The organism is Pseudomonas sp. NFPP07 (assembly GCF_900115645.1).
Classification (GTDB): Bacteria; Pseudomonadota; Gammaproteobacteria; order Pseudomonadales; family Pseudomonadaceae; genus Aquipseudomonas; species Aquipseudomonas chlororaphis.
Window position 1 is genome coordinate 356,117 of the sequence record NZ_FOXG01000005.1, and the last position, 115,343, is coordinate 471,459.

98 protein-coding genes (1 of these 98 cut by a window edge) are annotated in these 115,343 nt (G+C 63.6%); 54 read left to right on the forward strand and 44 right to left on the reverse strand.

Features of this window, described 5'->3' with window-relative positions:
- Positions 1-182: 182 nt before the first annotated feature.
- The 9 genes from BM019_RS15150 to BM019_RS15190 all read right to left on the reverse strand — a co-directional run bounded on the left by BM019_RS15150 (position 183) and on the right by BM019_RS15190 (position 12,465).
- Positions 183-800 carry a transglycosylase SLT domain-containing protein gene (locus tag BM019_RS15150; RefSeq protein WP_092418757.1) on the reverse strand — a complete coding sequence of 206 codons (618 nt, stop codon included), beginning with the start codon at positions 798-800 and terminating at the stop codon, positions 183-185.
- Between the two features lie 62 nt (positions 801-862).
- The gene (locus BM019_RS15155) at positions 863-1,801 is read right to left on the reverse strand and encodes a carbohydrate kinase family protein (RefSeq protein ID WP_092418758.1); all 939 of its coding nucleotides are present in this window, start codon (positions 1,799-1,801) and stop codon (positions 863-865) included.
- A 2-nt stretch (positions 1,802-1,803) separates the two neighbouring features.
- A complete protein-coding gene (gene xylB / locus BM019_RS15160; RefSeq protein WP_092418759.1) occupies positions 1,804-3,312 on the reverse strand; it encodes a xylulokinase in 1,509 nt (502 codons plus the stop codon).
- 593 nt (positions 3,313-3,905) lie between these two features.
- Positions 3,906-5,387, reverse strand: a complete 1,482-nt coding sequence (locus BM019_RS15165) for a mannitol dehydrogenase family protein (RefSeq protein ID WP_092418760.1) — start codon at positions 5,385-5,387, stop codon at positions 3,906-3,908.
- 14 nt (positions 5,388-5,401) lie between these two features.
- Positions 5,402-6,505, reverse strand: a complete 1,104-nt coding sequence (ugpC, locus tag BM019_RS15170; protein ID WP_092418761.1) for an ABC transporter ATP-binding protein — start codon at positions 6,503-6,505, stop codon at positions 5,402-5,404.
- A gap of 180 nt (positions 6,506-6,685) precedes the next feature.
- Positions 6,686-7,516: a carbohydrate ABC transporter permease gene (locus tag BM019_RS15175; RefSeq protein WP_009043804.1), complete on the reverse strand. Its 831-nt coding sequence runs from the start codon at positions 7,514-7,516 to the stop codon at positions 6,686-6,688.
- Positions 7,517-7,526: 10 nt separating this feature from the next.
- The gene (locus tag BM019_RS15180) at positions 7,527-8,420 is read right to left on the reverse strand and encodes a carbohydrate ABC transporter permease (protein WP_225970785.1); all 894 of its coding nucleotides are present in this window, start codon (positions 8,418-8,420) and stop codon (positions 7,527-7,529) included.
- 189 nt (positions 8,421-8,609) lie between these two features.
- Positions 8,610-9,920 (reverse strand): ABC transporter substrate-binding protein, encoded by a 1,311-nt coding sequence (locus BM019_RS15185; protein ID WP_092418762.1) that lies wholly within the window; start codon positions 9,918-9,920, stop codon positions 8,610-8,612.
- 337 nt (positions 9,921-10,257) lie between these two features.
- Positions 10,258-12,465, reverse strand: coding sequence for a TonB-dependent receptor (locus BM019_RS15190; protein WP_092418763.1), 2,208 nt, complete (start codon positions 12,463-12,465; stop codon positions 10,258-10,260).
- 238 nt (positions 12,466-12,703) lie between these two features.
- On the opposite strand from BM019_RS15190, the gene BM019_RS15195 reads away from it, so the two are divergent.
- The 6 genes from BM019_RS15195 to BM019_RS15220 all read left to right on the forward strand — a co-directional run bounded on the left by BM019_RS15195 (position 12,704) and on the right by BM019_RS15220 (position 20,042).
- A complete protein-coding gene (locus BM019_RS15195; RefSeq protein ID WP_092418764.1) occupies positions 12,704-13,720 on the forward strand; it encodes an AraC family transcriptional regulator in 1,017 nt (338 codons plus the stop codon).
- Between the two features lie 745 nt (positions 13,721-14,465).
- Complete coding sequence (locus tag BM019_RS15200) at positions 14,466-16,130, forward strand: AMP-binding protein (protein WP_085530892.1); 1,665 nt, start codon at positions 14,466-14,468, stop codon at positions 16,128-16,130.
- Positions 16,131-16,148: 18 nt separating this feature from the next.
- A complete protein-coding gene (locus BM019_RS15205; RefSeq protein ID WP_007925739.1) occupies positions 16,149-16,910 on the forward strand; it encodes an SDR family NAD(P)-dependent oxidoreductase in 762 nt (253 codons plus the stop codon).
- Positions 16,911-16,919: 9 nt separating this feature from the next.
- Positions 16,920-18,110 (forward strand): acetyl-CoA C-acyltransferase, encoded by a 1,191-nt coding sequence (locus BM019_RS15210; protein ID WP_162270033.1) that lies wholly within the window; start codon positions 16,920-16,922, stop codon positions 18,108-18,110.
- Positions 18,111-18,119: 9 nt separating this feature from the next.
- On the forward strand, positions 18,120-19,247 hold the full coding sequence (locus tag BM019_RS15215; protein ID WP_007925734.1) for an acyl-CoA dehydrogenase: 1,128 nt from the start codon (positions 18,120-18,122) through the stop codon (positions 19,245-19,247).
- A 21-nt stretch (positions 19,248-19,268) separates the two neighbouring features.
- Positions 19,269-20,042: an enoyl-CoA hydratase gene (locus tag BM019_RS15220; protein WP_092418765.1), complete on the forward strand. Its 774-nt coding sequence runs from the start codon at positions 19,269-19,271 to the stop codon at positions 20,040-20,042.
- A 255-nt stretch (positions 20,043-20,297) separates the two neighbouring features.
- Here BM019_RS15220 and BM019_RS15225 read toward each other — a convergent pair whose 3' ends face one another.
- Together BM019_RS15225 and BM019_RS15230 are read right to left on the reverse strand one after the other, a co-directional pair.
- A complete protein-coding gene (locus tag BM019_RS15225) occupies positions 20,298-21,449 on the reverse strand; it encodes an acyl-CoA dehydrogenase family protein (protein WP_009043814.1) in 1,152 nt (383 codons plus the stop codon).
- A 3-nt stretch (positions 21,450-21,452) separates the two neighbouring features.
- Positions 21,453-22,574, reverse strand: coding sequence for an enoyl-CoA hydratase/isomerase family protein (locus BM019_RS15230; protein WP_092418766.1), 1,122 nt, complete (start codon positions 22,572-22,574; stop codon positions 21,453-21,455).
- Between the two features lie 261 nt (positions 22,575-22,835).
- Between BM019_RS15230 and BM019_RS15235 the strand changes: the two genes are divergently transcribed.
- Positions 22,836-23,699 carry a LysR family transcriptional regulator gene (locus tag BM019_RS15235; RefSeq protein WP_092418767.1) on the forward strand — a complete coding sequence of 288 codons (864 nt, stop codon included), beginning with the start codon at positions 22,836-22,838 and terminating at the stop codon, positions 23,697-23,699.
- A 170-nt stretch (positions 23,700-23,869) separates the two neighbouring features.
- Here BM019_RS15235 and BM019_RS15240 read toward each other — a convergent pair whose 3' ends face one another.
- The 12 genes from BM019_RS15240 to arnB form a co-directional block, all read right to left on the reverse strand.
- Positions 23,870-24,577: an HPP family protein gene (locus BM019_RS15240; RefSeq protein WP_092418768.1), complete on the reverse strand. Its 708-nt coding sequence runs from the start codon at positions 24,575-24,577 to the stop codon at positions 23,870-23,872.
- A gap of 156 nt (positions 24,578-24,733) precedes the next feature.
- Positions 24,734-25,918, reverse strand: a complete 1,185-nt coding sequence (locus BM019_RS15245) for an MFS transporter (protein WP_092418769.1) — start codon at positions 25,916-25,918, stop codon at positions 24,734-24,736.
- A 206-nt stretch (positions 25,919-26,124) separates the two neighbouring features.
- Complete coding sequence (locus BM019_RS15250) at positions 26,125-26,676, reverse strand: GNAT family N-acetyltransferase (protein ID WP_092418770.1); 552 nt, start codon at positions 26,674-26,676, stop codon at positions 26,125-26,127.
- A gap of 42 nt (positions 26,677-26,718) precedes the next feature.
- Entirely contained in the window at positions 26,719-28,338 is a 1,620-nt protein-coding gene (locus tag BM019_RS15255; protein ID WP_092418771.1) for an ArnT family glycosyltransferase, read from the reverse strand.
- Positions 28,339-29,712, reverse strand: a complete 1,374-nt coding sequence (locus tag BM019_RS15260; RefSeq protein ID WP_092418772.1) for a UDP-glucose dehydrogenase family protein — start codon at positions 29,710-29,712, stop codon at positions 28,339-28,341. It lies immediately after the preceding gene.
- Positions 29,709-30,122, reverse strand: a complete 414-nt coding sequence (gene arnF, locus BM019_RS15265; protein ID WP_085530883.1) for a 4-amino-4-deoxy-L-arabinose-phosphoundecaprenol flippase subunit ArnF — start codon at positions 30,120-30,122, stop codon at positions 29,709-29,711. The genes BM019_RS15260 and arnF overlap by 4 nt, the downstream gene beginning before the upstream one ends.
- Positions 30,119-30,463, reverse strand: a complete 345-nt coding sequence (gene arnE, locus BM019_RS15270; RefSeq protein ID WP_092418773.1) for a 4-amino-4-deoxy-L-arabinose-phosphoundecaprenol flippase subunit ArnE — start codon at positions 30,461-30,463, stop codon at positions 30,119-30,121. The genes arnF and arnE overlap by 4 nt, the downstream gene beginning before the upstream one ends.
- Positions 30,460-32,106: a lipid IV(A) 4-amino-4-deoxy-L-arabinosyltransferase gene (gene arnT, locus BM019_RS15275; protein WP_009043832.1), complete on the reverse strand. Its 1,647-nt coding sequence runs from the start codon at positions 32,104-32,106 to the stop codon at positions 30,460-30,462. The genes arnE and arnT overlap by 4 nt, the downstream gene beginning before the upstream one ends.
- Positions 32,103-32,987, reverse strand: a complete 885-nt coding sequence (arnD, locus tag BM019_RS15280) for a 4-deoxy-4-formamido-L-arabinose-phosphoundecaprenol deformylase (protein ID WP_092418876.1) — start codon at positions 32,985-32,987, stop codon at positions 32,103-32,105. The genes arnT and arnD overlap by 4 nt, the downstream gene beginning before the upstream one ends.
- Positions 32,987-34,993 (reverse strand): bifunctional UDP-4-amino-4-deoxy-L-arabinose formyltransferase/UDP-glucuronic acid oxidase ArnA, encoded by a 2,007-nt coding sequence (gene arnA / locus BM019_RS15285; protein WP_092418774.1) that lies wholly within the window; start codon positions 34,991-34,993, stop codon positions 32,987-32,989. Before arnA ends, arnD begins: the two co-directional genes overlap by 1 nt.
- On the reverse strand, positions 34,990-36,009 hold the full coding sequence (gene arnC, locus BM019_RS15290; RefSeq protein ID WP_009043835.1) for an undecaprenyl-phosphate 4-deoxy-4-formamido-L-arabinose transferase: 1,020 nt from the start codon (positions 36,007-36,009) through the stop codon (positions 34,990-34,992). The genes arnA and arnC overlap by 4 nt, the downstream gene beginning before the upstream one ends.
- A 4-nt stretch (positions 36,010-36,013) precedes the next feature.
- Positions 36,014-37,153, reverse strand: a complete 1,140-nt coding sequence (gene arnB / locus BM019_RS15295; RefSeq protein ID WP_092418775.1) for a UDP-4-amino-4-deoxy-L-arabinose aminotransferase — start codon at positions 37,151-37,153, stop codon at positions 36,014-36,016.
- Positions 37,154-37,931: 778 nt separating this feature from the next.
- Between arnB and BM019_RS15305 the strand changes: the two genes are divergently transcribed.
- Complete coding sequence (locus BM019_RS15305; protein WP_092418777.1) at positions 37,932-38,714, forward strand: substrate-binding periplasmic protein; 783 nt, start codon at positions 37,932-37,934, stop codon at positions 38,712-38,714.
- A 63-nt stretch (positions 38,715-38,777) separates the two neighbouring features.
- Here BM019_RS15305 and BM019_RS15310 read toward each other — a convergent pair whose 3' ends face one another.
- Positions 38,778-39,863 (reverse strand): hypothetical protein, encoded by a 1,086-nt coding sequence (locus BM019_RS15310; protein ID WP_092418778.1) that lies wholly within the window; start codon positions 39,861-39,863, stop codon positions 38,778-38,780.
- 295 nt (positions 39,864-40,158) lie between these two features.
- Between BM019_RS15310 and BM019_RS15315 the strand changes: the two genes are divergently transcribed.
- From BM019_RS15315 to BM019_RS15370, 12 genes are all read left to right on the forward strand, one after another.
- The gene (locus BM019_RS15315; protein ID WP_007925682.1) at positions 40,159-41,082 is read left to right on the forward strand and encodes an ABC transporter ATP-binding protein; all 924 of its coding nucleotides are present in this window, start codon (positions 40,159-40,161) and stop codon (positions 41,080-41,082) included.
- Positions 41,079-41,813, forward strand: coding sequence for an ABC transporter permease subunit (locus tag BM019_RS15320; protein ID WP_009043839.1), 735 nt, complete (start codon positions 41,079-41,081; stop codon positions 41,811-41,813). The genes BM019_RS15315 and BM019_RS15320 overlap by 4 nt, the downstream gene beginning before the upstream one ends.
- 10 nt (positions 41,814-41,823) lie before the next feature.
- Positions 41,824-43,710, forward strand: a complete 1,887-nt coding sequence (locus BM019_RS15325) for a GldG family protein (RefSeq protein WP_092418779.1) — start codon at positions 41,824-41,826, stop codon at positions 43,708-43,710.
- A 99-nt stretch (positions 43,711-43,809) separates the two neighbouring features.
- Positions 43,810-44,334 (forward strand): cupin domain-containing protein, encoded by a 525-nt coding sequence (locus BM019_RS15330; RefSeq protein WP_092418780.1) that lies wholly within the window; start codon positions 43,810-43,812, stop codon positions 44,332-44,334.
- 151 nt (positions 44,335-44,485) lie between these two features.
- Positions 44,486-44,920: a nuclear transport factor 2 family protein gene (locus tag BM019_RS15335; RefSeq protein ID WP_009043842.1), complete on the forward strand. Its 435-nt coding sequence runs from the start codon at positions 44,486-44,488 to the stop codon at positions 44,918-44,920.
- Positions 44,921-45,225: 305 nt separating this feature from the next.
- Positions 45,226-45,894, forward strand: a complete 669-nt coding sequence (locus tag BM019_RS15340; RefSeq protein WP_092418781.1) for a GntR family transcriptional regulator — start codon at positions 45,226-45,228, stop codon at positions 45,892-45,894.
- Positions 45,895-45,974: 80 nt separating this feature from the next.
- Positions 45,975-46,784 (forward strand): ABC transporter substrate-binding protein, encoded by an 810-nt coding sequence (locus BM019_RS15345; RefSeq protein WP_092418782.1) that lies wholly within the window; start codon positions 45,975-45,977, stop codon positions 46,782-46,784.
- An 11-nt stretch (positions 46,785-46,795) separates the two neighbouring features.
- Positions 46,796-47,563, forward strand: coding sequence for an amino acid ABC transporter permease (locus BM019_RS15350; RefSeq protein WP_085530872.1), 768 nt, complete (start codon positions 46,796-46,798; stop codon positions 47,561-47,563).
- Between the two features lie 2 nt (positions 47,564-47,565).
- A complete protein-coding gene (locus tag BM019_RS15355) occupies positions 47,566-48,345 on the forward strand; it encodes an amino acid ABC transporter ATP-binding protein (RefSeq protein WP_062825873.1) in 780 nt (259 codons plus the stop codon).
- A 33-nt stretch (positions 48,346-48,378) separates the two neighbouring features.
- Positions 48,379-49,989: a gamma-glutamyltransferase family protein gene (locus BM019_RS15360; RefSeq protein WP_092418783.1), complete on the forward strand. Its 1,611-nt coding sequence runs from the start codon at positions 48,379-48,381 to the stop codon at positions 49,987-49,989.
- Between the two features lie 124 nt (positions 49,990-50,113).
- A complete protein-coding gene (gene ppk2 / locus BM019_RS15365) occupies positions 50,114-50,935 on the forward strand; it encodes a polyphosphate kinase 2 (protein WP_092418784.1) in 822 nt (273 codons plus the stop codon).
- 43 nt (positions 50,936-50,978) lie between these two features.
- Positions 50,979-52,763 carry a SulP family inorganic anion transporter gene (locus tag BM019_RS15370; protein ID WP_092418785.1) on the forward strand — a complete coding sequence of 595 codons (1,785 nt, stop codon included), beginning with the start codon at positions 50,979-50,981 and terminating at the stop codon, positions 52,761-52,763.
- Between the two features lie 81 nt (positions 52,764-52,844).
- On the opposite strand, the gene BM019_RS15375 is transcribed toward BM019_RS15370, so the two are convergent.
- The gene (locus BM019_RS15375; RefSeq protein ID WP_092418786.1) at positions 52,845-53,504 is read right to left on the reverse strand and encodes an O-methyltransferase; all 660 of its coding nucleotides are present in this window, start codon (positions 53,502-53,504) and stop codon (positions 52,845-52,847) included.
- Positions 53,505-53,633: 129 nt separating this feature from the next.
- Between BM019_RS15375 and BM019_RS15380 the strand changes: the two genes are divergently transcribed.
- Entirely contained in the window at positions 53,634-54,272 is a 639-nt protein-coding gene (locus BM019_RS15380) for a TetR/AcrR family transcriptional regulator (protein ID WP_092418787.1), read from the forward strand.
- A 58-nt stretch (positions 54,273-54,330) separates the two neighbouring features.
- Here the strand turns inward: BM019_RS15380 and BM019_RS15385 are convergent, their stop codons facing one another.
- Positions 54,331-55,263: a universal stress protein gene (locus tag BM019_RS15385; protein ID WP_085530866.1), complete on the reverse strand. Its 933-nt coding sequence runs from the start codon at positions 55,261-55,263 to the stop codon at positions 54,331-54,333.
- Between the two features lie 259 nt (positions 55,264-55,522).
- On the opposite strand from BM019_RS15385, the gene BM019_RS15390 reads away from it, so the two are divergent.
- From BM019_RS15390 to BM019_RS15405, 3 genes are all read left to right on the forward strand, one after another.
- Complete coding sequence (locus BM019_RS15390) at positions 55,523-56,596, forward strand: NAD(P)-dependent alcohol dehydrogenase (RefSeq protein WP_092418788.1); 1,074 nt, start codon at positions 55,523-55,525, stop codon at positions 56,594-56,596.
- A gap of 327 nt (positions 56,597-56,923) precedes the next feature.
- Positions 56,924-57,136: a hypothetical protein gene (locus BM019_RS15400; RefSeq protein WP_092418789.1), complete on the forward strand. Its 213-nt coding sequence runs from the start codon at positions 56,924-56,926 to the stop codon at positions 57,134-57,136.
- 106 nt (positions 57,137-57,242) lie between these two features.
- Complete coding sequence (locus BM019_RS15405; RefSeq protein WP_092418790.1) at positions 57,243-58,160, forward strand: universal stress protein; 918 nt, start codon at positions 57,243-57,245, stop codon at positions 58,158-58,160.
- A 60-nt stretch (positions 58,161-58,220) separates the two neighbouring features.
- On the opposite strand, the gene BM019_RS15410 is transcribed toward BM019_RS15405, so the two are convergent.
- Positions 58,221-58,784, reverse strand: coding sequence for a GNAT family N-acetyltransferase (locus BM019_RS15410; protein ID WP_009043857.1), 564 nt, complete (start codon positions 58,782-58,784; stop codon positions 58,221-58,223).
- A 222-nt stretch (positions 58,785-59,006) separates the two neighbouring features.
- On the opposite strand from BM019_RS15410, the gene BM019_RS15415 reads away from it, so the two are divergent.
- Positions 59,007-59,903, forward strand: a complete 897-nt coding sequence (locus BM019_RS15415; RefSeq protein ID WP_085530863.1) for a universal stress protein — start codon at positions 59,007-59,009, stop codon at positions 59,901-59,903.
- A 12-nt stretch (positions 59,904-59,915) separates the two neighbouring features.
- On the opposite strand, the gene BM019_RS15420 is transcribed toward BM019_RS15415, so the two are convergent.
- A complete protein-coding gene (locus BM019_RS15420) occupies positions 59,916-60,899 on the reverse strand; it encodes a zinc-dependent alcohol dehydrogenase family protein (protein WP_085530862.1) in 984 nt (327 codons plus the stop codon).
- Between the two features lie 23 nt (positions 60,900-60,922).
- The gene (gene fnr, locus BM019_RS15425) at positions 60,923-61,669 is read right to left on the reverse strand and encodes a fumarate/nitrate reduction transcriptional regulator Fnr (protein WP_085530861.1); all 747 of its coding nucleotides are present in this window, start codon (positions 61,667-61,669) and stop codon (positions 60,923-60,925) included.
- Between the two features lie 329 nt (positions 61,670-61,998).
- Here fnr and BM019_RS15430 point away from each other — a divergent pair, with 329 nt between their 5' ends.
- Complete coding sequence (locus tag BM019_RS15430; protein WP_092418791.1) at positions 61,999-62,889, forward strand: universal stress protein; 891 nt, start codon at positions 61,999-62,001, stop codon at positions 62,887-62,889.
- A gap of 169 nt (positions 62,890-63,058) precedes the next feature.
- Positions 63,059-63,982, forward strand: a complete 924-nt coding sequence (locus BM019_RS15435) for a universal stress protein (protein ID WP_092418792.1) — start codon at positions 63,059-63,061, stop codon at positions 63,980-63,982.
- Positions 63,983-64,069: 87 nt separating this feature from the next.
- On the opposite strand, the gene BM019_RS15440 is transcribed toward BM019_RS15435, so the two are convergent.
- From BM019_RS15440 to BM019_RS15465, 7 genes are all read right to left on the reverse strand, one after another.
- Positions 64,070-65,092 carry an XdhC family protein gene (locus tag BM019_RS15440; protein WP_092418793.1) on the reverse strand — a complete coding sequence of 341 codons (1,023 nt, stop codon included), beginning with the start codon at positions 65,090-65,092 and terminating at the stop codon, positions 64,070-64,072.
- Between the two features lie 81 nt (positions 65,093-65,173).
- A complete protein-coding gene (locus BM019_RS15445; protein ID WP_092418794.1) occupies positions 65,174-66,526 on the reverse strand; it encodes a c-type cytochrome in 1,353 nt (450 codons plus the stop codon).
- 16 nt (positions 66,527-66,542) lie between these two features.
- Positions 66,543-68,792, reverse strand: a complete 2,250-nt coding sequence (locus tag BM019_RS15450) for a xanthine dehydrogenase family protein molybdopterin-binding subunit (protein WP_092418795.1) — start codon at positions 68,790-68,792, stop codon at positions 66,543-66,545.
- Positions 68,792-69,259: a (2Fe-2S)-binding protein gene (locus BM019_RS15455; protein WP_092418796.1), complete on the reverse strand. Its 468-nt coding sequence runs from the start codon at positions 69,257-69,259 to the stop codon at positions 68,792-68,794. Before BM019_RS15455 ends, BM019_RS15450 begins: the two co-directional genes overlap by 1 nt.
- 72 nt (positions 69,260-69,331) lie before the next feature.
- Complete coding sequence (locus BM019_RS30805) at positions 69,332-69,496, reverse strand: hypothetical protein (protein ID WP_007925629.1); 165 nt, start codon at positions 69,494-69,496, stop codon at positions 69,332-69,334.
- Positions 69,497-69,683: 187 nt separating this feature from the next.
- Complete coding sequence (locus tag BM019_RS15460; protein ID WP_092418797.1) at positions 69,684-70,406, reverse strand: SDR family oxidoreductase; 723 nt, start codon at positions 70,404-70,406, stop codon at positions 69,684-69,686.
- Between the two features lie 238 nt (positions 70,407-70,644).
- Positions 70,645-71,571: a LysR family transcriptional regulator gene (locus tag BM019_RS15465; RefSeq protein WP_092418798.1), complete on the reverse strand. Its 927-nt coding sequence runs from the start codon at positions 71,569-71,571 to the stop codon at positions 70,645-70,647.
- Positions 71,572-71,681: 110 nt separating this feature from the next.
- On the opposite strand from BM019_RS15465, the gene BM019_RS15470 reads away from it, so the two are divergent.
- The 4 genes from BM019_RS15470 (at position 71,682) to BM019_RS15485 (ending at position 75,301) form a co-directional block, all read left to right on the forward strand.
- The gene (locus tag BM019_RS15470) at positions 71,682-72,434 is read left to right on the forward strand and encodes a 3-oxoacyl-ACP reductase family protein (protein ID WP_092418799.1); all 753 of its coding nucleotides are present in this window, start codon (positions 71,682-71,684) and stop codon (positions 72,432-72,434) included.
- A gap of 16 nt (positions 72,435-72,450) precedes the next feature.
- On the forward strand, positions 72,451-73,044 hold the full coding sequence (locus BM019_RS15475) for an NADPH-dependent F420 reductase (RefSeq protein ID WP_239691086.1): 594 nt from the start codon (positions 72,451-72,453) through the stop codon (positions 73,042-73,044).
- A 169-nt stretch (positions 73,045-73,213) separates the two neighbouring features.
- Positions 73,214-73,834, forward strand: coding sequence for a TetR/AcrR family transcriptional regulator (locus BM019_RS15480; protein WP_092418801.1), 621 nt, complete (start codon positions 73,214-73,216; stop codon positions 73,832-73,834).
- Positions 73,835-74,029: 195 nt separating this feature from the next.
- The gene (locus BM019_RS15485; protein WP_009043872.1) at positions 74,030-75,301 is read left to right on the forward strand and encodes an OmpP1/FadL family transporter; all 1,272 of its coding nucleotides are present in this window, start codon (positions 74,030-74,032) and stop codon (positions 75,299-75,301) included.
- A gap of 99 nt (positions 75,302-75,400) precedes the next feature.
- Here BM019_RS15485 and BM019_RS15490 read toward each other — a convergent pair whose 3' ends face one another.
- Positions 75,401-76,186, reverse strand: a complete 786-nt coding sequence (locus BM019_RS15490) for an SDR family NAD(P)-dependent oxidoreductase (RefSeq protein WP_092418802.1) — start codon at positions 76,184-76,186, stop codon at positions 75,401-75,403.
- A gap of 155 nt (positions 76,187-76,341) precedes the next feature.
- Complete coding sequence (locus BM019_RS15495; protein ID WP_092418803.1) at positions 76,342-77,802, reverse strand: efflux transporter outer membrane subunit; 1,461 nt, start codon at positions 77,800-77,802, stop codon at positions 76,342-76,344.
- A gap of 219 nt (positions 77,803-78,021) precedes the next feature.
- Here BM019_RS15495 and BM019_RS15500 point away from each other — a divergent pair, with 219 nt between their 5' ends.
- From BM019_RS15500 to BM019_RS15510, 3 genes are all read left to right on the forward strand, one after another.
- The gene (locus tag BM019_RS15500; protein ID WP_092418804.1) at positions 78,022-79,131 is read left to right on the forward strand and encodes an efflux RND transporter periplasmic adaptor subunit; all 1,110 of its coding nucleotides are present in this window, start codon (positions 78,022-78,024) and stop codon (positions 79,129-79,131) included.
- A complete protein-coding gene (locus BM019_RS15505; protein WP_092418805.1) occupies positions 79,128-82,217 on the forward strand; it encodes an efflux RND transporter permease subunit in 3,090 nt (1,029 codons plus the stop codon). The genes BM019_RS15500 and BM019_RS15505 overlap by 4 nt, the downstream gene beginning before the upstream one ends.
- Before the next feature lie 268 nt (positions 82,218-82,485).
- Positions 82,486-83,076, forward strand: coding sequence for a hypothetical protein (locus BM019_RS15510; RefSeq protein ID WP_037004713.1), 591 nt, complete (start codon positions 82,486-82,488; stop codon positions 83,074-83,076).
- A 658-nt stretch (positions 83,077-83,734) separates the two neighbouring features.
- Here BM019_RS15510 and BM019_RS15515 read toward each other — a convergent pair.
- A complete protein-coding gene (locus tag BM019_RS15515; protein ID WP_092418806.1) occupies positions 83,735-84,796 on the reverse strand; it encodes an AraC family transcriptional regulator in 1,062 nt (353 codons plus the stop codon).
- A gap of 12 nt (positions 84,797-84,808) precedes the next feature.
- Entirely contained in the window at positions 84,809-85,813 is a 1,005-nt protein-coding gene (locus BM019_RS15520; RefSeq protein ID WP_092418807.1) for an AraC-like transcriptional regulator QhpR, read from the reverse strand.
- A 205-nt stretch (positions 85,814-86,018) separates the two neighbouring features.
- Here BM019_RS15520 and BM019_RS30810 point away from each other — a divergent pair, with 205 nt between their 5' ends.
- Positions 86,019-86,165: a hypothetical protein gene (locus BM019_RS30810; protein ID WP_175510657.1), complete on the forward strand. Its 147-nt coding sequence runs from the start codon at positions 86,019-86,021 to the stop codon at positions 86,163-86,165.
- On the opposite strand, the gene BM019_RS15525 is transcribed toward BM019_RS30810, so the two are convergent.
- Entirely contained in the window at positions 86,156-86,779 is a 624-nt protein-coding gene (locus BM019_RS15525; protein WP_239691077.1) for a TetR/AcrR family transcriptional regulator, read from the reverse strand. The two genes, BM019_RS30810 and BM019_RS15525, sit on opposite strands and share 10 nt — an antisense overlap.
- 156 nt (positions 86,780-86,935) lie before the next feature.
- Between BM019_RS15525 and BM019_RS15530 the strand changes: the two genes are divergently transcribed.
- The 3 genes from BM019_RS15530 to BM019_RS15540 are packed head-to-tail and all read left to right on the forward strand — an operon-like array spanning position 86,936 to position 92,669.
- Entirely contained in the window at positions 86,936-88,093 is a 1,158-nt protein-coding gene (locus tag BM019_RS15530; RefSeq protein WP_092418808.1) for a MexC family multidrug efflux RND transporter periplasmic adaptor subunit, read from the forward strand.
- A gap of 27 nt (positions 88,094-88,120) precedes the next feature.
- Positions 88,121-91,252, forward strand: coding sequence for an efflux RND transporter permease subunit (locus BM019_RS15535; RefSeq protein ID WP_092418809.1), 3,132 nt, complete (start codon positions 88,121-88,123; stop codon positions 91,250-91,252).
- Between the two features lie 4 nt (positions 91,253-91,256).
- Positions 91,257-92,669, forward strand: a complete 1,413-nt coding sequence (locus BM019_RS15540; RefSeq protein ID WP_092418810.1) for an efflux transporter outer membrane subunit — start codon at positions 91,257-91,259, stop codon at positions 92,667-92,669.
- 149 nt (positions 92,670-92,818) lie between these two features.
- Here the strand turns inward: BM019_RS15540 and BM019_RS15545 are convergent, their stop codons facing one another.
- Positions 92,819-93,391, reverse strand: a complete 573-nt coding sequence (locus BM019_RS15545) for a TetR/AcrR family transcriptional regulator (RefSeq protein WP_092418811.1) — start codon at positions 93,389-93,391, stop codon at positions 92,819-92,821.
- A gap of 338 nt (positions 93,392-93,729) precedes the next feature.
- Here BM019_RS15545 and BM019_RS30815 point away from each other — a divergent pair, with 338 nt between their 5' ends.
- The 3 genes from BM019_RS30815 (at position 93,730) to BM019_RS15555 (ending at position 97,060) form a co-directional block, all read left to right on the forward strand.
- Positions 93,730-93,903 (forward strand): hypothetical protein, encoded by a 174-nt coding sequence (locus BM019_RS30815; RefSeq protein ID WP_175510659.1) that lies wholly within the window; start codon positions 93,730-93,732, stop codon positions 93,901-93,903.
- Between the two features lie 104 nt (positions 93,904-94,007).
- Complete coding sequence (locus BM019_RS15550; RefSeq protein WP_092418812.1) at positions 94,008-96,119, forward strand: 3-hydroxyacyl-CoA dehydrogenase NAD-binding domain-containing protein; 2,112 nt, start codon at positions 94,008-94,010, stop codon at positions 96,117-96,119.
- 158 nt (positions 96,120-96,277) lie between these two features.
- On the forward strand, positions 96,278-97,060 hold the full coding sequence (locus tag BM019_RS15555; RefSeq protein WP_092418813.1) for an SDR family NAD(P)-dependent oxidoreductase: 783 nt from the start codon (positions 96,278-96,280) through the stop codon (positions 97,058-97,060).
- Between the two features lie 26 nt (positions 97,061-97,086).
- Here the strand turns inward: BM019_RS15555 and BM019_RS15560 are convergent, their stop codons facing one another.
- Positions 97,087-97,668 (reverse strand): TetR/AcrR family transcriptional regulator, encoded by a 582-nt coding sequence (locus tag BM019_RS15560; RefSeq protein WP_175510661.1) that lies wholly within the window; start codon positions 97,666-97,668, stop codon positions 97,087-97,089.
- 420 nt (positions 97,669-98,088) lie between these two features.
- On the opposite strand from BM019_RS15560, the gene BM019_RS15565 reads away from it, so the two are divergent.
- The 13 genes from BM019_RS15565 (at position 98,089) to BM019_RS15620 (ending at position 114,832) form a co-directional block, all read left to right on the forward strand.
- Entirely contained in the window at positions 98,089-99,513 is a 1,425-nt protein-coding gene (locus tag BM019_RS15565; RefSeq protein ID WP_092418815.1) for a DUF1329 domain-containing protein, read from the forward strand.
- Between the two features lie 22 nt (positions 99,514-99,535).
- On the forward strand, positions 99,536-101,182 hold the full coding sequence (locus BM019_RS15570; RefSeq protein WP_345788664.1) for a DUF1302 domain-containing protein: 1,647 nt from the start codon (positions 99,536-99,538) through the stop codon (positions 101,180-101,182).
- An 8-nt stretch (positions 101,183-101,190) separates the two neighbouring features.
- Positions 101,191-103,605, forward strand: a complete 2,415-nt coding sequence (locus BM019_RS15575; RefSeq protein ID WP_092418817.1) for an efflux RND transporter permease subunit — start codon at positions 101,191-101,193, stop codon at positions 103,603-103,605.
- A 10-nt stretch (positions 103,606-103,615) separates the two neighbouring features.
- Positions 103,616-104,611, forward strand: a complete 996-nt coding sequence (locus BM019_RS15580; RefSeq protein WP_092418818.1) for a WD40/YVTN/BNR-like repeat-containing protein — start codon at positions 103,616-103,618, stop codon at positions 104,609-104,611.
- 312 nt (positions 104,612-104,923) lie between these two features.
- Positions 104,924-105,061 carry a hypothetical protein gene (locus tag BM019_RS30820; RefSeq protein WP_175510663.1) on the forward strand — a complete coding sequence of 46 codons (138 nt, stop codon included), beginning with the start codon at positions 104,924-104,926 and terminating at the stop codon, positions 105,059-105,061.
- Entirely contained in the window at positions 105,061-106,344 is a 1,284-nt protein-coding gene (locus BM019_RS15585; protein WP_092418819.1) for an acyl-CoA dehydrogenase family protein, read from the forward strand. Before BM019_RS30820 ends, BM019_RS15585 begins: the two co-directional genes overlap by 1 nt.
- A gap of 55 nt (positions 106,345-106,399) precedes the next feature.
- The gene (locus BM019_RS15590) at positions 106,400-107,533 is read left to right on the forward strand and encodes a saccharopine dehydrogenase family protein (RefSeq protein ID WP_092418820.1); all 1,134 of its coding nucleotides are present in this window, start codon (positions 106,400-106,402) and stop codon (positions 107,531-107,533) included.
- A 10-nt stretch (positions 107,534-107,543) separates the two neighbouring features.
- Positions 107,544-109,103: an AMP-binding protein gene (locus BM019_RS15595; protein ID WP_092418821.1), complete on the forward strand. Its 1,560-nt coding sequence runs from the start codon at positions 107,544-107,546 to the stop codon at positions 109,101-109,103.
- A gap of 17 nt (positions 109,104-109,120) precedes the next feature.
- Complete coding sequence (locus tag BM019_RS15600; RefSeq protein ID WP_092418822.1) at positions 109,121-110,359, forward strand: thiolase family protein; 1,239 nt, start codon at positions 109,121-109,123, stop codon at positions 110,357-110,359.
- 11 nt (positions 110,360-110,370) lie between these two features.
- Positions 110,371-111,741, forward strand: a complete 1,371-nt coding sequence (locus BM019_RS15605; protein ID WP_092418823.1) for an NAD(P)/FAD-dependent oxidoreductase — start codon at positions 110,371-110,373, stop codon at positions 111,739-111,741.
- 225 nt (positions 111,742-111,966) lie between these two features.
- Positions 111,967-113,463: a flavin monoamine oxidase family protein gene (locus tag BM019_RS15610; RefSeq protein WP_092418824.1), complete on the forward strand. Its 1,497-nt coding sequence runs from the start codon at positions 111,967-111,969 to the stop codon at positions 113,461-113,463.
- A 9-nt stretch (positions 113,464-113,472) separates the two neighbouring features.
- Positions 113,473-114,123 carry a c-type cytochrome gene (locus BM019_RS15615; RefSeq protein WP_092418825.1) on the forward strand — a complete coding sequence of 217 codons (651 nt, stop codon included), beginning with the start codon at positions 113,473-113,475 and terminating at the stop codon, positions 114,121-114,123.
- A gap of 43 nt (positions 114,124-114,166) precedes the next feature.
- Positions 114,167-114,832, forward strand: coding sequence for a hypothetical protein (locus BM019_RS15620; RefSeq protein ID WP_092418826.1), 666 nt, complete (start codon positions 114,167-114,169; stop codon positions 114,830-114,832).
- 267 nt (positions 114,833-115,099) lie between these two features.
- Here the strand turns inward: BM019_RS15620 and BM019_RS15625 are convergent, their stop codons facing one another.
- Positions 115,100-115,343, reverse strand: the final stretch of a protein-coding gene (locus BM019_RS15625) for a c-type cytochrome (RefSeq protein ID WP_092418827.1). It continues 431 nt past the right edge of the window; the window shows 244 of its 675 coding nt (coding positions 432-675); its start codon lies beyond the right edge, outside the window — the gene reads right to left on this strand; the stop codon is at positions 115,100-115,102.

Sequence of the window (115,343 nt, forward strand, 5' to 3'; positions counted from 1 at the left end):
TGTGTAGCCGCTGCCGAGCCTGCGAGGCTGCGATCGACTACGCAGTAGTCGCGATCTGCACGCGGCCACTTCAGATAGATCGCGTTGCTGGGTTTTGCGGCTGCCTTGTAGCCGGTCGCAGCCTCGCGGGGCTCGGCAGCGGCTACAGAGAATGCGGACGCGGGGAGACCCGTGTCAGGCGGTTACAGCCAGTGCCAGAAGCGGCTCCAGAAGCCGCGGTCCAGCTCTTCCCGGCAACTGGCGTATTGCTGGCCGTACAGGCTGGAGCGGCTTTGCACTTTCATCGCCACGGTCTGCAGCCAGGGCTTGGCCGTATAGGTCTGCCGACGGTAGCCGCCCCAGCCTTCGTGATAGTTCAGGTACTGGCGGTAGGCGTCCTGCTTGGTCACACCGTTGACCCGCGTGGTCTGGTCCATGTACCAGCCGATAAAGTCGGTAGCGTCGGCGAAGTTGGTGCGGCTGGCCCAGTAGTTGTCGCCCTTGCGCTGGTAGTCGCCCCAGACTTCGTCCTTGGCCTGCGGGTAGCCGGCCGCCGTGCTCACCCGACCCCAGGGAATCACCCACAGCAGGTATTTGCGTGGCGGCAAGGCGTCCTGCTTGAAGCTCGATTCCTGGTAGATGATCGACAGCGGCACCTGGATCGGCACCCCCCATTTCTCTTCGGTGGCCTTGGCGGCTTTGTACCAGTCGCTTTTCTCGCGAAAGATCTCGCAGATGTCGTTGGGGTTGGCCGGCGGCGAGGTCGCGCAGCCGGTCAGGATGAGGGGGAGTGCTACGGCGGCACAGGCAAAGCGGGTCAAAGGCAAGGCTCTATTCGGGTCGATGGGGGCGCCAATGTGGTACGAATGCGGCGCCCCTGCGATCAGTTCAGTTGGTGGCGATAGGGCAGGTCCGGTCCGGTCTTGCCACAGGTCAGCGCCGCGGCGCGGATGGCGAACCTGAGCATCTGGTCGATCTGGTCCCGGCTCAAGCCCGCCACACCCTCCAACGAATCCAGCTGCCGTTCGGTCAGCCAGGCAATCAAGGCGGCCTGGAAGGTATCTCCGGCGCCCACGGTGTCGGCCATCTTAATCGGCATGGCCGGCGCCGACCAGCGGCCATGCACCCGGCTGAACACCGTCGCGCCCTCTGCGCCGCGGGTCAGGAACACCAGCTGGCAGTGATGCTGCAGCCAGCCTTCGATCACGTGCTGTGGATCCTGGTCGGGGTAGAGCAGGTGCAAGTCCTCGTCGCTGACCTTGATCAGGTCGGCCAGCCGGACCAGGGTGTCGATGCGCTGGCGCCACAGCTGGATGTCCGGAGCCGGGTTGAGGCGCACGTTGGGGTCGAGGCTGATCAGGCGCTGCCCGCGCTCGCGACGCACCAGCGCCAGCAGGGTGTCGCCGATCGGCTGCACCACCAGGGAAAACGAACCGATGTGCAGACCGCGCACCTGGCTGTCGAGCGGCGGCAGGTCGCTGAGCTGCAACTGGCGGTCGGCGCAGCCTTCGCCACGGAAGCTGTATCGCGGCGAGCCGTCGGCGCCCACCGCGACCATCGCCAGGGTGGTCGGCGCCTCGAGGTGCAGCAGGTAGTCCTCGCCCACGCCTTCGTCGCACAGCACCTGCAACAGGCGCCGGCCGAGGTAATCGGTGGACAGCCCGGCGAACAGCGCCGCGTCCACGCTCAGGCGGCGCAAACCGACCGCGACATTGAAAGGCGAACCGCCGGCGATGGCCTGGAAGTTGACCCGCGACGCCCGACCGCTGGCATCGTCTTCGCTGAAAAAATCGAACAGTGCTTCACCACAGACCAGATACATAGTCATTCGCTCTTCAAAAGGGTTGTCACATGCTGTTGGTAACGTTCATAGGCCTGCTGATAGGCCGCGACATTGGCCGCTATCGGCAAGGTCTCGCTGCTTGTATCGAACCTCACGCAGCGCTGGCACAACTGCGCCAGGCTCTGCGGCCGGTCGCTGCTGCGGGAATAGCACCAGGCCGCCTGGATCGCCGCGCCCAGGGCTGCCGCTTCGCTTTGCTCGGTGCAGACCACCGGGGTGTGCATGATATCGGCGACCATCTGCCGCCACAGCGGGCTTTTCGAACCGCCGCCGATCAGGCGGATGCCCTGGCTTTGCAGGCCGTTGTGGCGCAGCAGGTCCAGGCCGTAGCGCAGGCCGAAGGTGGTGCCCTCGACCACCGCGCGGCACAGGTTGGCCCGGGTCAGGTTGTCGGCGGTCAGCCCCAGCAGGCTGCCGCTGGCATGGGGCAGGGCGGGGACCCGCTCGCCGTTGAGGAACGGCAGCATGCACACGCCCTCGGCACCGATCGGCGCCTGCGCCACCAGTCGGTTGAAGGCATCGATATCCAGCTCGAACAGTTCGCGCACCGCGCCGGTGGCATTGGTCAGGTTCATGGTGCAGATCAGCGGCAGCCAGCCGCCGCTGGAGGAGCAGAAGGTCGCCACCGCGGCGTCCGCGCTGACCCGCGGTTGCTCGGCATAGGCGTACAGGGTGCCGGAGGAACCCAGGCTCATGGTGATCGCCCCGGGCTGGATATTGCCGGTGCCGATGGCCCCGAGCATGTTGTCGCCGCCACCGCTGGACACCAGCGCCCGCGGGTTGAGGCCCAGGTGCCGGGCGAGCTCCGGCAGCAGCGTGCCCACCGGCTGGTCGGCTTCGAGCAGTTCCGGCAAGGCGGCTTCCAGGCGGCCGTCGGGATCGATGTGCCTGAGCAGTTCCAGGTCCCAGTGGCGGCTGCGCACGTTGAAATAGCCGGTGCCCGAGGCATCGCCGTATTCGCTGCAGCAGCGGCCGGTCAGCCAGTAATTCAGGTAGTCGTGGGGCAGCAGGACATGGGCGATGCGCTGGAAGATCTGCGGATGCTGTTCCCGGGTCCACAGCAGTTTCGACACCGTGTAGCCGGGGGCAATCGCCACGCCGAGGCGCTCCAGGGAGCCCTGTTCGCCGCCCAGGTAATCCAGCAGGCGCTGGTTTTGCGGGGTGGATTCGGTGTCGCACCAGAGCTTGGCCGGGCGCAGCACCTGGCCCTGCTGGTCGAGCAGGACCAGGCCGTGCTGCTGGCCGGAGACGCCGAGGCCGAGGATGTCCAGGCCGCTGACCCCCGCCGTCAATAACGCACGGCGGGTGGCCAGGGTGAACGCCTCGCGCCATTGCTCGACGTCCTGTTCACGGCGGCCGTTGGCGCCGCTGATCAGGCTGTGGGGCGCCGCGCCCAGGCCCAGTACTTCACCGCTGGCGGCGTCGAGGACGATGGCCTTGGTGCCCTGGGTGCCGCAGTCGATGCCGAGGAAAAGCTGTTGCGTCGTCATGGATGAACCTGCACAAAATTAATCAAACCCACTGTAGCCGCTGCCGAGCCTGCGAGGCTGCGACCGGTTGCAGCGCAACCGCAAAACCTGCGTCCGCGATTTGCCTGGAGAAACGCGTTGGCAGGATTTGCGTCGGCTACGCCGCCGATCGCAGCCTTCGGCGGCGGCTACAGGTGCGACGACGGTGTAGCCGCTGCCGAGCTCGCGAGGCTGCGATCGATTGCGTAGCAATCGCAAAACCTGAATCCGCGGTCTGCCTGGAGAAACGCGTTGGCAGGATTTACGTCTGCTACGCCGCCGATCGCAGCCTTCGGCAGCGGCTACAGGTGCGACGGCGGTGTAGCCGCTGCCGAGCCTGCGAGGCTGCGATCGATTGCGTAGCAATCGCAAAACCTGGATGCGCGGTCTGCCTGGAGAAACGCGTTGGCAGGATTTGCGTCGGCTACGCCGCCGATCGCAGCCTTCGGCAGCGGCTACAGGTGCGACAGCGGTGTAGCCGCTGCCGAGCTCGCGAGGCTGCGACCGATTGTGTAGCAATCGCAAAACCTGAGTCTGCGGTCTGTCTGGAGAAGCGCGTCGGCTACAGGCAAGCATCAGCGGTCCCGGGCCAACACCCGCTCCAGGGTGCGGGTCACGCCGTCGTCGCGCAGGCTGCTGTAGCAGCGTTCGAAGGCTTCGACAAAGGCGGGCGAGTTGGGGATGGCGCTGCCGAAGATCTCCTCGACCGCCAGCAGCCGTTGACTGATCAGCGCGTCGTCCGCCACCAGCGCCTGGCAGAACGCGGCGCGCGGGTCGGGAATGCGGTAGGTGTCGCCGTTTTCGTCCACGCCCTTGAGGTACCGGGCCCAGGCGGCGACCACCAGCGCGGCGCGCTCGGTGTCGCGGCCATCGGCGATCAGGCGATTGAGGGTCGGCACGCTGAACTTGGGCAGCTTCGACGAGCCGTCGGAGCAGACCCGCTCCAGCTGGTCGGCAATCGCCCGGTTGGAGAAACGCGCCACCAGGGTGTCCTTGTAGTCGTCCAGGTCGATGCCCGGCACCGGCGCCAGTTGTGGGGTCACGTCCAGGTCCATGTAGGCGCGCATGTACGCCACGAACAGCGGGTCGGCCATGGTCTCGTGGACAAAGCGATAACCCTTGAGGAACCCCAGGTAGGTCAGGGCCAGGTGGCTGCCGTTGAGCAGCTTGATCTTCATCTCCTCATAGGGCGTGACGTCGTCGGTGAATTGCACGCCGACCTTTTCCCAGGCCGGCCGGCCGCTGACGAACTTGTCTTCCAGCACCCATTGCGCAAAGGGCTCGCAGACCACCGGCCAGGCGTCGTCGATGCCGTGCTGGTCGTGCAGTTGCAGGCGGTGGGCGGTGCTGGTCATCGGTGTGATGCGGTCGACCATGGCATTGGGGAAGCTGACGTGGGTGGCGATCCAGTCGCGCAGCTCGGCGTCGCGCTGCCCGGCGAAGGCCAGCAGCGCCTTGCGGGTCACCGCGCCGTTGTGCGGCAGGTTATCGCAGGACATCAGGGTAAAGGCCGGGACCCCGGCCGCCCGGCGCTGGGCCAGGGCCGCGCAGAGAAAGCCGAACACGGTCTGCGGCTGCTGCGGGTGGGCCAGGTCGTGCTGGATCTGCGGCAGGTGGGCCATGAACTCACCGCTGCTGTCGTCGATGCAGTAGCCACCCTCGGTGATGGTCAGCGAGACGATGCGGATCTGCGGGTCGGCCAGTTTGTCGATCAGCGCCCGGGCGCCGTCCTCGGCCAGCAGCATCTCGCTAATGGCGCCGATCACCCGGACTTCGGCGGCGTCGCTGTCGCCCAGCTCGAACAGGGTGAACAGGTAGTCCTGGCCGGCCAGGTCGTCGCGGGCGCGGCGGTCCTCGGCGCGCAGGCCGACCCCGCAGATGCTCCAGTCCAGGCCTTCGCCGGTGTTCATCAGGGCATCGGTGTAGTAGGCCTGGTGCGCCCGGTGGAAACCACCGACGCCGATATGCACCATGCCTTGCCGGGTCTCGGCCAGGTCGTAGGCGGGCAGGCGAACTTCAGGGGCCAGGCGGTGGAGGTTGTGTCGGTTCAGTTTCATCGTTCGGTTCTCGTTCAGGCGGCGGCGCGCAGCGGCCTGGCCACGGCCACGCCGTCGGCATCGAAGAGGTGGCAGTGTTCGGCGTCCAGGTTCAGGCTCAGCTGCTGGCCATAGGCGCTGGCCAGGTCGCCGCGGATGCGCAGGGTCAGGGCTTCGCCGGAGGCGGTGACGACGTGGCAGAAGGTGTCGCTGCCCAGGCGTTCGCTGACGTCGGCGGTGACCTGCAGGGTGCAGTCGCCGGGCCGGGCCAGCTCCAGGTGCTCGGGACGAATGCCCAGGGTCACCGGGCTGTCGACGCTCAAGTGGGCACCGCTCTGCGGCAGCTGGATGCGGGTGCCGGCCTCCAGCAGCACCTCGCAGCCCTGGCCATCGACCCGGCTCAGCCGGCCCTTGAGAAAGCCCATCTTCGGCGTGCCGAGGAAGCCGGCGACAAACAGGTTGGCCGGGCTGTGGTACAGCTCCAGCGGCGAGCCCACCTGTTCCACGCGCCCGCCATTGAGCACCACCACCTTGTCGGCCAGGGTCATGGCTTCGACCTGGTCGTGGGTCACGTAGATCATGGTCGCCTGCAGCTCTTTATGCAGGCGCGCCAGCTCCAGGCGCATCTGCACCCGCAGCGCCGCGTCGAGGTTGGACAGCGGCTCGTCGAACAGGAAGATCTTCGGGTTGCGCACAATCGCCCGGCCGATGGCCACGCGCTGGCGCTGGCCGCCGGACAGCTGCTTGGGCTTGCGCTCGAGCATCGGCCCCAGTTCGAGGATGCGCGCCGCTTCGGCGACCTTCTGTTGCACCTCGGCTTTCGGCACGCCGGCCAGGTCCAGGGCAAAGGACATGTTCTTGCGCACGCTCATGTGCGGGTACAGGGCGTAGGTCTGGAACACCATGGCCAGGTCGCGCTTGGCCGGGCTGACCTCGGTGATGTCGCGGCCATCGAGTTCGATGGTGCCGCCGCTGACTTCCTCCAGCCCGGCGATCAGCCGCAGCAGGGTGGATTTGCCGCAGCCCGAGGGGCCGACGAAGACCACGAACTCCTTGTCGCGCACCTCCAGGTCGATGCCCTTGATGATGGAAAAACCTTCGAAGCCTTTTTGCAGGTTGTTGATTTTCAGGTTGGCCATGACGGGCCTCCATGTTTCTGAATGTCGGTGTAGCCGCTGCCGCAGGCTGCGATAGGCACCGCAGGGGCCTCGGCGTCTGTGCGATCGCTGGCGAGCCTGCGGCTCGATCGCAGCCTTCGGCAGCGGCTACAGGGTTTTGATCAAGGTTTGGAGCAGCGTTGATCAAGGGTGGAGTTCGGTTTATTTCACGGCGCCAAAGGACAGGCCGCGCACCAGTTGTTTCTGGCTGATCCAGCCGAAGATCAGGATCGGCGCGCAGGCCAGGGTCGAGACCGCCGAGAGCTTGGCCCAGAACAGCCCTTCGGGGCTGGAGTAGGAGGCGATCAGCGCGGTCAGCGGCGCGGCGTTGGACGAGGTCAGGTTCAGCGACCAGAACGCCTCGTTCCAGCACAGGATCAGCGACAGCAGCACGGTGGAAGCCAGCCCGCCCTTGGCGATCGGCAGCAGCACCCGGAGCATTTCCTGGCCCAGGGTCGCGCCGTCCAGCCGCGCGGCCTCGAGGATGTCCCGGGGGATGTCCTTGAAGTAGGTGTAAATCATCCAGACCACGATCGGCAGGTTGATCAGGGTGTAGATCGCGATCAGCGCGATGCGCGTGTCCAGCAGACCAAAGCTCTTGGCCAGCAGGTAGATCGGCATCAGCACGCCCACCGGCGGCAGCATCTTGGTCGACAGCATCCACAGCAGGGTGCGCTTGGTATTGCGGGTCTCGTAAAAGGCCATGGAGTAGGCCGCCGGCACCGCGATCAGCAGGCACAGGGCGGTGGCGCTGAAGGAGATCACCACCGAGTTCCAGGCGAAGGCGAAGTAGTTGCTGCGCTCGTTGATGTGCAGGTAATTCTCCAGCGTCGGCGTGAAGATGAACTGCGGCGGCGTGGCAAAGGCGTCGATTTCGCTCTTGAAGCTGGTCAGCAGCATCCAGAAGATCGGGAAGAAGATCAGGATGGCGATGGCCCAGGCCAGGGTGCCGAGCAGCAGGCTTTGCAGGCGGCGGGATTGTTGCAGGGTCATGGCGCGCACCTCAGGGCTTGTCAGTCAGGTTTTTGCCGAGCATCCGTACCAGGACGATCGCGGCGATATTGGCGATGACCACGGCGATCAGGCCGCCGGCCGAGGCCATGCCGACGTCGAACTGCACCAGCGCCTGGTTGTAGATCAGGTAGGCGAGGTTGGTCGAGGCGTAGCCCGGGCCACCGTTGGTGGTGGTGAAGATTTCGGCGAACACCGAGAGCAGGAAGATGGTCTCGATCATCACCACCACTGCGATGGGCCGCGCCAGGTGCGGCAGGGTCAGGTGCCAGAAGATCGCGATGGCCCCGGCGCCATCCAGGCGCGCGGCTTCCTTCTGTTCCTGGTCCAGCGACTGCATGGCGGTCATCAGGATCAGGATCGCGAACGGCAGCCACTGCCACGAGACAATGATGATGATCGACAGCAGCGGGTAGTGGGCCAGCCAGTCCACCGGCTGGGCGCCGAACAGCTTCCACACCGCGGCGAGAATCCCCGACACCGGGTGGAAGATCAGGTTCTTCCAGATCAGCGCGCCCACCGTGGGCATGATGAAGAACGGCGAGATCAGCAGCACCCGGACAATGCCGCGGCCGAGGAACTCGCTGGCTTCCAGCAGGGCACTGATCAGCACCCCGAACACCACGCTGATCAGCAGCACGCTGCCCACCAGCAACAGGGTGTTGGCGGCCCCGGGCAGGAAGCCCGAATCGGTGAGGAAGTAGCTGAAGTTCTCCAGGCCGACGAACTGGTTCTCGCCGGGGTACAGCAGGTTGTAGCGGATCAGCGAGAAGTACAGGGTCATGCCCAGGGGCACGATCATCCACAGCAGCAACAGCGCCACCGAGGGGCTGACCAGGAACCAGCCGGGGTTGGGCAGGCGGCGCTTGCGCGCGGCCTGGGGCATTTGCAGATGAGCATTGGCAGTCGAGGTATTCATGGCGATCACAACCGTTCAGGTGCGCGTAACGCGATTCCCTGTAGGAGCGAGCTTGCTCGCGATGGTCGTCAACGATAACGCGCCCAACCTGGGTGAATGCGGTGTCTTGACGTTCTTCGCGAGCAAGCTCGCTCCTACAGGTACAGGGATGGGGGATTACTTGGGGTAGCCGGCGCGTTTCATTTCGCGTTCGGTGGTCTGCTGCGCGGCGGCCAGGGCCTGGTCGACCGTGGTCTGGCCGATCAGCGCGGCGGAGAACAGCTTGCCGACCTGGGTGCCGATGGCCTGGAACTCGGGAATGGTCACCAGCTGGATACCGATGTAGGGCACCGGCTTGAGGGTCGGCCTGGTCGGGTCGGCGACTTTCAGCGATTCCAGGGTCACCCTGGCGAACGGCGCGGCCTGCATATAGGCCTCGCTGTAGGTGGAGGCGCGGGTGCCTGGCGGCACGTTGGCGATGCCGTCTTTCGCGGCGACCAGGGCCCCGTATTCCTTGGAGGTGGCCCAGGTGGCGAAGGTTCGCGCGGCGTCCTTGGCCTTGGAGCTGGTGGGAATCGCCAGCGCCCAGGAGTACATCCAGGCGCTGCCCTTGTCGGTCACCTGCTGCGGCGCGTAGGTAAAGCCGACGTGTTCGCTGACCTTGCTCTGCGACTTGTCGGTGACGAAGGAGCCGGCGACGCTGGCGTCGATCCAGATCGCGCACTTGCCGCTGTTGAACAGCGCCAGGTTCTCGTTGAAACCGTTGCTGGAGGCGCCGGGCGGGCCGGCCTTTTTCATGGTGTCGACGTAGAAGGCCAGGGCGTTTTTCCATTCCGGCCCGGTGAATTCCGGCTGCCACTGCTCATTGAACCAGCGCGCGCCGAAACCGTTGGCCAGGGTGGTGATCAGGGCCATGTTCTCGCCCCAGCCGGCCTTGCCGCGCAGGCAGATGCCGTACTGTTCCTGCTCGGGTTTGTTGAGCTTGCCGGCGAACTCGCCGATCTGCTCCCAGGTCGGGTGTTCGGGCATGACCAGGCCGGCGTCCTTGAACAGGTCGGTGCGGTAGTAGGTCATCGAGCTTTCGGCGTAGAACGGCAGGGCGTACAGCGTGCCCTTGGCCGACAGGCCTTCGCGGACCGAGGGGAAGATGTCCTGCAGGTCATAGGCGGCGGGCAGGTCCTGCATCGGTTGCAGCCAGCCCTTGGCGCCCCACAGCGCGGCTTCGTACATGCCGATGGTCAGCACGTCGAACTGCCCGCCCTGGGTGGCGATGTCGGTGGTCAGGCGCTGGCGCAGCACGTTCTCTTCGAGCACCACCCAGTTCAGCTTGATGTCCGGATGCTCGCTCTCGAAGGCTTTCGAGAGTTTCTGCATGCGAATCATGTCGCTGTTGTTGACGGTGGCGATGGTCACGGTCTGGGCGCCGAGGCTGACGCCGCTTAAGGTCATGCAGGTGGTGACGAGCAGGGCTTTGATGCAGGGTTTCATCGTGCACTCCTCTTCCGGGCCCGGTGGGCGGCAGAAGGACGGTTATTGTTGTTGTGTCTTCCGGATGCTGGGAAGAATGTGGGGCTGATTACAGCCCTCAACGACCGCGCTGACAAATCATCCCTGACACTCGAATCGATACTTTTTTGCACTGCGATGAAAGCCTTCGCCCGGCGCAAGCCGCCATGGACCAAGGATTCGTCCGTTCGGGCCGGGTAAAATCGGGGAGATTGCGTATTGGTTTTTTGCCTGACGGCCTGGGCCGGAGAACGGCGAGAAGGTGCCGATGACAGCGGCGAAGCCCTGGTCGACCGGGGCTTCGCACTGAGGGGAGGGGTCAGAAGGTGTAGGTGGCCGACATAATCGCCGCGCGGGCGTCGCCGTACTCGATGGCCGAGGAGCGTGTCGTCGAGCCGCTCTGCTGGCGCACCCGTTCCACGTAGTCCTTGTCGAACAGGTTGTTGACGTTCAACTGCAGGTCGAGGTTGTGGTTGACCTTGTAGCCGAGCATGGCGTTGTGCACCCAGTAGGCGTCCAGCTTGGCGCGGGTGCTGGAGCTGACGTTGCGCTCGCTGACATAGCGAGTGCCGTAACCCAGGGTCCAGCCGGCCGGCAACTCGTAGGTGGTCCACAGGTTGAGCGAGCGCGGCGGCGTGTTGCCCAGGGCCTGGCCCTTGCGCGCGATGCCCGAGGCGGTGTTCGCCGCGTTGAGGATTTCGCTGTCGAGGAAGGTGTAGTTGGCGAACACATCCCACTGCTCGCTGACATGCCCGGTGACGCCGACTTCCACACCTTGCACCCGCTGCTTGCCGGCCAGTTGGGTCGAACCGTCGGCCATGGTTTCCCGGGCGTTGCTCTTCTCTACGCGAAACAGCGCAGCGTCCAGCTCCAGGCGCTTGTCCAGCAGCTCCCACTTGGTGCCCAGTTCCCAGGTCTCGTTCTTCTCCGGCGCCAGGTCCTGGTTGCCCTTGCTCAAGCCGCCGCCGGTGGAGGCCAGGTTCTCGGCGGAAGGGTTGAAGGAATTGCCCCAGGCGGCATAGATGCGCCCGTTTTCGGTCGGCTTGAACACCAGCCCGGTGCGCGCGCTGGCCTTGTTCGTGTCCGAGGCCAGGCTGTCGTTTTTCACATGGCTGGCCGAGTACTTGTCGACGTCGCCCTTGATCTTGTCGTAGCGCAGGCCGAGGTTGAGGTCCCAGCGCTCGCTCAGGGCGATGGTGTCGAACAGGTAGTACGCCTGGCCCTTGAGGGTGGTCTCGGTGTAGCCGCTGGTGGCCTTGTTGACCGGGCCGTTCCAGCGCCCGGGCGGGCTGCCCAGGGCGTAGCCGTTGCGCGGATACAGGGCTGTGCTCAGGCCGTGGTTGTAGGTCTTCAGGTCGAGGGTTTCCCGGGACAGTTCCAGGCCCGCCACCAGGTCGTGGCGCATGCCGGCGAACTCGAAGTCGCCGATCAGGTTGGTCTGGTTGATCCACATCTCGGTGGTGGCGTCGCGTCCGTAGGCCTGGGGCCCGGCCGGGCGGTAGCGACCCGCCGGCACGCCGCTGGTGTTGACATGGGACGCCGAGACCACGGTGTCGCGCGCGGTGCGGCTGTAGCGCGTGAGGTTCTGCAGGCGCAACTGGTCGTTGACGTCATGCTCGAAGTCGGCGGTGAAGGCGTTCTGGTCGATCTCTTCCTTGTCGAGGTTCTTCCAGCCGAAATAGGCATCGCGCTTGACCCCGGCCAGCTTCTTGCCGTCCAGCGCCGGCACGCCATAGTCCGGCAGGTTGTCGTCGCTCTGGTGGAAGGCGCTGAGGGTCAGCCGGGTGGCGTCGCTGAAGCCCAGGCGCAACGAGGGCGCGATACCCCAGCGCTCGCGGTCGATTTTCTCGCGGCCGGGCACATCGTTCTGATGGCCCATCAGATTGATCCGCACCGCGCTGTCCTGGCCGACGCCTTCCAGCGGCTGATTGCTGTCCAGTGTCAGGCGGTAGTAATTGTCGGTGCCGAGGCTGCCGCCGAGGCGGGTGAAGGCCTGGTTCTTCGGTTGCTTGCTGACCACGTTGATGCTGCCGCCGGTGGTGCCGGCGCCGCCGAACACCGAGTTGGGGCCCTTGATGACCTCCACCTGCTCGACGTTGAAGGTGTCGGAACGGTTGGTCTGCGCGCTGTCGCGCAGGCCGTCGATCTGCATGTTGCTGTTGGCCGAGAAGCCGCGGATGTTGATGCTGTCCCCCGAGCCGCCACCGCCTTCGCCGGCATTGAAGGTGATGCCGGACACGTTCGACAGCACCTGGCGCAGGCTCAGCGCCTGCTGTTCCTGGATCAGCTTGGGTGGCACCACGGTGATGGTCTGCGGGGTGTCCAGCAGCGGCGCCACGTACTTGGCGGAGGCCGAGCGTTCGGTGCGGGAACCGGGTTGCTCGGCTTCGACCTTGATGTTGTCCAGTTGCAGGGATTTCTGCCGTTCGCCGGCTTCGGCCGCGCCGGTGCAGGAGGCCAGGGCAAGGCCCAGGGTAGAGGCCAGCAGGCGATGGGGTGGCAAGGCAGATGGGGCTTTTGTTTGCATAAGAAACGCTCTCTTTTTGGTGAGAGTGAATCCTATTTGAGATTGATTGCTAAGAACGGTTGCGAGGGGGCTATTGCGGCTATCCCGCGAAATTTAGGACGTTTCGCGATGGAACCCAGTAAAAGTCACCACTTGGCATCGGACGTATGCTGCACTTTAGCCAAAAGCGCTCTGGCTTTTTACCGGTCACTGCCTAAGATGACCGGCCATCTCTTCATGCAGGAAACCGTTTAGCGCGATGTCGGAAAAAGACACCATCTCCATGCAACTGGTGCGCGAAGCGCTGCTGCAAAGCTGCGCCCCGGGTGCCGCCAGCGAAGAAGTGCTGCTCAAGGCCGGTATCGACCCGGCCCAGCTGGACGTCAGCGCCGCCCGCGTGCCCGCGCTGGCCTATGCCCGGCTGTGGCGCCTGCTGGCCCGGCGCACGGACGACGAGTTTTTCGGCATGGACCCGCGCAAGCTCAAATCCGGCAGCCTGGCGTTTCTCTGTCGCACCGCCATGGCCCGGCAGAATCTGGCCGCGGGCCTGGAATCCGGGCTGACGTTCCTGTCGCTGATGCTCGAACAACTGCCGGCCCAACTGGTGCGCCAGCAGAGCCTGGCGGAGATCGTCCTGCTGGAGGATGAGCAGGCGCCGCGCCGCGCCTTCACCTACTTCACCTACTGGATGATTGTCCACGGCGTGGCCTGCTGGCTGGCCGGGCGGCGCATCCCGATCCTGGCCATCGAGCTGCGCTGCCCGGAACCGGATTTCTGCGACGACTACCAGGTGATGTTCTCGCAGAACCTGCGCTTCGACCGGCCCCGCACGCGGATGATCATTGCCGCCGACTGCCTGGATCTGCCGATCAAGCGCAGTGACGAGGAGCTCAAGCGCTTCCTGGCCCAGGCGCCGGCCAACATCCTGGTCAAATACCGCGACCCAGAGAGCCTGGCCAGCCGCATCAAGCACGACCTGCGCCAGCTGCCCGCGGCCCAGTGGCCGGAGACCGAGAGCCTGGCCCACAGCCTGTGCATGTCGGCCTCGACCCTGCGCCGCCGCCTGGCGGAAGAAGGGCAGACCTACCAGGGCCTCAAGGACGGGGTGCGCAAGGAGCTGGCGATCGCCTGGCTGGCCGAGCCGCAGATCAGCTTCACGGAAATCGCCAGCCGCCTGGGCTTCGCCGACGCCAGCTCGTTCTACAAGGCCTTTCGCAAATGGTCCGGCTCCAACCCCGGGCACTATCGCAGCCTGATCCTCAACGACCCGACCTGAGCGCCTCCCATCGATGTAGCCGCTGGCGCAGCCTGCGATCAACCGGAACGGTCGCAAAGGCGTGCAGCGCGGTGTCTCTGATGCACCGCGTCAAGGCTGATAGCGAGTCCTGCGGCCTCGATCGCAGCCTGCGGCAGCGGCTACGGGGAACCTGGGTAGCCGCTGCCGAGCAGCGCGAGGCTGCGATCGGCAACGCGGTTGCCGCAAAACCTGAGCTTGCGGTGTGCCAGGCAGAGCGCGTCGCCCGGCTTGCGACCGCTGCGCACCTCGCAGGCTCAGCAGCGGCCACACCGATTCCTGTAGCCGCTGCCGAGCAGCGCGAGGCTGCGATCGGCAACGCAGTTGCCGCAAAACCTGAGCTTGCGGTGTGCCAGGCAGAGCGCGTCGCCCGGCTTGCGACCGCTGCGCAACCTCGCAGGCTCAGCAGCGGCCACACCGATTCCTGTAGCCGCTGCCGAGCAGCGCGAGGCTGCGATCGGCAACGCAGTTGCCGCAAAACCTGAGCTTGCCGTGCGTCAGGCAGAACGCGCTACCCGGCTTGCGACCGCTACACGGTCGAACGCAGCCTCGCAGGCTCGGCAGCGGCTATAGGGGGTTGGTCGCCATGGGATTCTTGGCCAAACCAGTCACGCAACTTGAAAGCTTTGACCATTGTCCCGCCCGGGCCGTGGCGCCAGTATTTGCCCGATGTCTTTGTAGTTCCCATTGGTTCCCATCCTAATAAGAACAGCGAGGGATTCTGGCAATGCGCGATTACCTGTCTGCCACGGCACACTTCAATTATCAGCACACCGTCGACGCGGCCCTGCACGGCTCCTTGTCGGCCCTCAATGCCTGCGTCGAATGCTGTGACCGGCACGCCTTGCCGGGGCGCATCGCGCTGTTCTGGGAGGGCCGCGACGGCAGTAGCGCGACCTATACCTTCAGCGAGTTGCAGGACCAGGCCGCGCGTTTCGCCAACTTCCTGCTGGCCCAGGGCGTGGGCCAGGGCGACAAGGTCGCCGGCCTGCTGCCGCGCAACGTCGAACTGTTGATCGCGGTACTCGCCACTTGGCGCATCGGCGCGGTCTACCAGCCGCTGTTCACCGCCTTCGGCCCCAAGGCCATCGAACACCGCCTGAACAGCTCCGGGGCCAAAGTGGTGGTGACCGACGCGGTCAACCGGCCAAAGCTCAATGAGGTGGCCGACTGCCCGACCATCGTCACGGTCGCGGGCGCCAAGGGCCAGGGCATCGTCCGCGGCGACTTCAGTTTCTGGGCCGAGCTGGGCAATTACCCGGCGCAGTGCGAGCCCGTGCTGCTGACCGGCGAAGACCCGTTCCTGCTGATGTTCACCTCCGGCACCACCGGCCCGTCCAAAGCCCTGTACGTACCGCTCAAGGCCATCGTCGCGTTCCAGAGCTACACCCGCGACGCCGTCGACCTGCGTCCCGAAGACGCGTTCTGGAACGTCGCCGACCCGGGCTGGGCCTACGGCATCTATTTCGGCGTCACCGGCCCGCTGGGCCTGGGCCACCCGATCACCTTCTACGATGGGCCCTTCACCCTGGAAAGCACTTGCCGGGTGATCAACAAATACGGGATCAGCAACCTCACCGGTTCACCGACCGCGTATCGCCTGCTGATCGCCGGCGGCGACGAGTTCGCTCGCTCGATCAAGGGCAAGCTGCGCATCGTCAGCAGCGCCGGCGAGCCGCTGAACCCGGAGGTGATCCGCTGGTTCGCCGACAACCTTGGCGTAGTGATCCACGACCATTACGGCCAGACCGAGCTGGGCATGGTCCTGTGCAACCACCACGGCCTGGAGCACCCGGTGCATGTCGGCGCGGCCGGTTTCGCTTCGCCCGGCCACCGCATCGTGGTGCTCGACGAGCAGCACCAGGAACTGTCGGTGGGCCAGCCGGGGATCCTCGCCATCGACCGCAGCCAATCGCCGATGTGCTGGTTCAACGGCTACCACGGCGTGGTGACCAAGGCCTTCGTCGGCAATTACTACCTCAGCGGCGACACCGTGGAGCTGAACCCGGACGGCAGCATCAGCTTCGTCGGGCGCAGCGACGACGTGATCACCACCTCGGGTTACCGGGTCGGCCCGTTCGACGTCGAGAGCGCGCTGATCGAGCACCCGGCGGTGGTCGAGGCGGCGGTGATCGGTAAGCCCGATCCGGAGCGCACCGAGCTGGTCAAGGCCTTCGTCGTGCTCAGCCCGCAGTACCGCGCCGCGCCGGAGCTGGCAGAAGAACTGCGCCAGCATGTGCGCAAACGCCTGGCCGCGCACTCGTATCCCCGTGAAATCGAATTTGTCAGCGAATTGCCGAAAACCCCAAGCGGCAAGTTGCAGCGCTTCATCCTGCGCAACCAGGAAATCGCCAAGGCTCAAGAGGCCGCGGCGCACAAGGCTTCGGCCTGAATTACCCAGGAACTCATGATGCACATCGAAAACAAGGTTTTTCTCGTCAGCGGCGGCGCTTCCGGTCTCGGCGCGGCCACCGCGCAGATGCTGGTCAAGGCCGGCGCCCAGGTGATGCTGGTGGATCTCAATGCCGAAGCCGTTGCGGCCCAGGCGCGCCAGCTTGGCTGCCAGAGCACGGTCGCCGATATCACTGACGAAGCGGCCGCCGAAGCGGCGGTGCAGGCCACGCTCAAGGCGTTCGGCGGCTTGCACGGGTTGGTCAACTGCGCCGGCATCGTGCGCGGCGAGAAGATCCTCGGCAAGCACGGTCCCCATGCCCTGGCCAGCTTCAGCCAGGTGATCAACGTCAACCTGATCGGCAGCTTCAACCTGATGCGCCTGGCCGCGGCGGCGATTGCCGAAGGCGAGCCGAACGCCGACGGCGAGCGCGGGGTGATCATCAACACCGCCTCGGCGGCGGCCTTCGACGGGCAGATCGGCCAGGCCGCCTATGCCGCCTCCAAGGGCGCCATCGCCAGCCTGACCCTGCCGGCCGCCCGCGAGCTGGCGCGCTTCGGCATCCGGGTGATGACCATCGCCCCGGGCATTTTCGAAACCCCGATGATGGCCGGCATGAGCGACGAAGTTCGCGCGTCCCTGGCCGCCGGCGTGCCGTTCCCGCCACGCCTGGGCAAGCCGGACGAGTACGCCGCGCTGGTCGGGCATATCATTAGCAACAGCATGCTCAATGGCGAGGTGATCCGTCTCGACGGCGCCTTGCGCATGGCAGCCAAGTAAAGAGGATTGATCATGAACCAGGATCCGATCGTTATCGTCAGCGCCGTCCGCACCCCCATGGGCGGCTTCCAGGGCGAGTTGAAAAGCCTGACCGCGCCGCAGCTCGGCGCCGCCGCCATCAAGGCCGCGGTGGAGCGCGCCGGGGTGGCCAGCGACAGCGTCGATGAAGTGCTGTTCGGCTGCGTGCTGCCGGCCGGTCTCGGCCAGGCGCCGGCCCGTCAGGCGGCGCTGGGCGCCGGGCTGGACAAGGCCACCCGCTGCACCACCCTGAACAAGATGTGCGGCTCCGGCATGGCCGCGACCATCGCCGCCCACGACATGCTGCTGGCCGGCAGCGCCGACGTAGTGATCGCCGGCGGCATGGAAAGCATGTCCAACGCGCCGTACCTGCTGGACCGTGCTCGCAGCGGCTACCGCATGGGCCATGGGCGGGTGCTCGACCATATGTTCCTCGACGGCCTCGAAGACGCCTACGACAAGGGCCGCCTGATGGGCACCTTCGCCGAAGACTGCGCCGAGACCAACGGCTTCAGCCGCGAAGCCCAGGACGCCTTCGCCGTGGCCTCGCTGACCCGCGCCCAGCAGGCGATCAAGGACGGCAGCTTCAAGGCGGAAATCGTGCCGCTGCAGGTCACCGTCGGCAAGGAACAGCAGACCATCAGCGACGACGAACAGCCGCCCAAGGCCAGGCTGGACAAGATCGCCACGCTGAAGCCGGCGTTCCGCGACGGCGGCACCGTCACCGCGGCCAACTCCAGCTCGATCTCCGACGGCGCCGCGGCCCTGGTGCTGATGCGCCGTTCCGAGGCCGAGCAACGGGGCCTCAAGCCGCTGGCGGTGATCCATGGTCACGCGGCGTTCGCCGACACCCCGGGGCTGTTCCCGGTGGCCCCGGTCGGGGCGATCAAGAAACTGATGAAGAAGACCGGCTGGTCGCTGGATCAGGTCGAACTGTTCGAAATCAACGAAGCCTTTGCCGTGGTCAGCCTGGTCACCATGCAGAAGCTGGAAATCCCCCACGACAAGGTCAACGTCCACGGCGGCGCCTGTGCCCTGGGCCATCCGATCGGTGCGTCCGGCGCGCGGATCCTCGTGACCCTGCTCTCGGCCCTGCGCCAGCAAGGCCTGAAACGCGGCGTCGCGGCCATCTGCATCGGCGGCGGCGAAGCCACGGCCATGGCCGTCGAATGCCTGTATTAAGGAATCAGCATGCTGCCTAATGACGAACAACAGCAGATCAGCGACGCGGCCCGACAGTTCGCCCAGGAACGCCTGAAGCCGTTCGCCGCCGAATGGGACCGCGAGCATCGCTTCCCCCGCGAGGCCATCGGCGAAATGGCCGGGCTGGGCTTCTTCGGCATGCTGGTGCCGGAGCAGTGGGGCGGTTGCGACACCGGTTACCTGGCCTACGCCATGGCCCTGGAAGAGATCGCCGCCGGCGACGGTGCCTGCTCGACCATCATGAGCGTGCACAACTCGGTGGGCTGCGTGCCAATCCTCAAGTTCGGCAACGACGAGCAGAAGGAGCGTTTTCTCAAGCCCCTGGCCAGCGGCGCCATGCTCGGCGCCTTCGCGCTGACCGAACCCCAGGCCGGCTCCGACGCCAGCAGCCTGAAAACCCGCGCGCGGCGGGAGGGCGAGCATTACGTGCTCAACGGCTGCAAGCAGTTCATCACCTCCGGGCAGAACGCCGGGGTGGTGATCGTGTTCGCGGTGACCGATCCGGCGGCCGGCAAGCGCGGCATCAGCGCCTTTATCGTGCCCACCGACTCGCCGGGCTACAGCGTCGCGCGGGTGGAAGACAAGCTCGGCCAGCACGCCTCCGACACCTGCCAGATTCTCTTCGAGGATGTGAAGGTGCCGCTGGCCAACCGCCTGGGCGAGGAGGGCGAGGGCTACAAGATCGCCCTGGCCAACCTTGAAGGCGGTCGTGTGGGCATCGCCTCGCAATCGGTGGGCATGGCCCGCGCGGCCTTCGAGGCCGCCCGTGACTACGCCCGCGAGCGGCAGAGCTTCGGCAAGCCGATCATCGAGCATCAGGCGGTGGCCTTCCGCCTGGCGGACATGGCCACCCAGATCGCCGTGGCGCGGCAGATGGTGCACTACGCCGCGGCCCTGCGCGACAGCGGCAAGCCGGCGCTGGTGGAGGCGTCGATGGCCAAGCTGTTCGCCTCGGAAATGGCCGAGAAGGTCTGTTCCGCCGCCTTGCAAACCCTGGGCGGCTATGGCTACTTGAACGATTTTCCGCTGGAGCGCATCTACCGCGACGTGCGGGTCTGCCAGATCTACGAAGGCACCAGCGACATTCAGCGCATGGTCATTTCGCGCAACCTCTGACTTTTAGCAGGAGCTTGATCCATGAGTTACGAAACCATTCTGTTGGAGATCAAGGACCGCGTCGGCCTGATCACCCTCAACCGCCCGCAGGCGCTGAACGCCCTCAACGCGCAGATCGTCAGCGAGTTGAACCAGGCTCTGGACAGCCTGGAAGCCGATCCACGGATCGGCTGCATCGTCCTCACCGGCTCGAAGAAGGCCTTCGCCGCCGGCGCCGACATCAAGGAAATGGCCGAGCTGACCTACCCGCGGATCTACATGGACGACCTGTTCAGCGACAGCGACCGGGTGGCCAACCGGCGCAAGCCGATCATCGCCGCGGTCAACGGTTTTGCCCTGGGCGGCGGCTGTGAACTGGCGCTGATGTGCGACTTTATCCTGGCCGGCGACAACGCCAAGTTCGGCCAGCCGGAAATCAACCTCGGCGTGCTGCCGGGCATGGGCGGCACCCAGCGCCTGACCCGCGCCGTGGGCAAGGCCAAGGCCATGGAAATGTGCCTGACCGGGCGTTTTATCGATGCGGTGGAAGCCGAGCGTTGCGGCATCGTCGCGCGCATCGTGCCGGCCGACGAGCTGTTGGACGAGGCGTTGAAAGTCGCGGCGCTGATCGCCGGCAAGTCGGTACCGGTGAGCATGATGATCAAGGAAAGCGTGAACCGCGCCTTCGAAGTCAGCCTCTCGGAAGGCGTGCGTTTCGAGCGCCGGGTGTTCCATGCGGCTTTCGCCACCGAGGACCAGAAGGAAGGCATGGCGGCGTTCATCGCCAAGCGCGAGGCGCAGTTCAAGGACAAATAGTCCGGGCTGTCGTTGCCCATAAAAAATCGCAGCCCTGGCTGCGATTTTTTATTTGCGGTGTTTGTACGGAAGCTATCGCGGGCAACGCGTGTGCCTGTAGCCGCTGGCGCAGCCTGCGATCGACCGGTACGGTCGCAAGGCGGGCGACGCGGTTCAATGGATGGGCCGCGTCAGGGCTGACAGCGAGTCCTTCGGCCTCGATCGCAGGCTGCGCCAGCGGCTACATCTCGGCGTGCCCGCGATGCTTTTAGGCGGTCACAACAGATAGTGCTTCAGCTCCCGGGCGATCAGCATGCGCTGGATCTCGCTGGAGCCTTCGTAGATCTGGGTGATCCGCGCGTCCCGGTAGTAACGCTCCACCGGGTAGTCCTCGAGGTAGCCGTAGCCGCCGTGGATCTGGATCGCCGAGGAGCAGACCTTCTCGGCCATTTCCGAGGCGAACAGCTTGGCCTGGGAGGCTTCCGACAGGCACGGCTGGCCGGCGCTGCGCAGGCGCGCGGCATGCAAGATCAGCAAGCGCGCGGCGTTGAGGCGGGTGTGCATGTCGGCCAGCAGGTTGGCGATGCTCTGGTGCTCGATGATCGGCTTGTCGAACTGCACCCGTTCGCGGGCGTAGGCCAGCGCCGCCTCGAACGCGGCGCGGGCGATGCCCAGGGCCTGGGCGGCGATGCCGATGCGGCCGCCTTCGAGGTTGGACAGGGCGATGGCCAGGCCCTTGCCGCGTTCGCCCAGCAGGTTGGCCTCGGGGACGGTGCACTGGTTGAGGGTCACCGCGCAGGTGTCCGAGGCGCGGATGCCCATCTTGTGTTCGCTGCGATCGACGATAAAACCAGGAGTGTCGGTGGGCACCAGGAACGCCGACAGGCCTTTCTTGCCCAGCTCGGGATCGGTCACCGCGAAGACGATGGCCAGCTTGGCGCGCCGGCCGTTGCTGACGAACTGCTTGGCGCCGTTGATCACCCACTGGCCGTCCTTGAGTTCGGCGCGGGTGCGCAGGTTGTGGGCTTCGGAACCGGCCTGGGGTTCGGTCAGGCAGAAGCAGCCGATCGCCTGGCCGCTGGCCAGGTCCGCCAGCCAGGTCTGTTTCTGCTCCTCGCTGCCGTAGTTGAGGATCGGCCCGCAGCCCACCGAGTTGTGGATGCTCATCAGCGCGCCGGTGGCGCCGTCGCCGGCGGAGATTTCTTCCACCGCCAGGGCGTAGGCCACGTAGTCGACGTAGGTGCCGCCCCATTCCTCGGGTACCACCATGCCCAGCAGGCCCAGCTCGCCCATCTTCGCCACCAGGGCGTCGTCGATCCAGCCGGCCTTTTCCCAGGCCTGGGCGTGGGGGGCGATTTCACCGCGGGCGAAGTCCCGGGCCATGTCGCGGATCATCACCTGCTCTTCGCTCAATTCAATGTCGTGCATGGCTCAGCTCCGGCTCGGGTCGAAAGCGCTGAAGAAACTCGCCACGTGCGCGGCGTCCAGCGCCTGCAGGGTCGGTGGGTTCCAGCGTGGGTTCTTGTCTTTGTCGATCAGCAGGGCGCGCACGCCCTCGATCAGGTCGCCGCGCTCGAACCACTGGCGGTCCAGGTGCAGCTCCAGGGCGAAGCAGTGTTCCAGGCTCAGCTGGCGGCCGCGTCGGAGCATTTCCAGGGTCACGGCCATGGCCAGCGGCGAGCGGGTCGCCAGCAAGTCGGCGGTGCTGGTGGCCCATTCATGAGTATCGCCCAGGGTCACTTCGCGCAGTTGCTGCACGATGCCCGGTACATCGGCCTGGGCAAAGAAGTGGTCGATGGCCGGGCGCAGCGCCGCCAGTGGCGCATCCGGCAGTTGCTGCACACCGAGCCTGGCCAGCAGGCCCTGCAGGTCCTTGAGCGGAGTGTCGTGCCATTGCAGGCTGTCGAGGCGCTGGTCCAGCAGGCTCAGCTTGTCGCTCTCCAGGTACCAGTCCGCCAGCCCGCAGTACAGGGCATCGGCGGCGCGAATCTGCACGCCGCTGACCCCCAGGTAGATGCCCAGCTCGCCGGGGATGCGCGACAGGAAATAACTGCCGCCGACATCCGGGAAATAACCGATGCCGACTTCCGGCATCGCCAGGCGGCTGCGCTCGGTGACCAGGCGCAGGTCGGCGCCCTGGACCAGGCCCATGCCGCCGCCGAGGACAAAACCGTCCATCAGCGCCAGCACCGGCTTGCGGTAACGGTGGATCGCCAGGTCCAGCGCGTATTCCTCGACGAAGAATTCCTCGTGCAGGGTCTGGCCGTTCTGGTAGCTGTCGTACAGGGTGCGGATATCGCCGCCGGCGCAGAAGGCTTTTTCGCCGGCGCCGCGCAGGACCACCGCGTGCACCTGCGGGTCCTGGGCCCAGGCATCGAGCTGGCGTTGCAGGGTGCGCACCATGCCGAGGGTGATGGCATTGAGGCCGGCGGGGCGGTTGAGGGTCAGGTGACCGATGTGGTTGCGGACTTCGGCCAGCACGTCCTGTGGCGAGGCCTCGACCGACGTGGCGCCGGCGTCTCGCGTGGCCTGGGATGGAACCTGAGCAGTCATCACTAACTCCCTGCTTTTATTGTTCTTTATAGGTGTGTTCGCGCGCGAACGATGAGGGATCGTAACAGTGCAAATTTGCCATGTACAACCTGGATAACTGCAGGTTGGCTGTGCATTTTTGCATGGGGGCGCAGCCGCCTTCGACGCTGTTTGTGGTGCAGCCGAAGCCAGCATGGCGGGCCCGTATTTATCCGCCGTCCAGGCGCACCGGACGACGAGCGCCGCTACAATGGCGCTCGACTTTCGTGACCCAGAGGCAACATGGACATCGACCTGGCCCGCACCTTTTTGCAAATCGTCCGCAGCGGCAGCCTGATCGCCGCGGCCGAACGCCTGCACCTGACCCAGACCGCGATCAGCGCCCGGGTGCAGAACCTCGAAGGCCAGCTCAACTGCAAGCTGTTCGTGCGCAACCGCGCCGGGGCCCGGCTGACGGCCGACGGCGAGGCGTTCATCGTCTACGCCAACCAGCTGGTGCAGACCTGGGAAGCCGCCCAGCGCGACCTGCCGCTGCTGGCCGGTTATCGCAACGTGCTGCACATCGGCGGTGAAGTCAGCCTGTGCAACCCGCTGATGCTCAACTGGGTAAGGCGCTTGCGCCAGGCGATTCCCAGCCACGCGGTGCGCAGCCAGATCGCCGAGGGCGCGAGCCTGCAACGCCAGCTGGAACTCGGCGTGCTGGACGCCGCGCTGGTGTTCCAGCCGGTGTACGGGCCGGGGTTGCAGGTCGAGCAGTTGCTCGAGGAAAAGCTGATCCTGGTGCGCCTGACCGGCAAACCCGAGCCTTATGTGTACATCGATTGGGGCGAGGATTTTCGCCGCCAGCACGACGCGGCGCTGCCGGACCAGGCCAAGGCCGCGGTGGGTTTCAACCTCGGGCCGCTGGCCTTGCAGTTCATTCTCGAAGGCGGTGGCAGCGGCTACTTCCGCACCCGGGTGGTGCAAAGCTACCTGGACAGCGGCGTGCTGGAACGGGTGGAGAAGGCCCCGGAATTCAATTTCCCGACCTACCTGCTGTACGCCCGCGAACGGGATTCGGCCCAGCTGCAGCAGGCCTTCGAGGTGCTGCGCGAAGTCATCGCCAGCGACACCGACTGGTCGCAGCGTTGGGATCCGATGATCTGAGTCGTAAAACGCGGCGCCTGGTTTTACGACCGCTTCGCGCTCGATCGCAGCCTGCGGCAGCGGCTACAGGAATCGCGGAGCCTGTGTAGCCGCTGCCGAGCCCGCGAGGCTGCGATCGGCAACGCAGTTGCCGTAAAACCTGAGCTCGCGATCTGTCCAGATAACCCCGATCACACCCGCGACGCCAACACCTCACCAATACTGCGCCGGCGCGCATGGGCCTCACTGGCGTGGATCAACTGCTCCAGATCTTGCGGCGTGACGTCGAAGAATTCCTGCATTTCATCCAGCGCCAGCTTGAGGTCGGCGGCGGTGATGGCCTGGGTATCGCTCGGCGGCTGATCGGCGGGCAGTTGGGTCGCGGGTTCGCTCTGGCCCTTGGGGTAACGGATGCGGGTCAGGTTGTTGTAGGCCAGGGCGCTGAGCAACAGGCACAGGGCCGCCAGCATCACCGGGCCGAGGGCCAGCCAGTCGAGGGCGATGGTGGCCGGGTCGGCCAGCACCATCGTCAGGGCCACGGCGCCGGCCGGCGGATGCAGGCAGCGCAGCCAGCACATCAGCACCAGGGACATGCCGGCGGCCAGGCAGGCGCTGCCCAGGGTGCGCCCGAGCACATGGGCCACCAGCAACGCCAGGACCGCGGCGCACAGGTAGCCGCCGAGGATCGACCAGGGTTGCGCCAGCGCCCCGGACGACACTGCGAACAGCAGCACCGCCGAGGCCCCCAGCGGACCGATCAGGTGCAGCGCCACCTCCATGCCGAACACCCGGCCGCACAACCAGACACTGAACAGCGTGCCCAAGGCCATGCCGATCGCGGCGCGGCTCCATTCCGAGGGGCGGGTATTGATGGCGGCGGGTTTCCAGCGAGCGAGCATGACGAAGCGATCCAATTCCGGTTTTGCGGGCAAAAAGAAGGGCTTGTCTGGCGCACCAGAAAGCCCTGAAACGTTCCAACATTTGGGGGAGGAACCGGCACAGTGTGCCGATCAAACCAAACGCCTACAAATTCATAATAATGCTGTTTAAGTGCATTATTTTTGTACTGTGGCGGCCTGGGCCACCCGCCGTCCGCTCATGAAACACAGCAGGCCGCCCAGGGCGGTCAAGGTGCTCAGGGCATAGAACATGGTCGGCGCCGGGGTATGCACCAGCAGGTAGCCGCAGATCACCGGGCTCAAGGCGCCACCCAGGGCTGCGAGGTTCTGCGCGCCGTAATAGCTGCCGCGCAGGGCCTCGGGGGCCAGGGTGTCGATGAACAGGAACTCCGCCGGGTAGATGATCATCTCGCCAAGGGTGAAGACGAACATCGCCAGGCACCAGCCCAGCAGGTTGTCGGCCAGGCTGAAGCCGATCAGGCCGAGGATGAACAGGCTGGTGCCGACGGCGATCCAGTAGCGCAGCTGTTCGCGCTTGAGGAAACGGCCGATCTGGTACTGCAGCAGGATCACGCTAATGGCGTTGCACGCCAGCAGGGCGGCCATGGTGTCGAGGGCGCTTTTCGCGTCTTCGGTGACCAGCAGGTACTGCGACAGATACAGGGTGAAACGCCCGTGGACGATGGTGCTGAGCAGGCAGCCGCAGGTGAACATGATCAGCGTGCGGTCGTTTTTCAGGGTTACCAGGGTGTCGAGGAAACTCTGCGGCTTGCTCAGCGAGGGCAGGCCCGGCGTGGCTGGAATGCCGCGCATCAGCAGGGTGCTGAGAAAGGCAATGGCGCCGGCGATCAGGAACGGCGCCAGCGGCAGGTGCCCGGCGATCACCACGCCGAGCATGGGGCCGGTGGCGTAGCCGATATTGGTCAGGGTGTAGCGCAGGGAGAACACCCTGGCCCGCTGACTCACCGGCAGGTTTTCACTGATGATCGCCTTGGAGCCGATCAGGAACAGCGCCGAGGCGGTTTCGGTGATCACCAGGATCGCGGTGGTCAGGTAGAGGTTGTGGGCGAAGGTCAGCAGCACAAAGCCGATGCCGCTGGAGAGCATGCTCAGGATCAGCAGCCGGCGCTTGTCCAGGCGATCGAGGATGTAGCCGCCATACAGCGCGAGCAGCGTGGCGATGAACACCGCGACCCCCAGCAGCAGGCCGACGTCCTGCTGGTCGAGGCCGAGTTTTTCGCTGAGGAACAGGGTGAGCAGGGGGCTGGTGATGGCGCGACTGACGACAATGGTCAGCGAGCAGATCATCAGGCGGCGGATAACCAGCGAGTAAGTGGCCACGGTGGTGCACGAGTCCTTGTTGTCTGAGTGGGCGACAATCCCTAGCGATCCTGCAGCCCAGGCTTGCCATCCTCTGACAGTTGCGCGAGCACTTCAAGACAGGCCCGTACCCCATTTCAAATACCGCACCCATCTTCCGTAGGAGCGGAGCTTGCTCGCGATGGTCGTTAACGATGGCGCGTACTCATTGGATGAACGCGGCGCACTCAAGTGCATCGCGAGCAAGCTTCGCTCCTACAATTAGCAGGCAATGTCAGGCGCATGGCGCAGCGCCGGGCCGCTGGCAGGCCGTGGCGAACTTCGTCGGCCAGCACCTGCCGCAGGCGCGGCCCCAATTGGTCGGCTTCCAGGGTGACGAAACCGCAGCGCTGGTAGAAGGGTTCATTCCATGGCAACTGGCGGAAGGTGCTCAGGGTCAGGGCGCTGAACCCCTGCTGGCGCGCCTGTTCGCCCACCGTCTGCAGCAGGCGACGGCCGATACCGCGCCCTTGGGCGGCGCTGGCGACCGAGATCTCCCAGATATGCAGCGCGTCGGCGCAGGCTTCGGCGTCGAGGAAGGCGCACACCGCTTGGTCGAGCACCGCCACCCACACCCGCTGCTCGCGGATATGTGCGCGGTGCTGCGCGGCGTCGGGCACCTCGGCGTCGGCCAGCCAGGCCAGTTCGGGGTCGCGGCGAAACAGCGCGGCGGCGCTGCGTTCGATGGCGGGGAGCAGGGTGGCATCGGCCTCTGTGGCCAGGCGGATTTGCAGAGTCATGGGGCGCGAGTGTAAGGAGCCAGGGCGCGACCGATCAACCGTTCAGGGTTGGGTGGTGGCGGGCAGGTGCAGCATGACGTAGTCGTTGTTGTCGAAACGCCCGCCGAGCACCGGGGTCAGTCGCGCCAACGGCGTGGCTTTCAGCGTCGCCAGCTCGCCTCGATCCATCACCACCCAGGCCGGGCCCGGGATGGCGGCAAGGGCCTCGGAGCGCTCGGTGAACAGCGGCTGCAGGTCCTGGTCGAGGTGGACCATGAACTTGATCGCCTTGGCGTCCTTGCCCATATGGTGCAGCACCACTGGGGCCGGGTCTTGCTCGATCAGCTTCCAGGCGGCCAGGGTGAAGGTGCGGGTGTCGTAGAGCTGCCGGGCCAGCGGCTCGAACCCAAGGATATAGGCACTCCAGACGGCCAGCACGGCGCCCAGGGCCAGGCCGCCAATCCGCCAGCGCGGCATGCGCAACAGGCCCAGCGCCGCCAGCTGCAAAACGCCGAGCAACACCAGCAGAGGGTTCAAGCCGGCCAAGGGTTCGGCGAAGCGCCGCTGCGCCGCCAGCAACGCGGCTATCAGCAATCCGGGTGTCAGCAGCCACAGGCCCTGGATACCCCGGCGCAACCAGGCCAGGCCGCGGCCCTGGACGTCGTGGAAGGGATAAGCCGCGACGATCGCCAGCATGGGCAACATCGGCAGCAGGTAGCGGGCTTTTTTCGCCTGGGGAATCGACAGGCCGATCAACACCAGCAGGGCCGCGGCGCTGCACAGCACCAGCAACCTGCGCGCGCGATCCTGCTGCTCGCGGGGGCCAAGCCACACCGCCAGCCAGGTCAGGATCGCCAGCGGGTAGGCCAGGGCATAGTTGCCCAGGGAGCTGCTGAAGTAATAGAACGGGCCGCTGCTGCCTTCGCTGCCGTCCATGCGCCCGGTGAACTGCATGCGGATCACCTCCTGCATAAAGGCCGGGCCGCCACTCAGCCGGGCCAGCCACAGCAACAGCGCCACGCATGCCAGCAACAACAGCAGGGCGCTGCCACCGAACACCAGCATGCGTCGCCACTGGCCTTCGAGCAGGTAATAGCTGCACAGCATGCCGCAGGGAATCACCAGGCCGATCGGCCCGCGAATGGCGAACCCTGCGACCAGCAATGCGAGGATCAGCCACAGGCGGCGCGGCGCGGCGAAGTGATCGTGGGCATACCCCAGGTAGAACACCGCCAGGGCGATGGCGGCGAGCATCAGGTCGAGGGAGACGGCGCGGGTTTCGCTGATGAAGGTGCTGCTGAGCAACAGCAGGGCGATGCTGATCAAGGCCCAGGTTTTCGAACAGGGCGCCAGCAGGCGGTACATGAGGTTGACGATCAGCGCCCCGGCGATGGCCGTGGGCAGCCAGGCCGCGAGGGTCGTGACCCTGCCCGAGGCCAGGGCGAACAGGTCGATCAGCAGGGTCGAGGCGCTGGAGTAGTCAGCATAGGGTTGGCCATAGGTGGTGGGAAAAAAGCCCGGCCCATGGCGCAGCATTTCCTTGGCGAACAGCACGAAGCGCGAATCGAAGCCGATCACCGCCACTTGGCCGGCGTTGGCACAAAACAGCAGCAGGGCCAGCAGCCCCAGCCCCCAGGCTTGCCAATGCAGGGTGCTGGAAGGCGTGCTGCCGGCCCTGGGCATTCAGGCCTTGGCCCTGGCGTCGGCCCATTGCCGATGAGGAATCGGCAGCTGGCGCGACTCGCCGCGGCCGATCGGGAAGTAAGTGAAGCCGTTGCGGGCCAGGCGCTCGGCGTCGTACAGGTTGCGCCCGTCGAAGATCACCGGGGCCTTGAGGCGCTGTTGCAGCAGTTGGAAGTCCGGCGCCTTGAACTGCTGCCACTCGGTGCAGATGATCAGCGCGTCGGCGTCGTTGAGCACCGATTCCGGGGTGCCCATCAGCATCAGCTTCGGTTCGTCGGGGTACAGGCGCTGGGTTTCCTGCATGGCCTCAGGGTCGAAGGCGCGCACGTTGGCGCCGGCGGCCCACAGGGATTCGAGCAGCACCCGGCTGGGGGCATCGCGCATGTCGTCGGTGTTGGGCTTGAAGGCCAGGCCCCAGAGAGCGAAGGTCTTGCCTTTCAGGTCGCCCTGGTAGAAGGCGTTGATGCGCTCGAACAACTTGTGTTTCTGCCGTTCGTTGATGGCTTCCACCGCTTGCAAAAGGTCGCTGGAGCAATGGGCCTGCTCGGCGCTGTGGATCAGCGCGCGCATGTCCTTGGGGAAACACGAGCCGCCATAACCGCAGCCCGGGTAGATGAAGTGGTAGCCGATGCGCGAGTCGGCGCCGATGCCCAGGCGTACCGACTCGATATCGGCCCCCAGGTGTTCGGCCAGCTCGGCGATCTGGTTGATGAAGCTGATCTTGGTCGCCAGCATGCAGTTGGCGGCGTACTTGGTCAGCTCGGCGCTGCGCAGGTCCATGAACATGATGCGGTCATGGTTGCGGTTGAACGGCGCGTACAGGTCGCGCATCACGTCGCGGACTTCTTCGCGCTCGCAACCGACGATGATCCGGTCCGGCCGGCGGCAGTCGGACACCGCCGAGCCTTCCTTGAGGAATTCCGGGTTGGAGACGATATCGAACTGCAGGGCGCGCCCGTCCAGGGCCTTTTCAATATGGGCTTTCAAGGTGTCGCCAGTGCCTACCGGCACCGTGGATTTCTCCACCAGGATCACCGGCTGCTCGCGGTGCCGGGCCACGGCGTCGCCCACCGACAGCACGTAGCGCAGGTCGGCCGAGCCGTCCTCGCTGGACGGCGTGCCGACCGCGATAAACAGCACCTGGCCATGTTGCACCGCGAGTTTTTCGTCGCTGGTGAAACTCAGGCGCCGGCTTTCCAGATTGTCGCGCACCAGGCTCGACAGCCCGGGCTCGAAGATACTGACGTGCCCCTGTTGCAGCTGCTGGACCTTGTGCTCGTCAATGTCCATGCAAATGACATCGTGGCCGACTTCGGCTAGCACGGCGGCCTGTACGAGGCCGACATAACCACTTCCAAATACGCTGATTTTCATGGGGTATTCCTGGGACTTGTCGCGGGAGCAGGTCGTGAGTTGATGGTAATGACGCCGAGGATGACCAGCGCCACCCCCAGGGTTTTCGAGAGACTGAACGGTTCGTTGAACAGTGGCAGGCTGGCGGCCAGCAGGTAGACCAGGGCGTAGCTGATGCTGAGCAGGGAATAGGCCCGGCCCAACGGCAGGTCGCGCAGGGCCAGCAGCCAGCAGAGCATCGACAGGACATAGGCGAGGATCGCCGCCAGCACCACGCCCAGCGCCAGCAGGTCGACCTGGCCGCCGGACAGCGCCGCCAGCCAGTCCGCGGGTACCGGCAGGCGGGTCATGCTCCAGCGCATGCCCAGTTGCGCGGCGCTGACCAGCAGCACGCTGCCCATGGCGAAGGTGAAGCCCAGAGCCCGGTTCATGCGTGGCGACTCAACAGCAGCACGCCTGCCAGTACCAGCGCGACGCCCAGCCAGTGGCGGCGGTCGATGGTTTCATGGAAGACGAAGCGGGCGATCAGGGTGATCAGCACGAAGTTCAGGCTGAGCATCGGGTAGGCGATGCCAACCTCGACCCGCTGCAGCACCAGCAACCACACCAGCAAGCCCAGGCCGAGGCTGGCCAGGGCCAGCCACAGCCAGGGCGAGCGCAGTTTGTCGAGGGCGCCGGAGGGCTGGCCACGCCAGCTTTCCACGGCGAACTTCTGCGCGATCTGGCCCAGGCAGGTCAGCAGGCAGGCGGCGAGCAGCAGCAACAGGCTCATGGCTGGCTCTGAGGGAAGATCAGGATCACGAGATTGCCCTGGTCATAACGTTTGAAATCCTGCGGCAACAGATCGATTTCGTAGTGTTCGTCGCCATTGACCCGCATCACCACGCCCACCTGGCCTTGCTTGCGGGCCTCGGGCATCCATTCGCCGACCTTGCGCAGGTCGATATAGCGATGCTGGGTGTCAGGATAGGCCAGGCCATATTTCACTTCGCCTGTCGTGTTGTACAAGGCGATATCCGGGCGCTTGAGGCGCCAGGCCAGGGCCGAGGCGGCGCCCAGGTCGTTGCTCACCAGGGTGTGGCTCTTCGCGAGTTCCTCGGCGTGATCGATGATGAATTGATCCGGCATCTTGTTGTAGACCACCGAGTTCGGTAGGCCGGCCGGCAGCAGGGCGATGAACAGCCAGCTGCCGAGCGCCGGCGCGGCCCACAGTTGCAGCGGGCGGAAGGCCGGCAGCAGGTTGCTCATGTTCCAGCCAAGCAGGGCCAGGAACACCAGCACCAGATGCCCGGGCTCGTTGCTGTACAGCGGCTTCTTCAGCTGGAAATACACCAGCGCCAACAGCAGCAACAGGCCCAGCACCAGGTTGAGCACCGCGTTGAGGCGGATGATCCGGGTCTGCCCGGCGTGCAGCCGGTCGCTCAGGCTATTGCCCATCAACAGCGCCAGCGGCAGCAGGCACGGCAGGATATAGGCCGGCAGCTTGCCCTTGCTCAGGCTGAAGAGCGCCAGCGGCAGGATCAGCCACAGCAGCAGGAAACCGATGCTCGCCTGACGCCGGGTCTGCCAGGCCTGCTTCAAGGCACCGGGCAGCACCAGGACCCACGGCATGCTGTAGGCCACCAGCAACGGCAGGTAGTACCACCATGGCGAGGCGTGCTGGGCGTCGTCACCGGCAAAACGGCGGATGTGTTCATGCCAGAAGAAGAACCGCCAGTAATCCGCTTCCTGGGCATGTACCGCCAGGGCCCACGGCAGGCTGACGACAATCGCCACCAGCACCGCCACACCGCCGTAGACAAACAGCTCGCGCAGGCGTTTTTGCCAGAACATGTAGGGTAGGGCGATCAGCACCGGCAACAGCCAGGCGAGGAAACCCTTGGTCATGAAGCCCATGCCGCAGGCGAAACCCAGGCCGGCCCAGGCCAGCAGGCGGCCGCGCAGTGTCTGGTTGTCCAGGGCGAACCACAGGGCCACCAGGCTCAGGTTGACCCAGAAGGTGAACTGCGGGTCGAGGTTGGCATAACCACCGGCGCCGACCACCACGCAGAAGCTCATGTACAGCAGGGCGCAGACCAGGCTCTTGCGCGGGTCGTTCCACAGCCGCCTGGCCAACAGGTAGGTGAGCAGCACACTCAGGCCCATGCTCAGGGCCGAAGCCACCCGCACGCCGAACAGGTTCTGGCCGAACACCGCCTGGCCGAGGGCGATCATCCAGTAGCCGGCGGCCGGCTTCTCGAAATAACGGATACCCATGAAATGCGGCGATGCCCAGTGGCCGGTCAGGAGCATTTCCTGGCTGATCTGCGCATAGCGGGTTTCATCGGGAATCCACAAACCGTGGGTGGCCATCGGCAGCAGGTAGAACAGGCCGAAGGCAAGCAGTAAAAGAGGCAGGGCCCAGCGTCTGGTCATGCGCCTTGCACCCCCAGCCAGCCTTCGCGGCCCTCGAGGGCGCCACGAATGACCTGCCCCTGGGGCAGGCTCTGCAAGGAGGCGGGCAACAGGTTGCCCAGGGTAGTGAAATGAATGTCGCGCTGGCGGGCTTGCGTCAGCAGTTGACGAAAATCGTTGGCCATCAGAATCCCTTCGACCTCGGCGTGAATGGTGTAGACGTTGAGCCTGTCAGGGCTGAACCGGTCCAGGATGAATGTGTTGAAGTCGTGGGCCGCGACGGCTGGCCCGACCACTTCGTCGAAGGTCGGCAGGTCGACCGGAATCTGCGGAGCACCCAGGCCGCCATCCGCCAGCCGGGGCTGGAAGATCGAGGTGCCGCGGCAATCGCTGTTGTAGCGAAAGCCGAAGCCCTGCTTGGCCTCGATCACACGCTCGTCGGCGCGCCAGCCGGCGGCCGCCGAGCAGTCGACTCGCTGGCCGAGAATGTCATTGAGGGTGTCGACGCCCTGGCGGGTCTGCTCGATCAGCTGCGCCTGGTTCCAGCGCCCGGCATTGGCCTGCCAGCCGTGGTGATCCCAGGCGTGCAGGCCAACTTCATGACCGGCGTCCCGGGCCTGGCGCATCAGGTGCCCAAGGTCGCGGCCAATGGGCTTGCCCGGCCAGGCGGTGCCGGCCAGCAGGATGTCCCAGCCATACAGACCGGCGGCGTTGGAGCGCAGCATCTTCCACAAAAACTGCGGGCGGATCAGGCGCCACAGGTGGCGCCCCATGTTGTCCGGGCCGACGCTGAAGAAGAAGGTGGCCTTGATCCCGGCCTCGTCGAGCAGCTCCAGCAACCGCGGCACTCCCTCACGGGTGCCGCGATAGGTGTCGACATCGATTCGCAGACCTGCCTGCATCAACATGCTTCTTCTTTAGAGTGCTCCGCGATTTCGAGCATGGCTTCGCGCAGGAAGAAGTCCAGCGTGTTGCCGATGGTTTCCTTCATCTCGACGGTCGGCTCCCAGTTCAGCAGGCGCTTGGCGTTGGCAATGCTCGGCTTGCGGTGTTCCACGTCCTGGTAACCGGCACCGTAGAAGGATTTGCTCTCGACCTCGCGGAAACCGGCGAACGGCGGGAAGTTGCCACGCAGCGGATGGGCCTCGAACTGACGCAGCAGCTCTTCGCCCAACTGGCGGATGCTGGCTTCGTTGTCCGGGTTGCCGATGTTGATGATCTGGCCGTTGCACACATCGTTTTCGTTGTCGACGATGCGCGCCAGGGCTTCGATGCCGTCGGCGATGTCGGTGAAGCAACGCTTCTGCTCGCCACCGTCGAACAGGCGGATCGGCGTGCCTTCCACCAGGTTGAGGATCAGTTGGGTGATGGCCCGGGAGCTGCCGATGCGCGCCGAATCCAGGCGGTCCAGGCGCGGGCCCATCCAGTTGAACGGACGGAACAGGGTGAAGTTCAGGCCCTTGCTGCCGTAGGCCCAGATCACCCGGTCCAGCAGTTGCTTGGACACCGAGTAGATCCAGCGCTGCTTGTTGATCGGGCCGACGATCAGGTTGGAGCTGTCTTCGTCGAAGTTCTGGTCCTGGCACATGCCGTAGACCTCGGAGGTCGACGGGAAGATCACGCGCTTGTTGTATTTGACGCAGTAGCGGACCAGCTTGAGGTTCTCTTCGAAGTCCAGTTCGAACACACGCAGCGGGTTGCGGGTGTATTCGATCGGGGTGGCGATGGCCACCAGCGGCAGGACCACGTCGCACTTCTTGATGTGGTACTCGATCCACTCGGAGTGAATGCTGATGTCGCCTTCGACGAAGTGGAAATGCGGATGGTGACGCAGGCGCTCGATGGCGTCGCAGCCGATATCCAGGCCGTAGACCTCGTACTTGTCGTCACGCAGCAGGCGTTCGGACAGGTGGTTGCCGATGAAGCCGTTGACGCCGAGGATCAGCACCCGGGTGCGCCGCGGGGCACGACCGGATTCGGCGCCGCGCAGCAGCGAGCCATCCACCAGGCCCAGCTCGTTGGCCAGTTGCGGGCCGCTGAGGTACAGGCCGTTGTCGTTGCGCTGGCCGGCGTTGATCAGCAGCGAGTCCTGGCCGCAGGCGATGCGCAGCGGGTCGACGCTGATCACCCGGCCCGGGGCCTGGCCTTCGTTGCCCTTGACCACCTCGGCGCTCCAGACGATCAGCTTGTGCTCGCCCACGGCGCAGAACGCGCCCGGGTAAGGCTTGGTCACGGCCCGCACCAGATTGAACAGTTGCTCGGCCGGCTGGCTCCACAGCAGCTTGCCATCCGCCGCGGTACGGCGACCGAAGTAGCTGGCCCTGGATTCGTCCTGGGCGGTTTCGCTGACCTTGCCTTGCGCCAGGGCGGGCAGGGTGTCGCGCAGCAGGCTGGCGGCGGCATCGCGCAGTTTGCCGTGCAGGCTCAGCGCGGTATCGCTGCGCTCGATGGCCACCCGCTGCTGGGCAACGATCGCCCCGGCATCTGGGCGCTTGACCATGCGGTGCAGGGTCACGCCGGTTTCGCTTTCGCCGTTGACCAGTACCCAGTTGGCCGGCGCGCGGCCACGGTAGCTCGGCAGCAGCGAACCGTGCAGGTTGAAGGCGCCCTTGCTGGCGGTGGCCAGCAGCGCTTCGCTCAGCAGGTTGCGATAGTAGAAGGAGAAGATGTAGTCGGGGTTGAGTTTGGCGATGCGCTCGACCCACAGCGGGTGGTTGGCGTCTTCCGGAGCATGCACCGGGATGCCTTTTAGCGAGCACAGTTGGGCCACGGAGCCGTAGAAGGTGTTTTCCTTGGGGTCGTCGGCATGGGTGAAGACCGCGCCGATTTCATAACCCGCGTTGAGCAGGGCTTCGATGCCCGCGCAGCCGATATCGTGGTAGGCGAAGACAACAGCTTTATGACTCATGGCGAAACCTGATCGGAGAGAGTGGAAGTTAGACCGTCGACGGTGACAGCGGGAGCAGGGGCGGCAGGCTGGCTGCGCAGAACTTTTTCAATGAAGAAGCGTGGACGGGCACGCACATCGCTGTACATGCGACCCAGGTATTCGCCCAACAGGCCCATGCCGATGAACTGGCCACCGGTGAACACGAACAGGATGGCGAACAGCACGAACATACCGTCGCCGGCCCATTCGGCGCCGAACACCAGGCGCAGGAAGATCAGCAGCAGGGCGAACAGCACGCCGAGGCCGGCCATGCTGAAACCGATGATGCTCAGCAGGCGCAGCGGCGTGGTGGTCATGCAGGTGATCAGGTCGAACATCAGGTTGATCAGGCGCATCGGGCTGTACTTGGAGTCGCCGTGTTCACGCTCGGCGTGGTTCACCAGCACTTCGGTGGTGTGGCGGGCGAAGCTGTTGGCCAGGATCGGGATGAAGGTGCTGCGTTCGCGGCAGGCGAGCATGGCGTCGACCACGCTGCGGCGGTAGGCGCGCAGCATGCAGCCGTAGTCGTTCATGGCCACGCCAGTGGAGCGTTGCACGGCGAGGTTGATCAGCTTCGACGGCCAGCGGCGCCAGGCGGAATCCTGGCGGTTGTTGCGCACCGTGCCGACCACGTCGTAGCCCAGCTCGGCCTGGGCCACCAGGCGCGGGATTTCTTCCGGAGGGTTCTGCAGGTCGGCGTCCAGCGTGATGATCACGTCGCCACGGCATTGCTCGAAACCGGCCATGATCGCCGCGTGCTGGCCGTAGTTGCGGTTGAGGATCACCGCCACCACCGGGCTGCCTTCGCGGCCGGCCGCTTCCTCGAGGATCTGTGCCGATTCGTCGCGGCTGCCATCGTCCACCAGGACGATCTCGAAATCGTGCTTGAGCTGGCGACAGGCCGCTTCAGTGCGGCGCAGCAGTTCGGGCAGGCTTTCTTCTTCGTTGTAGACCGGAATGACGATCGACACGAACTGGATTGGATAAGGTTTCAAGGTTTCAGTCCAGACAGGTTTTGATGGCGCCGACGACCCGCTCGACATCGTCGAGGGTCATGTCGGGGAACAGCGGAATCGAGCACAAGCGTGCCGAGTTCCATTCGGTGTTGGGTAAATGCACATCCGGGAAGCGCTGGCGGTAATAGCTGTGCAGGTGAGTGGCGACGAAGTGGATGCCACTGCCGATATTTTGTTCCTGCAAGGCCTTCATGAAGCCGTCGCGATCGATGCCGCAACGCTCGGCGTCGATGCGCAGGATGAACAGGTGCCAGGCATGTTGCTGCGGATACTGTGGCAGGTGCAGCGGTTGCACCGGCAGGTCGCGCAGTTGTTCCAGGTAGGCATTGGCCAGGACCTCGCGCTGGTGATTGATCGCATCCAGCCGCTGCAACTGCACCAGGGCGATGGCGGCATTGATATCCGCCAGGTTGTATTTGAAGCCGGGCTCGATCACCTCGGCCTGGGGTTTGCGCCCGTGGGTCAGGCGGTCATAGGCGTCGACGCCCAGGCCATGGAACTTGAGCATGCGCACCCGGTTGGCCAGGGCCTCGTCGTCGCTGACGAACATCGCGCCTTCGGCGCAGGTCATGTTCTTGATCGCATGGAAGGAAAAGATCGCCGTGCCCTGGGCGCCGACAGGCCGGCCGCGATAGCTGGTGCCGGCGGCGTGGGCGGCGTCTTCGATCACTGCGATGCCGTGTTTGTCGGCCAGGGCGTAGAGCGGATCGAGGTCGAAGGCGGCACCGGCGTAATGCACCGGGATGATCGCCTTGGTCCGCGGTGTGATCGCCGCTTCAATCGTGGCGGCGTCGGTCATCAGGGTGTGGGGATCGACATCGACGAAGACCGGAGTCGCGCCCAGCAGGCAGATCATGTTGGCGGTGGAAACCCAGGTCTGCGAGGGGGTGATCACCTCGTCGCCGGGGCCGATGCCCAGCGCCAGCAGGGTAATGTGCATGCCCCCTGTGGCCGATGACAGCGCCACTGCGTGCTGGCAGCCGACCCGCGCGGCGAATTGCTGCTCGAGCTCCTGGTTTTTCGGTCCGGTAGTGATCCAGCCAGAACGTAGAACCTGCTCGACCGCAGCGATCTCTTCATCGCCAATACTCGGGCGCGAGAAAGGAAGGAAAGCCTGGTTCATTGAGACCTCGGGGAAAAAGGATTTCAGCAATCGAAAGAAGAAAAAGCGCCTGTGCCACAGCTGGAGTTATTCAAAAAAGGCGTTTTTGGTTCGGTCATTGAAGCGCGTCCATAAGGGAGGTCGGTGCGGTCGTCCATGCTTGATTGCAGTAAAGACCACGCAGGGTAAAAGTAAAGCCAGATCAGTATGTTAGCTTTTGTTTCAATTAGATGGCCTGAGTGATTCCCTGCGTCTATGAATGGATTCAGGTTAAGCGGAAAAATGTGAAACGAACATGAAAAAAAGGCCAACGGAGCGTTTATCTTTCACCTAGACAGCCAGTGTTCAGACTTCGCCACTAGTTGATCGGGAAAACCCCTGTTACAGCATCCCCAAGGTGTTCTTTTTCGCGGATAACATGGATGAAAGTCGCTTGACCGAGAGAGGTTTTTTGCCTTTGCAGATACCACTGTTTTTCAAGCCCCCCCTGAACCAAGGAGTATCCGTTTGCACGCCACCGATCCATGGACGCTCTATCTTGCTGCCTTGACACCTTCGGGGCTCGACCATGGCGACCGATACGACCTTTGATAGGGCCATGGCGTTCCCGTCGTATACTCCGTTGGGCTTGTAGCGGCGCTCGATCGTTTGCCTGAAGTCAAACAATGTGGAAAAAGCCGGCGCTATTGTCGGCGGAATCCGGGAGAAGGAAGGCGCTGGTAATAACATTGCTCTCATTCACCGCTGAATAACCACCGGCCATTCAATAACGAATAGAAGCCAACAAGAGGCTCGTTGTGTGATTGACAGAACACCCGCCAAAGGCGTTTTTCTTTTCAGCCTGTTGTTACTGCCGCTACTCCTGGGAACGACTCATGTGCTCGAGGCACACGAAGCCCTCGAGTTTCTGATCCCGGACGCGCCACCCCTGACCATGGTCAATCAGGGCGATCGTCACGGCATAGTCGGCGACATTGTTCTGCGGGCGTTGAAAAGCGGTGGATATGCCAGCGAACCCAGAACCCTGCCGTGGGCGCGGGCGCAGAAATACGCCATCGAAAATGACAACATCCTGATCGCGCCGCTCAGCCGCACGCCCGAGCGGGAAGATCGCTACACCTGGATTGCCCCGATCATGCCGATGGATCGGGCGTTTTTCAGCCTCGAGCATAAAGTGACGAGCTTCGAAGAAGCCCGGCAGCGTTTCAAGGCCATCGCCGTAGGGCTGGGCAGTGCCCAGGCAGAAATCCTGCGCAGCAAAGGCTTCGCCCCGGAGCAGATCTATGCGATCAAGATCGGCGAGAACCCCGCGCAATTGCTGTTGAAGGGCAGGGTGGATGCCTGGTTCAACGGGGTTCAGGAAAGCCGGTATATCTGGAAGCGCGTCTCCAGTCGGCCGCTGTTGATGAGCCCACCCATGGTGAGTCATGAGCTGTACCTCGCCTGTTCCAAAGTGTGCGACGCCAAGGTCGTGACTCATGTTGCGAAAGCCATAGAAACCATGCGCCGTGATGGTTATATCGAGAAAGTCAAAGACCGCTATCTAAATAACAACCCTTTAGCAAAGTCTGGCAATTTATAACTAGCCGTCTCAGGTTTACCGACCCTGGTAGTAATTAGAGTCTGTCCGGCGAGCAAGAAAATCTTATTCGGACAGCGCATCCTCGTTGAGCCGAATGACCTCATTGAGGCTTCTAAGGGTGTTGTTGAAGTTGTCCTTGGCATGGTTGAGCTTCTTGAATTGCTCCGCCAGCTCCCTGGTTTTTTGCTGCAATGCTTCTTCGCGTTTATCCAGTTCGCCCTGACGCGCTTCTTGTTGCGCCCGCACCGTGCTGTCGGATTGTCGATCCTCATCAAGTTGCCGTTGCAGTTGCTGTAACTGCTCTTCCTTCTGTTCGAGCGCGCGCTCTTTCTCCTGTAGTTGGGACTCTCTGGAGTTCAGGGTCTGCTGTTGCGCCTGGCTGTGCAGTTTCTGTTGCTTGAGCCGATTGGCGATGCTGGAAAACTCCATCAGGCTCGCCTCGACATCCTGCAGGAAGTGCTCGGGGTCGGTGCCCGGGAAAGGCCAGGCTTCATCCTGGGGTTCGGCAGCAGGCTGCTGTTCGTCCGGTATTGGCAGGGGGCCAGCATCGGAGTAGCGGATTTCGGCAGCGGGCGCGTCTGGCTGGGGGCTTTGCGTTACGCAGCTGCCCGTAGTCGCGGTGGATTCGTGGTGTTCTTGCTCGGCGCGGTCATCCCCCTGTTCGTCGAGCTGCGCCAGAGCGGCGTCGAGTTGCTGGTCATCGATGGCTGTGGGCAAATGCTCAGCCGCCGGGCCGAATTGAGCCGAATTCTGAAAGCTCAGCAGCTTGGCGATCCACTCTTTCTTGGTGCACAACAGGCGATGGTCCGCCGCTGCGGCGGGGGGCAACTGCTGTTTGTTCAGGTCCAGCAGATGGTAGGCCACATCGCTTTCACGGTGTTCGCCGGTGGCAGCCTCGCGCAGGATCTGGCTGAACACGCGAATTGCCAGCGGCCCGTCCTCGTCCGAGTCCAGGGCGCCCAGGCAGTAATTGCCTCCTTCGTTGAATAACAAGGCGATATAGACGCGCAGGTTATCGTCATCAAGGCTTTCGTTCAGGCTATAGGCGAGAAAGTTTCGACCTGCTTCTGGAACAGAAAAACTGCAGAGCAAAGCCGCTGTCAGCATTTGCTGCTCTTTGTTTTCGATGGAGATAGTGCGTAAGAGCATATGTCACCCAGTAAACTCAAGTAAAAAATATGAGCGCTAGGATACTAGGAAGTAATGTCAGTTGGCGTTAAGAGCAATACTCCGAATTTATAGGATAAATCTTATAATTCTATTGAATAGTCTTATTCATGTGGATTTACACCCTCATTAAAAATATCAGCGTGTATTGTATTGCGCCCATTCCGACACAACACAGCTGTTGATCCTGTTACAACTATTCAATCTCAACCCCCCTGCTGAATATGAATGGCTTTTAGCTGTTCACCTCAGACTTCTCTTGTTGAACCTGGAAGCCATGATCGAAATATCCAAACTAACCAAGTCTTTTTCCGGGCAGGTCGCGGTCGACGATTTGTCCTGTCATATCGGCCCGGGAGAAGTTCTGGGGATTCTTGGGCCAAACGGTGCAGGCAAATCCACCACGATGAAAATGCTCACCGGCTTTCTGGCGCCGACCTCCGGCACCGCGAGCATCCTGGGGTTCGACATCCGCACCCAGACCCGTCATGCCCAGCAGCAGATGGGCTACCTGCCGGAAGGCGCGCCCAGTTACAGCGACATGGCGGTACAGGGCTTTCTTGAGTTCATTGCCAGTGTTCGCGGCTATCGCGGCGCGCAGAAGCGCGAACGGGTGGACCGGGTGATCGACCTGCTGGAACTCGGCGACGTCCGCCGGCAGACCATCGAGACCCTGTCCAAAGGTTTCACCCGCCGGGTCGGCCTGGGCCAGGCGATCCTTCACGATCCGCGGGTGCTGATCCTCGACGAACCCACCGACGGCCTCGACCCTAACCAGAAGCAACTGGTTCGCCAACTGATCCAGGACTTGGGTCAGGACAAGATCGTGATCATCTCGACCCACATCCTCGAAGAGGTGTCGGCCGTCTGCAACCGCGCCCTGATCATCAGCAATGGCCGCTTGCTGGCCGACAGCACGCCGTACGAGCTGGAGCGCAGTTCGCGCTATCGCCAGGCGGTGACCTTGCAGGCCGACGAACCGCTGGACCTGCTGGCCCTGGTGGTCTTGCCGGGAGTGGCGGGCGTCGAGGAGAACCCGGCCGAGGGCAGCCTGACGCTGCTGGCTCGGCCCGGCGAGGTGATTTTCCCTCAGGTCAACGCGCTGGTGACCGCGCGTGGCTGGAAGATGAAGCGCCTGGAACTGGAGCAGGGTCGTCTTGACGAGGTCTTCCAGACCCTGACCCGGGGAGAGTCGGCATGAGACAGTTACCGGTGATTTTCAAGCGCGAGCTGGGCAGTTATTTCGCCACGCCGCTGGCTTTCGTGTTCATCGAGATCTTCCTGGTGCTCTCGGGTGTCTTCACCTTCTACCTGGGCAATTTCTACGAGCGCAACCAGGCGGACCTGGCGCCGTTCTTCGACGTCCATCCCTGGCTCTATCTGTTCCTGTTGCCAGCCTTGGCCATGCGCCTGTGGTCGGAGGAGCGCAAGTCCGGCAGCATCGAATTGCTGATGACCCTGCCGGTGAGCTGTTTCGAAGCGGTGGTCGGCAAGTTCCTCGCCGCCTGGGTGGTCGCCGGCATCACCCTGCTGTTGACCCTGCCCATGGTGCTCACCGTGAACTACCTGGGGAACCCGGACAACGGCGTGATACTGACCGGCTATCTGGGCAGTTGGCTGCTCGCCGGCACCTACCTGGCGATCGGCTCCTGCATGTCGGCCATGGCCAAGAGCCAGGTGATCGCCCTGATCCTCGCCTTCATGGTGTGTTTCCTGTTCGTTGCCTGCGGTTTCTCCCTGGTGCTGGATGCACTCAACCCGTGGGCGCCGCAATGGCTGTTGGATTTGCTGGCCTCGCTGAGCCTGCTGACGCATTTCGGCGCGATCAGCAAAGGACTGATCGACCTGCGCGATCCGCTGTATTTCCTTAGCGTGATCGTCGCCTGGCTGATGGCCACGGTGGTGACGGTCAACCTGAAGAAAGCCGAGTGAGGACGATTCGATGAAACGCATGCTGTATTCCACTTCCGGCCTGTTGCTGATTGCCCTGCTGTTCCTGGCCTTCAACCTGGTGACAGGGCTGCTGCTCACCGGTGTCCGGCTCGACCTGACCCAGAACAAGCTCTATTCCATCAGCGCTGGCACCCGGCAGATTCTCGCGGAGCTGAAACAACCGCTCGACCTGTATTTCTACTTTTCCGACAGCGGCTCGAAGGAACTGGTGCCGATGCGTGGCTATGCCCAGCGGGTCCAGGAGCTGCTCAAGGTTTATGAGCGCGAGGCCGACGGCAAGATTCGCCTGCACGTCATCGACCCGCTGCCGTTTTCCGCGGAGGAGGACAAGGCCGCCGAGTTCGGCCTGCAGGCCGTGCCGCTGGGACGGGGCGGGGCGCCGGTGTATTTTGGCCTGGCCGGTACCGACGAGCAGAACAACGTCCAGGCGATCGAGTTTTTCGCGCCGGACCAGGAAGAGTTTCTCGAGTACGACATCAGCCGCTTGCTGCAGACCCTGGCCAACCCCAAGCGCCCGACCCTGGGCCTGTTGAGCAGCCTACCGGCCAACGGTGGCTTCGATATCCGCACGCAGAGCAAGACCGAGCCGTGGATGCTGCTCCAGGAGCTGCGTCGGGAGTTCGATCTGCAACAGCTCAAGCCCGATACCCAGGACATCCCGAAAGACGTCGACATCCTGATGTTGCTGCACCCGAAAAAACTCTCGCAGCCGACCCTGTACGCCATCGACCAGTTCGTGTTGCGCGGCGGCAAGCTGGTGGCCTTCGTCGATCCCTACAGCGAACAGGACTCCGGCGAGGAGTACTTCGGCATCCAGAGCAAGGACAAGTCCTCCAATCTCGAGCCATTGTTCAAGGCCTGGGGCATTCATATGCAGCCGGGCAAAGTCCTGGGGGACAACCTCTACGCCTTGCTGGAGACTTCCGAGGAGGACGGGCGTCCGCTGCCACGGCCGTTCACCCTGGGTGTGCCGCAGGCTGCCTTGAGTCAGCAGGACCCGAGTACCGCCGGGCTGGAGTTCATTGCCCTGACCACCGCCGGCATCCTCGAACCGGTCGCCGGCGCCAGCACGCGCTTTACCCCGCTGATGTACAGCTCCGACTCGGCCAAGGCCTTCGAGGCGGACCGTTTCGACAAGCCAGCCGACCGCAAACAGATGTTGCGCGACCAGGAACAGCCCAGCCAGCGTTACGTGATCGCCGCCCGGGTGCAAGGCCCGGTACGCACGGCCTTTGCCGACGGCATCGAGGGTCGCAAGGACGGCCTCAAGGAGGCGCAGCAGGTCAACCTGGTGGTGGTGGCTGATACGGACCTGTTGAGCGACCGGATGTGGCTGGAAATGCAGGACGTCAACGGGCGCCCGGCAGCGCGGCCATGGGCCGACAACGCCTCCTTCGTGCTCAATACCCTGGACAACCTCGCCGGTTCGGACGCCCTGAACAGCCTGCGCTCGCGCGGCCCCTACAGTCGTCCGTTCGTGGTGGTGGAGCAATTGCGCCGCGAGGCCGAAGCCAGCTTCCGCGCCAAGCGCTTCGCCCTCGAGGAAAGTCTCGAGGAAACCGAAGGCAAGCTGCAGCAGTTGCAGGGCTCGCCGGACAAGGGCGAGACCCTCAGCGCCGAACAGCAGGCGACGGTGCGCCAGTTCCTGCAGGAGAAAACCCGCATTCGCAAGGAACTGCGCGAGGTGCAGTACCAGCTGAACGCCAATATCGATGAACTGGGCAGGACCTTGAAGATGCTCAACATCGCCGCGGTTCCGCTGCTGTTGAGCCTTGGCATGCTGCTGGTCTGGGCCGTGCGCTACCTGCGCCGGAGCAAGGACCTGTCGCGCAAGTCTGCGCCGCTCGGCAAGGTAGCCGGCTCGCGGCGAGCGTAAGTGACCAGGGCCCGACCTGCCATTCATGTGGCAGGTCGGGCCAGCGCCAGGGCGAGGCGCTGCTACGCTGGGAGCAACTCCCTGGCCTGTGACCCCGACATGACTGACCCGCTCCCGCCCACGCCTGCTTGCAGCGCCCGACAACTGCTGACCGCCCTCAACCTGGAACCGCACACGGAAGGCGGTTACTACCGCCGGACCTTCCAGACGGACCAGAGGCCGATGCTCGCCAGCGCGGGCGGACAGCGGTACTTGATGACCTCCATCTATTACCTGCTGACCGGGGATTCGCCCATCGGCCATTTCCATCTGAACCAGTCCGACATCCTGCATTACTTCCACCTCGGCGATGCCCTCGAATACTGCCTGGTGTTCCCGGATGGCCGCCTGGAAACCCGGGTGATGGGCAGCGATGTGCTGGCCGGTCAGTGCTTGCAGCTTCATGTCCCCGGCGGTGTATGGAAGGCCTCGCGGCTGCTGCCCGGCGCGGCGGGCTACGGCCTGATCAGCGAAGCGGTGTGCCCCGGGTTCGACTACGCGGACATGCAGCTGGGCTGCAAGCGCCAGCTCAGCGAACGCTTCCCGCGGCACGCCGAATTGTTCGAGCGGCTCTGCCAGCCCTGAAGAAAGCCACCACGCCGATTGCTCATTGCGATCAATCAAGTGTCACTTGCGATCATTGTTGCGCGCGGCGCCCGGCGCTTATGGTGGTTCGGTCAATCGCCGTCGAACGACAGATCCCCGGTCCACCCCTTGCAAGCGACAGGAGAACACCATGTCTGATCTGAAACTGCATCCCCAGGCCGCCGCCTCCCTGCAACGCTGGCACGCCATGCTGGCCCAGGGTGACCTGGGCGCCTTGCCTGAACTGCTGGATTCGAAAGTGGTATTCCGTTCGCCCATGGCCCATACGCCTTATCCGGGCGCGCCGGTGGTCTCGACCATCCTCAATACCGTGTTCAAGGTGTTCAGCGACTTCGCCTATCACCGTCAACTGGTCACCGCCGATGGTCTGAGCGTGGTGCTGGAATTCAGCGCGCGGGTTGGCGAGCGGCAGATCAAGGGCATCGACCTGATCCGCTTCGACGAAGCCGGCAAGATCGTCGAGTTCGAGGTGATGGTCCGTCCCATGAGCGGCCTGCAGGCCCTTGGCGAAGAAATGGCACGCCGCCTGGCGCCCTATCTGGCGGCGAGCAAGGCGTCTGGCTGAGCGGCGGCGAGAGCAGGGCGGCCAGCCATTGGCCAGGAAAACGGGCGCCGTGACAGGCGCCCGTTTTTTATGCGGGGCAGCGGAAATGGTCAACTGTTACCGCCAGCACATGTTCTGCGCGCCATGAGCCCCGTCCTGGGGCGTTTTCACTCGCTGTCGTGATCAACCATTTGCTTCGCCAGTCTTCCCGATTAATCAAAAACCAAGCGAATCAAACACCTGCAAAACGCGGCGGGCCCCTGGCACGCAATGTGCTGTTTTGGCTATATGGATAATTGGATACAAAAATACAAAAGGTGCCGCCGATGAAATTTGCCCCAGCCTATACCGAGCGCCAGCCCGTGACCGCGGAGGAGGAGGCCTACAACTTTCTGTTGGAAGCGATCTGCAAAGGGCGCTTTAGCACCGGGGAACGATTGATCGCCGAGGACATCGCCAGCGAAATCAACATGAGCCGCATGCCGGTACGCGAAGCCTTCCGGCGCCTGGATGCCGATGGCCTGGTGACCCTGCGACCGAATCGCGGGGCCATCGTGCGTGGCCTGAACATCGACGAAATGCGCGAGGTCTTCGAAATGCGCAGTGCCCTCGAGGGCCTGGCGATCCGGGTGGCGGTGGGCAAGATCACCGAGCGTCACTTCAGCCATCTGGAGCGCCTGCTCGATGAGATGGACGACTACCGCGAAGACGGCGCCGAGTGGGTCAGCCGCCATCGCGCTTTCCATGAATACCTGTGCAGCCTGAGCGAACGCCCGCGGCTGATGCGGCAGATCTCGGCGCTGTATTCGGTGATCGAGCCGCACATGCGTCTGTGGCTGCAGCACGCCGACAAGCCCCGCAGCGCCCGTGACGAACATGCCTCGATCATTGCCGCGCTGCGTTCCGGCGATCCGGACAAGGCGGCGCAGGTGGTGTGCGAGCACATCGAAGGCACCATCCCGCGGCTGATCCAGTTCCTGGAGGCCCATCAGTAACCACGCACTGTTCGCCGGGCGCTTCACGCTTGAGGTGAACGCCATCCCCCCTTGCTACCCGACATGACTGGAGTAATGCCATGCACAAGCCTTGCGCGTCAGCTGCCATTTTTACCTTGAGTCTGTGTTGTTCCCTGTGGGCGCAGGCCGCCCCCGAGTTGCCGGAACGCCTGAGCAAGAGCGAGAAAATCGTCTACTGCTCCGGCATGGATTCGCCGCCGCTGGTGTCCTTCGACACGCAGCAGAAACCGGTGGGGTTGCAGGTGGACATAGGCGAGGCGATTGCCCAGCGCCTGGGCGGCAAGCAAGTCGAATGGCGCATCTCGCCGTTCGCCGGGCTGATCCCGGCGCTGTTGGCCCAGCAATGCGACATGATCGTCGACCAGCTGTTCGACAAACCCGAGCGCCGGGAAGTGATCGACATCGTCAATTTCATGTACTCCAGCCAGTCGATCGTGGTGCCCAAGGGTAACCCGAAGGCGGTGAACAGCCTGGAGGACCTGTCCGGGCTCAAGGTGGCGGTGAGCAACGGTTCGACCATCCGCATCCTGCTCGGCGTCGAGAACGACAAGCTGCTGGCGGCCGGCAAGCCACCGATGAAACTGGTGGTGTACAACGTCGACGCCGATGCCTTCCAGGCGCTGCGCATCAACCAGGTAGACGCCTTCGGCACCACGGTGGAGTCCGCCGGGCACTATCAGCAACTGGCCCCGGACCTGTTCCAGTCAGCGGTGCCGGCGTTCAATCGGATCCTCACCGGCTTCGGCGTGCGCAAGCAGGACCCACAACTGAGCGCGGCGCTGAGCCAGGTTTTGCAGGACATGCGCACCGACGGCAGCTACGCCGTGCTGTTGGATAAATGGCATGTCGGCAGCGACAAACTGGACTGAGGGCGAGTTCGATGAATTTCAATTGGGACGTGTTCTGGCAGTACCTGTTGCTGCCCAGCGATGTCTACCTGACGGGGCTCGGGCTGACCTGCCTGATCAGCGTATCGGCCATGCTCCTGGGCTGTGTACTGGGGTTGCTGGCGGCGCTGATGAAGCTGTCGCGCAACCCGCTGTTGCAGTACCCGGTGCGCTTCTATGTGTGGCTGATGCGCGGCACGCCGCTGCTGGTGCAGATCGTGTTCCTGTATACCGCGCTGGCGGCCGGGGGGATTTTCCGTTTCGAGGACCTGGACCTGGGCTGGTTGGTGGTGCCGGGCAATATCCAGGCGGCGATCATCGCCCTGGGCCTCAACGAAGGCGCGTACATGGCCGAGATCATCCGCGCCGGCATCGGTGCGGTCGATAAAGGACAGTACGAAGCCGGGCGCTCCCTGGGCATGACCTTCCCCAAACTGATGCGGCGCATCGTGCTGCCCCAGGCGTTTCGGGTGATCGTCCCACCGCTGGGCAACGAGTTCAACGTGATGCTGAAGAACACCACGCTGGTCAGCGTCATCGGCGTGCAGGAGTTGCTGCTCAGCACGCAGATGGTCACTTCGGCGACCTTCCGGGTGTTCGAGCTGTACCTGGTGGTCGCCATCTACTTCCTGGCGTTGACCACGCTCTGGGGCTTTTTCCAGCGCTGGCTGGAGAACCGCTTCGGCCAGTCCGACCGCCCGGCGCCGGCGGCCAGCCGCCTGTTCGGGCGTCACACCCTGAAACTGCTGAGGGGGCGTTGAACATGCCGCACATGAATGAAGAACTGGTCATCGAAGCCCTGGATATTCACAAGTCCTTCGGCGACCTGGAGATCCTCAAGGGCATCTCCCTGCAGGTCCGGCGCGGCGAAGTGGTGGTGCTGATCGGCGCCTCCGGCTCGGGCAAGACCACCTTTATCCGCTGCATCAATCTGCTGGAGGACATCCAGGCCGGGCAGATCCGCGTCGCCGGCCAGCCCATGGGCTACCGCACACGGGCCGACGGCAGCCTGGTGCGCGATTCGGAACGCAACATCGCCCGTCAGCGCCGGGACATCGGCATGGTGTTCCAGCGCTTCAACCTGTTCCCGCACATGACCGCCCTGGAAAACATCATCGAAGCGCCAATCCACGTCCTGGGCGTGTCGCGCGCCGCGGCCGAGGAACAGGCGCGGGCGCTGCTCAAGCGCGTGGGGCTGGCGGAGAAGGCGGGGCACTATCCTTCAATGTTGTCCGGCGGCCAGCAACAGCGGGTAGCCATCGCCCGGGCGCTGGCGATGAAGCCCCAGGCGATGCTGTTCGACGAACCCACCAGCGCCCTCGACCCGGAGACGGTGGGCGAAGTGCTGCAAGTGATGAAGGAGCTGGCGGAGGAGGGCATGACCATGGTGGTGGTCACCCATGAGATGGGTTTTGCCCGCGAGGTCGCCGACCGGGTGGTGGTGCTCGATCAAGGTGAACTGATCGAGCAGGGGCCGCCCGAGCAGATTTTCAGCCAGCCACGCCATGCCCGTACCCGGGCCTTTCTCAGCCGGGTGTTGTGAACCCGAACCCTCAATATGTGTGTGAGACCTGCCATGTTCGAATTTTCTGCCCACGAGTATCCCTACGCCTCCCAGCGGCAAAGCGTGTTCGCCAAGCGCGGCATGGTCGCCGCGTCCCAGCCCTTGGCCGCCGAGGCCGGCATTGAAATCATGCGTCGCGGTGGCAACGCCATCGATGCCGCGATCGCCACGGCGGCGGCCTTGACCGTGGTCGAGCCCACGGGATGCGGCATCGGTGGCGACGCCTTTGCCCTGGTCTGGACCCAGGACAAACTGCACGGCCTCAACGCCAACGGCGTGGCGCCCCAGGCCCTGAGCATCGAGGCGGTGAAAGCCGCTGGCCATGAACAGATGCCCTTGCACGGCTGGACGCCCGTGACGGTTCCCGGTTGCCCCTCGGCCTGGGCCGAGCTTTCCAGGCGTTTCGGCCGCCTGCCATTCGCCGACCTGTTGCAACCCGCCATCAGCCTGGCGCGCGACGGTTTCCCGGTGTCGCCGGTGGTTGCCCTGCAATGGCAAAGCGCGCTGGAGAACTTCACCCCGAGCCGCAACACCGTGCTCGACAGTTGGTTCGACACCTACCTGATCGACGGCCGAGCACCGCGGGCCGGGGAAATGTTTCGCAATCCGGCGCAAGCCCGGACCCTGGCGGAACTGGCCGCCACCGGCTGCGAGAGCTTCTATCGAGGGGCCCTGGCGCAACGCCTGGACCAGCATTCGCGGGCCACCGGCGGTTATCTGCGTGCCAGCGACCTCAAGGATTACCGCGCCCAGTGGGTCGAGCCGATCAAGGTCAACTATCGCGGCGTGGACGTCTGGGAGATTCCGCCGAGCGGCCAGGGGCTGGTGGTATTGATGACCCTGAAGATTCTCGAAGGCTTCGACTTCGATCATCGCGACAGCCAGCAGACCTGGCACCGCCAGCTCGAGGCGATGAAGCTGGCCTACAGCGACGGCCTGCACTACATCACCGACCCCGCGCATATGCGGGTCGCGGTGGAGGACCTGCTCAGCGACCGTTATGCGGCCCAGCGCCGGGCGCAGATCGGCGAACAGGCGCAGGCCCCGCAGCCGGGCGACCCGCACGCCAGCGGCACGGTCTACCTGGCCAGCGCCGATGCCGAGGGCAACATGGTGTCGTTCATCCAGAGCAACTACCACGGCTTTGGCTCGGGCGTGGTGCTGCCCGACAGCGGCATCGCCCTGCAGAACCGTGGCGAAGAATTCAGCCTCGACCCCGCCCATGCCAACTGCCTGGCGCCCGGCAAGAAGACCTTCCACACCATCATCCCGGGGTTCCTCAGCAAGGGCGGTGTGCCCATGGGGCCGTTTGGCGTGATGGGCGGCTACATGCAGCCCCAGGGGCATGTGCAGATGGTCATGAACCTGGTGGATTTCGGCCTCAACCCACAGGCGGCCCTGGATGCGCCGCGCTGGCAATGGCTGGGCGGGCTGCAAGTGGGGATCGAACAGAACGCCTCGCGGGATATGACCGCCGCCCTGGCGCGTCGCGGGCACGAGGTCCAGGTGGCCTGCGACCTGACCAGCTACGGGCGCGGGCAGATCATTCTGCGCGACCCGCAAACCGGCGTGCTGTGCGGCGGCACCGAACCGCGCACGGATGCGCATATCGCGGTGTTTTGAGCCACGGGGGGCGGGCGCGGGCGTTTGTCCTCGCCGCGTTCCCGGCCGGCCCGGGCCGTCCTGTGGAGGCCGGATCCTCGACTAGACTCACGCGATCGATGGAAGCGAGCATGAGGTTCCGGTCATGGCAAAAAACAAAAAGGGCGCCGCCAAGGGCGCTCCCGCTGAACCTGCGAAACTGAACAAAAAAGACTACGAGGACCAGTTGCGCCGCTTGCATGTGGAGCTGGTCAAGCTGCAGGAGTGGGTGCGCGAAAAAGGCATCAAGATCTGCATCGTCTTCGAGGGACGCGACGGCGCCGGCAAGGGCGGGACCATCAAGGCCCTGACCGAACGCCTGAGCCCGCGGGTGTTCCGGGTCGTGGCGCTGCCGGCACCGACCGACCGCGAAAAAAGCCAGATGTACCTGCAGCGCTACCTGCCGCACCTGCCGGCGGCGGGCGAAGTGGTGATCTTCGACCGCAGCTGGTACAACCGCGCGGGCGTCGAGCGGGTGATGGGGTTCTGCAGCGAAGAGCAGGCGGTCGCCTTCCTCAAGGCGGTGCCGCTGGTGGAGCGGGCGATCGTCGATTCGGGCGTGATCCTGCTCAAGTACTGGCTGGAAGTCAGCCCGGAAGAACAGACCCGCCGCCTCGAAGCGCGGATCAAGGACGGGCGCAAAATCTGGAAGCTGACGCCGATGGACGTCAAGTCATACAGCCGCTGGTATGACTATTCCCGTGCCCGCGACGCGATGTTCAAGGCCACCGACACCGAACATGGGCCCTGGCTGGTGGCCGACTCCAACGACAAGCGTCGCGCGCGTCTCAATATCATCAGCGACCTGCTCAGCCGCATTCCCTACAAGGAAGTACCACGGGAGAAAGTGGTGTTGCCCAAGCGCCAGAAACCGGGCGGCTATCGGGAATCGGACCATCCGCTGCGACGGGTTCCGCAGCAGTTCTGAGCGCCAGGCATCAGCCCATCTACCCGCCAAGGACCAGCGTCCGATGAAGCATTCGGGGTCTTCTCCGCCCGTCCCGGAACCTGGCCGGATTGCCCGCCGGGACGCCGGCGACGAACAGCATCGCTGGAGCCGCTGGCTGCCGGGGCTGCGCATGCTGCGCGAATACCGCGTGGCCTGGTTGCGTCACGACTTCGTGGCCGGGCTGGTGCTGACCACGGTGCTGGTGCCTGTCGGCATCGCCTACGCGGTGGCGTCGGGACTGCCCGGCATCTATGGCCTCTACGCGACCATCGTGCCGTTGCTCGCCTATGCGCTGTTCGGCCCCAGCCGGATCCTGGTACTGGGGCCGGATTCCTCGCTGGCCGCGGTGATCCTCGCCGTGGTCCTGCCACTGTCCGGCGGTGACCCGCAGCGCGCGGTCGCCCTGGCGGGGATGATGGCGATCGTGGCCGGGGCGGTGTGCATCCTGGCCGGCATCGCGCGCCTGGGGTTTGTTACCGAGCTGCTTTCCAAGCCGATCCGCTACGGCTACATGAACGGTATCGCGCTGACGGTCTTGATCAGCCAGCTGCCGAAGTTTTTCGGTTTCTCGGTCGAGGCCAACGGGCCGCTGAGCAACCTGTGGGCCATCGCCACAGCGGTGCTGGAGGGCAAGACCAACTGGACCGCCTTCATGGTCGGCGCGGCGACCCTGGCGGTGATCCTGCTGTTCAGAAAACACAAGCGGGTGCCGGGCATTCTGATCGCCGTCACCGCAGCGACGGTTGCTGTCGCGGTGCTGGACCTTGCGGCAACAGCCGGTGTGTCGGTCCTGGGCTCGCTGCCACAAGGCCTGCCGGAGTTCGCCATCCCCTGGATCACTCGCGCCGATATCGGCCCGGTGCTGATCGGCGGCTGCGCGGTGGCCCTGGTTTCGTTCGCCGATACCAGCGTGCTGTCCCGTGTTTATGCGGCGCGGACCCGCACCTACGTCGACCCGAACCAGGAGATGGTCGGGCTTGGCATCGCCAACCTGGCCGCCGGATTTTTCCAGGGTTTTGCCATCAGCAGCAGCTCCTCGCGCACCCCCGTGGCAGAGGCCGCTGGCGCCAGGACCCAGGTGAGCGGAGTCATAGGCGCCCTGGCCGTGGCCTTGCTGCTAGTGCTGGCCCCAAACCTGCTGGAAGATCTGCCCACCAGCGCCCTGGCCGCGGTGGTGATCGCATCGGCCATCGGCCTGATCGAAGTCAGCGACCTGCGGCGGATTTATCGCATCCAGCAATGGGAGTTCTGGCTGTCCATCGTCTGCACCGTCGGCGTGGCCGTGCTGGGCGCGATCGAGGGCATCGGCCTGGCCATCGTGATTGCCGTCATCGAGTTCCTGTGGGATGGCTGGCGCCCTTACTCGGCAGTCCTGGGGCGGGCGGAAGGGGTCAAGGGTTATCACGACATCACGCGCTATCCCGACGCGCGCCTGATCCCCGGCGTGGTGCTGTTTCGCTGGGACGCCCCGTTGTTCTTCGCCAACGCCGAGCTGTTCCATGACCGGGTGCTGGACGCCGTGGCGGCCTCGCCAACGCCGGTGCGCTGGCTGGTGGTGGCGGCGGAACCGGTGACCAGCGTCGACGTGACGTCCGCCGACATGCTGGCGGAACTGGACGACACCCTGCACCAGGCTGGCATCAAGCTGTGCGTGGCCCAGATGAAAGACCCGGTCAAGGACAAGCTGAAGCGGTTCGGGCTGTTCGCGCGGTTTGGCGAAGCGGCGTTCTTCCCGACCATCGGCGATGCCGTCGACAGCTACCTCGCGCAGCATCCGCTGGAGGGGGAAGGGCGCGAGGATCGCTGAGCGGCAGTGGCGCGACTCAGTGGCAAAGTCGCGGGTGATCAGGTCCCGATCTTGACCGGGGACTCGCCTTCCAGGGGCGACTCAGGCGAAGCGCATCGACAGTTCCACGTCGCCACCGAAGGGCACGGACAGGTAGCCGCTGGCGGGCGAACGGACCCGGGCCAGGTAGTCCGGGCAGTAGTCCGTGTTGTCGGCGACGATCAGCGCGCCCGGCCGCAGGCGGCTTTCGACCAGGGCCAGGATATCGGCATACAGCGCCTTGGCGCCGTCGAGCAGCAGCAGGTCGATGGATTCGGGAAGGTCGACCGCCAGGGTCTTCAGCGCGTCGCCCTCGCGGATTTCCACCAGGTCGGCCAGGCCGCCTTCGAGCAGGTGCTGACGCGCCCGTTCCACCTTGGACGCCTCGAACTCGCTGCCGATCAGGCGGCCGCCGCCGTTGTCGCGGATGGCCGCCGCCAGGTGCAGGGTCGAGATGCCGAACGAGGTGCCGAACTCGACGATGTGCCGGGCCCGGGTGCTGCGCGCCAGCATGTACAGCAGCCCGCCGGTCTCGCGGGAAACGGGCAGCCAGAGGTCTTTCAGGCGGCCATAGAAATCCAGGTATTCGGTCTTGCTGTGCATCAGGCGCTCGCGTTCCTCGCGGGAGATGTCGGCGACGGCCGGGCTGGTCGCCGTGTCGGCCTGCTCGAACAGGCGATCGAGCAGGGGCGCGAGTGGGGAAGTGGTCAATGTGCTGGTCATGGGGGCATCCCGTCCGAAGTTGACGCCTTGCGGCGCGTGGCTAAAATGCGATCAATTCGTCGCATTCAGAGGATATGAGCAAGTGACCCCCTCCGCTATTCGCATTGGCTGCGGCCCTGTCGGGCCCTCATGAGCAACCGCCGGACCCAGCAGGTTTCCTCGCGCAAAGCGCCTAAACAGGCACGCTCGACGGAGCTGGTCGCGGCGATCCTGGAAGCCGCTACTCAGGTTTTGGCCAAGGAAGGCGCGCAGCGCTTCACCACTGTGCGGGTGGCCGAGAAGGCCGGCGTCAGCATCGGTTCGCTGTATCAGTATTTCCCGAACAAGGCGGCGATCCTGTTCCGCCTGCAAAGCGATGAGTGGCAACAGACCACAGAGATGCTGCGCAGCATCCTCGAAGAGGGTGGCAAAGCCCCGCTGGAGCGGCTGCGGGTGCTGGTCCGGGTGTTTATCCAGTCCGAGTGCGAGGAAGCCAGGATGCGTGTGGCGCTCAACGACGCCGCGCCGCTGTACCGCGACGCCCCCGAAGCACAGGCCGTGAAGGCGCAAGGAGAGCGGATCTTCCAGGTTTTCATGGAGGAGGCGCTGCCCGAGGCGCCGCAGGCAACCCGCGCCCTGGCCAGCGACTTGATCACCGCCACGCTCAGCAGCGTGGGCAAGGACTTTTCAGAAAGCCCGCGCACCGCCACAGAGATCAAGACCTACGCCGACGCGATGGCAGACATGTTCTGCGCCTACCTCACGCAACTGGCGCGCCGCGCTGACTGACCGGCAAAGCCGCGAGGTGGCCGGCCTGGCGCGCGGGCAAGCATCCTGAAAAGGGGCTTTATTCAGCCATCGGCACCTGGGGTGAAACCACCCATGCGCTGCAAGGCAGCTGGTACAGCAACTGCTCTGCCGTGCTGCCGATCAGGCGCCCCAAGCCGCCGCGATGGCCAACCCTACCCATGACAATCACGTCGATGTCATAGGCTGCGACGTAACTGGCAAGGACCTTGGCCGGGCTGCCCATGATCATGTGCTGGCGTTCCGGCGCAATGCCGTTGCGTTCGGCCAGTTCGTTGAAGGCCGCGGCCTGCGCGTCGAACAGGGTCTTGGCCTTGCTTGTCGAGAAAAACGTCGAACTCTGGTCGAAGTTGAATTCGTCCGCGCCGATGGAGGACAGGTCATGGGCATAGACCACGTCGAGCTCGGCGTTGCAGGCGCTGGCCAGTTTGCTCGCCTCATGCAGTATCCGGTCGTTGAAGTCCTGGTACTGATCATCGCGGTGGAACGGGTCGACCGCCGCGACGATCTTGCGCGGCAATGCATGCTGTAGGTGGCTGACAAAATGCAGGGGCACCGGGCACTCGCGCAGCAAGTGGATATCCAGGGGCGTGAAGAACACCCTCGACAGCCGCGATTGATGCTCCAGGGCCTTGATCAGCAGGGCCATGGGCTGTTCTTTGAGATGCGTCAGGATTTCCTGCAGCGGGCTTTCGACCCATATCACTTCAGTGGTGACGGTGACACCCAGTTTGCGCAGCGGGCGGGCCTGTTCTTCGAGCCACTGGCGATGGCGTTCGACATAACCCAGGCGCATCTGCTCCAGGGCCTGTTCGTTGACCAGGCTGGCCGTGGCCAGGCCTTCCAGGTAGTCGAAGGCGACGATGTGCAGGGCTGCGTCTTCGGCCCTGGCCAGGGCGGCGGCCCGATCGAAGGCGGGGCTGTTCTCCATCAGCGGCGAGGCGACCAGCATGAAACGTGATTGCTCGGACATGACAAATCTCCCGTGGGTAACAGGTAACGGCAACGACGCGTCTTCGCCGTGAAACCTTGCTCGGATCCTGCCTCTGGTCGGCGGTGCGCGCTTGATCTGTATCAACCCGTCCGGCAGTGGAGCGGGCCAGCTGACGTGTGGTCAGTCGCGAGGGGCCCATTGATGAATTATTGATCATGATCAAGCTCGGGCCCTTGCTCTCGGCGCAGCCTGAAAGTCTTGCTGGACTCAAGCGCGGGCTCAAGGTTGGAGGATCGTCATGGCCACCATGAAAGCGGCAATTTTCGTTGAAAAGAACCGGATCGTGCTCGATGAGAAGCCGATCCCCGAAGTGGGGCCACTGGATGCCCTGGTGCGTATTACCACGACGACGATCTGCGGCACCGATGTGCACATCCTGCGGGGCGAGTACCCGGTGGCCAAGGGCCTGACCATCGGTCATGAACCGGTGGGAATCATCGAGCGGCTGGGCTCGCAGGTGCGCGGTTTTGTCGAGGGGCAGCGGGTGATTGCCGGGGCCATCACGCCCAGCGGGCAAAGTTATGCCTGCTTGTGCGGTTGCGCTTCCCAGGACGGCCCGGACACCCGCCATGGCTTTCGCGCCATCGGCGGCTGGAAGTTCGGCAACAGCATCGATGGCTGCCAGGCCGAGTACGTGCTGGTGCCGGATGCCCTGGCCAATCTGTGCCCGATCCCCGACGGCCTCAGCGACGAACAGGTGCTGATGTGCCTCGATATCATGTCCACCGGGTTCTCCGGGGCCGAACGGGGCGAGGTCAGTATCGGCGATACCGTCGCGGTATTCGCCCTGGGGCCGATCGGCCTCTGCGCGATAGCCGGTGCGCGGCTCAAGGGTGCCAGCCAGATCATCGGCGTGGATGCCGTGGCGGAGCGCATGACGGTCGCCAAACGCCTGGGTGCCACCCATGTGGTCAACTTCAAGGACGGTAATGTGGTCGAGCAGATCATGGCGTTGACCGATGGCCGTGGCGTCGACGTGGCCATCGAAGCGCTGGGCACCCAGGGCACCTTTGAGTCCGCCTTGCGCGTGCTGCGGCCAGGCGGGCGGTTGTCCAGCCTCGGCGTTTATTCCAGCGACCTGCACATTCCCCTCGACGCCTTCGCCGCCGGGCTGGGCGACTACAGCATCGTCAGCACCCTGTGCCCCGGCGGCAAAGAACGCATGCGCCGCTTGATGGCGGTGGTGCAAAGCGGCGGGGTCGATCTGTCGCCGCTGGTGACCCACCGTTTCAAACTCGACGATATCGAAGCCGCCTATGAGTTGTTCGCTCACCAGCGGGACGGGGTCATGAAGGTGGCGATTACCCCGTGATGCCCGGCCGGGCGACGCGGGTGCTTGAGCGGAGGTGATCGATGATCATCGATATCACAGCGAAACCGACAGGCCATGGCTGGCTCGTGCACATGGATGCCCTGACAGTGGGCTTCAGCAGCCTGGAAGCCGCGACGGCTTTCGTCGGTCAACTCCGGGCGCGCATCGATGCGCCGCATCCCTGGCCGACCAGCCCTGGCCAGACGGAGGCCCCCCCTCGGACAGCCGGCGACCGATCCGCTCCGGCTACCAGGAAGGGGGCTTGCCCTGGCCTGCTGAAGTAACCCTCGTGGCCAGGGCGGCAAGGTTCGTCCACAGGGAGGCTCTATGAGCGCGACCCTTGGCCTGGAAGGCGCGGCGCCGGAATTGGCGATTGCCATTGGCGTGGTGATGGCGGGGCTGCTGACGTATCGACAAAAGTTGCATCACTTCGCCCGCAGTCAATTGAGCGAAGCGGAAATGCGCGACGGGCTGGTACTGCTGATCGCCGCACTGGTCGTGCTGCCGCTGGCGATGTGGGCCGGCATCTGGCTGTACTGAAGCCCGTCGCTTCGGGTAGCTGACAAAGATCAAGTCACCCGGCCCTGGAACGCTCAATCTGCAATTCCATTCCGTGTTCTGAGATGGCCGCGTGCCGAGGTGCCTTATGTCGCAGCCCCCGCGTTTACTGCTAATTGCCCCTCCCGCCATGACCCGCACACCGGCATTCGACCGCGCCGCGGCGTTGGCCCGGGCGATGCAGTTACCCCTGCATATCGTGGCCTTCGATTATCTGCAGGCGCTGGCGGTGGCCGGCCTGTTCGCGCCCGAGCAGATCGCCCAGGCCCGGGACGGGTATCTGCAAAACCATCGGCAATGGCTTGACGAGCAGGCTCGCTCGATGAGCGAACAGGGGATCGAGGTCACCCGCGAAGTGCTCTGGGTGCAGCATCCGTTCGAAGAAATCCTGCACTTCGTCAATGAAATGCCCCTGGCCCTGATCGTCAAGGATGCCGAAGAAGAGCCCGCCTTGAAGCGCGTGTTCTTCACCCCGCTGGATTGGCAGTTGCTACGGGACTGTCCGGTACCGGTGCACCTGGTGACCAATGCCCTCAACCCACGGCCACGCAACGTACTGGCCATTGTCGATGTGCTGCGCAGCGATGAGCAGGACAGGGTGTTCAACGACCAGATTATCGACGCCGCGGTAAAGCTCGCCGGGCAATGTGCCGCGGCACTCGAGCTGGTGCATGTGTATGACTGGGCCGCGGTGTATGCCCAGGACATGGGGGTTGGCGTGCTGCCGCTGAGCGTCGGGATCTACGAAGTGTTGGGCGAGGCGCAATTCGAGGCATTCGCGGCGCTGGCCGAACGCCATGGCGTGCCTCCAGAGCGTCGCCATTTCATCGAGGGTACGCCGCTGTCGTGTATCTGTGATTTTGCGACTGCCCACCGGACTGACGTCATTGTCATGGGAACCGTGCAGCACAAGGGACTGAAAAAACTCTTGGGCAGCACCGCCGAGCAGCTTTTGCACCGGGCACCGTGCAGCGTACTGGCGATAAAACCGGACAAGACGCTTTGAGTGAGGATTGTTGAATCGCCCGTGGCGGCCCGCTGGCCGGTACGCCACGGGGCGCTGGTTTTACAGGTGGAGGCGATGGATGACCTGGCGGCTGTCGTCGGGATCGTGACTCCGTTCGAAACCCAGGGCCTTGGCCAGGTCGCGCATGGGCGCATTGCTGGCGGCGTCGACCGAATACATCTGGCGAAAGCCGTTCTTGCGGGCAGCCTTGATCAGATGCTCCATCAACAAGGTTCCCAGGCCCAGGTGCGTCCATTCGTCGGCGACGGTTACCGCGCATTCGCATTCGTGCTCGCCCGTGGCGGCGTAGCGGCTGATACCGATCTCGATCAGTTGGCCGTTTTCGTGAGCGAGCGCGACGTACGCCATATGCTGCTTGCCGTCGGTGTGCATCAACTGATCGAGCAAGGCGCCACTGGGGTCGCTGATCTGGGCGAGGAACCGCATGTGCCTGGATTCGGGAGACAGGCGCCTGATAAAGGCGTACTCCCGCTCGCGGTCCTTTTCCGCCAGTGGCCGGATCAGCACATGGTGGCCGTCCTTCAGCGTTTCGATCCAGTGTTCTCCGGGGACCGCGGCGTAGACGGCGGCGGCCCGTTCGTTGTGGTTTTTGACAGTGAGCATGATGGGATTCTCCATACGGCCGAAAGGGGCCGCGCGGCAGGGCGCACGCGGTTCACTTCGTTTTACCCTGCTGCTGACAGGCGGATCTGATCTGGATCAGACACCGGCGACAGACGTCGCTCATCGAGTGGGATCTGATGTACATCAAGGCGCTTGCCGGCGGACAAGGCGCACTCTTGGCCTATGCCGGCCTGTTCGACCGGTGCCTGAGCGAGGTGTGTGATGGGGCATTACCAACGTTTGCTGCTGATCGCCGATCCAACGCTGCATCAGTCGCCAGCCTCGCTACGGGCTGTCGCGCTGGCCAAGGCCAGCGGGGCTGTGCTGCATGTACGCGGCTTTGCCGAGCCGGCGCCGGTGGTGCATCTGTGGGAAGAGAGAGTCGACGAGGCGGGCTATCAGCGTTATCTGCGTCGCCATCGCCGATGGGTGGCCGAAGAGACCCAGCGGCTCGGCGACCTGGGGCTGGAGGCGACGGTCGACGTGCTGTTCACCACCCATCCGCTGCTGGACATCCTGAAGACGGTCGAGGAGCTCGGTCCGGACCTGCTGATCAAGGACGTCAGCCTGGAACCGCTGCTCAAGCGGGTGTTCATCACGCCCCTGGATTGCCATCTGCTGCGTGAGTGCCCGATTCCCGTGCATCTGGTCAATCAGGCCCGTTACGGGTTGCCGCACCGGGTCGTGGCGGCGGTGGATCCATTCGATCCGCCAACCCAGATCAGCGGCCTGAACGACACCATCATCCAGACGGCCAACGCCCTGGCCCTGCAATGCGATGCGCCACTGCACCTGCTGTACGCCTATGACCTGTCGCCGGCCTTCAATGGCGATGCACCGCTGGTCAGCGGCGGCTGGGGCATGGACGTCGTCGAGGAGTTGCGTGAGTCCTTGCACCTGGCGTTTGTCAGCCTGGCGGAGCGCTACGCCATTGCGCCGGAACGCCGGCACTTCGTGTCGGGCCCGCCGGTGCCTGCGATCGGCGATTTCGTCGAGCAGTACCTGGCCGATGTGGTGGTGATGGGGACTGTGCATCGGGTGGGGATCGACCGCTTGATCGGCAGCACTACCGAGCGGGCGTTGTACTCGGTGCCGGGCAGTATTCTGGCGGTCAGGTGAACGGTTCGGGCGTCAGGGGGTGAGCACGATCGCCCCGTTGAACTGACCGGCCCGCAGGCGCTCCAGTGCCTGATTGGCATCGTCCAGGGCGAAGCAGGTGACGTCGCAGTGGACGGGGGTGTGCTGCAGTTCTGCGAAAAACGCGCTGCCGTCTTCACGGGTCAGGTTGGCTACCGAGCGCACGCTGCGTTCGCCCCAGAGCAGTCGATAAGGGAATGCCGGGATGTCGCTCATGTGGATGCCGGCGCAAATCACGCAGCCGCCCTTGACCGTGACGGCCAGCGCCGCCGGCACCAGCGGGCCGACGGGGGCGAAGATCAGGCTGGCATCGAGCAGGTGCGGCGGTGCTTGATCCGAGGGACCGGCCCAACGGGCCCCCAGTGACCGGGCATAGTCCTGGCCCGCGCGGTCATCGGGTCGGGTGAAGGCATACACCTGCTGCCCCCGGCCCAACGCCACCTGAATCGCCAGGTGCGCCGCCGCTCCGAAACCGTAGAGGCCCAGGTGGCGCGGGTTCCCGGCCATCCGCAGCGCCCGAAAACCGATCAGCCCGGCACATAGCAACGGCGCGGCCTGGGTGGCCGAGAGCGCTTCGGGAATCGGCAGGCAGAAACGGGCATCGGCGAGGGTGTAGTCGGCGTAGCCGCCGTCCAGGTGACAGCCGGTAAATTGCGCCTGGTCGCACAGGTTTTCCCGGCCCGTGCGGCAGAACGCGCATTCGCCGCATGTCCAGCCGAGCCACGGAACGCCCACTCGCTGGCCGATCCAGCCGGGCGCGACGTCGGCACCCACCGCGGTCACCTGGCCAACGATTTCATGGCCCGGCACCCGTGGCAGCAGCGCCTGGGGCAACTCGCCATCGACCAGGTGCAGGTCGGTGCGGCAGACGCCGCAGGCCAGGACCTTGATCAGCAGTTGCTGGGGGCCGGGTGTCGGGACCGGGCGTTGTTCCTGTCGCAGCGGCTCGCCGGGAATATGCAGGACCATGGCGCGCATGACGATTCTCCGGGCGTGCAGGGTCAGCGCAGAGCCGAGCGCTGGCAACCTGCGACCAATTGCTTGAGCCCCTCCAGGTTCAGGACCTTGACTTCCCGCCCGGAAATTTCCACCAGCCCCTGGTCCCGCAGGTGCGCGATGCCCCGGCAAATGGTTTCCAGCCTCAGCCCCAGGTAGGAGCCGATCTCCTCGCGGCGCATCTTCAGGATGAAGTCCCTGGACGAGTAGCCACGCAGGCTCAGGCGTTGCGACAGGTTCAGCAGGAAGGCCGCCAGGCGTTCGTCGGAGTTCATGTTGCCCATCAGCATCAACATGCTGTGATCGCGCACGATCTCTCGGCTCAGGAGTTTGTTCAGGCTGTGTTGCAAGGATGGCAAGTCCTGGGCGAGTTTCTCCAGTTGAGCAAAGTGGATGGGACAGACTTCGCTGTCCTCAAGGGCGAACGCACTGCAGGCGTGTTCGTCGGCACTGATGGCATCCAGACCAAGCATCTCGCCCGATATCTGAAAGCCGGTGACCTGTTCTCGACCGTCGATTGAAACCATGCTGGTCTTGAACGAGCCTATGCGGACCGCATACAGCGAGCGCAGGGGATCGCCTGTACGGTAGAGGGCCGCGCCTTTTTTAACCTTGAAGCGTTGCACGATCAGAGTGTCCAGACGCTCGATCTCCGGCCCGCTCAGGCCAAGCGGCAGGCACAGTTCCAGGACACTGCAGTTGGCGCATGCAGCCTTGAGATGAGGGTTGGGATACGTTCGGGCGTCTGGCATGCCATGGACCCCTTTCCAGGTGGGTGAAGCATAGTTCCTGTGCCTTGCCAGGGCGTGCCGCTCGGCTGCTGGCGAAAAGCAGGCGACGAATGGGGAAAAACACCTGCTCCCTCATCGGGCACAGGCAGGATACGCCAGGGGTGGGTGCTCAGGTTTATCTGCGCAGGGGCGTTTTTCGGCGTCTTGCGCGGGGATCTGACATAGATCAGAACCCTGGGGGCGCGCAGGGAGGAGTCTGGGTCGACACTGATGCCGATCCCGCGAAGGCGCAACGGCTGCCTTCATCAACGGGCACCTGGCATCGAAGCCCACCTGTCTGGAGGTCGATCATGAGCCAGTACCAACGGTTGTTGCTGATCATCAACCCGGCTCAACGCCATTCCCATGCCATAGATCACGCCGCAGCCCTGGCCCGGGCCAGCGGCGCGAGCCTGCATATCGCGGCCTTGATGAGGTCACTGGATATTCTGTGGTTGCTCGAAGAGGGCGACCGCAAACAGGCCAGGGAAGGTTACTTGCAGGACCATCGCGACTGGCTCAAGGCCCAGGTAGAAGACTTGCGTGGCCAGGGGCTGGCCGTGACGATGGAGGTGGCATGGGTCGATGACATGCAGCAAGGCATCCTCGACCATGTCGTGGAAATGCAGCCCGACCTGTTGATCAAGCAGATAGAGCATGAGCCGCGGCTCAGGCGCGCGCTCTTCACCCCCCTGGACTGGCACTTGCTGCGCCATTGCCCGATACCGGTGTATCTGACCGGCGGGAATGGCAGCCTCTTGCCGCGCAAAGTCGTGGCCGCGGTCGAAGTGTCGGACACCAAGCCTGCGGACAACGAGCTCAACAAGCGGATCATCCATGAGGCTTCCAGTCTCGCTTTGCAGTGCGATGCCGAGCTGCACCTGCTTTACGCCTGTGATATCTCCGCGGCCTTTCTGGAAAATATGAGCGGCGTCGGCCTGACCCTGGCGGACCTTACCCGCAAGCTGCGCGAGGATCTGGAACAATCCTTCCTCGGACTGGCCGAGCGCTTTGGCGTGCCTGCCGACTGTCGGCACTTCATCAAGGGCCCACCCGTCTCGGTGCTGAGCGAGTTTGCCCACGCGCAGGAGGTGGATGTGATCGTGATGGGCAGGAACCAGTCCCGCGGGCTGGCCAAGCTGGTGGGTAGCACGATCGAACATATTCTGTATCAGGTGCCTTGCAGCGTTCTGGCGGTCTAGGGGAGGGCGCCGGAGCAGGCTTCGGGCAGAGCAGGAGCAGAAGGGCGCGGCCCTGGCCGAGATCAGACGCCGCGCATCGCCGATGCCCCATCGGCAAGGGTACGAAGGCTCTGGCAGGAAGCCGGGCTTGCGGTAAGGCAGGTGAAGCGTTACTAGGACGAGGTGTGCGATGTTGAGAATTCAGCGTTTATTGCTCATTGCCCCAATCGAGATGACCCGCACCCCAGCGTTCGACCGGGCGTTGGCGCTGGCCAGCGCAACCGGTGCGATGTTGCACATTGTCGCTTTCGATCATGTCAACGCGCTGGCGGTGGCCGGCCTGTTCGACCACGACGCCATGAGCCAGGCCCGGGAAGGTTACCTGCAGGTGCACCGCCACTGGCTCGAACAGCAGGCGCGCTTTCAACGCTGCGAGGGCTTGCGGGTGACCACTGAAGTGGTCTGGGCCAGGTTGAGCCCGGCCCACGTGCTTGAGTACGTGAACGACTTCCACCCGGACCTGGTGATCAAGGATGTGCAACGGGTGCCGGCACTCGACCGGGTCTTCCATCGGCCTCTGGACTGGCTGCTGTTGCGGGATTGTCCCGCTTTCTTGCACCTGGTCAGCAGTGCGGAAAACCCCAAGCCGCTGAAGATCCTCGCCGCCATCGACCTGTCGCACCTGGAGGCCCTGACCCAAGGGCTCAATGCCCGGATTCTCGACCTGGCCTCGACGCTGGCAATGTCCTGCAGCGCGACCTTGCACCTGCTCAATGTCAGCAACTGGTCGGTGGTGGGCGACGCGGTGATGAGTGTGCCGACCTCGAGTCTGGACGGCAGCTTGCGCGATGCGGTCAACGATGCCCAGCAAGAGGCCTTCGATCTGCTCGCCGAACGTTATGGGGTCGAGCAGAAACACCGACATCTGTTGGCCGGCATTCCCCATCAGGTGATCGGCCATTTCGCTCGCAGGAACGTGTTCGACATGGTCGTGCTGGGCACGGCCTGCCGCCACGGGGTCGAGGTTTTCGTCGGCAGTACCGCCGAGAACCTGCTGCACCATGCCCCCTGCAGCCTGATGCTGGTCAAGCCAGCCTCCGGGGCCGGGAAATGACCACCTGGATACCCCCGGCAGAACACCTGGACCCCAGGCGGCGTGGGGGCCGCTGTCCGCCTGGGATTTCGAGAGCGATGGTCTCGATCAGGCCACGGGCGCCTCTTGCTCGCGGGCCTGCTTGGCGTTCGAAACGTCAAGGGTGCGGGGCAGGGCGACAGCGTTCTTGGCGGCGAGGATCTCGGCCATGACGCTCACGGCGATCTCGGCGGGGGTCTTGCTGCCGATGTAGATGCCGATGGGGCCGTGCAGGCGCTGGAGCGAGGCTTCGGTTTCGCCGAAGTGTTCGATCAGGCGTTCGCGGCGCAGTTGGCTGTTACGCCGCGAACCGATGGCGCCGATGTAGAAGGCCGGGCTGTGCAGGGCCTCGAGCAGGGCCAGGTCGTCGAGCTTGGGGTCGTGGCTGACGGCGACGATGCAAGTGCGCAGGTCCGGGGCGAATTCGCGGACTATGTCGTCCGGCATGCCGACCAACTGTTCCACGCCCGCCACGCTCCAGCCGCCGATGTATTCGGGGCGGGGGTCGCAGACCGCGACCCGGAAACCGTTGAACAGCGCCATGGTCGCCAGGTATTCGGCCAGCGCGCCGGCCCCGATCAGCAGCAGGCGGTAGCCGGGGCCCAGGGTGTTGAGCATCTGCCGGCCATCGAAGATGAACTGCTCCGGGGTAGCGCTGATTGCCAGGGACACTTGGCCGCTGCCCAGGTCCAGGCTGCGGCGCACCAGCTTGCCGGCGTTGAGTTGGGCCAGCAGCTGTTCGAGGGCATCCCTCGATGGGGTGAATTCGAGGATCAGTTCCAGGGTGCCGCCACAGGGCAGGCCAAAGCGGTGCGCTTCGTCGGCGCTGATGCCGTAGCGCACCACTTGCGGCGGCCCGTCGGGCAGGCCGCTGCCATCGTAGGCGTTGGTGTAGCGGTGGATCAGGTCGTCCTCGATGCAACCTCCCGACACGCTGCCGACCACCCGACCATCGCCGCGCAGGGCCATCATCGAGCCCACGGGACGGGGCGAGGAGCCCCAGGTGCGGGCCACGGTGGCGAGCAACACGCGATGGCCGGCCTGGAGCCAGTCATGGGCGGTGCTCAGGACCAGTAGATCGATGCTTTCCATGGGGACCTCGGTTGTTCAGGGGAGGGGCTGCTGGCCGATCCGCTCCTGGCCAGGGGGATCGCCAGCAGCTCACTCCTTCTTTCAGCGCATGTGCAGGATGATCGGGCTGCTGCTGGCCGGGTCGGTATGCCCGCGCAGCTTACCGACCGCTTGCGCATCGACCGCGCCACCCTGGTTGCCCCAGGTGCCGCGCACGAAGCTCAGGACCTCGGCGATTTCCCGGTCCGACAATTGCTCGCGAAAGGCCGGCATGCGGTAGGCATCCGGCACGCCGGCGGTGACCACACGCTGCGAGCCGTTGAGGGTGATGTTGATCGCCGACGCGTTTTCCTTGGCCAGTGCCGAAGTGGCGCCCGCCAAAGGCGGCATCCATTCGGCCTGGCCCTGGCCGTCCAGGCCATGGCAGGAGGCGCATCGGGTCACGTAGGTATGGGCTCCGGGGCTGTCCAGGCGGGTGGCGGCGGACACGGCCTGGTACTGCCAGGGCGCGCCGTCGCGCTGCGGATCGCCGGGCAGCGACTTGAGGTAGCGGGCGATCGCGGCCAGGTCCTCGTCGGCCATGAACTGGGTGGAGTTGTTGAACGCCTCGGTCATCGAGCCGTAGACCACCGCGTGCTGGTTACGCCCGGTCTTGAGGAACTGCACGATCTGCGGCTCGCTCCAGCGGCCCAGGCCGGTGTTGGAGTCCTGGCGCAGGCTCGGCGCATACCAGCCGTCGAGCAGGGCGCCGGCGAGGAACGGCGCGCCGGACTCATCCAGGGCCTGCTCGTTGAACGCCAGGCCGCGCGGGGTGTGGCAGCTGCCGCAGTGACCCGGCCCCTGGACGATGTAGGCGCCGCGGTTCCATAACGCATCCTGCGCCGGTTTGGCCGCGTAGGGCGTGCTCGGGGCGAACAGGCCGTTCCACAGCGCGATGGGCCAGCGCATGTTCAGCGGCCAGGGGATAGCGCTGGGGACGTTGGGCTGGCTGACCGGTTGCACGCCTTTCATGAAGAACGCGTACAGCGCGCGCATGTCATCGTCGCTGAGCTTGACGTAGGACGGGTAGGGCATGGCCGGGTAGAGCCGCCGCCCGCCCGGGGCGACGCCATGGCGCACGGCGCGGTCGAAGTCGGCCAGGCTGTAGGCACCGATGCCGGTGTCCCGGTCGGGGGTGACGTTGGTGGCGTGGATGGCGCCCAGCGGCGTGGCCATTTCCAGGCCGCCGGCAAAGGGCGCCTTGCCCGGCAGGCTGTGGCAGGCCACGCAATCGCTGACCCGGGCGACGTACTCGCCGCGGCTCACCAAGGCGGGGTCGAAGCGGGTCGCCGCGGCCTGTTCCTGCTCGAAGGGCGAGGCGGGCTCGCGGGTGACATACCAGGCCAGCAGGCCTGCCGCGACCAGGCACGGCAAGGCCAGCCAGCCTGCGGTTCTTGCGAATCGGCTGTTATTCATGGGCAGTCCTTGTCGGTCAGCTGAAGGTGTATCGGCTCAATGGCAGGCTACGGATGCGCTGGCCGGTCAGCCGCGCCACCGCGTTGGCCACCGCCGGCGCCACCGCGGGCAGCGGGGGCTCGCCGACGCCGCCCATCTTTTCGCCACTCTCGACAATCCGTACATGCACCCGCGCCATGCGTGAAGGCGGCAGGATCGGGTACAGGTCGTAGTTGCGCGCCCGGGGCTTGCCGTCCACGTACACCGCTTCTTCCACCAATGTCTGGGACAACCCCAGGGCCACGGCGCCATTGACCTGGGCCTCGACGATCGCCGGGTTGACGATGCTGCCCGGGTCGATGGCCTGCCAGATGTCGTGGACCTTGACCTGGCCATTTTCGATCGACACCTCGGCGATCGCCGCCGTGTGCGAGCCGAACGGCGAGGCCATGGCCACGCCGCGGGCGCGGCGAGTGCCGTCCTCGGCGGTGAACGGGCCGCGCTTCCAGCCGCCGGACAGTTCGCCCACCGCCTGCAGCAGAGTGGTCAGGCGCGGGTTGTCGCGCAGCAGGTGCTGGCGTAGCTCGTACGGGTCGCGACCGCCTTTGTCCGCCAGTTCGTCGAGGAAGGCTTCGTAGAAGAAGTCGTTGAGCGAATTGCCCACCGAGCGCCAGTAGCCGAGCATGGCCGGCCCCTTGACGTAGATCTGTGCGATGCGCTTGTTGGCAATGGCGTAGGACTTGCCCGACAGACCTTCGAGGGCGGTGGGGTCGAGTTTCTCGCCCTGTTTGCCGGCGATGGCCTCGGTGGGGCCTTCGGTGGCGCTCACCGCTTCGATGGCCACCGGCAGCCCTTCGGCATCCAGCGCGGCCTGGAACTTGACCACGGCGACCGGACGCAGCACGTCACGCAGGAACTCTTCCTCGCGGCTCCAGATCAGCTTGACCGGGCGGCCGACGGCCTTGGCCAGGGCGATGGCCTGCGGGTAGGGACTGGCCGAGTCATAGAGGAAATGCCGGCCGAAAAAGCCGCCCAGCAGCGGCGAGTGCAGGGTGATCCGCGAGGGATCGAGACCGGTGCGCCTGGCGATGTCGGCGCGGAACATGTCCGGCGCCTGGTTGGGCAGCCAGACCTCCAGCGAACCGTCGGGATTGAAGCGCGCCAGGGCCGAAGGCGGCTCCAGCTGGGCGTGGTTGAGGTACTGGTTGTGGTAGGTGGCCTCGACCCGGGTCTTGGCGTTGGCCAGGGCGGTGGCCACGTCGCCTTCGTTTTCGTCGTCGCGGGCCGGGCCTTGCTGGCCGGCGAGAAAATTGCGGAAGCCATCGCTGGAAAAATCAGCGGGCATTGGCCGTACCTTCGAGTCGGCGGACGCTTCCTGCCAGTCGACCTGAATGGCTTCCACCGCGCGCTTGGCGTGCCACCAGCGTTCGGCGACCACGGCCACCGCGCCGGGCAGCTGGTGAACGGAGTGCACGCCTTTCATGGCCTTGACCTGGGCCTCGTTGCGCAGGCTGCCCACCGTCATGCCCAGGCGCGGCGCGTGCTGCACGGCGGCGTGGAGCATGCCGTCGACCTTCAGGTCGATGCTGTACAGCGCCTTGCCGGTGGATTTCTCGTAGGCATCGACGCGCCGCACCGGCTTGCCGATCCAGCGGAACTGGCTCGGGTCGCGCAGGGTGATGCTGGCCGGGTCGGGCACCGGCATGTCCAGGGCGCGACCGGCCAATTCACCGTAACCCAGGGAGCGGCCGGAAGCGGCATGCAGCACCCGGCCAGGCTCGGTGGACAGCTCCGCCAGCGGTACGCCCAGTTGCTCGGCGCCGGCCTGCAGCAGCATGGCCCGGGCCAGGGCGCCCAGGCGACGCATGGTCGGGTAGCTCATGCGTACCGACATGCTGCCGCCGGTGATGCGCATGCCGTTCTCCATGACCACGTAGGCTTCGCCAGGCGGCGCGGCCTCGACCACGAAGGTGGCGGGGTCGGCGTCCAGCTCTTCACCGACGATCTGCGCCATGGCGGTGTGGGTGCCTTGTCCGCCTTCCATGAAGGGGCTGAGCAGGCGCACGCTGCCATCCGGGCGAATCTCCAGGAACGCCGGCACCTGGGTCCCGCGTTCCGCGGTGTTCGCCGTGGCGGCCAGGACCCTGGTCGAACCCAGCGGCAGGCCGAAACCGAGCACCAGCGCGCCCACGGCGGCGCCGGTCAGAAAGCGCCGGCGGGACAGGTTGACCGGTTCGTCCAGCGGCAGGTCCAGGAGGTCTTCAGCGAAATCGATGGGCTTGTTCATCAGGCGTTTTCCTTCTTGGCAGGCTGGGCGGCCAGGTCATGCACGGTGGCATGGATGGCGTTGTAGGTGCCGCAGCGGCACAGGTTGACCATCGCCGCCTCGATCTGCGCATCGCTGGGCGCGGGACTGTGCTTGAGCAGCGCGGTGGCCGCCATGACCTGCCCGGACTGACAGTAGCCGCACTGGGCCACCTGGTGCTCGACCCAGGCGGCCACCACGCGCTTGCCGACTTCGTCCGCCTCGATCGCCTCGATGGTGGTGACCTCGCGGCCGACCACACCCGCCACCGGGGTGACGCAGGCGCGCACCACATTGCCGTCCACCAGCACCGAACAAGCGCCGCACTGGGCCAGGCCGCAGCCATACTTGGTGCCGGTCAGGCCCAGGTCATCGCGGATCACCCACAGCAACGGCGTGTCGGCGTCGGCATCGACCTGATAGGTCTTCTGGTTGATTCGTAGTTCCATGGCTCACCTGCTGATCATCGGTTGGTGTGTCTTTGTTTTTTCTTCAGGAGGCGCCACCAGGCGCGTCCTTGCTCAAGAAACGCGGGTAAAGGGGCGGATACGCCAATCCGCTGCCCCGTGCGCCGGGCTGGCCGCAAGCACGTCGGAGTGGGCCGGAAGGTCCAGCGAGAGAAAATGCGAGGAGGTGTCGAGGGTGTGTGCCAGGGGCGATGCCTGGCCGGCGCGGGCTTGGGTCATGGCGGCTGGCTCCTAGTGATCGGACTCTAGCCCAGGGGCCCTGCGTTTCCTATCCGATACCCGGCAAGCTCAGAGGATCAGGCAAGTATTCCAGAGGAATGCGCAATAACGCGGGGATGGGCGGCTCGAACACTGCAACCAGATCTGGGCAATTGCTTGAAAAGGTGCTGAGCCGCAGGTGTTGTCGTTAGAACGTCGACTTACCGATGGACGCTCCGCCATCGACAAACAATGTCTGGCCGGTGATAAAACCGCTCTGCTCCGATAACAGAAAGGCGATGGCCGCCGCGATTTCATCCGGCTGACCGAGCCTGCCCATGGGAACGCTCGCCAGATAACGAGCTTCGCCGTCGCTGCCGGGCGGATTCCCGGCGCGGAACAACTCGGTTTCCGTGGGGCCTGGAGCAATGGCGTTGACGGTGATCCCGGTGGTTGCCAATTCCAGTGCCCAGGACCGCGTGAAACTGACCAGTGCGGCTTTTGCCGCGGCATAGGCGGTACGGTGCGCGATCCCCAGAATGGTCAAGCTGGAAATGTTGACGATCCTTCCCCAGCCTCGATTGCGCATGCCCGGCAGCAATGCTTGCGTTGCCTGCAAGGCGCTATGCAGGTTGATTCGCATGACCTCGTCAAAGTCATCCAGATGTATATCGCCCAATGCCTGCGGGCGCACCAGGCCAACGTTATTGATCAAGCCATCGAAGTCATAACGTGAAACGAGCGCCGCCAGCGTTCTTTCGGTTTGTTCCCGATTGTCCAGATCGAGGGAAATGAGGGTGCCGGGAAAGTGTGGATCGTTGCTGTCGCGAGCGATGCCGACCACCTGGTGGCCTGCTTGGAACAACTGGGCCGCGAGTGCGCGCCCGATGCCTTTGCTGGCACCGGTGATAAGGAAGGTACGTGTTTTCATTGCAGTACTCCAAACACCCGGCAACATCCGGGATCGGGGAAGAAGGGCATCGCCAGGATGTGTCGCGCAATCGACCTGGGCGGTGTCAGAGGCGTGTTGTTTCAGTCGCCCGAGTTAATGTCCGGACACTCTATTGATGTGTGCCTTGACGATAAACCACCGCCAATGGAATTCATTTGGACCTTGAAGGCAATAATGCCGTGCGCTGGCGAGGCTTGAGTCTGGCTTTGCGACGTCGTTAGCCTCGCGCATCAAAGCGTTTCGCCCATTGCTGCTCGCGGGCATGACTCACCAGCATGTCCACGAAGACCCGCGTCTTGGCCGGCAGCAGTTTCTGCCCCGCGAAGTACAGCGAGATGGGCCCCGCATCGACATACCAGTCCGGCAGTACCCGTTCAAGGGCGCCACTTTGCAGATGGTCAAGCACATCGGGAATCGCCAATAGCGCGACGCCCAGTCCCATGAGCGCGCTCTGGCAAAGTGCTTGTGGGTCGTTGACCAGCAACCGTGGGCGCAACTCCAGTGCCGCACGCTGTTCCTTGGGGCCTTGCAGTGTCCAGCCGCGGACCTTGCCGCTTTGTAGCGAGCGCATGGCCAGATGCTCAAGGTCATTCAACTGCTCGGGACGACGTACAGGAGGGTGCCTGGACAGACAGTCCGGCGATGCCACGAGCACCAAATGCGCCGGTGACAGATCCCGGGCGATCACCCCGGGCGAAAGCTCGATGCCGCCGCCGATGGCGACGTCAAATCCATCGGCGATCAGCTCCACCTGGCGATTGTCGAAGTGCCACTCGGGAACCACCGCCGGATATCGCTTCATGAACTGCGGCATCAACGGCAGCAGGTAGTCGCGGCCAAAAGCGGGCGCCGCGGAAATACGCAGCACCCCAGCCGGTTCTCCGGCGTTGCTGGTTACGTCGGCAATCGCCGCCTGGACAGTCTCCAGCCCACCCTCGACGTTAGCCAGAAAACGCTCCCCAGCCTCGGTCAAGGTCAGTCGGCGAGTGCTGCGTTGAAACAGGCGTACCCCCAGGTTGGCTTCCAGTTGGGCGACATTCCTGCTCACCGCGGCCGGCGTGATACCCAGGCGCCGCGCGGCGGCAGAGAAACTGCCTGCCTCTGCGCTGCGAACGAAAGATTGCAGATTGGCCAGGGTTTCCATGATCGATACCTTCAAGCAAACGTTGAAAGTGATTCTAGTCACTCCCTACTACTTGATGGAAAAAGAAAAGCGTTTCATAGCCTCACCAACCACCACTCGAGGCTCACACCATGAACCCTGTCACGCTTCCTCTCTCTGGCAAGATCGCCATCGTCACCGGCGGCTCACGCAGTATCGGAGCGGCCATTGCCCAACGCCTGGCCGCGGACGGCGCCGCTGTCGCCATTACCTACAACGCCTCGCCTGATCGTGCCGCGGCCCTGGTCGAGGCGATCACCGCTGCCGGCGGTCGAGCTATTTCGCTGGCGGCCGACGCTGGAGATCCCGAGGCTGTACGCGCCGCGGTCCAGCAGGTCGCCACGTTATTCGGCAAGGTCGATATCCTGGTCAACAACGCCGGCATCAGTGTGCTCGGTGCGCCGGAAGACATCGCTTTCGAGGACTTCCAGCGCATCCTCGCGGTAAATGTCACCGGTGTTTTCGTGGCCACCCAGGAGGCGCTCAAGCACATGGGGCAGGGGGGGCGAATCATTCATATCGGCAGCTCCATGGTGCAATACGCGGCTTTCGCCACCGCCTCCGCCTATACCCTGACCAAGGGCGCCGTGGCGGGCTTCAGCCGAGGCCTGGTGCGAGACCTGGGACCCCGCGGCATCACCGTGAATACCGTCCACCCCGGGCCGACCGACAGCGACATGAACCCCGCCGAGGGGCCGGTGGCGGACTTCGTACGCCCCAATATCGCCGTGGGACGCTACGGGGAAGGGCGGGACATCGCCAGCGCAGTGGCCTATCTGGCCAGCCCCGAAGCCAGTTTCGTCACCGGTGCCGAATTGATGATCGACGGCGGCTTCACCGCCTGAGGAGCCAGACATGAACATGAGTATCAGCATCATTGGAGCAGGCGCCATAGGCAGCGCGATCGCCAGGTTACTGACGAAGGCTGGCCTGGACGTGAGCATCGCCAACAGCCGTGGCCCTGAAAGCCTCACATCGCTGATCGCCGAACTGGGGCCCAAGGCTCAAGCCGTTACCGCCGAGCAAGCGGCTACTGCAGACCTGGTGTTCCTGGCGGTGAACTGGTCGAAGATTCCATCGGCACTGGCTGGGCTGGGACCCTGGGAAGGAAGGATTGTGGTGGATACCAACAACCCGATTGAAGCGCCGCTGTTCAAGCCCTTTGACCTGGGAGGCCAACCTTCCACCCAGGTCGTGGCGCAAATGCTACCCGGCGCCCACGTGGTCAAGGCCTTCAACCATCTATCGCCGAATCTGCTGGCCAACCCGAACGCCGAAGGGGGCAAGCGCGTGTTGTTTGTCTCTGGAGAGCATGCGCACGCCAAGCAGCAGGTCAGCGAGCTGATCCAGCAACTGGGGTTCCATGGCATCGACTTGGGCGACTTGCAACAAGGGCAACTCGCGCAATTTCCCGGAGGGCCTTTGCCGGCGCTCAATCTGGTCAAACATGACTGACGAGGAGGCCGGTGAATACCGGCCTCGCTTTATGAGAACTGTACTGAGAGCAGGTTCAGCCGGAGTTTTTCCAGTTGCCCCGGAAAGGCGTTCGGAACGATGGTTTTGTGACTGGATATCTTGTCGGTCACAAGTTGTCAGTCCGCAATAGGGTGAGTAAGCTGTTCCCATGAATCAGCCATCGATATCTCCGCCCAGCGCCCGTGGCCCAGCCGATCACGACATTCGAAACCAGATTGTCGCGGCGGCCAACGAGCACTTCAGTCAGTACGGCTATGGCAAAACCACGGTCTCCGACCTGGCGAAAGCCATCGGTTTTTCCAAAGCCTATATCTACAAGTTTTTTGATTCCAAGCAGGCGATCGGTGAAGCCATCTGCACAAATTGCCTGGCAGAAATCGTTGCGGCTGTTGAACAGGCCATCAGTGGAGAGACCCTTTCGGCAACGGAGCGCTTTCGGCGCCTGGTCAAAACGGTGATCGCCACAGGTGTGAACCTGTTCTTCAACGATCGTAAACTCTATGACATCGCAGCGTTTTCTGTGTCGGAGCGCTGGTCCAGTTCGCAAGTTTATGAAGCACAGATCAAGCAATTCATTTTGCAGATTGTGCGTGAAGGGCGAGAGGTCGGTGAGTTTGAACGCAAGACTCCCCTGGACGAGACGGTAGACGCGATACATCTTGCTCTGCGGCCATTCGTCAATCCTCTACTGCTGCAGTACAACCTCGATTTTGTCGAAGAGGCGCCCACGCTCACCTCCAATCTCATCTTGCGCAGCCTCATGCCTTGATCTTCGGCTAACGCTCGAACGCCTGCTGCTCTGGGCGAGGTATTGCCCAATAGGTTTTTCACTTTGCCCTTCCTCCAACCGTCGAAGGGCATTTATTTATCTGTTATGTGACTATTGACTGAAATAGTCACATGGATAAGTATGCGTCCGTTGCTTCTGCTGTTTTATCCCGGTGATAACCCTAGAGTTCTAATAATGAAAAAAATATTGCTCATGAGCCCACTTGGGCTCGCTGTTGCGCTCGCGTCTTCTTATGTGTCTGCGAGCGGCTTCGCTCTCAATGAACAGAGCATCAGCGGGATGGGCTCTGGATTTGCCGGTCGTTCCTCCTCCGCTGAAGATGCGAGCACGGTGTTCGGCAATCCGGCGGGTATGTCACGCTTGAAAAGAGAACAGGTCAGCGTAGGGGCGGCGGCGCTTTTCGCGAAGTCCGACATCAGCCAGACCCGCAGTACATTCGCAGGCCAGGAAGACGGCGACATGGTGCCCACGACTACGGTACCTATGGGCTACTACGTCAAACCCATTGATGAGCACTGGGCATTCGGTGTCGGGTTTTATGTGCCTTTCGGCCTGATGACCGATTATGGCAGCGGCTTTGCAGGGCGTTACTACGCTAACAAAAGCGAGGTCACGACATTCACCTTCCAGCCCACCATCAGCTATGCCTTTAACGACACCGTTTCGATCGGGTTCGGTCCCACCATCAACCGTATCAGCGGCGAGTTGTCCGGGATGGTGCCCAATCCGCTCAGCCCTGGTCGCAACGACGGAAAACTCAAAAGCAATGGCGACGATACGGCCCTGGGTTTCAACGCCGGCATTCTGGTACAGGCTACCGATCGAACTCGCCTCGGATTGACCTACCATTCCAAGGTCAGTTACCACCTGGATGCCAAGACCAAGGTCACCGACGGCATCTTTAGCGTGTTGGGGGTGAGCGGCCGCAGCTATGACGCTTCGCTGGATGTGGATACGCCGGAGTCGGTGGACTTCTCGGTAACTCATCAGCTCAGTAATGACTGGACGCTCTATCTGGGGAGCACCTGGACCCGCTGGAGTCGCTTCAAGGAATTAACCATCGAGAACACGGGCTTGCCTCCTTTATTGAGCGGCTCGCTGGGCACGGTTACCGAAGAACAGGACTGGCACGATACGTGGGCCCACGCTATCGGTACGGCGTACAAGCTGAACGATCGCTGGGTACTTCGTGCCGGCTTGTCAGTCGACCAGTCGCCCGCCAACAACACCCATCGTGGACCCCGTATTCCAACAGGCGACCGGACAGTTATCAGCTTCGGGGCTGGCTGGACTCCGGCGGACAATGTCACGATCGATGTCGCTTATTCCTATCTGTGGGAGGAGAGCGTGCAGGTCAACGGTACCTCCGCGACCCGGGGCGCATACAGTGCCAAGTACAAGAACAGCGCGAGCGGGCTCGGCACTTCCGTTAGCTATCGTTTCTAGGATAGGGCACCGTTCTACGATAAGGGGCCGGCCGGGAGTGCAGGTTACTTCCCGGCCTTTTAAAGCATATTTCCCTCGGGGAAGCCGCTTCGTCGCCACTCACACGCCCATGACGCGCGACATGAGCTCCTGATGAAATCGGCGTGGCGTGGCCCAGGTCAAGACGGTGATAGCCTTGTTGCCAAAACCTGGCACGACACTCATACGTCCGGCTTGCAACGCACGGATTCCTGCACGCACAACGGGCTCGGGCTGCATCATGACGCTTTTCAAGGCCGGCGTGATTTTCTGCTTGGCGCTTTGTGCAAAGCCGGTGTCCGACATCCCAGGACAAAGGGCGGTCACGATGACGCCAGCGCTTTTGAGTTCACGATGAAGCGCGTCGGAGAAACGAAGCACATAAGCCTTCGCCGCAGAGTAGACGGCGAAATTCTTCACGCCCTGAAAAGACAGCAGGCTGGCGACCATCAGGATGTGGCCACGTTGCCGGGTTCGCATGTCTGCCGCGAAGAGGCGTGTCAGGGCCGTCAAGCTGGCGATATCCAGATCGATCATGGCCAGGGAGTTGTCCAGGGGCTGTTCCAGGAAGGGGCCCTGCAACCCATGACCCGCGTTGTTGATCAGCACATCGATCACGATGTTGCGTTCGCTTAGTCGCTTGTGCAGATCGATAACCGCCGGGATCGAGGACAGGTCTACTTGCTCGACGATGACCTCAACGCCGAAACGTTCGCGCAACTCTGTCGATAGCGCTTCGAGCCTGCTCAGCCTGCGCGCCACCAGGACCAGTGATTTCCCTTGTGCTGCGTATTGCCGGGCAAACTCCTCGCCAAATCCGCTTGAGGCGCCGGTGATGAGCACCCAGGAATTCTCGCTCGCTTTCATATCGCTGTTCTCTGGTTGGTTTATGGAATCGTTTGGGCAGCTGACCGCCGCGCAATCAGAGCGACGCAGATCAATGCTCGCCAACCGGTCACGCGAAGCCCGCTCTCGAACGGGTAGTCGCGTGTGTGCATAAAGCGCCGCGTCGCCTGGTCAAGTCATCGAGTCGCCACGGACCGTGTGTCAGGAGGTTGCCAGCCACCACCGAGGGCCTTGAACGCTGCGACCGCCGCCCGTGCCGATTCCGTTCGCGCCTGCGCTCGGGCATCGGAAGCCTGCAGCATCGTTTCGTCGGCGTGCAGGACATCGATCAGGCTGGCCGTGCCTTTCTGGTAGGCGATGAACGACGATTGGCGAGCCTGCGTCAGGGAGGCTTCGCCTTCGGTCAGGGTGGTTGCCTGGACTTCCCGGTTCACCAGGGCGGAAAAGGCATTCTCGACATCCTCGGTGGCGCGCAGTACGGACTGGCGGTAAGCGGCCAGTGCTTGCGCTTCCTGGCCCTTGGCTTGATCGATTTGAGCGTTTATGCGGCCAAAGTCGAACAGTCTCCAGCGCAGGCCCAACACGCCCGCCGACTGATTGGCGCCGCCGGTGAAAAGATTGCCGCCGGATACCACCGTGGCGCTACCCAGCAATGCGCTGAGGGAGAATTTCGGGTAGTACTCGGCAATCGCCACCCCGATGCGCGCGTTGGAAGCCGCAAGCTGGCGCTCGGCGACGATGAGATCGGGCCTGCGGCGTAGCAGATCGGCCGGCGTTCCCGTGGCCTTTATCTGCGGCGCAAGAGGAATGCTCCCTGCATTGGCCAGTTGCGCGCGATGAGTGCCGGGCGGTGTACCGAGCATGACATCCAGTGCATTCATGGCAGCATCCAGTCCGGTCTGCAGGACCGGCACGGTCGCCTGGACCTGCGATAGCGCGCCCTCGGTCTGCTGAACCTGATAGTTGGCAGCGAGGCCCTTGCCGTAAAGCAAGCGGACTTTCTCTAGCAGCTCCTGCTGCGTTTTGACTTGGCGGTTGGCAATGTCCAGCCGGGCCTGCAATCCGCGGAGGGTGATGTAGATATCGGCGGTCTGCGCGGCGACGGCCAGTCGTGTGGCGGCGGCGCCCGCCTCGGACGCCTGGTACTCGGCGAGTGCGGCTTCGCGTCCGCGCCGCAGGCCGCCAAAGACGTCGACTTCCCAGCCCGCACCGAGGTTAACCTCGTAGGAGTTTCCATACCGATCATAGCCAGGCGTTGAGTTCAACACCTGGCCGAGCGGGGTCTCGATCGATTGGTAGGAACGCGCGGCCTGGCCACTGATGTTCCCCGAGGGCAGCAAGGCGGCATTTGCGGCACCCAGTCCTGCCCGAGCCTGCGTGACTCGCGCCGATGCCTGCGCCAGATCCAGGTTCTGTTCAAGCGCCTTGGAGACGAAGTCGGTCAGCACGGGATCACCAAAACCTTCCCACCAGGCCACAAGACTGGCCGGCGTCGCCACAGGCCTCTGCTCGACGGCAGACTGGCCCAGGTAACGATCCAGAAGAGGAGGATGCGGACGTTGATAGTCCGGACCGACTGCGCAGCCCGCCATCAAGCTGGCGCTTACCCAAAGAGCAATGGGGCGGAGGGGAGGCATTGAGGCTCCTTAAATCGAGGATATTTGTGACCATATTACGTTATGGTCACATCCTGTCAATCAGCACACTTTGATCAGATTATAAAGTTTGCTCAATAAATACGGCGATTTTCCCATGAGCCTGGATAGTTCTGAGACGTCACAGTGTGTGACCATTGACAGATATGGTCACAATACTGAGAATGTGCTGCATGTCCTATTGTTCAAGTAAGGGAACCTATGCGCCGGCTCCGACCTGTCCCCATTGCCGCTTGCCTGTTGCCTCTAGTCCTGACGGCGTGTGGCGACTCATCCACCGTTGAAGATCCACGCACGCAGGCCCCTCTGGTGAGGTCCTCTGCGGTGCAGGGGGCGTCCGGTGTTTCACGCTCTTTCACTGGCGTCGTGGCGGCCCGCGTCCAGGGCGACCTGGGTTTTCGGGTATCGGGCAAGATACTTGAGCGCTTGGTCGACACGGGCCAGACCGTCAAGCGGGGTCAACCGCTCATGCGTCTCGACCCAATCGACCTGGGATTGCAGGCGCGAGCGCAGCAAGAGGCGGTCATCGCCGCTCGGGCCCGAGCCAAGCAGACAGCCGATGACGAGGCGCGCTATCGCGACCTGGTCGCCGCGGGGGCTATTTCTGCATCGGCCTATGACCAGGTCAAAGCCGCAGCCGATACCGCAAAGGCGCAGCTCAGCGCCGCTGAAGCGCAGGCTGACGTAGCCCGCAATGCTTCTGGTTATGCGGTGCTGTTTGCCGATTCCGATGGCGTGGTGGTGGAGACGCTGGCCGAGCCCGGGCAAGTCGTCAGCCCGGGGCAGCCCGTGGTGCGACTGGCGCGGGCAGGGCAGCGCGAAGCCATCGTGCACCTGCCCGAGACGCTACGCCCGGCAGCGGGATCCACCGCGCAGGCGACGCTGTATGGCAACACCACGGAGGCTGTTACAGCGAAGCTGAGGTTGCTTTCAGACTCGGCCGACCGGATGACACGCACCTTCGAGGCGCGGTATGTGCTTGAGGGCGCGCTGGCCAATGCGCCCTTGGGTTCGACCGTCACCCTGCGGATCGCCGAGGGCAGCGCCAATGGACAGGTGCTGCAAGTGCCGATCGCCGCCATTCATGACCCGGGCCAGGGCACTGGCGTGTGGGTCATTGCTGGCACACCGGCGAAGGTGGCCTGGCGACCTGTCCGGGTCCTGGGCTTGAGCGACGACGCAGCGCAAGTTGCCGGCGATCTCAAGGCCGGCGAGCGGATTGTGGCCTTGGGCGCGCATCTACTGCGCGAGGGGGAGGAGGTGAGACTGGCTCAACAGGGTGACGTCAACGTTGCCGGGAGCCATCCATGAGCCAGGGGCGCTTCAATCTCTCGGCGATCGCCGTTCGCGAACGTTCGATCACGGTATTCCTGATCTTCCTGATCGCTGTTGCTGGCACCCTGGCGTTCTTCAAGCTGGGGCGGGCGGAAGATCCGCCGTTTACGGTCAAGCAGCTGACGGTCATTACCGCGTGGCCGGGCGCCACGGCGCAGGAGATGCAGGACCAGGTCGCAGAGCCCCTGGAAAAACGTCTGCAGGAACTGAAATGGTACGACCGCACGGAAACCTACACGCGTCCAGGTCTCGCGTTCACGATGGTGTCGTTGCTTGACAGCACGCCGCCCTCGCAAGTGCAGGAAGAGTTCTATCAGGCGCGTAAAAAGCTCGACGACGAGGCCATCAAGCTACCGGCGGGTGTCATTGGCCCGATGGTCAACGATGAGTTCTCAGACGTGACATTTGCGCTTTTCGCCTTGAAAGCCAAAGGCGAGCCGCAACGACTGTTGGTGCGTGATGCGGAGTCGTTGCGCCAGCGCCTGCTGCACGTGCCCGGCGTGAAGAAGGTCAACATCATCGGCGAGCAGGCCGAACGCATCTTTGTCTCCTTCTCCCATGATCGGCTGGCCACGCTGGGCGTCTCTGCCCAGGATATTTTTGCCGCGCTGAACAATCAGAACGCGCTCACGCCTGCCGGCTCGATTGAAACCGACGGGCCGCAGGTCTTCCTTCGTCTCGACGGCGCCTTCGATAAGGTGCAGAAGATTCGTGACACTCCGATTGTGGTCCAGGGGCGCACGCTCAAACTCTCTGATGTGGCAACTGTCGAACGGGGCTATGAAGATCCAGCAACCTTCCTTGTGCGTAATAACGGGGAAGAGGCTCTGTTGTTGGGCGTCGTGATGCGAGACGGCTGGAACGGCCTGGACCTGGGCAAGGCGCTGGACGCCGAGACGAGCAAAATCAATGAAGGCATGCCGCTGGGCATGACGCTGACCAAGGTCACCGATCAGTCTGTGAACATCAGCTCGGCCGTCGACGAGTTCATGGTCAAGTTCTTCGTCGCCCTGTTGGTTGTGATGCTTGTCTGCTTTCTCAGCATGGGCTGGCATGTAGGTATTGTGGTGGCCGCCGCTGTGCCGTTGACGCTGGCCGTGGTGTTTGTGGTGATGGCGGCCACGGGCAAGAACTTTGACCGTATTACCCTCGGGTCGCTGATTCTGGCGCTTGGCCTGCTGGTGGATGACGCCATCATTGCCATCGAGATGATGGTGGTGAAAATGGAGGAGGGCTACGACCGCATCAAAGCCTCCGCGTATGCCTGGAGTCATACGGCCGCGCCGATGCTCTCCGGTACGCTGGTGACCGCCATCGGCTTTTTGCCCAACGGCTTCGCCCAGTCCACCGCCGGCGAGTACACCAGCAACATGTTCTGGATCGTGGGCATCGCCCTGATCGCCTCCTGGGTCGTCGCGGTGGCCTTTACCCCCTATCTGGGGGTGAAAATGTTGCCAGACATCAAGCCGGTCGAAGGTGGCCATGCGGCCATCTACGACACCCCTAATTACAATCGCTTTCGCCGGATTCTGACGCGGGTCATCGCCCGCAAATGGCTGGTGGCCGGCACGGTTATCGCGGCGTTTGTCGTGGCGATTCTCGGCATGAGCCTGGTCAAGAAGCAGTTTTTCCCCACCTCGGACCGTCCCGAGGTGCTGGTCGAAGTGCAAATGCCCTATGGAACCTCCATCGAGCAGACCAGCGCCACTGCCGCAAAGGTCGAGGCCTGGCTGCACAAGCAGGATGAAGCAAAAATTGTCACGGCCTATATCGGGCAAGGCGCGCCGCGCTTCTACCTGGCGATGGCGCCGGAGCTCCCCGATCCCTCGTTCGCCAAGATCGTGGTGTTGACGGACAGCCAGGAGGCGCGCGAGGCCCTCAAGTTCCGTCTGCGCGAGGCCATTGCTGAAGGGCTTGCCCCGCAAGCGCGGGTCAGGGTTACGCAGTTGGTGTTTGGTCCGTATTCGCCATTCCCCGTGGCCTACAGGGTAATGGGGCCTGACCCGATGAAGCTGCGCGAGATTGCCGGCCGGGTACAAGAGGTCATGCAAGCGAGCCCGATGATGAGGACGGTCAACCGCGACTGGGGACCACTGACGCCGACGCTGCATTTCAGCCTGGATCAGGATCGCTTGCAGGCGGTTGGCCTGACATCCAATGCAGTCGCCCAGCAGTTGCAGTTCCTGCTGGCCGGAGTGCCGATCACGGCGGTTCGTGAAGATATTCGTTCAGTGCAGGTGGTGGGTCGCGCCGCGGGTGACATCCGGCTCGACCCCGCCCGGATTGAAGGCTTCACATTGGTGGGAGCGGCGGGTCAGCGTATCCCTCTGTCCCAGGTTGGAGAGGTGGATGTGCGCATGGAGGATCCGATCCTTCGGCGTCGTGACCGCACCCCGACCATTACCGTGCGCGGCGACATTGCCGAAGGCTTGCAGCCACCGGACGTTTCGAGCGTGATCATGAAGGAGCTGCAGCCGGTCATCGATACCTTGCCTGCCGGGTATCGTATCGAGCAGGCGGGGGCCATCGAGGAGTCGGGCAAGGCTGGCCAGGCGATCTTGCCGCTGCTCCCGATCATGATTGCCGTCACGCTGCTGATCATCATCCTGCAGGTACGCTCGGTCTCGGCGATGATCATGGTGTTCCTCACCGCGCCGCTGGGATTGATTGGCGTGGTGCCGACGTTGCTGATCTTCCAGCAACCGTTCGGGATCAACGCCCTGGTCGGCCTGATCGCACTTTCAGGCATCCTGATGCGTAATACGCTGATTCTGATCGGGCAAATCCATCACAACGCACAAGAAGGACTGGATCCGCTCCACGCAGTGATCGAAGCCACGGTACAGCGTGCCCGCCCGGTATTGCTGACAGCGTTGGCAGCCATCCTGGCGTTCATCCCCCTGACGCACTCCGTCTTCTGGGGGACCCTGGCCTACACACTGATCGGCGGTACATTTGTCGGCACCATCATGACGCTGGTGTTCCTGCCGGCGATGTACTCCATCTGGTTCAAGATCATTCCTGTCAATCAGAGGCAAGCCGAAACAGCGGAACTGATGTAGCAGGCGAACCCGCTAGAAGAGAGGACGCCATCGCCGTCCTCTCGTGGTTTCGAGCGTGGCCCGACCGCAGGGCAACGCCAGCATCGATAAGGGGAGGGTGGTGCAGCAGCTAGTTTTAGAAAAGTGGCATGGCACGGATCACCATTGACATCTTTCTTCACCCACTGGATGAATTTGATAAAGGGTGGATCAAAGCTATATTCACCAAGGACAGTGATCTTAATTATTTCCAAATACGTGTTAAATATCCGGGCAGGAGCCAAGAGACATGACAGGGGAAGATCTGATTAGGGCTATAAACAACAACCCAACACTCATGGAATTGAAGAATTGTCCTGGTGTGCCAGCTCAAATGAGCTGCGCTGTTTACGGGAAGGTGCAAGATGATGTTGGAAATGATGTCATTGAAAATAATGCGAGCATGAAGTACCAAATCGAACAAGCACTTTTGTTTCGTGGCGATCACTCACAGACAGCTGTTTGGCACTTTCTTATTACGGGATCAGCGGTTCATCACTTTGTCGTTATCCCTTGGTACAAGCAGTCAGTCGGGACAGTGTATACGGTCTTTATGGCTTACGAGCATAAAAAGGGCGACGAGTATGGGTACTCGGTGGATAAGTATGTCAAACATATCAATCCAGCCCCTGGCGAGATTAAAGGCTACAAGACAGTTTGGACGGCAAACGACCTAAGCACCATGCTCTCTGACTTGCTAACTAAGAGTAACGCCTGGGAAGAATATTTCGGTAATGTTGGACCCGCTCAGGCAGATGCAATCCGCTACTATCAATACAAAACAACAGCACTAAGCTCTGCAGTTTCCAACGTGAATCAATACAAAGAGCTCTGTCGGTAGGCTACTTGACCATCTTGGCGACTTGGCCTGCGGTTACCCAAAGCCCACCTTCAGTACTTCGATGTGCAGGTGGGCCTCGGCCAGCAACTTCTTGAGTTTGGTATTCTCCGGCTCGATCTTTAGGCTCTGGTGCGCGCTCACCACGCAAGCCACGCACCAGGCCCGTCAATAATTACCACTGGCCGCTTATGAGGCAGCCGACGATTTCCCAACCGCTGTATTCCCACCAGGAATTTGGCTATTACAAGGCGCAAGGTTCTCAGGATCCGTTCGTCCTGGATTACATCGTTGAGGTGCAGGCACGAGCTGCGGCAGAGTGAATCGAGGCCTGGGCCTGGCTTCAAATGTGAGCGTCAGAAGTAAAGTGTAATTAATTCAAGTTTCTGATTTTTATATAGAATTCGACAAGGCTGCAGCTGAAAGGTGGAAAAACTCACATGGTCAATCACTGATTTACACCCTTTGAATGCTGAATTTTAGTCACTTCTTTCTACCTGCCTTAAGTCGCGAGGAGCCTTTCACTGAAGTTTGTTGATGCTGTTTTTCTTAAACGCTTGCTGAAATTTCACCATTCGTCAGCTGACTATGGAGTAATTCTGCAGTTGTCGCGTTATCGCTGCTCGTAAGTTATTGATTCATAATGGGGAAAAAGTACTGTTCACAGTCGGCTTTGCCGATCATTCAACCGGCTCTGAAGCAGAAATGGCTGTCTGCGTAACCCCAACTGCTTCTGGCATTCCAGCGGGGACATGCCGAACCAGCGATTGAATGCTCGGGAAAAGGTGCTGACGTCTGCGTAGCCGAGCAGTTGCGCCACGTGGGTCATGCTGATCGAGGGGATTTTCAGGTAGTTGTGCACCATTCCCTGGCGGGTTTCATCCAGCAGTCGCTGGAAGGAGGTGCCTTCCTGCGCCAGGCGGCGCTGCAGTGTGCGTGGGTTTATCGCCATGCAATCGGCAACCCGCTCGATCGTGGCCCGACCGCTGGGCAGCAGGTTGCGCAGCAATTGCCTGACGTAGCCTGGCATTTCGTCTGCGGCCAGGCGTTCCATGCCGCTCAGATGTTCAGCCATCAGTTGGTGCAGGGTTTCATCGGCAAGACTCAGTGGCAGCGCCAGCACCGAGGCGTCGAATAGCAGCCCGGTGTGGGCAGCGGCGAAGGTCGGTGTAATACCCAGCGCCTGCCGATAGGCTGGCTCAGCGCCAAGGGGAGGGTGGCGCAGCAGCACCGCCTTGGGGTGCCAGTCACCGCCTGCCAGGGTGCGCATCAGCCGCAAGCCGACAGCACAGGCCAGTTCTTCTGCCTGAGCCAGTCCGGGAACTGCCTGTTCGCCGGCCCGATAGCTGAAGAAGGCCATGCCGTCGACGATATCCAGGCCAATCTGCGCCGCGCCGTTGTAAAACGCGTAGTTGGCTCGCAGTTCGAGCAGCGCAGCACCGACGGTTCGGGTGTTGTGGATCAGGTAGAAAATATCGCCAAAGACATCGATCCCCTGGTAGAGCCCATACTCCAGGCCGAACAACGCGTTGCTGGAGCTCTGCTGGCAGAGTTCCAGCAACGCGCAGTAGCGACGGAAGGACAGGATATCTTCCGGCCGGCGCAGGGATGCCGGCGGCAGGGAAGCGCAGCGCAACATATGAGTCGGATCCAGCCCCTGGCGGGCGGCGAATTTGTCGAAACCCGCAAGGCTGAGTGCGCGAATGAAAGGATTGATCGTCATGTTTCGCCACTTCTATTGCCGATAAGGGGATTGCAAACGCTGCTTCCACTTTTGCGGGCTCATGCCGTTCCAGCGGTGGAAGGCCCGGGAGAAGGCGCTCAGGTCCGCGTAGCCGAGCAGGCCGGCCAGTTGCGTCAGGCTGATCGACGAGTCGCAGATATAACGCGTGGCCATTGCCTGGCGCGTCTTGTCCAGCAGCTCCTGAAAGCCTGTGCCTTGGGCCTGAAGATAGCGCTGCAGGGTGCGCGGGCTGATCATCATGTACTCGGCGACCTGGCGTATCGTCACCTGGCCACTGGCAAGCCGGCTGCGCAACAGTTTCTGCACGTAGGACGGCAGCTCCTGCAGCGTCACCCGGGCCAGCTCGTCGATATGCTGCTGGACCAGTTGCTGGCATCTGGCATCCGTCGGGCCCAGGGGCGTCGCCAGCAGTGATTCATCGAATACCCAGGCATTGACCGGGCTGTCGAAGCGCGGAAGCACGCCCAGCAGAGCACGGTAGGCTCCACGGTCCGCGGCGGCGCAATGGCGCAACATCAAGGTCCGCGGCTTCCAGGCGTGCCCCAGCAGGTCGTGCAGCAAGTGCGCGGCCACGCCCATGGCCAGCTCCACGGTCTGACGCACCGAAGTCAGGGCTCCGTCGGTGACGTCATACAAGAGCAGGGCGCTGCCAGCCTGGCGTTCGAGACGCACTTGCGCGCCATCGCTATGGACATGGAAATAATGGGTCAGCAGCTTCAGGGCTTCCCCCAGGTTGCCGGTGCTGCGCATGGCGTACAACAGCGGTCCCAGCCCTTGCGGCCCCTGGCGCAGGCCGAACTGCAGACCGAACAGGGGATTGTTCGCGCGCTCTGCGCAGAGCTCGATCAAGGCATTGAACTGCAGGCCGGAAAGCTGCCCGGGTAACGGGTCTGCGGGCAGCTTGACCTCGGCCAGGGCCTGGTACGGATCGAGCCCCAGGCTGCTGACAAACTCAGTGAACCCAAGCAGGGCGGTGCCACGGACGGTAGACGTCATCTCAAGCCCTCGAATGAGCCACGGGGGTGGCCAGCCGCGCGGCTGCCGGCCTGTTGCCAGAGCGCCTGACCCGAGTCGCGCCTGGCAGGATTTGCACAATAACTGGCGCGATCTGCAAAGCTTTCGCCCCTGTCCGCGACCAGACTCGAATGACCAATAACAAAAGACCTGCGTTCAGCCCGAGGCTGGATGATGGAGGTATTCGATGCGCCGGTTCTTCTCCGCTTTCCTGGTGGTCGCCCTGATTTCGGGCACCGTGTATTTTCAGTTTCAGCCTTCGAACAAGACGATTCACCATCAAACCAAGCACCCACCGGTTGCCAGCATCAGCGAAGCGCTCGGTCATTTCTGAGGGCTCGCACTCAAACCTGAAGCGCCGTTTCCGGCTCGGGCGCAGGCATCGCTCGATGCGCCGGAACACAGGGCGCCATGCAAGAACATCTGCTCCAGTGTGTGGGCTGAGTTGGCATTGGCCGCCCGCCCGCGTTGTTCGGCATCGACCATGCCGTAGATCAGGGTGATGAACAGTTCACTGAAGATCGCTGCGGTAATGTCGATACGAAACACGCCTTGCTGCTGGCCGCGCAGGAAAAACGCGTCCAGCGCTTCGAGGTAAGGCTGCCAGCGCGCGTCGCCGTGCTCGAAATCGAGGAAGTCGGGGCGGTATTGCGCCATCAGGAACGCCAGCAGCTCACGATGGGCGAGGTGTTCCCTGATCAAGCGGCGTAGCGCGTCCAGCGGCTCGGCGTGCTGCAACCCGGCGCTCTTGATGATCCGCTCGAGCGTGCCCTCGGCATACGCCTCCAGCCGTTGCCCCAGGTTTTCCCGTGTGCCGCAGTAGCGGTGCAGGGTCGCCTTGCTGACCCCCACTAATTGCGCCAGCTCCTTCATGGTGGCACGCGGTCGATTGACCACCGCCAAGGTCAGCGTCTTGAGCAGATGTTCATCATGGGAAGTCGGGGTCATCACCAAGCCTCGGATGGATTTTCCGGATGGGCACCTGTGCAGGGCACTATCCAGGTTTCTAAAATATGACAAATATTGCTCATATGAGTCATTGTTGACTCATTAGGATTTGGAAAGTAGCATTCGAGTCGTTTTCAATCAAGCCTCGGGTGATTTATGGGCAATTTGCGTGCAATAGGGATGGCAGGCTCGTTGGCAGCAGCCATTGCGCTGGCCGGATGTGGTCCGGCGAATGAACAAGAGAGCGTGGCCGAAGTGGCACGCCCGGTAGAAGTGCTAGCGGCGGTGACCGAACCCCTGGCCCTGACCTCGGAGCTGCCGGGCAGGGTCGAGCCCATGCGCGTGGCGGAAGTGCGTGCACGGGTGGCGGGGATCGTCATGAAAAAACGTTTCGAGGAGGGGGCTGATGTAAAGGCCGGCGACCTGCTGTTCCAGATCGATCCGGCGCCGCTCAAGGCCGCTGTGTCGCGTGCCGAAGGCGAGCTGGCCCGTGCCCAGTCCGCGGTGCAGGAGGCCCAGGCACGGGTCAAGCGCTACGAACCGCTGGTGAAGATCGAGGCGGTCAGCCAGCAGGACTTCGACAGCGCCACCGCAGACCTGCGCAGTGCCCAGGCCGCGACCCGTTCGGCCCAGGCCGACCTGGAAAGCGCCCGGCTGAACCTGGGTTATGCCTCGGTCACCGCGCCGATTTCCGGTCGTGTCGGTCGCGCCCTGGTGACCGAAGGGGCGCTGGTCGGCCAGGGAGACGCCACGTTGATGGCGCGGGTCCAGCAGCTCGACCCGGTGTACGTCGACTTCACTCAGTCGGCGGCGGACGCGCTGCGCCTGCGCGAGTTGCTCAAGGACGGAAAACTTTCCGGCGACGACAACAAGGTGCTGTCGATCCGCGTCGAAGGCACGCCTTTCGAGCGCCAGGGCTCGCTGCTGTTCACCGATGTGGCGGTGGATCGCGGCACCGGCCAGATTGTCCTGCGCGGCAAGTTCGCCAACACCGACGGCACCCTGTTGCCGGGCATGTACGTGCGTGTGCGCACCCCCCAGGGGACGGATAACCAGGCGATCCTCGTGCCGCAGCGCGCGGTGCAACGCACCAGCGATGGCAGCGCCCAGGTGCTGGTGGTCGGCGCGGACGAGCGGGTCGAGGCACGAGTCGTGCGCACCGGCACCATGCAAGGTTCTCGCTGGCAGATCAGCGAAGGGTTGAAGGCGGGGGACCAGGTCATTGTCGGTGGTCTTGCCGGCCTGCAACCCGGTGCCAAGGTCACGCCTAGCCAGCCCCAGGCCCAGGCTCAGTTGCCTGAGTCGAAACAGTAAGGCCGAGTTCGCCGCGAGGATTTTCCGATGTCTCAATTCTTCATCAAGCGCCCGAACTTCGCCTGGGTCGTGGCGCTGTTCATTTCACTGGCGGGCCTGCTGGTCATTTCCAAGCTGCCGGTGGCGCAGTACCCCAGCGTCGCGCCGCCGCAGATCACCATTACCGCCACCTATCCCGGCGCCTCGGCGAAGGTGTTGGTGGACTCGGTCACCACCGTGCTCGAGGAGTCGCTCAACGGTGCCAAGGGCCTGCTCTACTTCGAGTCGACCAACAACTCCAACGGCGTGGCCGAGATCGTGGTCACGTTCCAGCCCGGGACCGACCCGGACCTGGCCCAGGTGGACGTGCAAAACCGCCTGAAGAAGGCCGAGGCGCGCATGCCGCAAGCCGTGCTGACCCAGGGCTTGCAGGTCGAGCAGTCCAGTGCCGGCTTCCTGCTGATCTACGCGCTCAGCTACAAGGAAGGTGTTGAGCGTGGCGATACCACGGCGCTGGGTGACTACGCCGCGCGCAACATCAACAACGAGCTGCGGCGCCTGCCCGGCGTCGGCAAGTTGCAGTTCTTCTCCTCCGAAGCGGCCATGCGCGTGTGGATCGACCCGCAGAAACTGGTGGGCTACGGGCTGTCCATCGACGACGTGAGCAATGCCATTCGTGGCCAGAACGTCCAGGTGCCGGCCGGTGCCTTCGGCGCCGCTCCGGGCACCTCCCAACAAGAACTGACCGCGACGCTGGCGGTCAAGGGCACCCTGGACAACCCGGATGAATTCGGCCAGATCGTGCTGCGCGCCAACGAAGACGGCTCCCTGCTGAAGCTGGCCGATGTCGCGCGCCTGGAAGTCGGCAAGGAGAGCTACAACCTTTCCTCGCGCCTGAACGGCAAGCCGACCGTGGGCGGCGCGATCCAGCTGTCGCCGGGCGCCAACGCCATCGAGACCGCGACCCTGGTGAAGGCGCGCCTCGCCGAGCTGTCGGCATTCTTCCCCGACGACATGGAGTATTCCGTACCCTACGACACCTCGCGCTTCGTCGACGTGGCCATCGAGAAGGTGATCCATACCTTGATCGAGGCGATGGTCCTGGTGTTCCTGGTGATGTTCCTGTTCCTGCAGAACGTGCGCTATACGCTGATTCCGTCGATCGTGGTGCCGGTGTGCCTGCTGGGTACGTTGCTGGTGATGTACCTGCTGGGCTTCTCGGTGAACATGATGACCATGTTCGGCATGGTCCTGGCCATCGGTATCCTGGTGGACGACGCCATCGTGGTGGTGGAGAACGTCGAACGGATCATGGCGGAAGAGGGGCTCTCTCCGGTCGAGGCCACGATCAAGGCGATGCAACAGGTTTCCGGGGCCATCATCGGCATTACCCTGGTGCTGTCGGCGGTGTTCCTGCCGCTGGCGTTCATGGCCGGTTCGGTGGGGGTCATCTACCAGCAGTTTTCGGTATCGCTGTCGGTATCGATCCTGTTCTCCGGTTTCCTCGCGCTGACGTTCACCCCGGCGCTGTGCGCCACGCTGCTCAAGCCGATTCCCGAGGGGCACCACGAGAAGCGCGGCTTCTTCGGCGCCTTCAACCGTGGTTTCGCCCGCGCCACCGAACGCTACTCGTTCCTGAACTCGAAGCTGGTGGCGCGCACCTCGCGCTTCATGCTGGTGTACGTCGGCATCATCGGGGTACTCGGCTACTTCTACCTGCGCCTGCCGGAAGCCTTCGTGCCTTCGGAAGACCTGGGCTACATGGTGGTCGACGTGCAACTGCCGCCCGGCGCGGCGCGCTCCCGGACCGACGCCACCGGTGAAGAACTCGAGCGCTTCCTCAAGTCCCGCGAGGCAGTGGCCTCGGTGTTCCTGGTCTCGGGCTTCAGCTTCTCCGGCCAGGGTGACAACGCCGCGCTGGCCTTCCCGACGTTCAAGGACTGGTCGCAACGCAGTGCGCAACAGTCGGCCGAGGCGGAAATCGCCGCGTTGAACGAACATTTCGCAGTGCCTGGCGACGGTACCATCATGGCCGTGTCGCCACCGCCCATTGACGGCCTGGGTAACTCCGGCGGTTTCGCGTTGCGCCTGATGGACCGTGGCGGCCTTGGCCGCGAGGCGTTGCTGCAAGCCCGGGATACGCTGCTTGGCCAGGTCTACGGCAACCCCAAGTTCCTCTACGCGATGATGGAAGGCCTGGCCGAGGCGCCACAGTTGCGCCTGGTGATCGACCGCGAGAAGGCGCGCACCCTGGGTGTGAACTTCGAGACCATCAGCAGCACGCTGTCCTCGGCTTTCGGCTCGGACGTGATCAATGACTTCACCAACGCCGGGCGCCAGCAGCGCGTGGTGATCCAGGCCGAGCAGGGCGCGCGGATGACTCCGGAGAGCGTGCTCAAACTGTATGTGCCCAACGCCAAGGGCGACCTGGTGCCGCTCAGCGCCTTCGTGACCACGCAGTGGGAGGAGGGGCCGGTACAACTGGTGCGCTACAACGGCTATCCGTCGATCCGTATCGTGGGCGATGCCGGGCCCGGTTTCAGTACCGGCCAGGCCATGGCGGAAATCGAACGCCTGGCCTCGCAGTTGCCGGCCGGTATCGGCTACGAGTGGACCGGCCTGTCCTATCAGGAGAAGGTATCCAGCGGCCAGGCGACGCAACTGTTCGCCCTCGCCATCCTGGTGGTGTTCCTGTTGCTGGTGGCCCTTTACGAGAGCTGGGCGATCCCTCTGACGGTGATGCTGATCGTACCGATTGGCGCGATTGGCGCGGTGCTCGCGGTCATGGTGGTGGGCCTGCCCAACGACGTGTACTTCAAGGTCGGCCTGATCACCATCATCGGCCTGGCGGCGAAGAACGCGATCCTCATCGTCGAGTTCGCCAAGGAACTGTGGGAGAAGGGCTACAGCCTGCGCGACGCGGCGATCGAAGCTGCCCGCCTGCGTTTCCGGCCGATCATCATGACGTCCATGGCCTTCATTCTCGGCGTAGTGCCCCTGGCGCTGGCCACCGGTGCCGGCGCGGCCAGTCAGCGCGCGATCGGTACCGGGGTGATCGGCGGGATGCTCAGCGCAACCTTGCTGGGTGTGCTCTTCGTACCGATCTGCTTTGTCTGGGTGCTGTCGTTGCTGCGCAGCAAGCCGGCTCCCCTCGAACAACCGGCCCTGGCCCAGGAGTGATGCCATGCGTATCTCAGCTTTTTCTACGCTTCTGATCGCCATGGCGCTGGGCGGATGTTCGCTGGCACCGACCTATGAACGTCCCGTAGCACCAGTGGCCGACAGCTGGAGTGGCCAGGCCAGTCAGCGGGGCAGTGCGGTCAACGAGCTGGTCTGGCAGACCTTTATCGTCGACCCCGACCTGCGCCGCCTGGTCACGACCGCGCTGGACAACAACCGCTCGCTGCGCCAGACGCTCCTGGACATCGAGCAGGCCCGGGCGCAGTACCGGATCCAGCGCGCCGACCGGGTGCCGGGCCTGAATGCCGGTGCTGCGGGCAATCGACAGAGAGTACCGGCCGACCTGTCCAACAACGGCAGGTCGGGCGTGGTCAGCAGCTATCAAGTGGGCCTGTCGCTGCCGGAATACGAACTGGACCTGTTCGGCCGGGTGAAGAGCCTCAGCGATGCCGCGTTGCAGGAGTACCTGGCCACCGAAGAAGCCGCGCGCGCCGCGCAGATCGCCCTGATCGCCGAGGTCAGCCAGGCTTACCTGATTCACGATGGCGCCCAGCGCCGCCTGGACCTGACGCAACAGACCCTGGTCAGCCGCGAGTATTCTTTCGCCCTGATCAGCCAGCGCCGCTCGGCCGGTACCGCGACCGCGCTGGATTATCAGGAGGCCCTGGGCCTGGTGGAGCAGTCCCGCGCCGAAGAGGAAAGCAATCAACGGCAGAAGCAGCAGGCGTTCAACGCGCTGGTGCTGCTGCTCGGCACCGCGGACGCGGCGAAGTCGATACCTCAAGGCGTGCGCAAGGAACCGATGCTGGTCCAGGACATCGCGCCGGGCACCCCCTCGGCGCTGATCGAGCGGCGCCCGGACATCCTCGCCGCCGAGCATCGCTTGCAGGCGCGTAACGCCGATATCGGCGCGGCGCGCGCGGCATTCTTCCCGCGTATCAGCCTGACGGGCAGCTTCGGCACTTCAAGCGCGCAGATGTCCGGCCTGTTCGACGGCGGTTCGCGCTCCTGGAACTTCGTGCCGAACTTGTCCCTGCCGCTGTTCGACGCCGGTCGCAACAGTGCCGGCTTGAGCCTCGCCGAAGCGCGCAAGGACTCCGCCGTGGCGGCGTACGAGGGCACTGTCCAGACGGCGTTTCGCGAAGTGGCGGACGCCCTGGCGGCCACCGATACCCTGCGTCGGGAAGAGGCGGCCCGGCGTGCCCTGGCCGACACCAGCAGCGAGTCGTTGAAGCTGGCCAAGGCCCGGTATGAAGGGGGCGTGGACAGTCACCTGCGTTATCTGGACGCCCAGCGCAGCAGCTTCGTCAACGAGACCCTGTTCATCGAGGCCAGCACGCAGCGGCAGATTGCCCTGGTCGACCTGTTCCGCTCCCTGGGCGGGGGCTGGTCGCCCCAGGTACGGGCCAGCCGATAAGGGCCGGCAATAACTTCCTGGGTTGGCGCATCCAACCGAGCTTTAGCCCCGTGGACCTTCAGGTCGCGGGGCTTCTTTTGGCCTGCGCCATGGCTGGAGAATGCAGCAGTAGAGCGGGGCCGCGATGCCGATGATGAGCCTGGGGCAGGTTACTTGGGGCTCACAGTCGCGGCTGCGCCATGCAGGAACATCTGTTCCAGTACGTTGGCTGAATTGGCGCTGGCCGCGCGGCCGCGTCGTTCGGCATCGATCATGCCGAAGACCATGGTCAGGAACAGTTCGCTGAAGACCGCGGCGGTGATGTCGATGCGAAAGGCGCCCGCTTGCTGGCCACGCAGGAAGAACGCATCCAGGGCATCGATGTAGGGTTGCAAGCCTGTCGCTTCACCATTTATGCCGAAGGTGTCGGGGCGGTACTGGAACAGCAGGAATACCAGCATTTCGCGGTGTGCCTGGGACAGGTGTTCGTTTATCAGGCCACGCAGTGCTTCCTGAGGCTCATCCTGCTGCAGATTGGTGGCAGCGATGATCCGGTTGAGCACCGTATCGCCGTGGTTTTCCAGGATCTGCACCAGATTGTCACGAGTGCCGCAAAAGCGGTGCAGGGTGGCCTTGCTCACCCCGGCGGATTCAGCCAGTTCCTTGAGCGTCGCCCGAGGGTGGTCGACAATGGCCAGGGCCAGCGCCTTGATGAGTCGTTCGTCTTGAGGAGTCAGGGACATCAGTTGGTCTCGGATCAAATTTCAATGGCAGGTATTGTGCAGGAAAAGCGCATTGCTTCAACGAAAAGCGATGAAAATACTTCATCTGAGACATTATTTCCTCAGGCAATCCATGAGGAAATTTCTCTTCTCGTTCCCGTGCCCGTAGTCGCGCACTGACCTCCAGGGCGGGTTTCGCCGCGCTGGACAATCACCCTGGCCAGGTTTTTTTGAGCGTCATGATCTGCATATTCTGTGGCGTGATCTGCAAAGCTTTTACCTGTGCCAGCGCCCAGAATCGAAACCCTCAATAACAAAAGACACTGCATTTGGCCCCGGCCGAATGACGGAGGTTTTCGATGCGTCCTTTTCTTTTTTCCTGCCTGACCGTGATGCTGATTTCACTCGCCGTCTACGGCATCCACTCCTTTTATTCGCTGGGCTCCTTTGGCTCTGTGGTTTCCAGCGGCATCACCAGCCCTGCGCAGAATTATCCCATTGCCAGTGTCGGCGAAGTCTTCAGGAATTTCTGACGCCCCGGGGCCAATGAGCGCACGAACGCTTCGCTCGGCCATCGTCTCTGTGGAAATACCCAGCACCCGTTTGCAGCCCTGGTAACGCCAATCAAGGATCCCCAATGTGCGACCTGATCCATTACCGCCTCGAAGGCGGTCTGGCCCTGATCGGCCTGTCCCGTCCGCCAGTCAACGCACTCAGCCAGCCGCTGCGCGCCGCCATCGTCGACGCTTGCGAGCGTGCGGCGGCTGATGTCAGGGTGCAGGCCATTATTCTTCATGGCGAGCACGGCCTGTTCAGCGCCGGCGCCGATATCGGCGAATTCGGCACCGAGGCCTGTTTTGCCGAACCGGATTTGCCCAGCACCCTGGTCCGCCTGACCGAAATCCCCAAGCCCCTGGTTGCCGCCATGGGCAAGCTGGCGCTGGGCGGCGCCCTGGAGCTGGCCCTGGCCTGCGGATACCGGATGGGGGAGCCGGGCACCCGGGTGGGCCTGTCGGAAATCAACCTGGGCCTGCTGCCCGGGGCCGGCGGGACCCAGCGCCTGCCCAGGCTGATCGGCGCCGAGTCGGCGCTGAACCTGATTCTCTCGGGTGAACAGATAGACGCTGAACGCGCCCGCATGCTGGGTATCCTTGACCGCATCGCCAGCAGCGCCGAGCAGTTGCTGGATGAGGCTTGCGCTTATGCCAACGAGTTGATCGAGTGCGGTGCACCGGCGCGCCCGGCACAGGCGTGGCCGAAGCCGGCCGAGGACCTGCCGGACGATTTCCTCGCACGCTACCGCGCCGAGCATGAGCCGCGCTGGAAAAGCCGCCTGGCCCCACGCCTGGTGCTCTCGGCGCTGGAGGCCGCCTGCCTGTTGCCACTGGAAGAGGGGCTCGCCCGAGAGCTGACGCTGTTCAAGCAGGCCGAAGCGTCCCGCCAGTCGAAGGCGCTACGCCATGTGTTCTTCGCCGAGCGCGAAGCCGGGCGCATTCCAGGCATCGGCCCGGACATTGCCTTGCGCAAGCTGGACAAGGTCGCGGTCATCGGCGCTGGCCCCCTGGGTGCCGGGATTGCCATGAGCTTTGCCGACGTCGGTATCCCCGTGGCCTTGCTTGAACCCGAGGGTGGTGCGCTGGACCGCGGCCTGATGCAGATCCGCAAGCTCTACCAGGCCAGCGTCAAGCACGGAAAAATGAGTGCCGCACAACTGCAGCAACGCATGGACCTGCTGTTCGGCACCCTTGACTACGCGGATCTGGCCGATGCCGACCTGGTCATCGAGGCGCTGTGCGAGAAACTGGACGTCAAGCAGCAGGTGTTCCTCCGCCTGGAACAGATTTGCAAGCCGGGCGCCATTCTCGCGACCAGCACCTCGTCGCTGGATATCGATGCCATCGCGGCGAGCATCCGCCGTCCGCAGGATGTGATCGGCCTGCATTTCTTCAGCCCCGCCAATGTCATGCGCCTGGTGGAAGTCGTGCGCGGCAAGGCGACCGCGCCAGAGGTGCTGGCCAGCGCCATGCAGATCGCTAAGCGGATCGGCAAGCTGCCGGTCATCTCCGGCGTCGGCCAAGGTTCTATCGGCGAGCGCATGCTCGAGCCCTATGCACGCGAAGCCCATCGCCTAGTACTGGAAGGCGCAACGCCGGCGCAGGTCGATGGCGTGCTCACCGGCCTGGATCTGAACATGGGGGTGTTCAGCATGCTGGACCTGGCCGGCATCGACGTGAACTTCCTGATCCACGACGCCAATCGCACCGCCACGGCCCACGATCAGAGCTACTGCTGCCTCACGGAGGAGCTGTACACCCTGGGGCGATACGGGCAGAAGACCGGGCGCGGCTTCTACCTCTACGAGGGCCAGAACCGCCAGGAAGACTACGAGGTAACCGCGCTGGCAGAACAGCTTGCCGGCAAGCTTGACGTTCCTCGGCGCTCCATCGAAGACCTGGAAATACATGATCGCTGCCTGTTCATGCTGATCAACGAAGGCATCCAGTTGCTGGACGAGGGTATCGCTCTGCGGGCCAGTGATATCGATCTGGTGTGGATCAACGGCTACGGCTTTCCCGCCCATCTTGGCGGCCCGCTGCATTACGCCGAGCAACTGGGACTGGACCAGGTGCTTTGCGGCATCCGCCACTATCGCCAGGCTCTCGGTGAGTATGGCGAAATGTGGTTCCGCCCGGCGGCGCTGCTGGAGCGCCTGGTTGCCGCTGGCAAGACCCGCATCGAACGCATCTGAAGATTCCCCCTTTCTCCGGGGGAGGGTGAGGCCTGGGGGCGACCACGCATCAACCTCATCCTGGCCCGATCCCGAAGAAAGAGGGTCCAACCTGTCTGCTCAAGACCCTGTGCATTGTCAGCGCAAGATGTGCCGCCATTCTTTATCGAGGTGTACTGATGAGTCACGATTTTGCCCACAATTTCTCCCTCGCCGACCGGACCGTGCTGATCACCGGCGCGTCGAGCGGCATCGGTGCGCACCTGGCGCGGATTGCCGCTCGCGCCGGTGCTCGCGTGGTACTGGCGGCGCGGCGCCTCGATCGGCTCGAGCAAGTGGCCAGGGATGTCGAGTGGGAGTGCGCCCAGGTGCTCTCAGTCGCTCTCGACGTCACCGACCGGACCAGCGTCGAGGCGGCTTTCGACGCTGCCGAGGCGCGTTTCGGAGTGGTCGATGTGGTGCTCAACAATGCCGGCATCGGTCACGGCCAACGCCCGCTGGAGATCAGCGAAGAGGAGTGGCGCGCCATGCTGGCGACCAACCTGGACGGTGTCTGGCGGGTGGCCCAGGTCGCCGCGCAACGGCTGGCCAAGGCTGGGCGTGGTGGCAGCATCGTCAACATCGCGTCGATACTCGGGCTACGCGTCAGCACCGGCTACAGCCATTACTGCGCCGCCAAGGCCGGCGTGGTGCAACTGACCAAGTCATTGGCGCTGGAGCTCGCGCGCTACCGGATCCGGGTCAACGCCATTGCCCCGGGCTACTTCAAGACCGAGATGAATGCCGCGTTTTTCGAGAGTGACAAGGCCAAGAGCTACATCCGTGACCTGGTCCCGATGCGTCGCCTGGGCGAGCTTCACGAGTTGGAGGGGCCATTCCTGCTGCTCGCCAGCGATGCCGGTGCGTTCATGACCGGGAGCGTACTGGCCGTGGATGGAGGCCATCTGGTCAGCAGCATGTGACTGCGCCGGTTGAGGCTCGGACCGGATCAGTGACTGGCCACCAACAGTGCCAGCGCCTTGCAGGCTGTCTCGGTTTCGCTCTCCAGGCGCGCCAGGTCGTCATGGGCGGACCAGGCAATGATCAGGCCATCGACCAGGTGAATGAGCAGGCGACTTGCGGCCTGGAGAAAGGGCTTGTCGAGCTGCGCGCCCATGGCGCGCTCCAGGGCCTGCTCCGTCGCGTCTATGGCAACCGAGTAGATCTTGTTCGCCAGCTCGGGATTGTTGCGCATGGCCCAGAAAAACAGCTCGGTTTGCGCCCTGGCCACGTCGGGGTGGCGGGTAAGCCAAGCGATCAATTGGCGAAGCACCTCGGCAGCCTTTTCCGCGGCTGTGGTACCGGTGGGTACCTGTTCCAGGGCTTGATGGGGCAGATCGAACAACGACTCATAGACCGCATAGAAGAGGTCGTCCTTGGTATGGAACACGTAGTGCAGCGACGCCAGCGGGCAGCCGGCGGCAGCGGCGATGCGCCGCGTGGTTGCATTGGCGACCCCGTGTTCGGCAATGACCTTGACCGTCGCCTCGACGAAATCCTGCCTGCGTAATTCAGCACCCATTCTGGCCATAGATCGGCAATCTCCATTTCATTGGCGCTCGCGCCTTGCCCGTTACTGGCGGTGTCAGCGCTGGCGGATGCTACAGCAAGCTCGCGGATCGCGTCATGGCTTGTGGTGCATCAAGGTGTAACGAATATCGGGCTGCTTTATTTTAGGTAACAGTTGTTTCGTGAATTCCCATTCTGGTGCGATCCGACGAAACAAACCGCGGCAGGGCGGGACAGCATTTCGTCTGCGGGATCCACAGCTTGAACTTAAGCACTTGATACAAAAAGAGAAATCAAAAGCCATGGAATCTTGGCATCAGCTTTGCCTCTTGATCAATGGACTTGGTCATTTGATCAAGTCAGTTGACAAGATTAGCCCAGGCAACGTGTTGCGGCTTTCCCGGAGCGCACGCTGCCGCTCGAGGCCCATGAGGATCTTCCAATGAAAGACGTGATTAAGTACCCGGGCGCCGGGATTTCCATCGGTGGTGGAACCAGGCAACTGATCCTGGCATTGGCCATATCGGCTGTCATGTGCAGCGTTCAGGCAGCAGACAAGGATCCGGCGTTGCTGGGTAGCAAGCTGACGCCCTTGGGTGGGGAGGTCGCGGCCAGCGCCGATGGGACGATTCCGGCCTGGACGGCGCCGGGCCCGCAGGCGGTTGGCTGGAGTCATGGCCAGGTACGGGGTCAACACTGGAAGTTCAAGGACGACAAGCCGCTCTTCAGCATCGACTCGAGCAATGTCGCGAAATACGCGAGCAAGCTTTCTCCGGGCCAGGTGGAACTGTTCAAGAAGATCCCGGGTTATCGCATGGATGTGTACCCGACCCGCCGCAGCTGCGGCGTACCGGATTTCGTCGCGGACAACACCCGCAAGAACGTCGGTTTCGCCAAGCTCGACGCCGATGGCCTGGCACTGCAGGACGCCTACGTACCCGGCATTCCGTTCCCGTTCCCGAGCAACGGCGCCGAGGTGATGTGGAACATGAAAATGCGTTACCGGGGCGTTGGCTTTGAAATGTCCAAGACCGTTTCCGGCCTCTCGCCGCGCAAAGGCAGTGAAGACTGGCTGCGTACCTCGACCGACTGGTTCATGTATACGCCGTGGGGAGAAAAGGGCAGTGCGCTGTTCTCTTCGGTCGATCGCCTGGAAGTTGCCACCTACTTCTCCTACTACGATCCCGCCGCCCTTGCCGGGCAGGCCGGCGTGGTGACGACCAAGGCCGGCGAGCAGGCCAGCACCTTCTATTACTTCCCCGGTCAGCGTCGTGTGCGTCGCATGCCGGCCTATTCCTATGACGCGCCGCAAATCGGCCTGGACAACCAGTACACCATCGATGAGTCGAACGTGTTCTTCGGGCCGATGGATCGCTTCGACTGGAAGCTGGTCGGCAAGCAGGAGTTGCTAGTGCCTTACAACGCCTTCGGTCCCTACGACAACTCGGCGAAAATCGAGGATGTGGCCAAGCGTGATTACATCGCCCCCGAATCCCGCCGCTATGAACTGCATCGGGTCTGGGTGGTCGAGGCCACAGTGCGCCCGGGCATGCGCCACCAGGCACCGAAGCGGCTCTTCTATATCGATGAGGACAGCTGGAACGCCCTGATGGCTGTCGATTACGACAAGCAGGGGCAAATCTGGAAAGTCCGTGAAGGCTACACCATTCCCGTCTACGAGACCGGCACCTGCGACATGGAGGCCCAAGCGCAATACAACCTGATCGACGGTCGCTACCTGTACGACATGACCTCCATCGGCGTGGGCAAGAACGATCACCGCTGGCTCACCGAAAGCGCCGGTAACCCGCGACTCAAGCGTGATTTCTATACCTCCGACAATCTGCGCGCCACCAGCGAACGCTAACCGCGGCCTATCGAGAACTGACATGAAAAGAATAATTACCAAAGCCTCAGGTCTTGTCATTGCGTGTGCAACCCCTCTGGCCATGGGGTTCACCTTCGAAACTGAAAACATCCGGGGCTCGTTCGACTCCACCATCGCCATGGGTATGGGCCTGCGTACCGAGTCCCCAGGCTGCAACCTGATCACCAGTGGCGCCAGCGGACACCATCCGCCCAGCGGCTGTCTGTCGCCCAGCGCCGGCATCGGCGACCAGGGCAACATGAACTACGACAAGGGCGACCTGTTCACCAACTATCTCAAGGGCACCCACGAGCTGGTACTGAAGTTTCCCGAGGACTACACCTTCATGGCGCGGGGCAGCTGGATCCGCGACTTCGCCGCCACCGACACCAGCGGTGCGTTGGCGGCCACCAGCCCGCAAAGCGTGGGCAGCGACGGCCTCACCAGCAGCGCCCGCGATGATCTCAAGTTCAAGGCGCGCCTGCTGGATCTGTGGGTAAGCAAGAGTTTCGATGTCGGCGAGCAGCGCGTCCGGGCCAGGCTAGGCAACCAGGTGATCAACTGGGGCGAGAGCCTGTTTGCCGCCGGTGGCATCAACAACACCAACTCCTACGATGTCATGGCCCTGTCGCGGCCGGGCACCCAGCTCAAGGAAGCCTTGTTGCCAGCGCCGATGCTGAGCCTCGCCTCGGGCCTGGGGTCTGGCGTCAACATCGAGGCGTACTGGCAGTTCGGCTGGAACAAGAGCGAGATGCCGCCAGTGGGCAGCTACTGGTCCACCACCCATGCGCTTGGCGAGGGCAGGGGCGCTTACGGCTACGACGAAAAGGATGCCCGCGACAGCGGCCAATGGGGCGTTTCGCTGCGTTGGCAGCCCCAGGACAGCGATCTGAACCTCGGCCTTTACGTGATGCGCTATCACGACAAGCTGCCGTCCCTGAGCATGCAGGTACTGGACCCGGACACCTTCGCCCTGGCGCAAGAGTGGCGGTATCCGGAAAACCGCATGCTCTATGGCATCAGCGCCAACATGCCGATCGGCGATTGGGCGGTGGGCACCGAGCTGTCCTACCGTCCCAAGGATGCGGTGCCGCTCAACCCGGTGATCGATGCCTGCAGCAGCAACGGTGGCAAATGCTGGAAGGATGAGAAGAAGTTCCAGTGGCACCTGACCGGCATCTACAGCCTGACCCCGTCCAACTCCCCGACCTTGCTCGATTTCACCGGGGCCAGCACCGGCACGCTGTTGACCGAGCTGGTGGTGGTGAAATACCCGGGCCTGCATGACAACTACAACGGCGAACCGATTTCCGCCGGCTTGAATACCTGGCAGCTGGACCCGGCGACAGCGCCGACGGCCAAGGGCAACAAGACCTCTTCGGGGCTGAGCCTGGACTTCAGCCTGACCTACGACAACACCCTGATCCCGGGCTGGCAGGTCACGCCGGGGGTGTTCTATTCGCAGTCGCTCAAGGGTCGCACGCCCAACCTGTCGGCGACCTTCACCGAGGACGCCAGCAGCATGAACCTGTACCTCAACTTCGTGCGCAACCCGGCGAGCTGGCAGGTTTCCTTCAACTACGCGAAGTTTTTTGGGGGCAAGACGCCCTACGACCAGCTGTTGCGTGACCGCGACTACGTCGGTCTTGTGGTTTCTCGAACCCTGTGAGGCGTGCAGTGAACAGTTCCGTAAAGATGTCGGAGAAAAAGGTGCGTGGCGTGCTGCCGCGCATCGAGCAGTGGTTGTTTGCCCATCGTCTGCTGACGCTGGTGAGCCTGGGTGTCTTCACTCTGGCCATGGCCTGGTTTGCCGTGCAGTTGCGCATGGAGGCCGGCTTCGAAAAACAGCTGCCGATCGGTCACGAATACATCGAAACCTTCGAGGCCTATCGCAACGACCTGCTGGGGGCCAATCGCCTGACGGTGGTGGTCAAGGCACGCCAGGGCACGATCTGGAGCAAGGCGGGACTCAAGCGCCTGTACGACGTCACCCAGGCGCTGATCTTCCTGCCCAATGTCTCGCGCAGCAGCGTGCGTTCGTTGTGGACACCCAATGCCTTCGTCAACGAGATCACCGAGGAAGGTTTCCGTGCCGATCCGCTGGTGCCGGGCACGGTAACCCCGGAAAACCTCGATGAGGCGAGCATTGCGATGATCGCCGACTCAGCAGCCCAGGGCGGCTTCATCGGTACCCTGGTCGCCCGTGACCAGAGCAGCGCGATGATCACCGTCGACCTCAACGAGTTCGATGCCAACGGCGAGCGCCTGGACTATGTGGCCTACAACCGGGTGCTGGAACAGCAGATCCGCGAGAAATTCGAGGACGGCGACTTCGACATCCAGATCATCGGCTTCGCCAAGCAGATCGGTGATATCGCCGACGGGGCTTCGGCAGTACTGGAGTTCTGTCTGCTGGCCCTGCTGCTGACAGCGCTCGCGGTCTACTGGTACTGCCACTCGCTGCGTTTCACCCTGTTGGCCCTGGGCTGTTCGCTGGTGTCGCTGGTCTGGCAATTCGGCAGCCTGCGCCTGCTCGGTTACGGTCTCGACCCGCTGGCGGTGCTGGTGCCGTTCCTGGTGTTCGCCATCGGTGTGTCCCATGGCGTGCAGCAGATCAACTTCATCGTCCGCGAAATCGCCTGCGGCAAGTCCATCGAGGACGCGGCGCGTGCCAGCTTCAGCGGTTTGCTGATCCCCGGCACACTGGCCCTGGTGACGGCGTTCGTGTCCTTCGTGACCCTGTTGCTCATCCCGATCCCGATGGTGCGCGAGCTGGCCATCACCGCGTCGCTCGGGGTGGCCTACAAGATCATCACCAATCTGGTGATGCTGCCGGTGGTGGCCTCGATGTTGCGGGTCGACGGTGGTTATGCCGCCGCCGAGGAGCTTTCCCGCCAGCGTCGTGCCCGCTGGTTGCGAGGCTTTGCCCGACTGGCCGAATGGCACAACGTGCGCTGGGTATTGGGCATGGCCTTGCTGATCTTTCTCACGGCGGCCTGGCAGAGCCATGACCGGGTCGTCGGCTCCCTGCAGGCCGGGGCCCCGGAGTTACGCGAGGAAGCCCGCTTCAACCGCGACGCGGTGGCTATCGCCAGCAACTACGACATCGGCCTGGACTGGCTCAGCGTGGTCTTCGAAGTCGTTCCCGACACGTCCGGCGCAAGCCCGGCGGACGCCTGCGAAGACGTTGCCCTGGGCCAATATCAGGATCGTTTTGTCTGGGCCATGCAGGGCGTGCCCGGGGTGCTGTCAGTGACCTCGTTCTCCAACAGCATGCGCCAGTTCAACGAGGGCTATAACGAGGGCAACCCGAAAATGAACGCGGTGCCCATCGACCCGGCGAACTACTCATCGATGGCGGCTGAGGTGGCCCGTGTCCCCGGAATGATGCGCCCCGATTGCAGCATGACCGCCGTGCACCTGTTCCTGGCGGACCACAAGGCCACGACCATCCACAGGGTGATCGCCGCCGCCAAGGCGTTCCGTACCGAGTTCAAGCAACCCGGCGTGAGCGTGCGCCTGGCGTCCGGCAACGCCGGGGTGATTGCCGCGATCAACGAGGAAGTGGAACGCAGCGAACTGCCGATGATGCTGTACGTCTATGGCGCCATCGCTCTGCTGGTGTTTGTCGTCTACCGCGACTGGCGCGCGGTCCTGGTGTGCTGCCTGCCCCTGACCCTGGGCACCTTCATCGGCTACTGGTTCATGAAGGAACTGCAGATCGGCCTGACCATTGCGACCTTGCCGGTGATGGTATTGGCCGTCGGTATTGGCGTGGATTACGCCTTCTACATCTACAACCGCCTGCAACTGCACCAGGCCCTCGGCCAACCGATCACCAAGGCGGTCGAGCATGCGTTGCTGGAGGTCGGGGTGGCGACCATCTTCACCGCGATCACCCTGGCCGTGGGGGTGGCGACCTGGGCGTTTTCCGACCTCAAGTTCCAGGCCGACATGGGCAAGCTGCTGGCCTTCATGTTCCTGGTCAATATGGTCATGGCCATGACCGTGCTGCCAGCGTTCGCCGTCTGGCTCGAGCGGGTATTTCCGCGCCGGCGACCCGTGCGCATGATCGGCGCCCTGGCGCACTGAGGAGAGCACTATGCGAAACCTGATTTGCCTCATGGCGGCCCTGTTCGCCAGCGCGCTACCGCTGGCCACATTGCAAGCCGCACCGGTACAGCCAGTACCGGCGACCCGGACAGCCAACGCCACGGCGGCCACCATGCTGGGTGCCAGCTGGGCTCAGGGACGCCTGGTCGCCGTGGGCGACCATGGCACAGTGTTGCTGTCCGACGACAAGGGCCACAGCTTTCATCAGGCCGCGGCCGTGCCGCTGTCCACGCCCCTGACCGGTGTCTCGTTCGTCGATGCCAGGCAGGGCTGGGCGGTCGGCCACTGGGGCACGATCCTGGCCAGCACCGATGGCGGTGACAGCTGGCAGCTGCAGCGGCTGTCCAGCGCCGAGGATCGACCGTTGTTTGCCGTGCATTTCTTCAATCCCAGGCAGGGCGTCGCCGTGGGCCTGTGGTCGCAGATACTGACCACCGACGACGGTGGCCTCAACTGGAGCGAGCAGAAGCTGCAGGCACCGCCTGGAGCGAGCCGCGCCGACCTGAACCTGATGGGGCTTTTCGCCGACCACCAGGGGCAAAACCTGTACGCAACCGCCGAACGCGGCCAGGTGCTGCGTTCCGATGACCAAGGCAAGCACTGGCGTTACCTGGACAGCGGTTATGCCGGCACCCTGTGGACGGGGGCGGTGCTGACCGACGGTTCGCTGCTGGTCGGCGGCCAGCGGGGCACGTTGCTGCATGGCTCCGCGGATGGACTGACCTGGCAGCGCGTGCCCTTGAAGAGCAAGAGCTCGGTAACGGGCATCGCGGTAGCGGGGCAGCAGATCGTCGTGGTCGGCCTTGATGGGCTGATGGTGAGCAGCAGCGACGGGGGGCTGAACTTCCAGGAACAGCAGAGTGCCGAGGGTGTTTCGCTGACGGCTGCGCTGTTGAACGGTAACGGCTTGCCCATCCTGTTCTCGCGACGGGGTGTAGTGTCCATGCAAGGCCAGGAGGAGGGGGCGATACACCCGAGTGAGTGAGTCCGCGGTACCTGTTCCAGGTGGACCGGCGCGGCGCTTCAGGCGTCGAGCCAGGTCCCGATCGTCATCCTTTAAGGGGCCCGTGCAGCACTCCACTCCAGGCGAGGCCCCTTCTTTTTAAACCTTGCCGGGTAGGCTTTCCTGCCTGTATCGGCGAGGGCCCAGGCTCTTTTTCCGGTCTGCTTTCGCGGACATTTCGCGCTTGTAGATTGCCCATTCATGCACCTGCGATTAATTTGCATAACACATGTTGCGTTAAATAAATCACCTTGTTAGAGTCGATCTCAAATAACAAGACGCAGGAGGTTGCAGATGAAAGCTCGCATCACCGGATCGCGCTCGGGAGCACTTCCCGGCGGATCGTCCAAGGCTGTTCCAGGCCTTGGCTTCGATCGTCCCGGCGCGCGTCGCACGGCGGCTCGCAACACGTTCTCGCTGGAGGTGCTCTGATGATCTCGCTCAAGCCCACCCTGACCTTGCCCGCTGCCGGGCTGTCCGGTTTCGAAACCCCGCTGAGCGAGGAAGAAGCTGCGATCCAGGCTTCCGTGCACCGTTTTGCCAAGGAAGTCTTGCGACCGCTGGGTCGCGAGCTCGATCGCATGAGTCCCGAGGAAGTCGTCGCCCCAGGCTCGCCTTACTATTCGCTGTTCGGCGAATTCGCCAAGCTGGGGCTCGACCCGGCACTGCTGGCGGAGTTGCCGCCGGAGATGGCGGTGCGGATCGAATCGCTGATCGGCGAAGAGCTCGGCTGGGGCGATGCCGGCCTGGGTATTTCCCTTGGCTGCGCCGGCTTTCCGCTGCAGATGGCCGTGGCCGCGGGCAACGCTGAACTGGTAGAGCTGTGCCAGGGACGCATCGGCTGCTGGATGGCCACCCAGCCCGATCGTGGCAGCGACAACCAGCTCCTGGATATCAAGCGCGACTGGCCTGCAGGAACGCCGGCCAATATCGGCAACCTGACCGCCAAGGTGGTTGGCGACGAGATCATCATCAATGGCCAGAGCTCGGCCTGGGTCTCCAACGGCGCGGTGGCGCAGGTTGCCTTTGGCCTGATGTGCGCCGACTACGGCGACGGTTTCTTCGATAGCGACGGCCTTCCTCATGGCATTGCCGTCATCATCCCGCTGGATCTCAAAGGCGTGTCCAAGGGTAAGCCGCTGGACAAGATCGGTCAGCGCTCTCTACCCCAGGGCGAGATCTATTTCGACAGCGTACGGGTGCCCCGGCGCTTCGCTATCGCCGAGCGCGATGCTTACTACGGTGCCGTCAGCTCCTCCTGGTCCTATGCTGGTACGCACATGAGCCAGGTGTTCACCGGCGTCGCCCGGGCGGCCTTCGAATATGCGCTGCAGTACTGCCACGAGCGCCGGCAGGGCGGGCGGATGTTGATCGACCACCAGATGACCCGCCTGCGCCTCGGCGAAATGCTGCGCCGGGTCGAAATCGCCCGCGCAGTCGCCCGGCGTTCGCTGAGCTTCGCGCGCCTGTCACCGCAGACCCACCCTTACGCCACTGCCTCCGCCAAAGTCACGGTGACCGAAGAAGCGATGGCCGTGGTCGAGGAAGCCTTCCGCCTGTTCGGCGGTAACGGCACCACCCGTGAATACCCGATCGAGAAATTGCTGCGCGACACCCAGTCCGCGCTGATCGAGGACGGCGAGAACCGTGTCCTGACCATGCGCCTGGGGCTGCTGGCCCAACAGCTCTACGCCGAAGGCTGGGCGAACAACTGATCCTGAAGGATCACCCGGCAACACTCATCCAATAACAACAATGAGGAACACTCCAATGGCTAAATATCCTGTCGTTGTCTATGGCGCCAGTGGTTACACCGGCATGCTGATGATGGACTGGTTGATCGACCAGAAAATCCCTTTCACCGCGGTGGCACGCAGCGCCAAACGTGCCCAGGAAATGATGGCGCAGCGCGTTGTCGGCCTGGAGTCGGCGACCTATGAAATCCTCGAGTGCGCCCACGAAGTCGAAGCCTTGACGGCAGTCTTCAAGGGCGCGCGGGTGGTGTGCAACACCGTCGGTCCGTTCGTCAATTTCGGCCTGACCGCCGTCGAGGCGGCGCTGAAGGCCGGTTGTCACTACCTGGACCCGGCCGGTGAGCAGGAACACATCCGGGCCTTGCGCGATCAGTTCGGCGAGCTGTACCGCCAGGCAGGCCTGCTGCTGTCGCCGTCGCTGGCCTACATGTACACCTACGCCGAGATCGCCGCCGAGCTGGCCCTGGAAACACCGGGCGTCGACTCCCTGGAAACCGCGACCCTGACCCGTGGGCCCCGTACCGGCGCCGCCGGCGTCACCGTGGGTTCGACCGCGACCATTTTCGAAGGCGTTCGCCGCCCGGGCTCCTACCTGTGGGAGAAAGAGCTGGTTTCCTATGCGCCGAATGCCAGTTTCAACGTGGTCTGCCCCGATCTGCTGGAGTCGGTGTTCTGCCTGCCCTGGGGCGGCACTTCGCTGCCGGTGTTCTTCGAGCAGGATGGACGGGTACGCAGCTGCATGTCCTGCGTCGGCTTCTACGACAACCCGGTGATGAAGATGGTCCACGGGCTGGGGGAGAAGTGGGAAGCCGAGTACAAGCACCTACCCAAGGAGCACCAGGACGCGGTGATCCAGAGCCTGGTGGATTCGACCACGCCGAGCATGCCGCCGCGTGAGCGCAGCACCCTGCAACGCACCGTGGACTTCGCCATCGGTCGCGGTCAGCTGACGGCGGTGCGGGCCACCGTGCACGGCATCACCCCTTACATCGCCACCGGCGCCCTGCATGCCGCGGCAGTGGTCAAGCTGCTGGACAACGACACCGCCAAGGTCGGTTTTGCCTCGGCCTCGAAGGCCTTCGGGCATCGTTACCTGCTGGGCTTCCTCGAGCAGCGCGGTCTGGCTCGCGCAACCATTACCCAACTCTGAAGTGACAGACATGGCGATTATTGATTTTTTCGACCGTGGCTGGCGGATCAACCCGCACGGCGCGGCCTATATCCAGGACGACCAGGTCTTCACTTTCACCGAGGTTCGCGAGCGCTCATGCCGTATCGCCAACGCCCTGTTGGCCGAGGGGTTGCCCAAGGGCACCAAGGGCGCGATCTGGTCAGCCAACGATGTGCTGGGCTGGACCTGCACCCTGGGACTCTGGCGCGCCAACCTGTGCTGGATTCCCGTCGGCGCGCGCAACAGCGCCGAAGAGAACCGCTACGTGCTCGACGCGTTCGATTGCGAGGTGCTGTTCTTCCAGAAGGAATTCGCCGCGGTCATCGACTCGCTGCGCGCGAGCCTGCCGAAGATCAGGTTGTGGATCTGCCTCGACGGCGACCTGCCCGGCGCGACTTCTCTTGCGGCCTGGAGCGATGCCCAGCCGAGCAGCGTGCCCCGGGTCGACTATGACATGGACGACGTGGTGGCGATCTCGCCCACAGGGGGAACCACGGGGATGCCGAAGGGGGTGATGAACACCCATCGGAGCGTGCAGACGTTCTGTGCCCACTTCATGATCAACTTCCCTTATGAAGACGAGCATCGTCCCGTCAACCTGGCGGCGGCGCCGATGACCCATACCGCCGGCACCCTGTCTCTGCCGTGTTCCGCGCGGGGCGGTACCGTGGTGGTGATCACCAAGCCGGACCCGGCGCTGATGCTGGCGATGATTCCCAGGTACAAGGTCACCGAGACCTTCCTGCCCCCCACGGTCATCTATCGCCTGCTGGACGTGCCCAATCTGGCGCAGAAGGTCGATTTCAGCTCGCTGAAATACTTCCTCTACGGCGCGGCGCCGATGTCGGTGGAGAAGCTCAAGCAAGCGATCGAGACCTTCGGTCCGGTGATGGCGGGTGGCTATGGCCAGACCGAGGCACCGGCGGCGATCTCGAACCTGCCGCCGAACGAGCACCTGCAGGGCGGCCAATTGGCGTCGGACGAGCGGCTTTCCTCAGTGGGGCGTCCCAATCCGCTGGTCCGGGTCGAGATCATCGACGACGCGGGCAAGATCCTGGCCCAGGGCGAAACCGGCGAGATCTGCGTGCGCGGCGACCTGGTGATGAAGGGCTACTACAAGGCTGCGGAAAAGACCGCCGAAACCATCATCGATGGCTGGCTGCACACCGGCGATATCGGTCATCTCGACGCCGATGGCTACCTGCATATCACCGACCGCAAGAAGGACATGATCATCTCGGGTGGCTTCAACGTCTACCCGAGCGAGGTCGAGCAGGTGCTCTGGGCCCACCCGGCGGTGCAGGACTGCGCGGTGATCGGCGTGCCGGACGAAACCTGGGGCGAGAGCGTCAAGGCGGTGGTCGAGTTGAGTTCCGGCCAAAGCGTCAGCGCCGAAGAACTGATCAGCCTGTGCAAGGCCAGGCTGGGTTCGGTCAAGGCTCCCAAGAGCGTGGACTTCATCGATGCGCTGCCACGCAGTCCGGTCGGCAAGGTATTGAAGAAGGATCTGCGTGCCCACTATTGGCAACGCGTCGATCGTCAGATCTGAAGTCGAGGAGTTATCTGATGGAACCCATTTATATTGCCGGCATCGCCATGACCCAGTTCGGGCGGCACCCGGAGCGCAGTTTGCAGAACCTGGCCCTGGAGGCTCTGCAGGGCGCGCTGGCGGACGCCAACGCTCAGCGTTCCGACATCGGCGCCGTCTTCTTCGCCGGCATCACCAACGGCCAGTTGCAGGGCCAGCTGTCCATCCCGGGGCAGGTGATATGCAGCAAGATCGGCATCGAAGGGGTGCCGGTCTACAACCTCGAGAACGCCTGCGCCTCTGGCAGTACCGCGGTGCACCTGGCGGTGCAGAGCCTGCGCGCCGGCGCCACCGATGTGGCGTTGGCGCTGGGCGTCGAAAAGATGAACGTACCCGACAAGCTCAAGGCCCTGGCGCTGTTCGAGACGGGCTGGGACGTTTCCACCGCCGAGGAGAACTACCAGACCCTGGTGAAAATGGGGGAGGGCATCGTGCCCCCGGCCGGGTCGGAGTCCGATCGTCCGTACAGCCGATTCATGGCCATTTATGCGGCCATGTGCCGCTGGCACATGAAGACCTACGGCACCACCCAGCGGCAGATCGCGGCGGTGTGCGCCAAGAACCACCAGCACTCGATACACAACCCTTACTCGCAGTTTCGCAAGTCGTTCACCATCGAGGAAGTGCTGGCGGCGCCGCCGATCACCTATCCGATCACCTTGCCGATGTGCGCGCCGCTGTCCGACGGTGCGGCGGCCGCCATTCTCTGCACCGAAGCGGGCCTAAAGCGCATCGGTGCCGATCCCGCGCGCTGCGTGCGGATCGCCGCCAGCGTGATCCGCAGCTTTACCCTGCGCGACCTGAGCGAGCCCGAGAAGCATGTCAGCCTCCTTGCCGCCCGCCAGGCCTATGAGATCGCCGGCCTGGGGCCGCAGGACATGCACGTCGCCGAGGTGCATGACGCCTCGGCGATGGGCGAGATCATCCAGTCGGAAAACCTTGGACTGGCGCCCCTGGGCCAGGGCGGGTTATGTGCCGAGCGCGGTGACTTCACCGTGGGCGGGCGGATCCCGATCAATCCCTCTGGTGGGCTGGAATCCAAGGGCCATCCGCTGGGCGCCACGGGCATCGGCCAGTTGTATGAACTGACCACCCAATTGCGCGGCGAGGCCGGTGCGCGTCAGGTCGAGGGCGCGCGCCATGCGATCCAGGAAAACGGTGGCGGACTTCTGGGTGTCGAGGAAGCTGCCGTCGCCATTCACATCTTGAGCCGCTAGGAGAACAGTCCATGTCCACGACCCGTCGGGGCAATGAAATCAAGACCACCTCTGGCCCGGGGCGGTTTCGCAGTCTCGGCGGGTGGGTGGAGCGACCGGACGATCTGCAACCGGAAGTGGAAGGTAATGTCAGCGCCGACGTCATCGTGGTCGGCGCCGGCTTCGCCGGCCTGTCCACCGCGCTGGAACTGACCGCCCTTGGCGCCAGGGTGATCGTTCTCGAGCAGGCGTTCGCCGGCTTCGGTGCCAGTGGGCGCAACGCGGGTTATCTCGCGGGAGGCCAGGGGCTCGAGTACGACATGTTCCTCAAGCGCGTGGGGCACGCAGGGGCGAAAAAAATCGTCGGCTTCTACGATGCGGGGGTCGCCTACGTGGAGAGACGGCTCGCCGAACTCGGCATCGACTGCGACTACAACGCATCAGGAATCATCAGGGCCGCGGTGCATCCCTCCCAGGAAAAGAAACTTCGCGAGAGCCTGTGCATCGGCCTGGAACTCGGTTCACCGGGGCAGTTTCTGGATCAGGCCGAGATGCGTGCGCGAGGGATCCCGCCGGCCTTTCTTTTTGGTTGCTACATGCCGGGCGGGGGTACGTTGGATCCCGGCAAGTACGTGATGGGGCTGCGGCGCGCGGCACTCCAGGCTGGCGTGAAGATCTACGAGAACACAGCGTTGCTGTCCTACGTCGAGGGCCCGGTCATCCAGTGCAAAACCGCACGGGGCAGCGCGAGTGCGCCGCACCTGGTGTTCGCCACCAATGCCTATACGCCACAGCTTGGCCTGCTGCGCGACAAGGTCACGCCGCTGCGGGTCTCGGCGATCGAGACCGAACCGCTGTCCGCGGCGCAGCTGGCGTCTCTGGGGTGGCCGAATCGCGAAGGCCTGGTGACCGTGCACTGGACCATGGAAAGCCACCGCCTGACGACGCGCAATACCCTGGTACTGACCACCAAGCGACTCGGTTACGCGTATGGCTCCAAGACACCGAACGTACCGGACAACGCTGCCTATCAGGACCTGGCGGTGGCGTTGAACGACCGCTTCCCGACCCTGCGCGGCCTGGCGATCCAGTCGTGCTGGAGTGGCTACATCAGCCTTGCCTACGACGCGCTGCCGGTAGTCGGTGAAACGGGAGAGCAGGGCAACGTTCTCTACACCGCCGGGTGTTCCGGGCATGGCGTCGGCACCCAATCACTCATGGGCCATTTGCTGGCCGAGCGGATTGGCGGCATCGAGCATCCGTTGCTGGCGGCACTGCGCCACAAGACTCCCTCGACGCTGCCCGAGCCGTTGCAGTGGTGCGCCGTCAACCTGGCGCTGGGCCTGGTGAACAGGATGGACGAGCACGTCAATCGCAAAGTGCGCAGTGTTTCCAATCAGTAACTAACAGACTGGTCGATGTTCAAGATTCGACAGGTGGCTGGATATATAACAACAACTTGATGCACTTGGCTGCGCACCCTTGTTTTTAAACTTGATGACTTCGCCAGTTGCATTCTGGCGCACTGAAAGTTGCTGTGGGGGAACAAGCCGCTGTCACTCTTCTATTGCCGCAATGACACTCATCAATGAGTGATTACTTTAATAAAAACACGTGAGGCACTCTGTATGAACAACAAGCCCACTCCTGACACGCCGCCCGATTTGAGACGAAGGCAATTGCTCAAGTTTGCCGGCGCCTCGGCAGCGGTAGGAAGCCTCGGCCTGAAAGCAGGGCTGGCCAATGCCGCCGAAGGGCCTGGTAAAACAGACTCCGCCGCCAAACGGGGAGATGTTCTGGACGTCGTCATCATCGGTGCCGGGCTGGCCGGCCTGACCGCCGCCCGTGACCTGCAACAGGCAGGCTGCCAGTCCTTCGCAGTCCTCGAGGCCAGGGACCGGGTAGGGGGCCGAACCCTCAATCACGATCTGGGCTCGGGCTACGTCTCCGAAGCCGGCGGCCAGTGGATCGGGCCTGGGCAGACTGCCGTGGCGGACCTCGCCCGTGAACTGGAGGTGGGCACCTTCCCCAGCTACTACGAGGGCAGCACGGTCATTCTTGGCGGCGACGGGCGGGTCGAGATCGACCTGAAGGGCACCTTCGGCACCGATGAAACGCTCGCGGCGAAGCTCAGCGAACTGTCGCGCGACGTGCCTTGCGGCGCGCCCTGGAAGTCTGCGAAGGCGGCCGAGCTGGACCAGCTCTCGGCGGGCGACTGGCTGTCCCGGCAAGGCATCAAGCCCGAGGACCGGGCAGGGTGGAATGCCAGCTTCCTCCTGACCTGCGGCGTGGCGCCGGCGAAGATGGGGTTCCTGCATTTCCTGTCGATGATCAACTCGGCCAGCTGCGAGTACATGCAGCTCGACTCGATCAAGGACAGCGCCCAGGGCACCCGGTTTGTCGGTGGTTCGCAGATTCTCTGCATCAAGATGGCGCAGCCGTTGGGTGACAAGCTGCGCTTGTCGTGCCCGGTCCGGCAGATTTCCGACTGGGATCGCGAAGTCGTCCGGCTGCACACGGACCAGGGGGAGATCCGTGCTCGCCGGGTGATCATGGCCATCCACCCCGCGCTGTGCAATCAGTTGCAGTTCGATCCGCCGCTGCCCGAAGGGCGTGCGGCGCTGCAACGCGCCTGGCCTGCCCACTCCCCGGCGCGCAAGACGTCCATGGTTTATTCCCGTCCGTTCTGGCGGGAAAAAGGCTTGAACGGGCATGTCATCCAGGCGGGTGGCCCCGTGATCTGGGCCTACGACAATTCCCCGCCGGGGGGCGATATCGGTGTGATCAATGCCTTCGTCACCAACGCCATGCTGTCCTCCGACCTGAAGGAAGCGCAGCGCGTGCTGGCCCAGATTTACGCCAGAGCACTGGGCGACGAGGCGCTGAAGCCCGTGTCGTATCGCGAGCATGACTGGGGACAGGCCGACCCCTGGACCCTCACCTGCGTTTCCGCCATTGCGCCAGGTTTCTGGAGCACCCATGGCGAGGCTCTGCGGCCTCCCTGCGGCAACCTCTTCTGGTCGGGTACGGAGACCGCCGATATCTGGGCGGGCTATATGGACGGGGCCGTGCGCTCGGGCCATCAGAGTGCCTTGCAGGTGCTCAATGCCTTGCGTCGGGCGTAGGAGGCGAAGATGAAAAGAAAGATTGTGCTGGGGGTGGTTGCCGTCGTTGCCGTCCTGCTGGGCCTGTATGGTCGGGATTTGCTCGACCTCTATCGTTTGCAAAGCTACATCAGCGCCTCGAGCGAGGCCTACGAGGCCGACGGAGGCCCGTGGCCACAACTGACCGATGTCTGTACCGGTTGTCATGGAGTCAAAGGCAGCTCGCAACATCAGCGCTACCCCAGCCTGGCGGGGCAGCCGGCCCCGTACCTGGCGGCGCAGTTGCACAACTTCGCCAGTGGGCAGCGGATCAACCCGAACATGGCGCCGCTGGCGATGACCCTGAGCCGGGAGGAGATCGACCGATTGGCCAGCTACTACGCCAAACAGCCGTTGAACCGCGCCCCGTCCTTTCAGCCCGACCCGGGCCTGCGGGACAAGGGGCAAAAACTGGTCGCCGCAGGCGGCTGCGTGGCCTGCCACGGCGAGCGCCTGATGGGCCGCGAACAGTTTCCGCGCCTGGCCGGGCAAGGGTTCGACTACCTCCGGGTGCAGCTCGATGCCTTTGCCGACGGCCAGCGAAAGGACCTGACCGGTGCAATGGGGGCCATTGCCGCGACCCTGTCAGTCGACGAGCGCAAGGCCATTGCCAGCTATCTCACAAATTTGTCTGCGCAATAAAACAACGAATCAAACATCAATAAAAATATTGAGAGTATGTGTCATGGAACCCAGGAATATTGTTCTCTGCATCGCTTGCTTCATATTGCTTTCGGCTGGACTGGTTTATGGAATCAAGTTCCTGCGCAAGCGTAACTATCTGCTTGGCCTGGAATGGTTGGTCGTTGCGTTCTCGGCGACCAATGCTTTGCTGTACTTTTCATTGGGATCGGAAACGGCTTATTTGTTTTCGTATTTCTGTGATGCGTTTTCCAGGGGCGTCGGAATTCCAATCATCACCATCATTGGCTTCATGGCGGTCACCCATGGTTATAAACCGTCGGTCTTCAAGGATGTCATCCTGTTCGCGGGCGGCATGCTGGTGACCCTTGCTCTTGTCCTCTCTGCCAATGTCCTGGGCGGGTTCCTGGCGTACTTCTACGTCGTCATGTGGACTGTCTTCTCCCTCTACCTCGTTTACCTGGTCCTGCGTTTGGTGAGTGCCGGGGAACACATCCTGGCGCTGGGCCTGTTCCTCTGCATGCTGGCGGCGCAGACGATTGCCTGCATCTACGATTTCTACAAGATCCCGGGGGACGAGACCAACGTGCTGTTCAACTTCTATGTGCTGGCGCTGCTTAGCTGGGCCTGTCTGTTGGTCCTGATGTACTACGCCTATAGCGCCCTGGAGCGCACCAAGGAATCGATGCCGCTCCTGCAGCCACGCTGACGGGTCGTTTTTTCAAGAGCGGGCCTGCTCGCGCCCCACCTGCCGCGGTGTGACAGACCCACCGCGGCACGTGGGGCGCAAGCACGTCGGTGGGTAGATGGCCGCGTTTATCCGCATGCAGCAACCTGAGCCTGAGCAGGGCAGCGTCGGATATCCATGATGTTTTGTGCCCGCAGGAACGTCAGGGCAGGGCGGACGTCGAGAAGGGAAGGCAAGGAAGAAGGCAAGGAGAGGTGAGCATCCTTGCCCACGCTCACCCACAGCGGATTACTGATTGGTGCCTGATGTGGGTGCCAGGTTGCCCAGGTAGTGGGCCACTGCCTTGATGTCGTCTTCCGATAACGCACTGGCCAGGGCGTTCATGGCCTGGGTGGGGTCCTTGCGCTGGCCCTGTTTGAAGGCGGTGAGCTGATCCACCAGGTAAAGCTGCCCCTGGCCGGCGATCCGTGGCGCCAACGGGCCGCCCGAGAGGTTTTCACCATGGCAGGCGACGCAGCCAGTGGTGGCAACC

Excerpts from the sequence above, each read along its gene's own strand:
- BM019_RS30820 (WP_175510663.1), top strand. The coding sequence starts at position 104,924 with ATGAAAGCTCGCATCACCGGATCGCGCTCGGGAGCACTTCCCGGCGGA.
- BM019_RS15570 (WP_345788664.1), top strand. The coding sequence starts at position 99,536 with ATGAAAAGAATAATTACCAAAGCCTCAGGTCTTGTCATTGCGTGTGCA.
- BM019_RS15540 (WP_092418810.1), top strand. The coding sequence starts at position 91,257 with ATGCGTATCTCAGCTTTTTCTACGCTTCTGATCGCCATGGCGCTGGGC.
- BM019_RS15315 (WP_007925682.1), top strand. The coding sequence starts at position 40,159 with ATGATCGAAATATCCAAACTAACCAAGTCTTTTTCCGGGCAGGTCGCG.
- BM019_RS15420 (WP_085530862.1), bottom strand. The coding sequence starts at position 60,899 with ATGCGCGCCATGGTCCTGCATATTCCCGGCGAGCCGCTGCGACAGGAA.
- BM019_RS15545 (WP_092418811.1), bottom strand. The coding sequence starts at position 93,391 with ATGTCCCTGACTCCTCAAGACGAACGACTCATCAAGGCGCTGGCCCTG.
- BM019_RS15195 (WP_092418764.1), top strand. The coding sequence starts at position 12,704 with ATGTCGGAAAAAGACACCATCTCCATGCAACTGGTGCGCGAAGCGCTG.
- BM019_RS15455 (WP_092418796.1), bottom strand. The coding sequence starts at position 69,259 with ATGGAACTACGAATCAACCAGAAGACCTATCAGGTCGATGCCGACGCC.
- BM019_RS15240 (WP_092418768.1), bottom strand. The coding sequence starts at position 24,577 with ATGCTCGCTCGCTGGAAACCCGCCGCCATCAATACCCGCCCCTCGGAA.
- BM019_RS15490 (WP_092418802.1), bottom strand. The coding sequence starts at position 76,186 with ATGAAAGCGAGCGAGAATTCCTGGGTGCTCATCACCGGCGCCTCAAGC.
- BM019_RS15330 (WP_092418780.1), top strand. The coding sequence starts at position 43,810 with ATGACTGACCCGCTCCCGCCCACGCCTGCTTGCAGCGCCCGACAACTG.
- BM019_RS15355 (WP_062825873.1), top strand. The coding sequence starts at position 47,566 with ATGCCGCACATGAATGAAGAACTGGTCATCGAAGCCCTGGATATTCAC.
- BM019_RS15520 (WP_092418807.1), bottom strand. The coding sequence starts at position 85,813 with ATGACGTCTACCGTCCGTGGCACCGCCCTGCTTGGGTTCACTGAGTTT.
- BM019_RS15380 (WP_092418787.1), top strand. The coding sequence starts at position 53,634 with ATGAGCAACCGCCGGACCCAGCAGGTTTCCTCGCGCAAAGCGCCTAAA.
- BM019_RS15320 (WP_009043839.1), top strand. The coding sequence starts at position 41,079 with ATGAGACAGTTACCGGTGATTTTCAAGCGCGAGCTGGGCAGTTATTTC.
- BM019_RS15525 (WP_239691077.1), bottom strand. The coding sequence starts at position 86,779 with ATGACCCCGACTTCCCATGATGAACATCTGCTCAAGACGCTGACCTTG.
- BM019_RS30810 (WP_175510657.1), top strand. The coding sequence starts at position 86,019 with ATGCGCCGGTTCTTCTCCGCTTTCCTGGTGGTCGCCCTGATTTCGGGC.
- BM019_RS15480 (WP_092418801.1), top strand. The coding sequence starts at position 73,214 with ATGAATCAGCCATCGATATCTCCGCCCAGCGCCCGTGGCCCAGCCGAT.
- BM019_RS15325 (WP_092418779.1), top strand. The coding sequence starts at position 41,824 with ATGAAACGCATGCTGTATTCCACTTCCGGCCTGTTGCTGATTGCCCTG.
- arnF (WP_085530883.1), bottom strand. The coding sequence starts at position 30,122 with ATGAACCGGGCTCTGGGCTTCACCTTCGCCATGGGCAGCGTGCTGCTG.
- arnB (WP_092418775.1), bottom strand. The coding sequence starts at position 37,153 with ATGAACCAGGCTTTCCTTCCTTTCTCGCGCCCGAGTATTGGCGATGAA.
- BM019_RS15485 (WP_009043872.1), top strand. The coding sequence starts at position 74,030 with ATGAAAAAAATATTGCTCATGAGCCCACTTGGGCTCGCTGTTGCGCTC.
- BM019_RS15175 (WP_009043804.1), bottom strand. The coding sequence starts at position 7,516 with ATGACCCTGCAACAATCCCGCCGCCTGCAAAGCCTGCTGCTCGGCACC.
- arnT (WP_009043832.1), bottom strand. The coding sequence starts at position 32,106 with ATGACCAGACGCTGGGCCCTGCCTCTTTTACTGCTTGCCTTCGGCCTG.
- BM019_RS15600 (WP_092418822.1), top strand. The coding sequence starts at position 109,121 with ATGGAACCCATTTATATTGCCGGCATCGCCATGACCCAGTTCGGGCGG.
- BM019_RS15255 (WP_092418771.1), bottom strand. The coding sequence starts at position 28,338 with ATGCCCAGGGCCGGCAGCACGCCTTCCAGCACCCTGCATTGGCAAGCC.
- BM019_RS15620 (WP_092418826.1), top strand. The coding sequence starts at position 114,167 with ATGGAACCCAGGAATATTGTTCTCTGCATCGCTTGCTTCATATTGCTT.
- BM019_RS15475 (WP_239691086.1), top strand. The coding sequence starts at position 72,451 with ATGAGTATCAGCATCATTGGAGCAGGCGCCATAGGCAGCGCGATCGCC.
- BM019_RS15180 (WP_225970785.1), bottom strand. The coding sequence starts at position 8,420 with ATGCCCCAGGCCGCGCGCAAGCGCCGCCTGCCCAACCCCGGCTGGTTC.
- BM019_RS15415 (WP_085530863.1), top strand. The coding sequence starts at position 59,007 with ATGGGGCATTACCAACGTTTGCTGCTGATCGCCGATCCAACGCTGCAT.
- BM019_RS15235 (WP_092418767.1), top strand. The coding sequence starts at position 22,836 with ATGGACATCGACCTGGCCCGCACCTTTTTGCAAATCGTCCGCAGCGGC.
- arnD (WP_092418876.1), bottom strand. The coding sequence starts at position 32,987 with ATGCAGGCAGGTCTGCGAATCGATGTCGACACCTATCGCGGCACCCGT.
- BM019_RS15435 (WP_092418792.1), top strand. The coding sequence starts at position 63,059 with ATGTTGAGAATTCAGCGTTTATTGCTCATTGCCCCAATCGAGATGACC.
- BM019_RS15200 (WP_085530892.1), top strand. The coding sequence starts at position 14,466 with ATGCGCGATTACCTGTCTGCCACGGCACACTTCAATTATCAGCACACC.
- BM019_RS15385 (WP_085530866.1), bottom strand. The coding sequence starts at position 55,263 with ATGTCCGAGCAATCACGTTTCATGCTGGTCGCCTCGCCGCTGATGGAG.
- BM019_RS15615 (WP_092418825.1), top strand. The coding sequence starts at position 113,473 with ATGAAAAGAAAGATTGTGCTGGGGGTGGTTGCCGTCGTTGCCGTCCTG.
- arnA (WP_092418774.1), bottom strand. The coding sequence starts at position 34,993 with ATGAGTCATAAAGCTGTTGTCTTCGCCTACCACGATATCGGCTGCGCG.
- BM019_RS15370 (WP_092418785.1), top strand. The coding sequence starts at position 50,979 with ATGAAGCATTCGGGGTCTTCTCCGCCCGTCCCGGAACCTGGCCGGATT.
- BM019_RS15360 (WP_092418783.1), top strand. The coding sequence starts at position 48,379 with ATGTTCGAATTTTCTGCCCACGAGTATCCCTACGCCTCCCAGCGGCAA.
- BM019_RS15510 (WP_037004713.1), top strand. The coding sequence starts at position 82,486 with ATGACAGGGGAAGATCTGATTAGGGCTATAAACAACAACCCAACACTC.
- BM019_RS15450 (WP_092418795.1), bottom strand. The coding sequence starts at position 68,792 with ATGAACAAGCCCATCGATTTCGCTGAAGACCTCCTGGACCTGCCGCTG.
- BM019_RS15350 (WP_085530872.1), top strand. The coding sequence starts at position 46,796 with ATGAATTTCAATTGGGACGTGTTCTGGCAGTACCTGTTGCTGCCCAGC.
- BM019_RS15495 (WP_092418803.1), bottom strand. The coding sequence starts at position 77,802 with ATGCCTCCCCTCCGCCCCATTGCTCTTTGGGTAAGCGCCAGCTTGATG.
- BM019_RS15550 (WP_092418812.1), top strand. The coding sequence starts at position 94,008 with ATGTGCGACCTGATCCATTACCGCCTCGAAGGCGGTCTGGCCCTGATC.
- BM019_RS15535 (WP_092418809.1), top strand. The coding sequence starts at position 88,121 with ATGTCTCAATTCTTCATCAAGCGCCCGAACTTCGCCTGGGTCGTGGCG.
- BM019_RS15610 (WP_092418824.1), top strand. The coding sequence starts at position 111,967 with ATGAACAACAAGCCCACTCCTGACACGCCGCCCGATTTGAGACGAAGG.
- BM019_RS15205 (WP_007925739.1), top strand. The coding sequence starts at position 16,149 with ATGCACATCGAAAACAAGGTTTTTCTCGTCAGCGGCGGCGCTTCCGGT.
- BM019_RS15215 (WP_007925734.1), top strand. The coding sequence starts at position 18,120 with ATGCTGCCTAATGACGAACAACAGCAGATCAGCGACGCGGCCCGACAG.
- BM019_RS15185 (WP_092418762.1), bottom strand. The coding sequence starts at position 9,920 with ATGAAACCCTGCATCAAAGCCCTGCTCGTCACCACCTGCATGACCTTA.
- BM019_RS15555 (WP_092418813.1), top strand. The coding sequence starts at position 96,278 with ATGAGTCACGATTTTGCCCACAATTTCTCCCTCGCCGACCGGACCGTG.
- BM019_RS15470 (WP_092418799.1), top strand. The coding sequence starts at position 71,682 with ATGAACCCTGTCACGCTTCCTCTCTCTGGCAAGATCGCCATCGTCACC.
- fnr (WP_085530861.1), bottom strand. The coding sequence starts at position 61,669 with ATGCCAGACGCCCGAACGTATCCCAACCCTCATCTCAAGGCTGCATGC.
- BM019_RS15605 (WP_092418823.1), top strand. The coding sequence starts at position 110,371 with ATGTCCACGACCCGTCGGGGCAATGAAATCAAGACCACCTCTGGCCCG.
- BM019_RS15340 (WP_092418781.1), top strand. The coding sequence starts at position 45,226 with ATGAAATTTGCCCCAGCCTATACCGAGCGCCAGCCCGTGACCGCGGAG.
- BM019_RS15445 (WP_092418794.1), bottom strand. The coding sequence starts at position 66,526 with ATGAATAACAGCCGATTCGCAAGAACCGCAGGCTGGCTGGCCTTGCCG.
- BM019_RS15390 (WP_092418788.1), top strand. The coding sequence starts at position 55,523 with ATGGCCACCATGAAAGCGGCAATTTTCGTTGAAAAGAACCGGATCGTG.
- BM019_RS30815 (WP_175510659.1), top strand. The coding sequence starts at position 93,730 with ATGCGTCCTTTTCTTTTTTCCTGCCTGACCGTGATGCTGATTTCACTC.
- arnE (WP_092418773.1), bottom strand. The coding sequence starts at position 30,463 with ATGAGCCTGTTGCTGCTGCTCGCCGCCTGCCTGCTGACCTGCCTGGGC.
- BM019_RS15430 (WP_092418791.1), top strand. The coding sequence starts at position 61,999 with ATGAGCCAGTACCAACGGTTGTTGCTGATCATCAACCCGGCTCAACGC.
- BM019_RS15405 (WP_092418790.1), top strand. The coding sequence starts at position 57,243 with ATGTCGCAGCCCCCGCGTTTACTGCTAATTGCCCCTCCCGCCATGACC.
- BM019_RS15440 (WP_092418793.1), bottom strand. The coding sequence starts at position 65,092 with ATGGAAAGCATCGATCTACTGGTCCTGAGCACCGCCCATGACTGGCTC.
- BM019_RS15460 (WP_092418797.1), bottom strand. The coding sequence starts at position 70,406 with ATGAAAACACGTACCTTCCTTATCACCGGTGCCAGCAAAGGCATCGGG.
- BM019_RS15560 (WP_175510661.1), bottom strand. The coding sequence starts at position 97,668 with ATGGCCAGAATGGGTGCTGAATTACGCAGGCAGGATTTCGTCGAGGCG.
- BM019_RS15345 (WP_092418782.1), top strand. The coding sequence starts at position 45,975 with ATGCACAAGCCTTGCGCGTCAGCTGCCATTTTTACCTTGAGTCTGTGT.
- BM019_RS15260 (WP_092418772.1), bottom strand. The coding sequence starts at position 29,712 with ATGAAAATCAGCGTATTTGGAAGTGGTTATGTCGGCCTCGTACAGGCC.
- BM019_RS15190 (WP_092418763.1), bottom strand. The coding sequence starts at position 12,465 with ATGCAAACAAAAGCCCCATCTGCCTTGCCACCCCATCGCCTGCTGGCC.
- ugpC (WP_092418761.1), bottom strand. The coding sequence starts at position 6,505 with ATGGCCAACCTGAAAATCAACAACCTGCAAAAAGGCTTCGAAGGTTTT.
- BM019_RS15225 (WP_009043814.1), bottom strand. The coding sequence starts at position 21,449 with ATGCACGACATTGAATTGAGCGAAGAGCAGGTGATGATCCGCGACATG.
- BM019_RS15230 (WP_092418766.1), bottom strand. The coding sequence starts at position 22,574 with ATGACTGCTCAGGTTCCATCCCAGGCCACGCGAGACGCCGGCGCCACG.
- BM019_RS15155 (WP_092418758.1), bottom strand. The coding sequence starts at position 1,801 with ATGTATCTGGTCTGTGGTGAAGCACTGTTCGATTTTTTCAGCGAAGAC.
- BM019_RS15220 (WP_092418765.1), top strand. The coding sequence starts at position 19,269 with ATGAGTTACGAAACCATTCTGTTGGAGATCAAGGACCGCGTCGGCCTG.
- BM019_RS15250 (WP_092418770.1), bottom strand. The coding sequence starts at position 26,676 with ATGACTCTGCAAATCCGCCTGGCCACAGAGGCCGATGCCACCCTGCTC.
- BM019_RS15410 (WP_009043857.1), bottom strand. The coding sequence starts at position 58,784 with ATGCTCACTGTCAAAAACCACAACGAACGGGCCGCCGCCGTCTACGCC.
- BM019_RS15515 (WP_092418806.1), bottom strand. The coding sequence starts at position 84,796 with ATGACGATCAATCCTTTCATTCGCGCACTCAGCCTTGCGGGTTTCGAC.
- BM019_RS15310 (WP_092418778.1), bottom strand. The coding sequence starts at position 39,863 with ATGCTCTTACGCACTATCTCCATCGAAAACAAAGAGCAGCAAATGCTG.
- BM019_RS15335 (WP_009043842.1), top strand. The coding sequence starts at position 44,486 with ATGTCTGATCTGAAACTGCATCCCCAGGCCGCCGCCTCCCTGCAACGC.
- ppk2 (WP_092418784.1), top strand. The coding sequence starts at position 50,114 with ATGGCAAAAAACAAAAAGGGCGCCGCCAAGGGCGCTCCCGCTGAACCT.
- BM019_RS15375 (WP_092418786.1), bottom strand. The coding sequence starts at position 53,504 with ATGACCAGCACATTGACCACTTCCCCACTCGCGCCCCTGCTCGATCGC.
- BM019_RS15500 (WP_092418804.1), top strand. The coding sequence starts at position 78,022 with ATGCGCCGGCTCCGACCTGTCCCCATTGCCGCTTGCCTGTTGCCTCTA.
- BM019_RS15465 (WP_092418798.1), bottom strand. The coding sequence starts at position 71,571 with ATGGAAACCCTGGCCAATCTGCAATCTTTCGTTCGCAGCGCAGAGGCA.
- BM019_RS15165 (WP_092418760.1), bottom strand. The coding sequence starts at position 5,387 with ATGAAACTGAACCGACACAACCTCCACCGCCTGGCCCCTGAAGTTCGC.
- BM019_RS15580 (WP_092418818.1), top strand. The coding sequence starts at position 103,616 with ATGCGAAACCTGATTTGCCTCATGGCGGCCCTGTTCGCCAGCGCGCTA.
- BM019_RS15590 (WP_092418820.1), top strand. The coding sequence starts at position 106,400 with ATGGCTAAATATCCTGTCGTTGTCTATGGCGCCAGTGGTTACACCGGC.
- BM019_RS15530 (WP_092418808.1), top strand. The coding sequence starts at position 86,936 with ATGGGCAATTTGCGTGCAATAGGGATGGCAGGCTCGTTGGCAGCAGCC.
- BM019_RS15585 (WP_092418819.1), top strand. The coding sequence starts at position 105,061 with ATGATCTCGCTCAAGCCCACCCTGACCTTGCCCGCTGCCGGGCTGTCC.
- BM019_RS30805 (WP_007925629.1), bottom strand. The coding sequence starts at position 69,496 with ATGACCCAAGCCCGCGCCGGCCAGGCATCGCCCCTGGCACACACCCTC.
- BM019_RS15400 (WP_092418789.1), top strand. The coding sequence starts at position 56,924 with ATGAGCGCGACCCTTGGCCTGGAAGGCGCGGCGCCGGAATTGGCGATT.
- BM019_RS15565 (WP_092418815.1), top strand. The coding sequence starts at position 98,089 with ATGAAAGACGTGATTAAGTACCCGGGCGCCGGGATTTCCATCGGTGGT.
- BM019_RS15505 (WP_092418805.1), top strand. The coding sequence starts at position 79,128 with ATGAGCCAGGGGCGCTTCAATCTCTCGGCGATCGCCGTTCGCGAACGT.
- xylB (WP_092418759.1), bottom strand. The coding sequence starts at position 3,312 with ATGACGACGCAACAGCTTTTCCTCGGCATCGACTGCGGCACCCAGGGC.
- BM019_RS15595 (WP_092418821.1), top strand. The coding sequence starts at position 107,544 with ATGGCGATTATTGATTTTTTCGACCGTGGCTGGCGGATCAACCCGCAC.